The sequence below is a fragment of the Pseudomonas sp. GW531-T4 genome (assembly GCF_017349615.1).
Classification (GTDB): Bacteria; Pseudomonadota; Gammaproteobacteria; order Pseudomonadales; family Pseudomonadaceae; genus Aquipseudomonas; species Aquipseudomonas chlororaphis_I.
The window spans coordinates 54,312-163,439 of sequence record NZ_JACMZT010000010.1 but is presented as its reverse complement, the minus strand read 5'-3'; the positions used below and the strand labels follow the sequence as shown (position 1 = coordinate 163,439).

109 protein-coding genes, 4 tRNA genes, 4 pseudogenes and 1 riboswitch (1 of these 118 cut by a window edge) are annotated in these 109,128 nt (G+C 62.0%); of the genes and pseudogenes, 72 read left to right on the top strand and 45 right to left on the bottom strand.

Going from position 1 to position 109,128, the window contains the following annotated elements:
- On the bottom strand, positions 1–574 hold the 5' portion of the coding sequence (locus J4D28_RS11050) for a class I SAM-dependent methyltransferase (RefSeq protein ID WP_038634413.1). 245 nt of this gene lie to the left of the window's left edge; 574 of the gene's 819 nt are visible here — the first part of the coding sequence; its start codon is at positions 572–574; the stop codon falls past the left edge of the window.
- A gap of 60 nt (positions 575–634) precedes the next feature.
- On the bottom strand, positions 635–1,072 hold the full coding sequence (locus J4D28_RS11045) for a GNAT family N-acetyltransferase (protein ID WP_016703865.1): 438 nt from the start codon (positions 1,070–1,072) through the stop codon (positions 635–637).
- Between the two features lie 366 nt (positions 1,073–1,438).
- Between J4D28_RS11045 and J4D28_RS30420 the strand changes: the two are divergent.
- Positions 1,439–1,546, top strand: a pseudogene (locus J4D28_RS30420) (fatty acid desaturase); the annotation flags it as partial.
- A 111-nt stretch (positions 1,547–1,657) separates the two neighbouring features.
- Here J4D28_RS30420 and gstA read toward each other — a convergent pair.
- Positions 1,658–2,260: a glutathione transferase GstA gene (gstA, locus tag J4D28_RS11040; RefSeq protein ID WP_103330941.1), complete on the bottom strand. Its 603-nt coding sequence runs from the start codon at positions 2,258–2,260 to the stop codon at positions 1,658–1,660.
- Between the two features lie 96 nt (positions 2,261–2,356).
- Between gstA and J4D28_RS11035 the strand changes: the two genes are divergently transcribed.
- Positions 2,357–3,229, top strand: a complete 873-nt coding sequence (locus J4D28_RS11035; protein WP_103330940.1) for a LysR family transcriptional regulator — start codon at positions 2,357–2,359, stop codon at positions 3,227–3,229.
- 67 nt (positions 3,230–3,296) lie between these two features.
- On the opposite strand, the gene J4D28_RS11030 is transcribed toward J4D28_RS11035, so the two are convergent.
- The 4 genes from J4D28_RS11030 to J4D28_RS11015 all read right to left on the bottom strand — a co-directional run bounded on the left by J4D28_RS11030 (position 3,297) and on the right by J4D28_RS11015 (position 6,841).
- Positions 3,297–3,806 (bottom strand): hypothetical protein, encoded by a 510-nt coding sequence (locus J4D28_RS11030; RefSeq protein WP_009050381.1) that lies wholly within the window; start codon positions 3,804–3,806, stop codon positions 3,297–3,299.
- 179 nt (positions 3,807–3,985) lie between these two features.
- Positions 3,986–5,407: an MFS transporter gene (locus tag J4D28_RS11025; RefSeq protein ID WP_016703868.1), complete on the bottom strand. Its 1,422-nt coding sequence runs from the start codon at positions 5,405–5,407 to the stop codon at positions 3,986–3,988.
- A gap of 289 nt (positions 5,408–5,696) precedes the next feature.
- Positions 5,697–6,326 carry a glutathione S-transferase family protein gene (locus tag J4D28_RS11020; RefSeq protein WP_103330939.1) on the bottom strand — a complete coding sequence of 210 codons (630 nt, stop codon included), beginning with the start codon at positions 6,324–6,326 and terminating at the stop codon, positions 5,697–5,699.
- 83 nt (positions 6,327–6,409) lie between these two features.
- Positions 6,410–6,841: a PACE efflux transporter gene (locus tag J4D28_RS11015; protein ID WP_009050378.1), complete on the bottom strand. Its 432-nt coding sequence runs from the start codon at positions 6,839–6,841 to the stop codon at positions 6,410–6,412.
- A 148-nt stretch (positions 6,842–6,989) separates the two neighbouring features.
- Here J4D28_RS11015 and J4D28_RS11010 point away from each other — a divergent pair, with 148 nt between their 5' ends.
- Positions 6,990–7,913, top strand: a complete 924-nt coding sequence (locus J4D28_RS11010) for a LysR family transcriptional regulator (RefSeq protein WP_016703870.1) — start codon at positions 6,990–6,992, stop codon at positions 7,911–7,913.
- Between the two features lie 10 nt (positions 7,914–7,923).
- Here J4D28_RS11010 and J4D28_RS11005 read toward each other — a convergent pair whose 3' ends face one another.
- Complete coding sequence (locus J4D28_RS11005; RefSeq protein WP_028683200.1) at positions 7,924–8,886, bottom strand: LysR substrate-binding domain-containing protein; 963 nt, start codon at positions 8,884–8,886, stop codon at positions 7,924–7,926.
- Between the two features lie 66 nt (positions 8,887–8,952).
- Between J4D28_RS11005 and J4D28_RS11000 the strand changes: the two genes are divergently transcribed.
- Positions 8,953–9,570, top strand: a complete 618-nt coding sequence (locus tag J4D28_RS11000) for a LysE family transporter (RefSeq protein ID WP_009050375.1) — start codon at positions 8,953–8,955, stop codon at positions 9,568–9,570.
- Between the two features lie 7 nt (positions 9,571–9,577).
- On the opposite strand, the gene J4D28_RS10995 is transcribed toward J4D28_RS11000, so the two are convergent.
- A complete protein-coding gene (locus J4D28_RS10995; RefSeq protein ID WP_009050374.1) occupies positions 9,578–10,609 on the bottom strand; it encodes a LacI family DNA-binding transcriptional regulator in 1,032 nt (343 codons plus the stop codon).
- A 215-nt stretch (positions 10,610–10,824) separates the two neighbouring features.
- On the opposite strand from J4D28_RS10995, the gene J4D28_RS10990 reads away from it, so the two are divergent.
- Positions 10,825–11,358, top strand: a complete 534-nt coding sequence (locus J4D28_RS10990) for a gluconokinase (protein ID WP_007925131.1) — start codon at positions 10,825–10,827, stop codon at positions 11,356–11,358.
- Positions 11,359–11,441: 83 nt separating this feature from the next.
- Complete coding sequence (locus J4D28_RS10985) at positions 11,442–12,794, top strand: GntP family permease (protein ID WP_009050373.1); 1,353 nt, start codon at positions 11,442–11,444, stop codon at positions 12,792–12,794.
- 182 nt (positions 12,795–12,976) lie between these two features.
- On the opposite strand, the gene alaC is transcribed toward J4D28_RS10985, so the two are convergent.
- On the bottom strand, positions 12,977–14,188 hold the full coding sequence (gene alaC / locus J4D28_RS10980) for an alanine transaminase (RefSeq protein WP_007925133.1): 1,212 nt from the start codon (positions 14,186–14,188) through the stop codon (positions 12,977–12,979).
- A 255-nt stretch (positions 14,189–14,443) separates the two neighbouring features.
- On the opposite strand from alaC, the gene J4D28_RS10975 reads away from it, so the two are divergent.
- The 5 genes from J4D28_RS10975 (at position 14,444) to J4D28_RS10955 (ending at position 17,167) form a co-directional block, all read left to right on the top strand.
- A complete protein-coding gene (locus tag J4D28_RS10975; RefSeq protein ID WP_007925134.1) occupies positions 14,444–15,106 on the top strand; it encodes a LysE family translocator in 663 nt (220 codons plus the stop codon).
- Positions 15,107–15,172: 66 nt separating this feature from the next.
- Positions 15,173–15,661: a GyrI-like domain-containing protein gene (locus tag J4D28_RS10970; protein ID WP_103330938.1), complete on the top strand. Its 489-nt coding sequence runs from the start codon at positions 15,173–15,175 to the stop codon at positions 15,659–15,661.
- 309 nt (positions 15,662–15,970) lie between these two features.
- Positions 15,971–16,474, top strand: coding sequence for a GNAT family N-acetyltransferase (locus J4D28_RS10965; RefSeq protein ID WP_009050370.1), 504 nt, complete (start codon positions 15,971–15,973; stop codon positions 16,472–16,474).
- 92 nt (positions 16,475–16,566) lie between these two features.
- Positions 16,567–16,848: a type II toxin-antitoxin system Phd/YefM family antitoxin gene (locus J4D28_RS10960; protein WP_009050369.1), complete on the top strand. Its 282-nt coding sequence runs from the start codon at positions 16,567–16,569 to the stop codon at positions 16,846–16,848.
- A complete protein-coding gene (locus J4D28_RS10955) occupies positions 16,826–17,167 on the top strand; it encodes a hypothetical protein (RefSeq protein ID WP_103330937.1) in 342 nt (113 codons plus the stop codon). The genes J4D28_RS10960 and J4D28_RS10955 overlap by 23 nt, the downstream gene beginning before the upstream one ends.
- Positions 17,168–17,334: 167 nt before the next feature.
- Here the strand turns inward: J4D28_RS10955 and J4D28_RS10950 are convergent, their stop codons facing one another.
- Positions 17,335–17,940: a pyridoxamine 5'-phosphate oxidase family protein gene (locus tag J4D28_RS10950; RefSeq protein ID WP_016703878.1), complete on the bottom strand. Its 606-nt coding sequence runs from the start codon at positions 17,938–17,940 to the stop codon at positions 17,335–17,337.
- A gap of 20 nt (positions 17,941–17,960) precedes the next feature.
- Complete coding sequence (locus J4D28_RS10945) at positions 17,961–18,446, bottom strand: N-acetyltransferase (protein ID WP_023966728.1); 486 nt, start codon at positions 18,444–18,446, stop codon at positions 17,961–17,963.
- A 197-nt stretch (positions 18,447–18,643) separates the two neighbouring features.
- On the opposite strand from J4D28_RS10945, the gene J4D28_RS10940 reads away from it, so the two are divergent.
- From J4D28_RS10940 to J4D28_RS10925, 4 genes are all read left to right on the top strand, one after another.
- Positions 18,644–19,078 (top strand): nuclear transport factor 2 family protein, encoded by a 435-nt coding sequence (locus J4D28_RS10940; protein WP_103330936.1) that lies wholly within the window; start codon positions 18,644–18,646, stop codon positions 19,076–19,078.
- A gap of 67 nt (positions 19,079–19,145) precedes the next feature.
- A complete protein-coding gene (locus tag J4D28_RS10935; RefSeq protein WP_007925146.1) occupies positions 19,146–19,490 on the top strand; it encodes a YciI family protein in 345 nt (114 codons plus the stop codon).
- A 52-nt stretch (positions 19,491–19,542) separates the two neighbouring features.
- The gene (locus tag J4D28_RS10930) at positions 19,543–20,034 is read left to right on the top strand and encodes an SRPBCC family protein (protein WP_009050364.1); all 492 of its coding nucleotides are present in this window, start codon (positions 19,543–19,545) and stop codon (positions 20,032–20,034) included.
- Positions 20,034–21,284 (top strand): RNA polymerase sigma factor, encoded by a 1,251-nt coding sequence (locus J4D28_RS10925; RefSeq protein WP_103330935.1) that lies wholly within the window; start codon positions 20,034–20,036, stop codon positions 21,282–21,284. The genes J4D28_RS10930 and J4D28_RS10925 overlap by 1 nt, the downstream gene beginning before the upstream one ends.
- 104 nt (positions 21,285–21,388) lie before the next feature.
- On the opposite strand, the gene J4D28_RS10920 is transcribed toward J4D28_RS10925, so the two are convergent.
- Positions 21,389–22,243: a LysR family transcriptional regulator gene (locus tag J4D28_RS10920; RefSeq protein ID WP_081360064.1), complete on the bottom strand. Its 855-nt coding sequence runs from the start codon at positions 22,241–22,243 to the stop codon at positions 21,389–21,391.
- 90 nt (positions 22,244–22,333) lie between these two features.
- Here J4D28_RS10920 and J4D28_RS10915 point away from each other — a divergent pair, with 90 nt between their 5' ends.
- On the top strand, positions 22,334–22,777 hold the full coding sequence (locus J4D28_RS10915) for a multidrug/biocide efflux PACE transporter (protein WP_038634379.1): 444 nt from the start codon (positions 22,334–22,336) through the stop codon (positions 22,775–22,777).
- Positions 22,778–22,789: 12 nt separating this feature from the next.
- On the opposite strand, the gene J4D28_RS10910 is transcribed toward J4D28_RS10915, so the two are convergent.
- Entirely contained in the window at positions 22,790–23,437 is a 648-nt protein-coding gene (locus J4D28_RS10910; RefSeq protein ID WP_028683195.1) for a TetR/AcrR family transcriptional regulator, read from the bottom strand.
- Between the two features lie 144 nt (positions 23,438–23,581).
- Between J4D28_RS10910 and J4D28_RS10905 the strand changes: the two genes are divergently transcribed.
- From J4D28_RS10905 to J4D28_RS10890, 4 genes are read left to right on the top strand one after another with little or no spacing between them, the layout of a single operon-like run.
- A complete protein-coding gene (locus J4D28_RS10905; protein ID WP_009050359.1) occupies positions 23,582–24,190 on the top strand; it encodes a paraquat-inducible protein A in 609 nt (202 codons plus the stop codon).
- A complete protein-coding gene (locus tag J4D28_RS10900; protein ID WP_103330934.1) occupies positions 24,190–24,804 on the top strand; it encodes a paraquat-inducible protein A in 615 nt (204 codons plus the stop codon). The genes J4D28_RS10905 and J4D28_RS10900 overlap by 1 nt, the downstream gene beginning before the upstream one ends.
- Positions 24,797–26,485 (top strand): intermembrane transport protein PqiB, encoded by a 1,689-nt coding sequence (locus J4D28_RS10895; protein WP_039968145.1) that lies wholly within the window; start codon positions 24,797–24,799, stop codon positions 26,483–26,485. The genes J4D28_RS10900 and J4D28_RS10895 overlap by 8 nt, the downstream gene beginning before the upstream one ends.
- Positions 26,482–27,087, top strand: a complete 606-nt coding sequence (locus J4D28_RS10890; RefSeq protein ID WP_016703883.1) for a membrane integrity-associated transporter subunit PqiC — start codon at positions 26,482–26,484, stop codon at positions 27,085–27,087. The genes J4D28_RS10895 and J4D28_RS10890 overlap by 4 nt, the downstream gene beginning before the upstream one ends.
- A gap of 109 nt (positions 27,088–27,196) precedes the next feature.
- On the opposite strand, the gene J4D28_RS10885 is transcribed toward J4D28_RS10890, so the two are convergent.
- The gene (locus J4D28_RS10885) at positions 27,197–28,114 is read right to left on the bottom strand and encodes a LysR family transcriptional regulator (protein ID WP_103330933.1); all 918 of its coding nucleotides are present in this window, start codon (positions 28,112–28,114) and stop codon (positions 27,197–27,199) included.
- Positions 28,115–28,360: 246 nt separating this feature from the next.
- Between J4D28_RS10885 and J4D28_RS10880 the strand changes: the two genes are divergently transcribed.
- The 6 genes from J4D28_RS10880 to J4D28_RS10855 all read left to right on the top strand — a co-directional run bounded on the left by J4D28_RS10880 (position 28,361) and on the right by J4D28_RS10855 (position 34,140).
- Positions 28,361–29,119 carry a 5-oxoprolinase subunit PxpA gene (locus J4D28_RS10880; RefSeq protein ID WP_101283226.1) on the top strand — a complete coding sequence of 253 codons (759 nt, stop codon included), beginning with the start codon at positions 28,361–28,363 and terminating at the stop codon, positions 29,117–29,119.
- 101 nt (positions 29,120–29,220) lie between these two features.
- Positions 29,221–29,466, top strand: coding sequence for an acetyl-CoA carboxylase (locus J4D28_RS10875; RefSeq protein ID WP_016703886.1), 246 nt, complete (start codon positions 29,221–29,223; stop codon positions 29,464–29,466).
- A gap of 10 nt (positions 29,467–29,476) precedes the next feature.
- Positions 29,477–30,865: an acetyl-CoA carboxylase biotin carboxylase subunit gene (locus J4D28_RS10870; protein ID WP_103330932.1), complete on the top strand. Its 1,389-nt coding sequence runs from the start codon at positions 29,477–29,479 to the stop codon at positions 30,863–30,865.
- Entirely contained in the window at positions 30,862–31,734 is an 873-nt protein-coding gene (locus J4D28_RS10865) for an allophanate hydrolase subunit 1 (RefSeq protein WP_103330931.1), read from the top strand. The genes J4D28_RS10870 and J4D28_RS10865 overlap by 4 nt, the downstream gene beginning before the upstream one ends.
- Positions 31,731–32,705: a biotin-dependent carboxyltransferase family protein gene (locus J4D28_RS10860; protein WP_041984580.1), complete on the top strand. Its 975-nt coding sequence runs from the start codon at positions 31,731–31,733 to the stop codon at positions 32,703–32,705. The genes J4D28_RS10865 and J4D28_RS10860 overlap by 4 nt, the downstream gene beginning before the upstream one ends.
- 112 nt (positions 32,706–32,817) lie before the next feature.
- Entirely contained in the window at positions 32,818–34,140 is a 1,323-nt protein-coding gene (locus J4D28_RS10855; protein ID WP_103330930.1) for a cytosine permease, read from the top strand.
- Between the two features lie 146 nt (positions 34,141–34,286).
- On the opposite strand, the gene J4D28_RS10850 is transcribed toward J4D28_RS10855, so the two are convergent.
- Positions 34,287–35,903, bottom strand: a complete 1,617-nt coding sequence (locus J4D28_RS10850) for an inorganic phosphate transporter (protein WP_081360068.1) — start codon at positions 35,901–35,903, stop codon at positions 34,287–34,289.
- Positions 35,904–36,185: 282 nt separating this feature from the next.
- Positions 36,186–37,208, bottom strand: a complete 1,023-nt coding sequence (locus J4D28_RS10845) for a transporter (protein WP_103330929.1) — start codon at positions 37,206–37,208, stop codon at positions 36,186–36,188.
- A 210-nt stretch (positions 37,209–37,418) separates the two neighbouring features.
- Between J4D28_RS10845 and J4D28_RS30675 the strand changes: the two are divergent.
- Together J4D28_RS30675 and J4D28_RS30670 are read left to right on the top strand one after the other, a co-directional pair.
- Positions 37,419–38,174: pseudogene (locus J4D28_RS30675) on the top strand (methyl-accepting chemotaxis protein); the annotation flags it as partial.
- Positions 38,175–38,339: 165 nt separating this feature from the next.
- A complete protein-coding gene (locus tag J4D28_RS30670) occupies positions 38,340–39,107 on the top strand; it encodes a methyl-accepting chemotaxis protein (RefSeq protein WP_371860289.1) in 768 nt (255 codons plus the stop codon).
- A gap of 62 nt (positions 39,108–39,169) precedes the next feature.
- Here the strand turns inward: J4D28_RS30670 and J4D28_RS10835 are convergent, their stop codons facing one another.
- Complete coding sequence (locus J4D28_RS10835) at positions 39,170–39,487, bottom strand: PepSY domain-containing protein (protein WP_009050352.1); 318 nt, start codon at positions 39,485–39,487, stop codon at positions 39,170–39,172.
- A gap of 153 nt (positions 39,488–39,640) precedes the next feature.
- Between J4D28_RS10835 and J4D28_RS10830 the strand changes: the two genes are divergently transcribed.
- Positions 39,641–40,528, top strand: a complete 888-nt coding sequence (locus tag J4D28_RS10830) for a sterol desaturase family protein (RefSeq protein ID WP_103330927.1) — start codon at positions 39,641–39,643, stop codon at positions 40,526–40,528.
- A gap of 1 nt (position 40,529) precedes the next feature.
- On the opposite strand, the gene J4D28_RS10825 is transcribed toward J4D28_RS10830, so the two are convergent.
- Together J4D28_RS10825 and J4D28_RS10820 are read right to left on the bottom strand one after the other, a co-directional pair.
- Positions 40,530–41,210: a helix-turn-helix domain-containing protein gene (locus tag J4D28_RS10825; protein WP_009050350.1), complete on the bottom strand. Its 681-nt coding sequence runs from the start codon at positions 41,208–41,210 to the stop codon at positions 40,530–40,532.
- Between the two features lie 10 nt (positions 41,211–41,220).
- Positions 41,221–42,345 (bottom strand): glycerophosphodiester phosphodiesterase, encoded by a 1,125-nt coding sequence (locus J4D28_RS10820; protein ID WP_016704119.1) that lies wholly within the window; start codon positions 42,343–42,345, stop codon positions 41,221–41,223.
- Between the two features lie 250 nt (positions 42,346–42,595).
- On the opposite strand from J4D28_RS10820, the gene J4D28_RS10815 reads away from it, so the two are divergent.
- Positions 42,596–42,928, top strand: coding sequence for a DUF2025 family protein (locus J4D28_RS10815; protein ID WP_009050348.1), 333 nt, complete (start codon positions 42,596–42,598; stop codon positions 42,926–42,928).
- Positions 42,929–42,959: 31 nt separating this feature from the next.
- On the opposite strand, the gene J4D28_RS10810 is transcribed toward J4D28_RS10815, so the two are convergent.
- Both J4D28_RS10810 and J4D28_RS10805 read right to left on the bottom strand, forming a co-directional pair.
- Complete coding sequence (locus J4D28_RS10810; protein WP_009050347.1) at positions 42,960–43,283, bottom strand: antibiotic biosynthesis monooxygenase; 324 nt, start codon at positions 43,281–43,283, stop codon at positions 42,960–42,962.
- Positions 43,280–43,999 carry a CTP synthase gene (locus tag J4D28_RS10805; RefSeq protein ID WP_103330926.1) on the bottom strand — a complete coding sequence of 240 codons (720 nt, stop codon included), beginning with the start codon at positions 43,997–43,999 and terminating at the stop codon, positions 43,280–43,282. The genes J4D28_RS10810 and J4D28_RS10805 overlap by 4 nt, the downstream gene beginning before the upstream one ends.
- A gap of 88 nt (positions 44,000–44,087) precedes the next feature.
- Here J4D28_RS10805 and J4D28_RS10800 point away from each other — a divergent pair, with 88 nt between their 5' ends.
- Positions 44,088–44,978 (top strand): LysR family transcriptional regulator, encoded by an 891-nt coding sequence (locus J4D28_RS10800; RefSeq protein ID WP_103330943.1) that lies wholly within the window; start codon positions 44,088–44,090, stop codon positions 44,976–44,978.
- Between the two features lies 1 nt (position 44,979).
- Here J4D28_RS10800 and J4D28_RS10795 read toward each other — a convergent pair whose 3' ends face one another.
- The 5 genes and pseudogenes from J4D28_RS10795 to J4D28_RS10780 form a co-directional block, all read right to left on the bottom strand.
- Complete coding sequence (locus J4D28_RS10795) at positions 44,980–45,519, bottom strand: DUF1003 domain-containing protein (RefSeq protein WP_009050344.1); 540 nt, start codon at positions 45,517–45,519, stop codon at positions 44,980–44,982.
- Between the two features lie 91 nt (positions 45,520–45,610).
- Positions 45,611–46,048 (bottom strand): annotated as a pseudogene (locus J4D28_RS30665) (methyl-accepting chemotaxis protein); the annotation flags it as partial.
- A gap of 117 nt (positions 46,049–46,165) precedes the next feature.
- Positions 46,166–46,930: pseudogene (locus J4D28_RS30660) on the bottom strand (PAS domain-containing protein); the annotation flags it as partial.
- Between the two features lie 343 nt (positions 46,931–47,273).
- Entirely contained in the window at positions 47,274–48,350 is a 1,077-nt protein-coding gene (locus J4D28_RS10785; protein ID WP_009050342.1) for a diguanylate cyclase, read from the bottom strand.
- Between the two features lie 226 nt (positions 48,351–48,576).
- On the bottom strand, positions 48,577–49,185 hold the full coding sequence (locus J4D28_RS10780) for a TetR/AcrR family transcriptional regulator (RefSeq protein WP_009050341.1): 609 nt from the start codon (positions 49,183–49,185) through the stop codon (positions 48,577–48,579).
- Positions 49,186–49,387: 202 nt separating this feature from the next.
- Here J4D28_RS10780 and J4D28_RS10775 point away from each other — a divergent pair, with 202 nt between their 5' ends.
- A complete protein-coding gene (locus J4D28_RS10775; protein ID WP_009050340.1) occupies positions 49,388–50,446 on the top strand; it encodes an MBL fold metallo-hydrolase in 1,059 nt (352 codons plus the stop codon).
- Positions 50,447–50,549: 103 nt separating this feature from the next.
- A complete protein-coding gene (locus J4D28_RS10770; protein WP_009050339.1) occupies positions 50,550–51,107 on the top strand; it encodes an AAA family ATPase in 558 nt (185 codons plus the stop codon).
- On the opposite strand, the gene J4D28_RS10765 is transcribed toward J4D28_RS10770, so the two are convergent.
- Both J4D28_RS10765 and J4D28_RS10760 read right to left on the bottom strand, forming a co-directional pair.
- Positions 51,089–51,406 carry a helix-turn-helix transcriptional regulator gene (locus J4D28_RS10765; protein ID WP_009050338.1) on the bottom strand — a complete coding sequence of 106 codons (318 nt, stop codon included), beginning with the start codon at positions 51,404–51,406 and terminating at the stop codon, positions 51,089–51,091. The genes J4D28_RS10770 and J4D28_RS10765 overlap by 19 nt on opposite strands.
- Positions 51,407–51,534: 128 nt before the next feature.
- A complete protein-coding gene (locus J4D28_RS10760; protein WP_009050337.1) occupies positions 51,535–52,305 on the bottom strand; it encodes a helix-turn-helix domain-containing protein in 771 nt (256 codons plus the stop codon).
- A gap of 113 nt (positions 52,306–52,418) precedes the next feature.
- Between J4D28_RS10760 and J4D28_RS10755 the strand changes: the two genes are divergently transcribed.
- Positions 52,419–53,231: a sulfite exporter TauE/SafE family protein gene (locus J4D28_RS10755; RefSeq protein WP_009050336.1), complete on the top strand. Its 813-nt coding sequence runs from the start codon at positions 52,419–52,421 to the stop codon at positions 53,229–53,231.
- Positions 53,232–53,234: 3 nt separating this feature from the next.
- On the opposite strand, the gene J4D28_RS10750 is transcribed toward J4D28_RS10755, so the two are convergent.
- Complete coding sequence (locus J4D28_RS10750) at positions 53,235–54,218, bottom strand: hypothetical protein (RefSeq protein ID WP_009050335.1); 984 nt, start codon at positions 54,216–54,218, stop codon at positions 53,235–53,237.
- A 142-nt stretch (positions 54,219–54,360) separates the two neighbouring features.
- Between J4D28_RS10750 and J4D28_RS10745 the strand changes: the two genes are divergently transcribed.
- Entirely contained in the window at positions 54,361–54,972 is a 612-nt protein-coding gene (locus J4D28_RS10745; RefSeq protein ID WP_009050334.1) for a phage holin family protein, read from the top strand.
- A gap of 386 nt (positions 54,973–55,358) precedes the next feature.
- Positions 55,359–56,072 carry a phosphatase PAP2 family protein gene (locus J4D28_RS10740; RefSeq protein ID WP_038576690.1) on the top strand — a complete coding sequence of 238 codons (714 nt, stop codon included), beginning with the start codon at positions 55,359–55,361 and terminating at the stop codon, positions 56,070–56,072.
- A gap of 143 nt (positions 56,073–56,215) precedes the next feature.
- Here the strand turns inward: J4D28_RS10740 and J4D28_RS10735 are convergent, their stop codons facing one another.
- The gene (locus J4D28_RS10735; RefSeq protein WP_009050332.1) at positions 56,216–57,463 is read right to left on the bottom strand and encodes a ribonucleotide-diphosphate reductase subunit beta; all 1,248 of its coding nucleotides are present in this window, start codon (positions 57,461–57,463) and stop codon (positions 56,216–56,218) included.
- An 872-nt stretch (positions 57,464–58,335) separates the two neighbouring features.
- Complete coding sequence (locus tag J4D28_RS10730) at positions 58,336–58,599, bottom strand: DUF2790 domain-containing protein (protein ID WP_038634332.1); 264 nt, start codon at positions 58,597–58,599, stop codon at positions 58,336–58,338.
- A gap of 412 nt (positions 58,600–59,011) precedes the next feature.
- On the opposite strand from J4D28_RS10730, the gene acs reads away from it, so the two are divergent.
- The 14 genes from acs to astE all read left to right on the top strand — a co-directional run bounded on the left by acs (position 59,012) and on the right by astE (position 75,059).
- On the top strand, positions 59,012–60,967 hold the full coding sequence (gene acs / locus J4D28_RS10725) for an acetate--CoA ligase (protein WP_009050330.1): 1,956 nt from the start codon (positions 59,012–59,014) through the stop codon (positions 60,965–60,967).
- 671 nt (positions 60,968–61,638) lie between these two features.
- Complete coding sequence (locus J4D28_RS10720; RefSeq protein WP_009050329.1) at positions 61,639–62,415, top strand: ABC transporter substrate-binding protein; 777 nt, start codon at positions 61,639–61,641, stop codon at positions 62,413–62,415.
- A 91-nt stretch (positions 62,416–62,506) separates the two neighbouring features.
- Positions 62,507–63,196, top strand: a complete 690-nt coding sequence (locus J4D28_RS10715) for an ABC transporter permease (protein ID WP_007921541.1) — start codon at positions 62,507–62,509, stop codon at positions 63,194–63,196.
- Positions 63,193–63,891 (top strand): ABC transporter permease, encoded by a 699-nt coding sequence (locus J4D28_RS10710; protein WP_009050328.1) that lies wholly within the window; start codon positions 63,193–63,195, stop codon positions 63,889–63,891. Before J4D28_RS10715 ends, J4D28_RS10710 begins: the two co-directional genes overlap by 4 nt.
- A gap of 1 nt (position 63,892) precedes the next feature.
- A complete protein-coding gene (locus J4D28_RS10705; RefSeq protein ID WP_103330925.1) occupies positions 63,893–65,005 on the top strand; it encodes a succinylglutamate desuccinylase/aspartoacylase family protein in 1,113 nt (370 codons plus the stop codon).
- Between the two features lie 23 nt (positions 65,006–65,028).
- The gene (locus J4D28_RS10700) at positions 65,029–65,793 is read left to right on the top strand and encodes an ABC transporter ATP-binding protein (protein WP_009045161.1); all 765 of its coding nucleotides are present in this window, start codon (positions 65,029–65,031) and stop codon (positions 65,791–65,793) included.
- 114 nt (positions 65,794–65,907) lie between these two features.
- Entirely contained in the window at positions 65,908–66,888 is a 981-nt protein-coding gene (gene argR / locus J4D28_RS10695) for a transcriptional regulator ArgR (RefSeq protein ID WP_009045160.1), read from the top strand.
- A 326-nt stretch (positions 66,889–67,214) separates the two neighbouring features.
- Positions 67,215–68,435 (top strand): aspartate aminotransferase family protein, encoded by a 1,221-nt coding sequence (locus J4D28_RS10690; protein ID WP_009050325.1) that lies wholly within the window; start codon positions 67,215–67,217, stop codon positions 68,433–68,435.
- Positions 68,436–68,568: 133 nt separating this feature from the next.
- Positions 68,569–69,588, top strand: coding sequence for an arginine/ornithine succinyltransferase subunit alpha (gene aruF / locus J4D28_RS10685; RefSeq protein WP_007921551.1), 1,020 nt, complete (start codon positions 68,569–68,571; stop codon positions 69,586–69,588).
- Between the two features lie 54 nt (positions 69,589–69,642).
- Entirely contained in the window at positions 69,643–70,668 is a 1,026-nt protein-coding gene (gene astA, locus J4D28_RS10680; RefSeq protein WP_007921553.1) for an arginine N-succinyltransferase, read from the top strand.
- Positions 70,665–72,134 carry a succinylglutamate-semialdehyde dehydrogenase gene (gene astD, locus J4D28_RS10675; RefSeq protein WP_164485477.1) on the top strand — a complete coding sequence of 490 codons (1,470 nt, stop codon included), beginning with the start codon at positions 70,665–70,667 and terminating at the stop codon, positions 72,132–72,134. Before astA ends, astD begins: the two co-directional genes overlap by 4 nt.
- 203 nt (positions 72,135–72,337) lie before the next feature.
- Positions 72,338–73,684: an N-succinylarginine dihydrolase gene (gene astB / locus J4D28_RS10670; RefSeq protein WP_103330923.1), complete on the top strand. Its 1,347-nt coding sequence runs from the start codon at positions 72,338–72,340 to the stop codon at positions 73,682–73,684.
- Positions 73,685–73,747: 63 nt separating this feature from the next.
- Entirely contained in the window at positions 73,748–74,035 is a 288-nt protein-coding gene (locus J4D28_RS10665) for a hypothetical protein (RefSeq protein ID WP_007921560.1), read from the top strand.
- Positions 74,036–74,048: 13 nt separating this feature from the next.
- A complete protein-coding gene (gene astE / locus J4D28_RS10660; protein WP_009050321.1) occupies positions 74,049–75,059 on the top strand; it encodes a succinylglutamate desuccinylase in 1,011 nt (336 codons plus the stop codon).
- Between the two features lie 179 nt (positions 75,060–75,238).
- Here the strand turns inward: astE and J4D28_RS10655 are convergent, their stop codons facing one another.
- A complete protein-coding gene (locus J4D28_RS10655) occupies positions 75,239–75,745 on the bottom strand; it encodes a 6,7-dimethyl-8-ribityllumazine synthase (RefSeq protein WP_007921563.1) in 507 nt (168 codons plus the stop codon).
- 122 nt (positions 75,746–75,867) lie between these two features.
- A riboswitch (FMN riboswitch) is annotated at positions 75,868–76,039 on the bottom strand.
- A gap of 210 nt (positions 76,040–76,249) precedes the next feature.
- Between J4D28_RS10655 and ltaE the strand changes: the two genes are divergently transcribed.
- The 8 genes from ltaE (at position 76,250) to mgtE (ending at position 84,141) form a co-directional block, all read left to right on the top strand.
- Positions 76,250–77,254, top strand: a complete 1,005-nt coding sequence (gene ltaE / locus J4D28_RS10650) for a low-specificity L-threonine aldolase (protein ID WP_016702531.1) — start codon at positions 76,250–76,252, stop codon at positions 77,252–77,254.
- A 146-nt stretch (positions 77,255–77,400) separates the two neighbouring features.
- Positions 77,401–80,025 carry an alanine--tRNA ligase gene (gene alaS, locus J4D28_RS10645; RefSeq protein ID WP_009050319.1) on the top strand — a complete coding sequence of 875 codons (2,625 nt, stop codon included), beginning with the start codon at positions 77,401–77,403 and terminating at the stop codon, positions 80,023–80,025.
- A gap of 96 nt (positions 80,026–80,121) precedes the next feature.
- Entirely contained in the window at positions 80,122–81,363 is a 1,242-nt protein-coding gene (locus J4D28_RS10640; RefSeq protein WP_007921569.1) for an aspartate kinase, read from the top strand.
- 185 nt (positions 81,364–81,548) lie between these two features.
- Positions 81,549–81,737 carry a carbon storage regulator CsrA gene (csrA, locus tag J4D28_RS10635; protein WP_002554426.1) on the top strand — a complete coding sequence of 63 codons (189 nt, stop codon included), beginning with the start codon at positions 81,549–81,551 and terminating at the stop codon, positions 81,735–81,737.
- Positions 81,738–81,799: 62 nt separating this feature from the next.
- A tRNA-Ser gene (locus J4D28_RS10630) sits at positions 81,800–81,890 on the top strand.
- A 107-nt stretch (positions 81,891–81,997) separates the two neighbouring features.
- A tRNA-Arg gene (locus J4D28_RS10625) sits at positions 81,998–82,074 on the top strand.
- A 72-nt stretch (positions 82,075–82,146) separates the two neighbouring features.
- A tRNA-Arg gene (locus tag J4D28_RS10620) sits at positions 82,147–82,223 on the top strand.
- A 475-nt stretch (positions 82,224–82,698) separates the two neighbouring features.
- On the top strand, positions 82,699–84,141 hold the full coding sequence (gene mgtE, locus J4D28_RS10615) for a magnesium transporter (RefSeq protein WP_007921578.1): 1,443 nt from the start codon (positions 82,699–82,701) through the stop codon (positions 84,139–84,141).
- A gap of 144 nt (positions 84,142–84,285) precedes the next feature.
- Here the strand turns inward: mgtE and J4D28_RS10610 are convergent, their stop codons facing one another.
- On the bottom strand, positions 84,286–84,612 hold the full coding sequence (locus J4D28_RS10610) for an Arc family DNA-binding protein (RefSeq protein ID WP_003178899.1): 327 nt from the start codon (positions 84,610–84,612) through the stop codon (positions 84,286–84,288).
- Positions 84,613–84,993: 381 nt separating this feature from the next.
- On the opposite strand from J4D28_RS10610, the gene phnN reads away from it, so the two are divergent.
- Positions 84,994–85,578, top strand: a complete 585-nt coding sequence (gene phnN / locus J4D28_RS10605) for a phosphonate metabolism protein/1,5-bisphosphokinase (PRPP-forming) PhnN (RefSeq protein ID WP_101283201.1) — start codon at positions 84,994–84,996, stop codon at positions 85,576–85,578.
- Here the strand turns inward: phnN and J4D28_RS10600 are convergent.
- Together J4D28_RS10600 and J4D28_RS10595 are read right to left on the bottom strand one after the other, a co-directional pair.
- Positions 85,553–85,732: a PA3371 family protein gene (locus J4D28_RS10600; RefSeq protein ID WP_016702529.1), complete on the bottom strand. Its 180-nt coding sequence runs from the start codon at positions 85,730–85,732 to the stop codon at positions 85,553–85,555. The two genes, phnN and J4D28_RS10600, sit on opposite strands and share 26 nt — an antisense overlap.
- Positions 85,733–85,757: 25 nt before the next feature.
- Positions 85,758–86,000, bottom strand: coding sequence for a hypothetical protein (locus J4D28_RS10595; protein ID WP_028683178.1), 243 nt, complete (start codon positions 85,998–86,000; stop codon positions 85,758–85,760).
- 297 nt (positions 86,001–86,297) lie between these two features.
- Between J4D28_RS10595 and J4D28_RS10590 the strand changes: the two genes are divergently transcribed.
- A tRNA-Arg gene (locus J4D28_RS10590) sits at positions 86,298–86,374 on the top strand.
- Between the two features lie 97 nt (positions 86,375–86,471).
- Entirely contained in the window at positions 86,472–87,650 is a 1,179-nt protein-coding gene (locus J4D28_RS10585) for an ankyrin repeat domain-containing protein (RefSeq protein WP_103330922.1), read from the top strand.
- A 19-nt stretch (positions 87,651–87,669) separates the two neighbouring features.
- Here the strand turns inward: J4D28_RS10585 and J4D28_RS10580 are convergent, their stop codons facing one another.
- From J4D28_RS10580 to J4D28_RS10565, 4 genes are all read right to left on the bottom strand, one after another.
- Positions 87,670–88,791: a DegT/DnrJ/EryC1/StrS aminotransferase family protein gene (locus tag J4D28_RS10580; RefSeq protein WP_053269720.1), complete on the bottom strand. Its 1,122-nt coding sequence runs from the start codon at positions 88,789–88,791 to the stop codon at positions 87,670–87,672.
- Complete coding sequence (locus tag J4D28_RS10575) at positions 88,788–89,186, bottom strand: FdtA/QdtA family cupin domain-containing protein (RefSeq protein WP_007921600.1); 399 nt, start codon at positions 89,184–89,186, stop codon at positions 88,788–88,790. Before J4D28_RS10575 ends, J4D28_RS10580 begins: the two co-directional genes overlap by 4 nt.
- Positions 89,183–90,751 carry a glycosyltransferase family 61 protein gene (locus J4D28_RS10570; RefSeq protein ID WP_039968495.1) on the bottom strand — a complete coding sequence of 523 codons (1,569 nt, stop codon included), beginning with the start codon at positions 90,749–90,751 and terminating at the stop codon, positions 89,183–89,185. The genes J4D28_RS10575 and J4D28_RS10570 overlap by 4 nt, the downstream gene beginning before the upstream one ends.
- Before the next feature lie 77 nt (positions 90,752–90,828).
- Complete coding sequence (locus J4D28_RS10565; RefSeq protein ID WP_009050311.1) at positions 90,829–91,761, bottom strand: phytanoyl-CoA dioxygenase family protein; 933 nt, start codon at positions 91,759–91,761, stop codon at positions 90,829–90,831.
- Positions 91,762–92,149: 388 nt separating this feature from the next.
- Here J4D28_RS10565 and J4D28_RS10560 point away from each other — a divergent pair, with 388 nt between their 5' ends.
- From J4D28_RS10560 to J4D28_RS10545, 4 genes are all read left to right on the top strand, one after another.
- On the top strand, positions 92,150–93,754 hold the full coding sequence (locus J4D28_RS10560; protein WP_103330921.1) for a tetratricopeptide repeat-containing response regulator: 1,605 nt from the start codon (positions 92,150–92,152) through the stop codon (positions 93,752–93,754).
- Positions 93,751–94,443 carry a sensor histidine kinase KdpD gene (locus J4D28_RS10555; protein WP_009050309.1) on the top strand — a complete coding sequence of 231 codons (693 nt, stop codon included), beginning with the start codon at positions 93,751–93,753 and terminating at the stop codon, positions 94,441–94,443. The genes J4D28_RS10560 and J4D28_RS10555 overlap by 4 nt, the downstream gene beginning before the upstream one ends.
- 267 nt (positions 94,444–94,710) lie before the next feature.
- The gene (locus J4D28_RS10550; protein ID WP_177477867.1) at positions 94,711–95,952 is read left to right on the top strand and encodes a glutamine synthetase family protein; all 1,242 of its coding nucleotides are present in this window, start codon (positions 94,711–94,713) and stop codon (positions 95,950–95,952) included.
- A 70-nt stretch (positions 95,953–96,022) separates the two neighbouring features.
- Positions 96,023–97,402, top strand: coding sequence for an MFS transporter (locus J4D28_RS10545; RefSeq protein WP_009050307.1), 1,380 nt, complete (start codon positions 96,023–96,025; stop codon positions 97,400–97,402).
- A 60-nt stretch (positions 97,403–97,462) separates the two neighbouring features.
- Here the strand turns inward: J4D28_RS10545 and J4D28_RS10540 are convergent, their stop codons facing one another.
- From J4D28_RS10540 to flgA, 4 genes are all read right to left on the bottom strand, one after another.
- On the bottom strand, positions 97,463–98,209 hold the full coding sequence (locus tag J4D28_RS10540) for a flagellar brake protein (RefSeq protein ID WP_009050306.1): 747 nt from the start codon (positions 98,207–98,209) through the stop codon (positions 97,463–97,465).
- A 95-nt stretch (positions 98,210–98,304) separates the two neighbouring features.
- Positions 98,305–98,772 (bottom strand): flagella synthesis protein FlgN, encoded by a 468-nt coding sequence (locus tag J4D28_RS10535; RefSeq protein WP_009050305.1) that lies wholly within the window; start codon positions 98,770–98,772, stop codon positions 98,305–98,307.
- Positions 98,773–98,822: 50 nt separating this feature from the next.
- Positions 98,823–99,143 (bottom strand): flagellar biosynthesis anti-sigma factor FlgM, encoded by a 321-nt coding sequence (gene flgM / locus J4D28_RS10530; protein WP_009045139.1) that lies wholly within the window; start codon positions 99,141–99,143, stop codon positions 98,823–98,825.
- Positions 99,144–99,293: 150 nt separating this feature from the next.
- Positions 99,294–100,055 (bottom strand): flagellar basal body P-ring formation chaperone FlgA, encoded by a 762-nt coding sequence (flgA, locus tag J4D28_RS10525; RefSeq protein ID WP_009050304.1) that lies wholly within the window; start codon positions 100,053–100,055, stop codon positions 99,294–99,296.
- A 74-nt stretch (positions 100,056–100,129) separates the two neighbouring features.
- Here flgA and J4D28_RS10520 point away from each other — a divergent pair, with 74 nt between their 5' ends.
- From J4D28_RS10520 to flgE, 6 genes are all read left to right on the top strand, one after another.
- Positions 100,130–101,062, top strand: coding sequence for a chemotaxis protein CheV (locus J4D28_RS10520; protein WP_007921626.1), 933 nt, complete (start codon positions 100,130–100,132; stop codon positions 101,060–101,062).
- A gap of 44 nt (positions 101,063–101,106) precedes the next feature.
- A complete protein-coding gene (cheR, locus tag J4D28_RS10515) occupies positions 101,107–101,934 on the top strand; it encodes a protein-glutamate O-methyltransferase CheR (protein ID WP_009050303.1) in 828 nt (275 codons plus the stop codon).
- Positions 101,935–102,176: 242 nt separating this feature from the next.
- Positions 102,177–102,584: a flagellar basal body rod protein FlgB gene (gene flgB, locus J4D28_RS10510; RefSeq protein WP_009050302.1), complete on the top strand. Its 408-nt coding sequence runs from the start codon at positions 102,177–102,179 to the stop codon at positions 102,582–102,584.
- 3 nt (positions 102,585–102,587) lie between these two features.
- Positions 102,588–103,031, top strand: coding sequence for a flagellar basal body rod protein FlgC (gene flgC, locus J4D28_RS10505; protein ID WP_009050301.1), 444 nt, complete (start codon positions 102,588–102,590; stop codon positions 103,029–103,031).
- Between the two features lie 15 nt (positions 103,032–103,046).
- The gene (gene flgD, locus J4D28_RS10500; RefSeq protein WP_009050300.1) at positions 103,047–103,775 is read left to right on the top strand and encodes a flagellar hook assembly protein FlgD; all 729 of its coding nucleotides are present in this window, start codon (positions 103,047–103,049) and stop codon (positions 103,773–103,775) included.
- A 30-nt stretch (positions 103,776–103,805) separates the two neighbouring features.
- Complete coding sequence (gene flgE / locus J4D28_RS10495; RefSeq protein WP_009050299.1) at positions 103,806–105,131, top strand: flagellar hook protein FlgE; 1,326 nt, start codon at positions 103,806–103,808, stop codon at positions 105,129–105,131.
- Between the two features lie 375 nt (positions 105,132–105,506).
- On the opposite strand, the gene J4D28_RS10490 is transcribed toward flgE, so the two are convergent.
- Positions 105,507–108,398 (bottom strand): ribonucleoside-diphosphate reductase subunit alpha, encoded by a 2,892-nt coding sequence (locus tag J4D28_RS10490; RefSeq protein WP_038576782.1) that lies wholly within the window; start codon positions 108,396–108,398, stop codon positions 105,507–105,509.
- A gap of 199 nt (positions 108,399–108,597) precedes the next feature.
- Between J4D28_RS10490 and J4D28_RS10485 the strand changes: the two genes are divergently transcribed.
- Positions 108,598–108,765, top strand: coding sequence for a hypothetical protein (locus J4D28_RS10485; protein ID WP_155290718.1), 168 nt, complete (start codon positions 108,598–108,600; stop codon positions 108,763–108,765).
- The last annotated feature ends 363 nt before the right edge of the window (positions 108,766–109,128 follow it).

The window sequence follows — 109,128 nt, the reverse complement described above, 5'->3', positions numbered from 1 at the left end:
GGGAGGCGCCGTCCTTGGCGCGATGGTCCACCACGCCCAGCACGCCCCCCGGTTTCAGCACCTTGAAGAACGCCTGGAACATCGCCGGCGCGGTGTCGGCCAGCACCCAGTTATGTACGTTGCGAAAGGTCAGCACGGCGTCAGCCGAACCGGCCGGGCCGAGCACCGGCGCCTTGGGGTCGAACTCGACGAACCGGGCCTTGGCATAGCGGGCCGGGTCGGCGCTGAATTTCTGCTTCAGGCTGTCCGCCGATTTCTGGAAATACTCGCCGCTGGACGGGGCCTGGAGGGCGGCGATGTACTGCCCGTGGTCCTTGAGCAGTGGCGCGAGGAGCTCGCTGTACCAGCCGCCACCGGGAGTGATCTCGATCAGCTTCTGGTCAGCCTTGAGGCCGAAGAACTGCAGGGTCTGCTGCGGATGGCGGTAACGGTCGCGGGCGCTGTTCTGCGGCGCTCGCCAGTCGCCGGCCAGGACCTTGGCGTATTGCTGGGGCGAGACCGCGGCGTCGGCGGCATGGGTGAATACGGGTAGCAGCAGGGCACTGAGGGAGACAGCCAGAAGCGTCGGTTTCATGGATCATCCTGATAGAGGCCGATTTGCCGCCGAGGCTAGCACGCGCTCCAGGGTCCGCGATCACACATTATCGCTGGTCGACCTAACCAAAGGATCTATGCCCATGGCGATCAGGCTCTTGCTCCTGCGATAACGCTCCAGGCGATCCGCCAGGGCCTGAGGCAGGGCGGGGGCCGTGGCAAAGCCCATGCGTTCGTACAGGGCTTGCAGGTCCGGGTGACAGAACAGCCACAGCGGCCCCGGCAGCTGCGCGCGTGCCCGTTCGACCAGCATTGCGGCAATGCCCTGGCCGCGATGGGCCGGGTCGACGAACAGCCCGGTCAGCCAGTGGCCCTGAGCTATGGGCGTGAGGCTCAGCCCGGCAATGATCGCTCCGCGTTTCGCCACCCAGGATTGCCCTTCGCCGGCGGCGCGCATCGGCGAATTGTGGGCGCGATAGAACTTGTTCAGCAGCGGTCGCAGGGTGTCGGCAAGCAGCAGGTATTCGGTGTCGGGCATGGGGTTTCGCAGGTGGGCCGGGGCGGTGGATTATAAAAGTACGGAGCGCTCGGGATAGGTGTATACCTGATGAACGATCCCCTGCGAGTGGAGTGTGCATCATGTCCAAAGGTATGAATGCCAAAAAGACGGCGAAGAAAAAACCCAGCCGGACCGCCGATGAAAAGCGCGCGGACAAGAAAGCCAAGAAGACCGAACACAATATTTTCGGTCATTGACCCTCCCAGGAAGCCCGCCCCGCGGGCTTCCTGGTTTTTGCTTCTAAGTAAATAACCCATCGATCTGCAAGTTTTCTCCTTCTTGTTGCACAGAACAGCAAGACGCCGAAGGTTCGCCCCTCGGCCAGCCCCTGTCCTGAGTAGCGCCATGGCCCATTACTTCGATCCGCTGCCCCGCGAACAAATCGACACCCTGCGCCAGACCTTCACCGCCCGCACCGAATGGCCCACCTGGCTGTTGCCTCTCAACCTGCACCGGGAGCATCAAGATTTGCCAGGACCATCCTGTTTTTACTCGTCGCGATCCTATCGGGATTGCTGCGAGCGGGATAAGGCAGAGGTTGCTGCGGCATCTCTGCTTCGATCCTTACGCCGCTTCGGCCGCCAGCGCCGCTTGCACCGCTTCGCGCTGGGCGATGCGTGCCTGGAAGCGGGCCAGCGCCGGCCACTGTTCCAGGTCGATGGCAAAGCCGGCGGTCCAGCGCAGCACGGTGAACAGGTAGGCGTCGGCGATGCCGAAGGCTTCGCCCAGCAGGTAGCTGTGCTGCTGCAGCGTGCGGTCCAGCGACGCCAGGCGCTTGAACAGTTTTTGCCGGATCAGCGCCTGGGTCGCTTCGGGAAACTCGGGGTTGAACAGCCAGCCGAGGCTGCCATGGATCTCGCTGGAGACGAAGTTGAGCATCTCCTGCAGCCGTACCCGTTGCCAGCTGCCGTTGGCCGGCGCCAGGCCTGCTTGCGGCTTGAGGTCGGCCAGGTATTGCAGGATCGTCGGTCCTTCGGTCAGCACCTGGCCGTCCTCCAGTTCCAGCGCCGCCACATACCCCTTGGGATTGATCGCCAGGAAGTCGGCGCCGTCGGCCGTGGTCTTGTTGCGGTTGTCGACCCGCACCAGGTTGAACGGCAGGGCCAGTTCGCGCAGCACGATATGCGGGGCCAGCGAGCAGGCGTTGGGCGAGAAATACAGGTTCATCGAGGGCTCTCCAAAGGGGGGAGATCAGTGTCATAGTCCGCGCTGTTCTCAGTAAAATTAATCTTTCAGAAAAATCCCATAAGGACAGCTACTGCCATGATGAACCTGATGCACTGGCGGATGCTGGTGGCCGTGGCGGATACCGGCAACATCACCCGTGCCGCCGAGCGGGTCGGCATGACCCAGTCCGGCGCCAGCCAGGCCCTGGCGCTGCTCGAAGACAACCTGGGCGTGCAGCTGTTCACCCGGGAGAACCGCCAGACCCTGCCCACCGCCGTCGGCGAACAGGTGGTCGAACAGGCGCGGCTGATGCTCGCGGCGTTGCAGAACATCCGCGACACCGCGGACGCCTGCCGGGACATCCAGCGCGGCACCATTCGCCTGGCGAGTTTCCCCATGGTGCTGGCGACTTTCCTGCCGCCGCTGCTGCGGCGCTTCAAGCAGTTGTATCCGGGTATCCAGGTGGTGGCGCTGGAGGTCAGCGACGACGAGGTCGAGGCCTTGCTCGAAGCGCGATTGATCGATGTCGGGGTGCTGCTCAATCCTGCGCCCGAGCGCAGCGTCGGCCTGCTGGGGCGCGATGCCTGGGTGGCGGTGCTGCCGGCTGGGCATGCCCTGGCGCGCCGCGCTCAGGAGCAGGGGGTGACCTTGCAGGAACTGCTAAGCCAACCCTTCGTACTGGCCACCGGCGGCTGTTCGGTGAATGCCCGCAGCCTGGCGGCGGATGCCGGCCTGGGGCTGGCGGATGTGCGGGTCGAGGTGCGGGAGTGGAGCAGCGCCTTTACCCTGGTTCGCGAGCAGGTGGGGGTGACGCTGGTGCCGCAGATGACCTTGCCGGAGCAACGCCACGGGTTGTGCGTAATGCCGTTGGACGTGCCGATCCCGCGCACCTTTGCCCTGGTGCTGGCCGAGGGCAGCGAGCCGTCGCCGACGCTGCGGGCCTTGCTCGACATGCTGGCCCAGGGCTGAGCGCAGCCGCTCAAGCCGACCCATGAAAAAGGGTTCCCATGGGGAACCCTGTTTCGACTGGCCGTTTTTAAAGCGCCGCGAGGAACTTGTCGGTGACTTGCTTATCGACGCCGCTGGCGTCCTTCTCGACTTGCGCCAGCTTCAGCTTGTCCTGGACCCGCTGGGCAATTTCCTGAGCCACCGCCTGCTGTTTCTCCGGTGGCATGTTTTTCAGGTCTTCCTCGGTAATGCCCATCTCCTCGAGGATGCGGTCGCGCATACGCTGCTCAGGGGACTTGCTCATGTAGTCCTTGAACTCGTCCAGGGCCGAGCTCTGGGTCGCGCTATTGGCCTGCGCGGTGCTGGCGGTCGGCGGGGTGGCCTGGAGCAGTACGCGGGTCTTGGCGAAGGCCGCCGCGACATTGTCGTTGACCGTGTTGCTGGCCTGCTGCACGGCCTGGGATGTCTGGAAGCTTGCCGCGTTCTGCACGTTCTGCATCAAACCGCTGTACAGCGCGCTGGCGGCCGCGGTGCTCGGGTCCATGTCGGACCGCTGGGTGGGCTGGATCGCCGAGGTTTTCTGGGCACTGACCAACATGATTGGGTACCTGTGTGTAAGGGCTATCGCAGGCTGAGCAGCAAGTTGCATGCCGCCGTGCTGGAGCGCTCTGCAGGGCCCTGGAACAGGGCTCTGCATTGGGGCTCTGCGCCGGTTGCCCGGCAAGGCTGGCGGCACGCGGCGGACAAGCCTTGCCGCTTGCGGCCAGCGGCGACCGGTCAACGGTGGGCGATATTCTCCAGGGCCAGGTTGCGGGTACGCGGGCCGAAACGGCCGATGGTGAACATCACGATCAGCATGCTGCTGACGATGAACGCCAGGACCCCGGGCGTACCGAAGCGGTCGAGGAAAAAGCCGATCAACAGGCTGCTGAACACCGTCGACAGGCGGCTGAACGAATAGCAGAAACCTACCGCCCGGGCGCGGATATTGGTGGGGAACAACTCGCTTTGATAGGAGTGGTAACTGAAGCTCAGCCAGGCGTTGCAGAAGGTGATCATCACCCCGCAGACGATCAGCCCCAGGGCCGTGCTCTGCCAGGCGAACAGGGTGCCGAAGGTCATGGCGCCAAGGGCCGAGCCGACGATCTGCCACTTGTTCTCGAAGCGGTTGGCGAACTTGACGAACAGCAGCGGCCCCAGTGGATAGGCGAGGGTGATGATGAAGGCGTACATCAGGCTGTGGGTGACGCTTACGCCCTGGCCCGAGAGCAGCGCCGGCAGCCAGTTGCCGAAACCGAAGAAGCCGATGGCCTGGAACACATGGAACACGATCAGCATCAGCGCCCGGCGCCGATAGGGCGGTTGCCAGATATCGGCGAAGCGCCCCGAACCCTGGACGCCGAGGGCCTCGGGCTGCGGGGTGTCCAGCGGCTTGCCATGGTCCTTGGCGCAGCGTGCCTCGATGCCGTCCATGATCCGCTCGGCCTCGGCGAAGCGCCCATGCTGGGCCAGCCAGCGCGGCGACTCCGGCAGGCGTGAACGCAACCACCAGATAAACAGCGCGAACACCGCGCTGGCCAGCACCACCCAGCGCCAGCCGGCGATGCCGAACGGGTCTTGCGGCACCAGCCACCAGGACATCAGCGCCACCGCCGGCACCGAAAGAAACTGCACGAAAAAGGCAAAGGCGAAGGCCGAACTGCGCATGTGCTTGGGCACCAGTTCAGAGAGGTAGGCGTCGATGGTCACCAGCTCGATACCCAGGCCGATGCCCACCAGAAAGCGCATGCCGATGACCCCCAGGGCCGAGGTCTGCACGCCCATCAGCACCGTGGCCACGGTGTACCAGATCAGGGCGAAGGTGAAGATCGCCCGGCGCCCGAAGCGGTCGGCGATCGGGCTCAGCAGGCTGGCGCCGAGGAACAGGCCGAGAAAGGTCGCCGAGGCGAAGGCCGCCTGGTCGGAGAAACCGAACACGCCCTGGCTGCCGGTGGCGAAGATCCCGTCGCGGATCAGGCCGGGGCTGATATAGGCAGTCTGGAACAGGTCATACAGCTCGAAGAAACCGCCAATGGACAGCAGCGCCACCAGGCGCCAGACCGTGGCGACGGCGGGCAGGCGATCGATGCGGGCGGAGATATCGGCGGCGCGGAGCGGGTCGAGGCCGTCGGTAGCGACAGTGGGGATGAGGGACGACATGGGCGGGATTCCAGGTTTCGGTGAAGAGGAATCTTAGCTGGCTAACGGAAATCAATGATTGTGAATGCCGGCCTGGAAGGTGGGTTGCACGCTGATTTATTGTCGTATTTCGTTACATCTTGGCGGTTTATGCCGCAGCATCAGCCAAGGCGGCATCCAGCGTCTGTAGGAGCGAGGCTTGCCCGCGAAAGCGTCCGTAATCGCAACACCGGTTCAGGGATCGAGTTGGGTGGTGTCTGGGACGGCCTTATCGCGGGCAAGCCTCGCTCCTACAGAAGAAAAAGACGATTCAGGGAATGCCATTGCGTCCATGCAGCAGGAAAGCCGGACGCTCGCTGAGGCGTTGGTAGTAGGCGGCGACGGCGGGGAAGTCGGGGCGCTCCATGGGCGTCATCATCCAGCGATGCACCGACAGCCCGAGGACGATATCGGCCAGGCTGAACTGCTCGCCGAGCACATAGGCCCCGGTGCTTGCCAGTTGCTGTTCGAGCAGGGCCATCTTGGCGTTCCAGCCGCGAATGCCGACGGCGATCCGCTGCGGGTCCTGAAAGTCCGGGTTCTGCCGGACCAGGGCGACGAAGGCGTAACTCCACGCGGGGTTGAGTTCCGTGGCCTGCCAGTCCATCCATTGCTCCACCAGCGCCCGGGCCCGGGGCTCGCCGGGTAGCAGTCGTTGCCCGGCGACCTTGCTGGTCAGGTAACGGCAGATGCTGTTGGATTCCCAGAGCGCGCCTGCGTCATCGATCAGCACCGGCACCTGGGCGTTGGGGTTGAGCTTGAGAAACTCCGGCGTGTGGGTCGACTGGAAGCCGCTGCCCCAATCCTCGCGTTCGTAGGGCAGACCCAATTCCTCGCAGGTCCACAGCACTTTTCTGACGTTGATCGACGAGGCTTTACCGAGAATTCTCAGGGTTCCCATGGGAGCTTTCCTTGGCGGGTGGAGGGCCCTGGAAATCTAACAGCGTCGCCGACTCTCGGCGATGCCGATTTGCGCCGGGATGCTCAGGCCGGGTCCGGCAGCGCCGACGCCGGCAGGCCGAAGACCCGGTCGAACAGCCAGTTGAAGACGAAGGTGTAGCAAGGAATGAACAGGATCAGCGCCAGGTCCAGCAGGAAGGCCTGCACCAGGCTGATGTGCATCCACCAGGCGATCAACGGAATCAGGAACAGGATCAGCGTCAGCTGGAAACCCACGGCGTGGGCGATCCGCCGCTTGACCGTGCGGGTCCGCGAGACCTGGCGGCTTTCCCAGCGCTCGAACAGGCTGGTGTAGATGAAGTTCCAGGTCACCGCGATGCTGGTGATCACCACCGCCAGCGGACCGGTGCTGCTCGGCGAGGTGCCGGACAGCAAGGCCAGGCCCAGGGCCGAGAAAGTCATGCCGAACACCTCGAACAGTGACACGTAAACCAGTTTGCGCTTGATGCCTTGCATGCTTTTTCCTCCGCGTTCGTTGGCCCGGGCCGCTCCTTTTACAGGAATGGCTGGCGAATGCGGCGCAAGATAGCTTCAATATGCCTGACAGAAAAAGTCAGAAGCTTTCAGGTTTTCTGATAGATCGGCATCCTAGACAGGCGTCCCCATGAATTTCTCCAGCGACAGCATCCAGTTGTTTCTCGCCGTGCTCGAGCGCGGTTCGTTTTCCGCGGCGGCGCGGGCCCTGGGCAAGGTGCCGTCGGCGGTGAGCATGGGTATCGCCAACCTCGAGGCGGAGCTGGGTTATCCCTTGTTCGATCGCAGCCATCGCGAGCCGGTGCCCACCGCCATGGCCAACGCCCTGGCGCCCCACGCGCGGCTGATCGCCGAGCAGCTCAAGCACTTGCAGGTGCATGCGGTGGAGCTGTCCCTGGGGTTGGAAAGCCGGCTGTCCATCGGCGTGGTCGAGGACATCGACAAGTCCCGGGTGCTGGCGGCGATCAAGCTGATCGCCGAGCGCCATCCGTTGCTCGACATCGAGGTGCTGAGTGCGCCCCAGGACGATGTGTTGCAGCTGCTGCACACTGGCCGGATCGCGGTCGGCGTGGCTTTCGCCGGGCTCAGCCTGAACGTGCTGGAGTATTTCCAGTACGTCGGCAGCGAACGGATGATCGCCTGCATTTCCGCGCGCCATCCGTTACCCGAGGCGCCGGACGCCACCCTCTATCTGGAAGAGCTGGTCAACGTCCGCCAGGTGGTGGTCGCCAGCCGCGACCTGCCGATCCGCGACACCCGGCCGCTGATCGCCGAGTCCTACTGGCGTACCGACAGCCTGGCCATGGCCCTGGACATGGTCGAGTCCGGTATCGGCTGGGGCAACTTCCCACAGTCGGTGATCGCCCCCTTGCTCAAGGCCGGAAGGCTCAAGCGCCTGACCTTCAAGAACATCGACAACGGCCTGCTGCTGCCGGTGCACGCGGTCTGGCTGAAGAACCAGCCGCTGCAAAAGGCCGCTCAGGCGTTTGTGCAGTTGTTGGGTGGGCAGGATCCGGCACTGACCTCGGAGGCTCATGCAGAGATGAGGCTGTAGGAGCTTCCGCTCATGTGCCTGGGCGGGTGGCGTCGTGCGGCTCGCTGCCCGGCAGCGCCTGGTGGCGCAGCCATTCGAGCAAGCGGGCGACGGCTGAGTTGGGTTCGATCGCCTCGGGTGACAACAGGTAGTAAGCGCTGCCGTCGGCGATAAAGCCGAAAGGCGCGACCAGCAGGCCCGACTCCAGGTCGTCGCGCACCAGCTGCCAGGGCGCGATCGCCAGTCCCAACCCGGCGACTGCTGCTTGCAGGCTGAAGTAGAAATGCTCGAAGACCTGCTCCTTGCCCGGCGCCTGTTCCATTCCCTTGAGGGTCAACCATTGCTCCCAGGCCTGCGCCCGGGTCGCACTGTGCAGGCGCGGCGCAGTGCTCGATAACTGGGCCGTGCCTGCTGCATTGCGTGCCCAGTGGGCGGCCTGTTCCGGGCGGCATACCGGGCCGATGGCTTCATCGAACAGCCACTGCGCATGGGTGTGCGGCGGCCAGGGAAAGTCGTTGCGGCGGATTGCCAGGTCGATGCCTTGAGCAAAAGCGAAGGGCCCGCCGCCGGCCACCAGTTGCAGGGGGATATCCGGATGAGCGGCGAAGAATGCCGGGATCCGGGGAATCAGCCAGCGCATCAGCAGGGTCGGTTCGCAGGACAGCACCAGGGTCGCGGCCTTGTCCGGCGTTCGCAGTTTGCGTGCGGCGGCGTCGATCAGGTCGAAGGCATGCTCCACGCTGTGCAGCAATTCGCGGCCGGCCTCGGTGAGAAATACCCGGTGGCTGCGACGCTCGAACAACCGCGTGCCGAGGTCTTCTTCCAGGGCGCGCACGGCACGGCTGATGGCGCCGTGGGTCAGGTGCAGGGCTTCGCCGGCGCGGGTGAAGCTCTCCAGGCGAGCGGCGGCCTCGAAACAGCGCAGGGCGCTCAGGGGCGGCAGGCGGCGATTGATTGTCTGTGATTTTTTATCACCGAAAATGTCAGTTTTCATCGTTCGCTCTGTGAGGGTTCGTGCTCATAAAGTATGGGCCGGATTCTATAGCGAAGGCGTTTGAAAATGACTGAACTGTTAGTGGTAATCACCATCACTGTGCTGGCGGTGCTGAGCCCGGGGCCGGATTTTGCCATGGTCACGCGCAACAGCCTGGTGCTGTCGCGTCGGCATGGGGTGTTCACGGCACTGGGGATCGGGCTCGGGGTGATGCTGCATATCGGCTACACGCTGTTTGGCGTCGGCCTGCTGGTCAAGGAGTCGCTGCTGTTGTTCGGCGCGTTAAAGATCGCCGGGGCGCTGTACCTGGTTTATCTCGGTATCCGGATGCTGCGTACTCGCGCAGTCGAGGAGGAGGTGGCGATGGATACGCCGCGGGTTTCGGCATGGACGGCGCTGCGCACCGGCTTTTTGACCAATGCGCTGAACCCCAAGACCATGATTTTTGTGGTCAGCCTGTTCATGCAGGTGATGCAGCCGGGGACCGCGCCGGGTGTGCGGATCGGCTATGGCGCGATCATTGTCCTGGCCCATGTGCTGTGGTTCGTGGCGGTGGCGCTGTTCTTCTCGACGCCGGGCATCCGGGCCCGGCTCATGGCTTACAAGCGGCGTATCGACCAGCTGTTCGGCGTTCTGCTGGTGGGCTTCGGTGTGCTGCTCAGCGCCCTGAGCCTGCGTTCCTGAACGCGGCTCAGGTGCTCTCGCGCACCTTCAATTCGAAGCCCATGTCCACCACCGGCTTGGCCACGCTGTTACCGGCCATCAGGGTCAGCAGCTGCTCCGCGGCGCGGCGGCCGATGGCTTCGCGCGGGGTGCTGATGCTGCTCAGGCGCGGCACCATGTGCGCGGAGGCGGGCAGGTCGTTGAAGCCCATCACCGCCACTTGCTCGGGAATCCTGATGCCGCAGCGCATGGCTTCCAGCAGGGCGCCGTGGGCCAGGTCGTCGTTGCCGAAGAAGATTGCGTCGACGTCCGGGTGGCTGTGCAGCAGTTGCAGGAAGAGTTCACCACCCAGGCCCACCGATGACGGGCGCGGGGTGAGGACTTCCAGTTTCGGGTCGTACAGGCCGGCTTTCTCCAGGCCACGGCGGAAACCTTCGCCGCGCATCAGGGTGCGCTGGTCGAGCTGGGCGCCGATGTAGGCCAGGCGCTTGCGGCCGCGGGAGATCAGGTGCTCGGCGGCGGTTTCCCCGGCGTTGTGCTGGGAGAAGCCCACGCAGTTCAGGCCGGCCTCGGGGTTGAGGTCCATCATGTAGACGCAGGGGACGTTGCTGGCTTCGACCATCCGTCGGGCACTTTCGGTCCGGTCGAAGCCGGTCAGCAGCAAACCGCGTGGCTGGTAGGCCATGTAGTTGCGCAGCAGGTTTTCTTCTTCGTCGGGGGAATAGTGGAAGTTGCCGATCAGCACTTCGAAGCCCTTGGGCCGCAGAACCTGATGAATGGCTTCCAGGGTATCGATGAACAGCAGGTTGGACAGCGACGGCACCAGCACCACCACCGAATGGCTCTGGGCCGAGGCCAGGGCGCGAGCGGCGGGGTTGACCACGTAGTTGAGTTCGCTGGCGGCCTTGCGCACCTTTTCCACCAGTTCGGTGGCCACCGTGTCGATGCCGCGCAAGGCTCGCGAGGCGGTGATCGGGCTGACGCCGGCCAGGCGCGCGACTTCGTTGAGGGTAGGGCGCCCCGTGGTGCGGGTATTTTTATCGTTCTTGGAGGAGGTCATCAGACGGCTTGCCAAACAAAATTCAAGTCACTAAGGTAGCGCTGTCTCGAAACAGCTGCAATGCGTGAGCGCGGTCGGCCTGACCCGCACTCTTTGGTTTCGCGGCCTATATACGCGGCAACCCACAAAAATGACAAGAAGGCGTCGGCAGAAACTATTTTTGCACTAGCATTTTCAAGAGCGAAGGTAGCGCTGTCTGCGCGCTGAGGTGTTACATGAGTCAACCCATCACCGCCCTGGTCATCATGGGCGTTGCCGGCTGCGGCAAGTCCAGCGTCAGTGAAGCGCTGTGCCAGCGCAGCGGCGCCACGGCCATTGAAGGCGATACGTTCCACCCTGCCGCCAATATCGCCAAGATGAGTGCCGGTATTCCCCTGAACGACGACGACCGTGCCGGCTGGCTCGACAGCCTGTGCGACGAGTTGCGTCGTGCCCTGGCCGCCGGACAGCGTCCGGTGCTGACCTGCTCGGCGCTCAAGCGCAAGTACCGCGACCGCCTGCGCAGCGCCACGCCCGGCCTGGGCTTCGTTTTCCTGCAATTGACACCACAGGTGGCCGCCGATCGCGTGGCCCACCGTCCGGGGCATTTCATGCCTTCGACCCTGATCGACAGTCAGTTCGCCACCCTCGAATCTCCCGTGGGCGAACCCCTGACCCTGGCATTGGACGCCACCATCCACAGCGTTGACCGGCTGGCCGAACAGGCCCATGGCTGGTGGCTGGAGCACGGGCTGGATTCATCCCGATAAGCTTCGGTTCACACAGATAGCGCTATCCCACTCGGCTCACGTTTTTAACGCTTGAATAAAAACAACAAACCGGAGGCAACCCCATGTTTGGCATGTCCCAAGAGACCTATCTGCTGGTAGACGCAGTGGTCACCATTATCGGGCTGATCGTGCTGATCACCCGATTCAAGCTGCATCCCTTCATCGCCCTGACCATCGCCGCGGGTTTCCTCGGCCTGACTTCGGGCATGCCGGTGGACAAGATCATCAAGGCGTTCCAGGACGGCTTCGGTGGTGTACTCGGTTTCGTCGGGATCATCCTCGCGCTGGGCACCATGCTCGGCAAAATGATGGCCGAATCCGGTGGCGCGGATCAGATCGCCCAGACCCTGATCCGCTCGTTCGGCAAGGAGCGGGTGCAGTGGGCGATGATGTTCGCCGCCTTCCTGGTGGGCATCCCGCTGTTCTTCGAGATCGGCTTCGTGCTGCTGATCCCGCTGGTGTTCATCGTCGCCCGGCGTACCGGCGTGTCGATCATCAAGATCGGCATCCCGCTGCTGGCCGGCCTGTCCGCGGTGCACGGCCTGGTGCCGCCGCATCCGGGCCCGCTGCTGGCCATCGGCGTGTTCGGCGCCGACATCGGCAAGACCATTCTCTACGGCCTGATCGTTGCCCTGCCGACCGCGATCATCGCTGGTCCGATCTACGGCACCTTCATCGCCAAGCACATCCCGGGTCATCCGTCCCAGGAACTGGTCGACCAGCTGGCACGCGAAAACACCTCGGCCAACCTGCCGAGCTTCAGCGTGACCCTGCTGACCGTGCTGCTGCCGGTGTTCCTGATGCTGCTCAAGACCTTCGCCGACGTGGCCTTCCCGGACGGGCACTTCTTCCGCATCTGGATGGACATGATCGGTCACCCGATCAGCGCGCTGCTGCTGGCCTTGCTGCTGTCGCTCTATACCTTCGGTTCGCGCCAGGGCATCGGCTCCAAGCAGATCCTCAAGTTGCTCGACGCCAGCCTGGCGCCGACCGCGGCGATCATCCTGATCATCGGTGCCGGCGGTGGCTTCAAGCAGATGCTGGTGACCAGCGGCGTGGGTGACGTGATCGGCCATATGGCGGTCAACGCACAGATCTCGCCGATCCTCCTGGCGTGGCTGGTGGCGGCGGTGATTCGCATCGCCACCGGTTCGGCAACCGTGGCGACCATCACTGGCGCGGGCATCGTGGTACCGGTGGTCGGTATGATTCCCGGGGTCAACCGTGAGCTGCTGGTGCTGGCCACCGGTGCCGGTTCGCTGATCCTGTCCCACGTCAACGACGCCGGTTTCTGGCTGGTGAAGCAGTACTTCAACATGACCGTGGCGGAAACCTTCAAGACCTGGACCGCGATGGAAACCATCCTCTCGGTGGTGGGCCTGATCTTTATCCTGCTGCTGTCGCTGGTGGTGTAAGCCGAGCCCTGTAGCCGCTGCCGAAGGCTGCGATCGGCCGGCACGGCCGTAGCGATCTTGCAATCGCTGAAGGCCCTTCGGTCCTTATCGCAGCCTGCGGCAGCGGCTACAGGGTCGGCAGACAGGCACAAAAAAACCGCAGCGATGCGGTTTTTTTGTGCCTGCTTGTTTGTCGGTGGGTATCAGCCTTTCTGCACCAGGCCATCGGCGCGGAACATGCCGCGGATACCACGCACGGCCTGGCGGATGCGGTCCTGGTTTTCGATCAGGGCGAAACGCACATGGTCGTCGCCGTACTCGCCGAAACCCACCCCTGGCGAGACGCAGACCTTGGCCTCGGCCAGCAGCTTCTTGGCGAACTCCAGCGAGCCCAGGTGCGCGTAGGCCTCGGGAATCTTCGCCCAGACGTACATCGAAGCCTTGGGATTCTCGACCATCCAGCCCAGTTCATGCAGGCCCTTGACCAGCACATTGCGGCGCTGGCGGTACTGCTCGGCGATGTCTTTCACGCACTGCTGGTCGCCTTCCAGCGCGGCGATGGCCGCCACCTGCAGCGGGGTGAAGGTGCCGTAGTCGTGGTAGCTCTTGATCCGCGCCAGGGCGCTGACCAGCTCCGGGTTACCGACCATGAAGCCGATGCGCCAGCCGGCCATGTTGTAGCTCTTGGACAGGGTGAAGAACTCCACCGCGATGTCCTTGGCGCCCGGCACCTGCATGATCGACGGGGCTTTCCAGCCGTCGTAGACGATGTCGGCGTAGGCCAGGTCGTGGATCACCAGCACGTCGTACTGCTTGGCCAGGGCGATCACCCGTTCGAAGAAGTCCAGCTCGACGCACTGCGCGGTAGGGTTGGAGGGGAAGCCGAGAATCATCATCTTCGGTTTCGGGATCGAGCCGCGGATGGCCCGTTCCAGCTCGTCGAAGAAGTCCACGCCCGGCACCAGCGGCACCGAACGCACCTGGGCGCCGGCGATCACCGCGCCGTAGATATGGATCGGGTAGCTCGGGTTGGGCACCAGCACGGTGTCGCCCTGGTCCAGGGTGGCGAGCATCAGGTGCGCCAGGCCTTCCTTGGAACCGATGGTGACGATGGCTTCGCTTTCCGGGTCGATATCGACCTCGTAGCGATCCTTGTACCAGCGCGAAATGGCCCGGCGCAGACGCGGGATACCCTTGGAGGTGGAGTAGCCGTGGGTGTCTTCGCGCTGGGCGACGGTGACCAGTTTCTCGACGATGTGCGGCGGAGTCGCACCGTCGGGGTTACCCATGCTCAAGTCGATGATGTCTTCGCCGCGCCGACGCGCAGCCATCTTCAGCTCGGCAGTGATATTGAATACGTAGGGGGGGAGTCGATCTATACGCGCAAAGCGGCGCGGCGAACCTTGTTCGGCCATTGTTGCCTCGAGTACGTGAGCGCCCGGAACCGTCCGAGCGACGTCGGCCACTGCGGTGGCCTGGGGGCAGACGATAAGGGCTGTGGCGCCAGGCTGTCCAGAGGGGGGCGACAACTATTTTTTCGCCGGCAGCGGCGCTGCCTGGACAGGGATTTGCATCGTCGTGGCGGGATTCGCAGCCTGCGCATTGTGTTTGCCGGGCCCGCCCGCGTTAAATACCCCCCACTCGAACAACCGCATCGAACAGGATGAATGATGGAGTTTACCAGCGGCTTTCTGCTGAGCCTTTCGCTGTGCCTGGACATAGGCGTGGCCAATATCGCGATGATTACCCTGGCCATGCAGCGTGGCTACTTCCAGGGTTTCTGCCTGGGCCTGGGCACCTGTGTCGGTGACCTGGTCTACGCGGTGCTGGCGCTGGCCGGCATGACCGTGCTGCTGCAGTACGAGGCGGTGCGCTGGGTGTTGTGGATCGGCGGGTCGGCGCTGCTGGTGTATTTCGCGGCGAAGATGATCTATTCGGCGATCCACCACAGCGCGGTGTTGGCCGAGGCTGGCGAGGTGGATAACGGTTCGCCGCGCAAGGAGTTTTTCCGCGGTATTTTCCTGGCCATGTCGTCCCCCAGCGCGATCCTCTGGTTCGCCGCGGTGGGCGGGACCCTGATTGCCCGTTCCGGTGGCGGCGACCTGCTCAGCTCCGGGCTGTTCCTCAGCGGTTTCTTCTGCGCCGGGCTGGCCTGGGTTGTGGGCCTGTGCTTTGCCGCGACCCAGGGCGGCAAGCTGCTGGGGGACAAGTTGTTGCGTTACTCCTACCTGGCATCTGCGGCGATCTTCTGCTATTTCGCGGTCTACGTGATCCTGTCCGGTTACCAGGAGTTCATCGTCGGCGCGGCGGTCGCGGAACTTCCCGCGCTCTGATGCAGGCGATTCGGGTTTGGCCTCTATACTCCCTGCCGAACCCATTTTTCAGGCAGGAGTCGCATCATGGATGAGCAAAAACAGGTCAGCGGGCCGGTGCCGCGTTTCGAGAAGGGGCGCTTTCTGCTGATCGCCGGTCTTGGCGGGCGTTTCACTCCCGAGACGACGCAGCGCATTCCTGAACTCTGGGAACGCTTCATTCCCCATCTCGGCAAGATCCCCGGCCAGGTGGGGGAGGTGACCTACGGCCTCTGTTGCAACCCCGACGGCAAGGGCGGCTTCGAATACATCGCCGGGGTCGAGATCAGCAGGCTCGACGACCTGCCCGAGCTGTACCGCTGGGTCGAGGTGCCGCCGCAGCACTACGCGGTGTTCGAGCACCAGGGGCCGCTGGCGAGCCTGTCGCAGACCTTCCAGTACATCTGGAAAACCTGGCTGCCGCAGTCCGGGCGCGAAGCCGCCGATGCGCCGGAATTCGAACGCTACAGCGCCGACTTCAACCCCGACACCGGCCAGGGCGTGCTGGAAATCTGGCTACCGCTCAAGGAACAGTGAGCCACGGACCGGGCCTGCGACGGGCCCGGTCATTTACCCTTGCCCGGCCGGCGGGCGCGCCACAGGTCGATGGACAGGGTGACAAAACCGAACGCACTGATGCCGAACAGCACCAGCAAACCGATCTGAACATTGCTCATGGCGACTTCCGTACTCGACCAGGATGGGATTGATTGAGCCCTGATAAATAACCCGGTCGGCGTGCGGATGACAGCGACTATATGCAGGTTTTACGGGCTTGCCGCCGTTCGATATGCAAGCCTTATTACTTTATGATCGGCGGCATTTCCCATAGCCGATCTGTTCCCCATGACCTTATCCAGCCTGTTGATCCGTCAGGTCGCCGCCGCTGACCTGGACCGCTGCTTCGCCATCGAAACCCTGGCCTACGAAGGCGACGAAGCCGCCACCCGGGAGAAGATCGCCACCCGCATCGCCACCTGGCCCGAGGGTTTCATCGTCGCCGAAGTGGAGGGCGTGGTGGCCGGCTTCATCAATTCCGGCGCGGCCTTCGAGGTCGAGATGGCCGACGAGGCCTTCAAGGAGCTGATCGGCCACGACCCGGCCGGGCCCCATGTGGTGATCATGTCGGTGGTGGTGCATCCGGACTATCAGGGCCAGGGTGTTTCCCGGCGTTTGCTGGAGGCCTTTATCGAGCGCATGCGCGGCCTGGGCAAGGCGAGCATCAACCTGATGTGCAAGGAACGGCATGTGCCGCTGTACGAGCGTTTTGGCTTCGTCTACCTCAAGGCCTCGGCGTCGGACCATGGCGGCATGGCCTGGCATGAGATGGTGCTGAATCTTCCTCGGTAACACATGTCATTTGCTGCTGGTTCTTTTGTAGTCTAAATTCAGACCAGCTTCTGCGCTGGATTCACCGCTGCGCAAAGCGCAGGAGATAAACCATGCGCATTAAAACCATCAGTTTTGTCAAAAAGAACGCTGCTGATCTCGACCTCTCCGAGCCCATGCTGGTCACGCAGAATGGGGTTCCGGCTTATGTGATCGAGTCCTACGAAGAGCGTAAGCGCCGAGATGAGGCGATAGCCTTGATCAAGCTGCTTTCGTTCGCCGGGCGCGACAAGGAGCAAGGCAAGCTGATCAGCGGCGATACGCTGCTGGAGCGCCTGGCCCAGCGCCGTCAAGCGCAGCAAGAAGACGAAGATGCAGAAAACCTGCAGGGTTGAGTTCGCCACTGCGGCCGAACACGGTGTGATTGCCCTGGAGCAGTACCTGATTCAGCAGTGCGGCGCCCGCAAGGCTGGGCAATTCGTTGACCAGTTGGTTATGCAAATCATCTCGACTCTGAGTGAGCAGGCCCATACCTATGCTGTTTGCCAGCAAGCGGCCTCCCTGGGGGTGACGCATTTCCATGAGTTTCTGCCCATGGGCCAGCGGGTTCTGTATGAAATCTATCCGGCAGAAAACCTGGTTGTGGTAGCGCTGGTGATCGGCCAACGACAGAGCGTTGAAAAGCAGTTGATCGACTACTGCTTGCAGCTGTGATCAATACAAATGCCCAAGGGCTGCAGCGATGCAGCCCTTTTTTCTGCCTGCCATTCCACGACACCCCCCTGTAGGAGCGAGGCTTGCCCGCGATAGGGACGCCGCGGTCTGGCTGATGTACCGCGTTAACCTTCATCGCGAGCAAGCTTCGCTCCTACAAGAACCCCTCAATACAGGCTGTTGCGCACCCGCTCCGGCATTTCCCGGTCGTAGCGGTCGGCGTCGAACTGGCCGTCGCAGAGGCGCTTGAGGATGGCGCCGGCCGAGGGCAGGGCCGAGCGTTCCAGGTAGTGCTCGGGGTTCCACAGGTCGGAACGCACGATGGCCTTGGAACAATGGAAGTAGGCCGCCTCGACGTCCACCAGGATCACCGTGCGCGCCGGCTTGCCATTCACTGCGAAGCTGTCCAGCAGTGCCGGCTCGGCCGAGATCCGCGCCCGGCCGTTGACCCGCAGGGTCTCGCCGATGCCCGGGATGATGAACAGCAGCGCCACCCGCGGGTCGCTGACGATATTGCGCAGGCTGTCGATGCGGTTGTTGCCCGGGCGGTCGGGCAGGGCCAGGGTGCGTTCGTCGATGATCCGCACGAAGCCTGGTACATCGCCGCGGGGCGAGCCGTCCATGCCGTCGGGGCCGCTGGTGCTCAGGATCACCAGCGGCGAGGCGCGCACCATGGCCTGGTAGTCCGGGTTGAGGAAGGGGATTTCCTTGCGCACGGCCCGTTCGAGGGGTTGGCCGTAGATCGCTTCCAGTTGCTCGAGGGTGGTCAGCATCATGCTTCTCCTGGGTAACGTCAGAAAATCAGGGCCAGGCGGCGTTCGTAGCCGATGCGGCCCCGGTAGGCCTCGCCGCTGTCGACCCAGCCTTGCTTCAGGTAGAGGTTGAAGGCCGCTGCGTTGTCCGCGTCCACCGACAGCATCAGCCCCTTGATCTCCGGCCAGGCCTGGCGCGCGGCGGCGGGCAGGGCTTGCAGGCAGGCGCGGCCATAGCCCTGGCCCTGGACCCGGTGATCGACCTGCAAGGCATGCAGGGTGGCGGTGTCGGGGTCGGCCCAATGGGGCAGGAACGGCGGGCGCTTGAGCAGCAGGAACGCCACCGGGACTTCGTCGGCCAGCAGGGCGAAGCCCTTGATCCCGGGCTCCGGCGCCTTGAGCAGGGTATGCAGCGCGGTATAGATATCGCCGGAATAATTCTTCTGCTGCGGGTGCACTTCGAGCGCGTCGAGCTGCTGCAATTGCGTGGCGTCGAGCTGTTCGTAGGGCACAAGTCGGGTGGTCACTGGGCTATCCATATCCGGGCACTGAGGGTGGGCTGCGGGAGTGGCGATTCTAGCGATTTTGCCCGGGGTCCCGGTTTTTTTTCCTGGCCCTGTCGATTTGCCCGGCGGCCAGACGACTAAGGGTGTCTTCACGATTTAACGGTCGCCCTGCGGCGGCCACCCTGAGCCCGTGTCACTCAATCGCAAGGAGAACTGCCATGAACGCCCAAACCACCGAAAGCGAAATCCGCAGCCTGATCGACGCCTGGCGCCAGGCCGTGATGGCCAAGGACATCGACCGCATCGTCAGCTACTACGCCGACGACATCACTTCGTTCGACGCCGTGACCGCGTTGCAATTCAAGGGCAAGGAAGCCTACCGCGCGCACTGGAAGGCCTGCATGGAAGTCTGCCCCGGCCCTGGCATCTTCGACTTCGAGCAACTGCACATAGTCGGCGCCAACGACATCGCTTTCGCCCACTGGCTGGCCCACTGTGGCGGCACCGACGACAAGGGCGAGACCAAGGCCTGCTGGATGCGCGTGACCGCGGGTTACCAGCGTATTGGTGGGCAGTGGAAAGTGGTCCACGAACACTGGTCGGCACCCTTCGACATGATGAGCGGCACCGCATTGTTCGACCTGCAACCCTGATCGTCGGGTTTTTCGCCAAAGCCTGAAACTGCAGCCATAGTTGATCAGCTCGATCGAGGAGAGCCCCATGAAATACCTATGCCTGGTCTACAGCGACGAACAGCTGTTGCACAGCCTGCCGGAGAGCCCGAAGGACGCCGAGTGCATGGCCTACGCCGAGTCGGTGCAGGGCAGCGGCCGGATGCTCGCCGCCGAGGCCCTGGAGTCGGTGCAGACCGCGACCACGGTGCGCATGCGCGGCGGCCGGCTGTCGATCACCGACGGCCCGTTCGCCGAAACCAAGGAACAGTTGGCCGGGTTCTACCTGATCGATGCCAAGGACCTCAACGAAGCCATCCAGGTCGCCGGCAACATCCCGGCGGCCCGGGTCGGCAGCGTCGAGGTGCGCCCGGTGCGCGAGTTGAATCCCTGATCGCCACCTTGGAAAACGAGCTCTGAAAACAATCATAAGCAGGAGTTTCGCAATGACCGACCGCAGCCTGGGCCCTGCGCCCGCCCAATATGAGTTGTCCATCAGTCGCCTGATCGATGCGCCGCCCGGCAAGCTGTTCCGCGCCTGGACCGAACCGCAGTTGCTGGTGCAATGGTGGGGCCCCCACGGCATGACCACCCCCGAGTGTGAAATGGACCTGTGGGTCGGCGGCCAGTTTCGCACCCTGATGCGCGCCCCGGATGGCAACGAATACCCGACCATGGGCGTGTTCCTGGAGATAGATGCGCCGCGGCGGCTGGTGTTCACCGACGCCTTCCTGCCGGGCTGGATTCCTTCGGGCAAGGCCTTCATGAGCGCCGAGGTGACCTTCGACGACCTGGATGGCAAGACCCTCTACACCGCCCGCGCCATGCACTGGAGCGAAGAGGACCGGCAGGCCCATGAAGCCATGGGTTTCCACGAGGGCTGGGGGCAGAGCCTGGATCGCCTGGAAAGCCTGGTGACCCGAGGCATGCCGGACTGATGCCGGCGGCCGCGCAAGACAGCGTCAAGGCGCTGGTGGAGCGGGTCTACCGCAACGAGTCGCGGCGGATCCTGGCGACCCTGATCCGCCTGCTGGGGGATTTCGACCTCGCCGAAGAAGCCTTGCACGAGGCGTTTTTCGTCGCGGTCGAGCGCTGGCAGCGCGACGGCGTGCCGGACAATCCGCGGGCCTGGCTGGTGTCGGCCGGGCGTTTCAAGGCCATCGACGGTTTGCGCCGGCGGGCGCGGTTCGCCGCGTCCCAGGCGACGCTGGTCAGCCAGCTCGAAGAGCTGGAGCAGGCTGACTGGAGCGAGGAGGACCTGGAAGACGACCGCTTGCGCCTGATCTTCACCTGCTGCCACCCGGCGCTGGCGGCGGACGCCCAGGTGCCGCTGACGTTGCGGGAAATCTGCGACCTGACCACCGAGGAAATCGCCCGCGCCTTTCTCTCGACGCCGGCCACCATCGCCCAGCGCATCGTGCGCGCCAAGGCCAAGATCCGCGATGCGCACATCCCTTATCAGGTGCCGTCCCTGGGCGAGCTGCCCGAGCGCCTGGACAGCGTGTTGCGGGTGATTTACCTGGTGTTCAACGAAGGCTATTCGGCATCGATGGGCGCCGAGCTGACCCGCGAGGACCTGACCCATGAGGCGATCCGCCTCGGGCGCCTGTTGCTGGAGCTGCTGCCGGAACCGGAAGTGATGGGTTTGCTGGCCTTGATGCTGCTGCATGAGTCGCGGCGCCGGGCGCGAACCTCGGCCACCGGGGAGCTGGTGCTGCTGGACGAACAGGACCGCTCGCTGTGGGACCGCGAACTGATCGCCGAGGGCTGTGCCCTGGTGGAGCACGCCCTGGGCACCCGGCGTTTCGGCCCGTACTGCCTGCAAGCGGCAATCGCCGCGGTGCATGCCGAGGCGGCGACGGCCGGGGAAACCGACTGGCAGCAGATCATTGGCCTGTATGACGTGTTGTTGCGTGCCATGCCCTCGCCAGTGATCGAATTGAACCGCGCGGCCGCCATCGCCCAGCGGGACGGGCCGCTGGCCGGCCTGGAGCGGGTCGAGGCGATCCTGGCCCGGGGCGAGTTGCAGGATTACCACCTGGCCCATTCGGCGCGGGCTGAGTTCTGCCGGCAATTGGGCCGCATCGAACCGGCGCGGGAAGCCTATCTGCGGGCCCTGGAACTGACTCGCCAGGAGCCGGAGCGGCGCTTTATCGAGAACAGGCTCGAAGCACTGAAAACCCTCTGAGTTGAATCCTGGCGAACCCTGTAGCCGCTGCCGCAGGCTGCGATAAGGCCGAAGGCCTTCGGCGATTTCGAATACGCCGCAGCCGTTCCAGCCGATCGTCGCGACTATTCCAGCATCCGCCCCAGCAACCAGCTGCCCGCCGGGCCAGGCGGGTGCAGGCGCGACCACAGGGCATCGACCGCCACGTTACGCGGCCAGCCGCGGGCATCGAGCTCCACCAGGCTGCCGGCGCCGAAACGTTCCACCAGCCAACGCGGCAGGGGCGCCCAGCCAAAACCGCCCTGGGCCATTTCCAACAGCATCAGGTAGCTCGGCGCCGACCATACCCGGCCCTTGGCCCGGCTGTCGTAGGGATTGACGATGGTCGCCAGGCGCAGTTCGCGGTGCTGTTGCAGCCGGGCCTGGTCGATATGTTGCAGGGCCGCCAAAGGGTGATTGCGCGATACGAACAGGGCGATTTCCGTGCGCTCGTCCACCGTCGCATGGTCGAGGTCCGCCGGGTAGTCGGGCTGCATTTCGGCGAAGGCGATCTGCGCCCGGCCGCGCTGGACCAGCTCGATCAGGTCGTCGCATTCGGCGATCAGGCATTCCAGCTCCAGGTCCGGGTAGCGCTGCTCGAAGGCGCTCAGCGAGGTTTCGAAACGATCCGACTGATAGGTGTCGGACAGGGCCACCGTGAGCTTGGCTTCCACGCCTTGGGCCAGTTGGCTGGCGGCCATTTCCAGGCGGCTGGTGGCGGCCAGGATGTCCTCGGCCCGTTGCAGCATGACGTGGCCTTGCGGGGTGAGGGTGGGCTTGCGGCTGCTGCGGTCGAACAGTTGCAGGTCGAGGTCGATCTCCAGGCTCGCCACCGCCGCGCTGATGGTCGACTGGCTCTTGCCGAGCTTGCGCGCGGCGGCGGAAAACGAGCCTTGGGTGGCCGCCTGGACAAAGGCCAGCAGTACTTCGTGTGAGGCCATGAACTATCGCCTTGATCGATGGTTACTGATTATGAAGTATCGGGAGGGGAGGTGATCATGGCAACCACATTCACTGGCGGGAGCCGGATCATGAGCAGCACCAAATCCTTGACCGAACGCGTTTTCCAGGCTGTGGGCTTCGAGTTGCTGGCGTTCGCGCTGTGTACGCCGCTGCTGGCCTGGATCATGGACAAGCCCTTTGTCGACATGGGCGTGGCGACCATCGCCATCGGCCTGATCGCCCTGGCCTGGAACGTGGTCTTCAATGGCCTGTTCGACCGCCTGCTCAAGCGCCTGGCCCTGGCGCCCAGCGGCTGGACCCGGGTCGCCCACGCGCTGCTGTTCGAGGGCGGCCTGGTGGCGGTGAGCGTGCCGCTGATTGCCTGGTGGCTGCAGGTCAGCCTGATGCAGGCGCTGATTCTCGACCTCGGCGTGCTGCTGTTCTTCCTGCCGTACACCTATGTCTATCACTGGGGTTACGACCTGGTGCGGGAGCGGTTGATGCTGCGTCGCCCGCTCGATCGCGCCAGTTGAAAACAGCAGGGGTCAGCGGGCGGCGTGGTGCCGTTCGATGGCCTCGAGGTAGGCCTTCATCGCCCTGGGCACTTCCTGCAGCAGCAGAATGCTCTTGAGCTGACTATTCTCCAGAGCAACCTGGAACAGGCCGATGGGCAATCCGCGCATGGCCGTCACGTAGGCGTCGCGTTCCGTGGCGCTGGCGGTGGGCAGGCGCAGGGCGAGCATGCGGTCGTAGGTTTCCTGGATCCGTGCATGAACGTCCGGGGCCTGGAGCTGGCCTGGGGCGAAGGTGGGGCTGATCATCTGCAGCAGGTCGGGGTGGGTCTCGAGGTATTCCATGATCGGCATGATCATCCGATCGATCACCTCCTGGCTGCTCAACTCGACCCAGGTGGCCGGGTCGATGGCCAGGAGGTTGGCGGTGATCTGGTCGATGGCGTCGATATGGCGCTGGCCCAGGGCGTCGAGCACGCTCTGCTTGTCGCTGAAGAAGTGGTACAGCGAACCGATGGAGGTGCCGGCTTCGCGCGCGATGCCATGCATGGTCAGGCTGGCCACTCCCTGGCTGACCAGCAGGTGGGCGCAGGCGTCGAGAATCGCCGTGACCCGTTCATGGCCACGAGTCTGTTTCGGCGAGCGCGGGTTTTTGGCCGGGAGCATTTTTGAATCGTTCATGGTCTGAGAGGCGGCAAGGAGCATACATTATGGCGCACCAGAGCGTTTGCAGTCCTCAGGTAAAACTAGACACCATCCTCTACTTTTGCAGAGAATACGCGCCATGGATCAGCGCCCTCCGCTGTCCCACCTGACTCGAAGACCATGACACTCTCTCCCAACTGGATCATCTGCGAGCATTGCGATTCGCTGTACGAATCCGTGCCGCTTGCAAAAGGCCAGACCTCCCAGTGCTCGCGCTGCGGGGCGGTGCTGGAGCGCGCCCAACATCTGAACGTGCAGCAGTTGCTGGCCCTGTCGATCACCGCAGCGCTGCTGTTCGTGTTTGCCAACGCCTTCCCGGTGATCGGCATCAGCCTCGAAGGCCTGAGCAACGAAGCCACCCTCTGGCAGTCGGTCGAAGCCCTGGCCCAGGGCCGCATCAGCCTGATCGCCGCCGTCACCGGCCTGGCCATCATCCTTGCGCCCGGCCTGCAGATCGCCTTGCTCTGCTGGGTGCTGGGGTTCGCCAACATCGGGCGCGCGGCGCCGGGCTTCAAGGCCTGCATGCGTGCCCTGGAGCACCTGCGGCCGTGGAGCATGCTGGAGGTGTGCCTGCTGGGCATCCTGGTGGCCATCGTCAAGCTGGCCGGCATGCTCGACGTGCACCCGGGCCTGGGGTTGTGGTCGCTGGCGATGCTGACGGTGCTGATCATCCTGATTTCCGGCAAGGGCATCCGCCGCCTCTGGACCGACCTGGAGGGCCGTTACTGATGAGCCAGCCTCCCTACGCCCGCAACCTGGGCCTGATGCTGTGCCACACCTGCGGCCAGACCTGCCCGCAGGACGTTCACTACTGCCCGCGCTGCGAGGCGGTGGTGCATGCGCGCAAACCCAACAGCCTGAGCCGCACCTGGGCCTTCCTGGTGGCCAGCCTGATTTTCTACATCCCGGCCAATGTGCTGCCGGTGATGTATACCCAGATCTTCGGCAGCGGCAGCGAAAACACTATTCTCAGTGGCGTGCTGGAGTTCTGGCAGCACGGCTCCTGGGACATTGCCCTGCTGATCTTCATCGCCAGCGTGGTGGTGCCGTGCATCAAGTTCTTCGTCCTGGGGATGCTGCTGATCACCTGTCAGCGCCGCAGCCATTGGGCGATGCGCGAGCGCGCCAAGCTGTACCGTTTTATCGAGGTGATCGGCTACTGGTCGATGCTCGATGTGCTGGTGGTCGCCCTGGTGGCGGCGCTGGTGCAATTCCACGCCCTGAGCTCGATCGAGCCACGCATGGGCATCCTGTTCTTTGGTTTGGTCGTGGTCCTGACGATGTTCGCGGCCATGAGTTTCGATCCCCGGCTCATCTGGGATGTAGAGGTTGAAGATGTCTGATCATCCAGGTTCCAACGCTTCAAGCGCGCCAGCGAGGCCGGGCACCCCCGCGGTCAGGACGCGCCGGTTCAATGTTTCGCTGGTGTGGATCGTGCCCATAGTCGCGGCCCTGGTCGGCCTGTCGATGCTGGTGCACAAGTCGCTGTCGGCCGGGCCCGAGATCTCCATCAGCTTCCAGACCGCCGAAGGCCTGGAAGCCAACAAGACCCAGGTCAAATACAAGAACGTGGTGATCGGCAAGGTCACCTCCATCGCCCTGAGCAAGAACCGCAGCAAGGTGATCGCCAAGGTCGAGCTGGACCAGTCGGCGGAGTCCTTCACCGCCGCCGACTCGATGTTCTGGGTGGTGCGCCCGCGCATTGGCGCCGGCGGTGTGTCCGGGGTCGACACCCTGCTGTCGGGGGCCTTTATCGGCGCCGACGCCGGCCGGGAAGAGAAGCGCAAGAAAAGCTTCGTCGGCCTGGAAACGCCACCACCGGTGACTTACGGGCAAAAGGGCAAGCGCTTTACCCTGCGCACCGATGACCTGGGTTCGCTGGACGTCGGTTCGCCGGTCTATTACCGGCGCATCGAAGTGGGCCAGGTGATTTCCTACAAACTGTCGGAAAACGGCAAGGGCGTGGACGTGCGGATCTTCGTCAACGCGCCCAACGACCAGTTCGTCACCACCGACTCACGCTTCTGGAACGCCAGCGGCGTGGACGTGACCCTGGGCGCCAACGGCCTGAAGGTCAACACCGAATCCATCTCGTCGATCCTCGCCGGCGGCATTGCCTTCGTCGAACCCAAGTACAGCCCCAACGCCAAGCCGGCCGAGGAAAACGCCAGCTACCAGCTGTTCGCCGACCCGGACACCGCACTGGCGCCGCCCGATGGCGACCCGTATTACATGCGCATGCGTTTCGACCAGACCCTGCGCGGGCTGGCGCTCAATGCGCCGGTGGAGTTCCTCGGGGTGAACATCGGCCGGGTGGTGTCGATGGACCTGGATTACGACGAGCAGAAAAAGAGTTTCTCGACCCTGGTCGGCGTGGTGATCTACCCGGCGCGGCTGGGCAAGGTCCATCAGCAACTGGAGAAGCTCAGCGGTGCCGACGAAAGCCGCGCCGGCTACCTGATCAGTACCTTCGTCCAGCATGGCCTGCGGGCCCAGGCGCGCAGCGGCAACCTGCTGACCGGGCAACTGCTCATTTCCATGGACTTCATCCCCAACGCCAAGCCGGTGGCTTTCGATCCGACCGCGCGGCCGTTGGAAATCCCTACCGTACCGGGCGGGCTCGACAAGCTGCAGGAGCAGTTGCAGCGAGTGGTGGAGAAGATCAGCAAATTGCCGATCGATGCCATCGCCAACAACCTCAATGGCAGCCTGACCGAGATGCAGAAGACCCTGGAGAACGTCAACGGCAAGGTGCTGCCAGAAATGCGCAACACCCTGGAACAGACCAAGAAAACCCTGACCACGGCCAACGACAGCTTCGCCGAGGACTCGCCGCAGCGCCTGCAACTGGGCCAGGCGATGGACGAAGTGCAGCGCACCGCCCGTTCGGTACGGGTGCTTACCGATTTCCTCAGCCGTCATCCCGAAGCACTGATCCGTGGGCGGCTCAAGGACAACCAGCCGGACGCCTACAAATCCTCGACCTCGTCTTCTCGTGAGCCTGAATCGGAAGTCCAGCCATGAAAAAAACTCTCGCGTTGCTGATCGCGTCCCTGGGCCTGGCGGCCTGCAGCTCGGCGCCGACCCACTACTACACCCTGATGCCGCCGGCGCCCGAGCCGGCGCCTGCTGGCGTCGCGGCGCCGGCCCTGCAGTTCGAGATGGCCGGGGTGCGCATTCCGATGCAGGTCGACCAGCCGCAAGTCGTGGTACGCCAGGACGGCGGCACCCTGGCGATTCTGGAAACCGCGCGCTGGAGCGCGCCGCTGGTGGACGAGTTCCATGACGCCTTGGCCAGCCAGATGGAGCAGCAACTGGGCACGCGCAACCTGGAAGGCCTGCCCAAGTCGGCGGGGCAGCCGATCCTGTCGCTGCAGACCGATGTGCGCCGCTTCGAATCGGTGCCGGGGCGTTATGCGCTGATCGACGTGGTGTGGAACCTGCGCCTGCGCGGTGACGGCGTCGAGCGCCGCAGCCTGACCTGCAGCAGCCGCATCAGCCAGCCGGCCAGCGTCGAGCTGTCGAGCCTGGTCCAGGCCCATCAGCGGGCCATCGGCGAACTGGCCAAACGCATTGCCGGCACCGCCAAACGCTGGGCGCAGAACCCGGCCACGCGCTGTTCCTGACACCCATCCCCTGTAGGAGCGAGCGGGCTCGCGATGCACGTAACGCGGTCGATCGAATGTACCGCGTACCTCATCGCGATCCCGCTCGCTCCTGGCGTTTTGGCGCGGCTTAACGCCGTGCCGACAGCTGCTGCGGCGCAAGGAAGGCGTCGTGGAAGTAGTCGCGAAACGCCTGCATCGCCGGGGTGAACGCCCGTTCGTGATGCCAGGCCAGGCCGACGCTCATGGGTGTCACCGGGTCGCTCACGCTCAGGGTTTCGATGCGTTTGCCTTCCAGCGACCAGGGGCGGTGCACCAGGTCCGAGAGGATCGCCACGCCGCTGCCGTTGGCCACCATGCTGCGCACCGCCTCCACCGAACTGGTGCGCACCCGCACCCGGGGTTTCTGCCGGGCGTTTTCCCAATAGCGCATGGCGCTCTGTTCGGCTTCGTCGACGGTCAGCAGGATGTAGGGTTCCTGCGCCACGTCGGCGAGGCTGACGGTGGCGCGCTCGCACAGTGGGTGATGGCTGGGCAGCCACAGGCGGCGTTCGGAGTTGAACAGGGTTTCGGAGACGATGTCCGGGTGGGTGAGGTTGGCGGTCAGCACCACGGCCATGTCGAAGCGGCCTTCCAGCAGGCCCTGTTCGATGGCCTGGCGTTCCTGTTCGTGGACCTCGATGGTCACGTCCGGATGCCAGTGTTCCAGGCGTTGCAGGTGGTGCGGCAGGAAGTAGCCGATCACCGTGTAGCTGGCCGCCAGGTGCAGCACGCCGCTGGCGCGGTAGTCTGGCAGCGGGCTGTTCAGCGCATCGTCGACACTGCGCAGGATCACATAGGCGCGGTTGAGAAAATGCCGTCCGGCGTCGGTCAGGTTCATGCCCTGGGCCGAACGCAGGAACAGCTGCACGCCGAGCATGGCTTCCAGTTCCTTGATTGCCGTGGTCACCGCCGACTGGGAGATGTTCAGGTGGATCGCCGCCTGGGAAATCTGCCCAATCTCGGCGGTGGCGACGAAGTAGCGGACCTGGCGCAGGGTGAGGGACATCACGAATTCCTCAAGGCTTCTGTAGGAGCGAGGCTTGCCCGCGATGAGATCATGACAAACGCCACCGGACCAGACTCCTGAACCGGTGGTGGGATCACTGACGCCATCGCGGGCAAGCCTCGCTCCTACATGAGTGTCGGTATCTGTTTTTCAGAAGATGCCGTATCTGATAATAGATCTTCCCAAGGGGTCAAGGGCGGCCGTAATTTCCACTGCACGAAGTCACGAGCAGTTGGAGCAACAGCGATGCAGGCAGTGGATTTCAATTCGGACATGGGCGAGAGCTTTGGCCCCTGGACCATCGGCGATGGCGTCGACAACGAGCTGATGGGCTTCATCAGCTCGGCCAATATCGCCACCGGCTTTCATGCCGGCGACCCCGGCACCATGCGGCGTACCGTCGAGCAGGCCAAGCGTCTGGGTGTGGCCATCGGTGCCCATCCGGGGTTCCGCGACCTGGTGGGGTTCGGCCGCCGGCACATCAATGCCCCGGCCCAGGAACTGGTGGACGACATGCTCTATCAGCTCGGCGCCCTGCGCGAACTGGCGCGGGTCCAGGGCGTGGCGCTGCAACACATCAAGCCCCATGGCGCGCTCTACATGCACCTGGCGCGGGATGAAGAAGCCGCCCGCTTGTTGGTTGAATACCTGCAAGTCCTGGAACCCGGGCTGCTGCTGTATTGCATGCCCGGTTCGGTGATCTGGCGGGTCGCCAGGGAGCTGGGCCAGCCAGTGATCCGCGAGTTCTACGCCGACCGCGAATACGACCTCAGCGGCTCCATCGTCTTCACCCGCAACGTGCGCGCCCTCGATCCGGCCACAGTCGCCGCCCGTGTGGTGCGCGCTTGCCAGCAAGGCCTGGTGCGCACCGTGGAGGGCGAGGACCTGGAGATCGAGTTCGACTCCATCTGCCTACACAGCGACACCCCTGGCGCCCTGTGCCTGGTGGAGGCCACCCGCGCCGCCCTGGACCAGGCCGGGATCGAGGTGCGTGCGCCGCGTTGAGTCCATCCGCGATCCTCATCCATAACACCAGGCGCGAAGACGCCGGGGTTCGCCGAAGATTTTTTGCCTGCCTTTCTACAACTATTCCAAGAGGAACAGACATGGCCGAACATTCCGTTATCACCCCCTTGCCGGGCACCTTCTATCGCAAGGCCACGCCCGAGTCGGCGCCCTTCGTCGAGGTTGGCGAGCGCGTCGACGCCGACACCGTGATTGGCCTGATCGAAGTCATGAAGCAGTTTTCCGAACTGACCGCCGGGACGGCTGGTCGCCTCACGGCCTTCGCGGTACAGGACGGCGATCCGGTGGAACCGGGTCAGGTCGTTGCCACGCTTGATGACCAGTGAGGGCAGGCCCATGACTCGAACCATCAGCACTCAAGCCATCAGCAAACTGCTGGTGGCCAACCGTGGCGAAATCGCCGTGCGCATCATTCGCGCGGCCAAGGCCCTGGGTATCCCCACCGTGGCTGCGTGCAGCGAAGCGGACGTCGACTCCATGGCTGCGCGCCTGGCCGATGAGGTGCAGGTGCTGGGCCCCGCCCGCGCCGACCAGAGCTACCTGAACGTGCAGGCGTTGCTGGGTGCCTTGCAGGCCAGCGGCGCCAATGCGGTGCACCCCGGCTACGGGTTTCTCTCGGAGAACGCCGAGTTCGCCGCAGCTGTGGAAGCGACGGGGGCGATCTTCGTCGGGCCCAGCCCGGACACCATTCGCCGCATGGGCGACAAGGCCGAAGCCCGGCGCACTGCCCAGGCCGCCGGGGTGCCGGTGGTGCCGGGTTCGCCCGGGGAACTGTTCGAACTCGACATGGCCCTGCAAGCCGCCGAGGCCGTGGGGTTTCCGCTGCTGATCAAGGCCTCGGCCGGTGGCGGTGGACGAGGTATTCGCCTGGCGGAAAACGCCAGCCAACTGGCGGAAGAATTCCCCCGTGCCCAGCGCGAGGCGCAGACCGCCTTCGGCAATGGCGCGCTGTACCTGGAGCGTTTTATCGGCAAGGCCCGGCACATCGAAGTGCAGGTGCTGGGCGATGGCAAGCACGCGGTGCACCTGTTCGAGCGTGAGTGTTCGCTGCAACGGCGGCGGCAGAAAATCTTCGAGGAAGCGCCATCGCCGGTCCTCAACAACCTGCAGCGGGAAACCCTGTGCGCCAGCGCCGTGCGCCTCAGCGAAGCTCTCGGTTACAGGGGCGCGGGTACCCTGGAATACCTGTATGACGAGGCCAGCGGCGAGTTCTTTTTCATCGAGATGAACACGCGGATCCAGGTCGAGCATCCGGTCAGCGAGCTGGTGACCGGCATCGACCTGGTCCAGGCCCAGTTGCGCATTGCCGGCGGCGAACCGCTGGGGTTGCGGCAAAGCGATATCCGCCTCAATGGCGCGGCCTTGCAGATGCGCATCAACGCCGAAGACCCGGCCCGGGACTTCTTTCCCTGCCCCGGGGTGGTGCAGGAGCTGATCTGGCCGCAGGAGGCGGGTGTGCGGGTCGACAGTCATTTGTACCCGGGCTACCGCGTGCCGCCGTACTATGACTCGCTGCTGGCCAAGCTGATCGTCCATGGTCGCGACCGTGGCGAGGCCCTGGCCCGGGCGCGGATCGCCCTGGAACACTGCACATTGACTGGCATGGCCAGCACCCTGGGCCTGCACCGGGAACTGCTCGCCGAGCCCTGGCTGCACCACGCCGACTTCCATACCGGCACCCTGGAAACCTGGCTGGCCGCACGCCGTATGGGAGGTGCCGCATGAACACCGCGATCCGCTACAGCTTCGGCGCTGACGAGCACCTGTTCGCCGAGGTCAGCGACAGCATGTCCCTGGAAGCCTTCTTCAAGGGCATGGCGGTGACCCGCGCCGTGGAGCGGCTGGAGCTCGATGGCGTACTCGATGTGTGCCTGGCCAACGCCTCGTTCCAGATCCGTTTCGACCCCGACCGCATTGCCCCCCACGCACTGCTCGAAGCCGTGCAAGGGGCCGAGGCCGAGGCGGTGGCCGAACGCACCCTGCACACCCGGATCATCGAGATCCCGGTGCTGTACAACGATCCCTGGACCCATGAAACCCTGATGCGTTTTCGCGACCGGCACCAGGACCCGAGCGCTACCGACCTGGAGTACGCGGCGCGGATCAATGGCCTGGCGGACGTCGAGGCGTTTATCGCCGCCCACAGTGGCGCGCCCTGGTTCGTGTCGATGGTGGGTTTCGTCGCCGGCCTGCCGTTCATGTTCCAGATGGTCGAGCGCGAGCGCCAGTTGCAGGTGCCCAAGTACCTGCGGCCGCGCACCGACACGCCAAAGCTGACCCTCGGCCACGGTGGCTGTTTCGGCTGCATCTACTCGGTGCGCGGCGCCGGCGGCTACCAGATGTTCGGCGTCACCCCGGCGCCGATCTACGACCCGCAGCAGAACCTGGCGTACTTCAAGGAACACATGGTGTTCTTCCGTCCGGGCGACATCGTGCAGTTCAAGCCCATGGACCGCGAGGCCTATGACCGGGCGGTGGCCGAGGTCGAGGCCGGGCGGTTCGACCTGCGCATCCGTCCGGTGGAGTTCTCCCTGGATGCGTTCCTCGCCGACCCGGTCGGTTATCCCAAGTCGTTGCAGGAGGTGCTGGCATGATCAAGGTCATCAAACCCGGCCTGGCTACCTCGGTGCAGGACCTGGGCCGCGAAGGTTACTACCACCTGGGCATTCCGCCGTCCGGGGCCCTGGACCAGTACGCCCTGAGCGCGGCCAACCAGCTGGTGGGCAACCCGGCTGGCGCGGCGGGGCTGGAGTGCACATTGCTCGGCCCGGAACTGGTATTCACCCGCGATGCGTTGGTGGCGGTCTGTGGCGCCCACATGACACCCAGGGTCGATGGCGTGGACATGCACCTGGACACCGCCTTTGCGGTCAAGGCCGGGCAAGTGCTGCGCTTCGATTTTCCCAAGGCTGGCGCCCGGGCCTACCTGGCGGTCGCCGGTGGCATCGATGTGCCGCTGGTGCTGGGCAGTCGCTCGACCTATGCCCTGGGCGGCCTCGGTGGTTTCCAGGGGCGGCGGCTGGTGGCGGGGGACGAGTTGCCGGTGGGTATCGACAGCGCGAAGAGCCGGCCGGGAGCCAGCCTGCCCATGGCCCTGCGCCAGGCGCTGGGTGGCGAGATCAGCCTGCGGGTGGTGCCCGGTCTGTACTACGAGCGCCTGACCGACGCGGCCAAGGCCAGCTTCTTTGCCGAGCCCTGGACCGTGGGTTCGGAAGCCGACCGCATCGGCTATCGCTTCAAGGGCGGCAGCGCCCTGGGCTTCCAGCCACGGGAGCAGCCGTTCGGCGCCGGTTCCGATCCGTCGAACATCGTCGACAGCTGCTACCCCATAGGTTCGATCCAGGTGCCCGCCGGGCTCGAACCCATAGTGCTGCACCGCGATGCGGTGTCCGGTGGCGGCTACGCCATGATCGGCACGGTGATCAGCGCCGACCTCGACCTGATCGGGCAGATGCAACCCAACCAGAAGGCCCGTTTCGTCGCGGTGACCCTGGAAGAAGCGCTGGAGGCCCGGCGCTCCTACAAGAAAAAGCTCGCCTGTCTGAGCAAGCTGTTCCCTTCCTGATTCTGCCCGCCGCCTGGCGCGGGTAAATGCCAAAAGGTTGGTCGCCACCGCGCTTCGGTGCGGTGGCGGCTGCCCGCGCTTCAACCTTTGACTGGTCCTGGAGTTCACGCATATGGCTGCTTTATCGCAAGCGAATCAAACCGGGCAGGACCCGGCCAATCTCCCTGTCGCCGCGGATGCGCGCATGGGCAAGCTGTCGCTGACCATGGCCTGGTGGGCCGTGTGCAGTGCCATGTTCTACATCGTGGTCGGTGCGTCCCTGGCGTTGGCCCACGGCACCCGCAATGCGCTGATCGGCATGCTGCTGTCGGTGCTCTGTTATGGCCTGGTCAACAGCGTACTCAGCCGTTTCGCCATGCGCAGCGGGTTGTCGGTGGCGCTGTTTTCCCGGCTGCTGTTCGGCAGCAGCGGGGCCTGCCTGGCGACACTGATCTTCTTCTCCACGGCGATCTACTACGCGGTGTTCGAAGGTTCGGTGATCGCCGTGGCGCTCAATCACCTGTATCCGCAGCTGGTGTATCCGCTGGCCGCCCTGCTGGTGGTGTTGTACAGCGTGCCGCTGGTTCTGGGCAGCGTGCAGCACTGGCTGGACAAGCTCAACGGCGTGCTGCTGCCGGTGTACCTGGGCGGGCTGCTGGTGGCGGTGGGGCTGTCGATCGCGCGTTATGGCTACCAGCCGCAGTGGCTGGATTTCGGCCCGGCCAGTCCCGGTGCCTTTGCCTGGTGGGACTGTTTCGTGGCGTATATGGGGGTGTGGATCCTGATGCTGTTCACCTTCGACTACGCGCGTTTCGGCAAGCCTGAAGACGCCGGCTACCACGGGCGCTGGAACTTCGGCATGCCGTTCTACGCGGTGACTTTCCTGCTCAACGGCGCGGCGGGCATCTACCTGGTCAGCAGCATTCCCCACGAAGGCGCGCTCAACGAAGTCTCGGTGGTGATGGCGATCCTGCAACTCATGGGGTTGTGGGGGCTGCTGTTCGTCTGGGCCACGCAAACCCGGATCAACACCGCCAATTACTACCTGGCGACCCTGAACATGCAGGCGTTCTTCGGCCGCTTCGGCGTGCGCGGTTCCTACCTGATGTGGGCTCTGGCGGTGGGAGTGATCGTCTATGTGCTGATGCTGGCGGACGTGTTCGCCTATCTGCTCAAGGCACTGGCCTACCAGGGCATCTTCGTTGTCGCCTGGGTTGGCGTGGCGCTGGCGCAGATCCTGTCCGGGCGCACCGAGGTGGCGGCCATCGAGCGCGTCGGGGCGTTCAACGGCGCGGGGCTGGGCGCCTGGTTCGGCGGGACCGCCCTGGGCCTGTTGCTGATGTGGGCCGGCGGCGGGCTGGCGAGTTTTTCCGCGCCGCTGACCGGGGTGCTGGCGTTTGTCTTGCAGGCGGGCCTGTCCAGCCGCAGCCGCGGCAGATTGCCTGCCATCAGCTGAGATCCGATCATGTAGGAGCGAGGCTTGCCCGCGATAAGGCTGCGACAGACACCACCCGCTTCGAATCCTTGAACGGTGTAGTGACCACTGACGCTATCGCGGGCAATCGAGCGTCGACCGGCCGCTCCTACCAGGAGAGGTAGTGTTCAGAACAATTGGGTGAACAGCCAGTACAGGCTGCCGGACAGCAGGATCGCCGCCGGCAGGGTCAGCACCCAGGCCATCAGCAGGTTGCGGATGGTCTGCATCTGCAGGCCGCCGCCGTTGGCGACCATGGTCCCGGCCACACCTGAAGACAATACGTGGGTGGTGGACACCGGCAGGCCGAACATGTCGGCGGCGCCGATGGTCAGCATCGCCACGGTTTCCGCCGAAGCGCCCTGGGCGTAGGTCAGGTGGGTCTTGCCGATCTTCTCGCCGACGGTGACCACGATGCGTTTCCAGCCGACCATGGTGCCCAGGCCGAGGGCGATGGCCACGGCGATCTTCACCCACAGCGGAATGAAGCGCGTGGCGTTGTCGATCTGCTGCTTGAACAGTTGCAGCTTGCCCTGGGTGTCGGCGTCGAAGTCGCCGACCTGGTTCTTGTCCATCAGGCGGATGGTTTCGCTGCTCAGGTACATATCGTTGCGCACGTTGCCCATGGCTTCGGCCGGCACCTTGGCCAGGGAGCCGTAGCCCTTCACTTCGTCACCGATATGACCGGTCAGGGCGGCCAGGGCCGGGACCAGCTGCGGCGTGGCTTCCTTGCTGCGCACATAGTCGGAAAGCACCGCGCGCGGGTCGGCGGGGGCCGGTTGCGGGGCGCTTTTCACCAGGGCCTGTTGGGTGACTTCTGCCACGGCGGCGAATTGCAGGGCCTGGTCGGCCGGCATGGTGCGGTTCAGTGCGTAGGCCATGGGCAGGGTGCCGACCAGGATCAGCATGATCAAGCCCATGCCTTTCTGGCCGTCGTTGGAGCCGTGGGCGAAGGACACGCCGGTGCAGGTGACGATCAGCATGCCGCGAATCCACCACGGCGGCGGGGTGTTGCCCTTGGGCGCCTTGTACAGCGCACGGTTCTTCACGAACAGGCGCAGGGCCAGGAGCAGCAGGGCGGCGAAGGCGAAGCCGATCAGCGGCGAGAACAGCAGGGCATAGCCGACCTTGGTGGCCTGGCTCCAGTCCACGCCGCTGGTGCCGTCGCGGCCGTGCATCAGGGCGTTGGCCACGCCGACGCCGATGATCGAGCCGATCAGGGTGTGGGACGACGAGGCCGGCAGGCCCAGCCACCAGGTGCCGAGGTTCCACAGGATGGCGGCGATCAGCAGGGCGAAGATCATGGCGAAGCCGGCCGACGAGCCGACCTGCAGGATCAGCTCCACCGGCAGCAGGGCGATGATGCCGAAGGCCACCGCGCCGCTGGACAGCAGCACGCCGAGAAAGTTGAAGAAACCCGACCAGACCACCGCGAAATGCGGCGGCAGCGAGTGGGTGTAGATCACCGTGGCCACGGCGTTGGCGGTGTCGTGGAAACCGTTGACGAATTCGAAGCCCAGGGCGATCAGCAGCGCCACGCCAAGCAGCAGGAACGGGGTCCAGGTGGTGACCGTGGTGCCCAGCTCGTGCATGTCGTGCATCAGGCTGTAGGCGGTGAACAACAGGCCCATGGCGAGGATCGCGAAGAACACCACGAGGGTGAAGGGGCTGGCTTTTTTATCCAGCTGCGGTCTGGCTTCGAGGACGGGGGAAGGGGAGGCGGCGGTCAGTGAAGGGGTGGCCATTGCCGGACAATCCTGTGGGAGAAAGGAGTGTCGCCCATGATCGTTGCCAAATATTACAGAGAGACTGCCTCAGGTCAGTGTTTGGGTGAATCCTTTAACCACTGGTCAAGAAGCCGCCCCTTTTCTGTAGGAGCGAGCGGGCGGCGATCCGATTTGCCCGCGATGGCGTCGGTGGCCGCTGCCGCAGGCTGCGATCGGTCTGGGCCGGCCGTGGCGGCCTTGAAATCGCCGGAGGTCCTGCGGACCTTGCGCAGCCTGTGGCAGCGGCTAAGGGAATAGAGACTACATATCCTGGCGTTTGCGAAACGCCCAGCGACCGGCGATGACGGTGAAGGTGGCGACCAACGCGACGAGGATCCAGAAGCCTTCCGGGTCGCTGGAGAAGGGAATGCCGCCGACGTTCATGCCGAAGAAGCCGGCGATGATGTTGATCGGCAGCGCCAGCACCGTGACCACGGTCAGGGTGAACAGGGTGCGGTTGGTCTGTTCGTTGATATTGGCGGCGATCTCTTCCTGCAGCAGCTTGATCCGCTCGCCGAGGGCGGTGAGGTCGTTGATGATCAGGGCGAACTCCTCGGTGGACTTGCGCAGCTCCTTGACGTCCTCCTTCTGCAACCATGGCGGCGGCCGGTTGAGCAGCCGCAGCAGCGAGCCCGGCTCCAGCGCCAGCAGGCGTTGCAGGCGCACCAGCACCCGGCGCATGGCCCCCAGTTCCGCGCGGTTGGTGGAGATCCGCGCGGCCAGCAACTGGTCTTCGATCTGGTCGACGTTGAGGCTGGTCTTGCGCACGATTTGGGTCAGCACTTCGCCCTGGTCGCGCAGCAGGTGCACCAGCAGTTCCAGGGGCGAGCGGAAACGTTCGCCGGCCTTGACCGAGGAACGCAGCTTGTCCACCGAATGCAGGGGTTGCAGGCGCGCGCTGACGATCAGTCGGCTGCGCACGCAGACCCACAGGGTGGAGATGTCCGAGGAGACCATGCTGCCGAAGTTGAACACCACGTCGTTGACCACCGCTAGCAGCGCCGAGTCCACATGCTCGATGCGGGTCGAGCGCGAGCCTTCGTGCAAGGCCTCGAAGAATTCTTCCGGCAGCGCCAGGTGGGTCTGCATCCAGCGTTCGCAGGCGGCATGCGCCAGGTTCAGGTGCAGCCAGAGAAAATCCTCGCCATCGTCCGGCTGTTGCAAGGCTTGCAGGGCCTTGGCCGAATCCAGTTCGCGACCCCGCTCGCCGGGGCGAAACGCGAAGCCGTAGAGCAGGCCAAACAGATCCGAATCGCGATGGGCATGGTCGATGCTGTGGTTCATGGAGGCTCGCAGGAGGGAAGGCACCTGTAGGCGGTTTACAGGTTCACTTGAGCCCGATCATCGCAAGGCCGCATGACCATTTTGTGACGGTTTGAAGTGCAACATTCAGCACCTATAACCGACTGTCGGAGGCCCTCAAGAATGCCTCTTTCAGGCCGATCACGCATATGACTACTGCGCGACCGGCTTGCCCCGGTTCGCCTGACAGGGATGTTCGCACGCTACCCATGCCCGCCTCGGGCGTGCTCTATCCCTGTTGAGAGATCTCATTCGATGTCCTTGCAAAAATCCCTGAGAGCGCAAGTCCTGGCTTTGTTGAGCGGCAGCCTGCTGGCGATGCTGTTGATCGCGCTGGCGTGTTTTCACTTCCTGTCCAATGGCGTGCAAGGTTATCGCGAGCTGATCGAGGGGCCGCTGCGCACCTCGCAACTGATCGATGAAGCCAACCTGCAATTCAAGGTCCAGGTGCAGGAATGGAAAAACGTGTTGCTGCGTGGCAAGCAGAGCGCCGAGCTGAGCAAATACTGGCAGCAGTTCGAGGATCGCCAGCGCGATGTGCAGGGCATTCTTGGCCAGTTGGCGGCGGAGCCGGGCATCGATGCGGCGCTCAAGGGCCGGATCGAGCGCCTGCGTGAAGAGCACCGGGTGTTGGGCACGGCGTACCAGAAAGGTCGCGATGCCTTTGTCGCCGCCGGTGCCGACCCGGCCGCCGGCGATGCCGCGGTCAAGGGCGTGGACCGCGCCGCCAGCGAGCAGATGAGCGAACTGGTGAGCGAGCTGCGCAAGCAGGGCAGCGAGCAGTCGCGGGATATCAGCGCCGGCGCCCAGCGCACAGTGTGGATCGGCCTGCTGGTGATGCTGGCCTCGGGTTTGCTGATCGGCCTGCTGAGCCTGTGGCTGGTCAACCGCAGCCTGGTGGAACCGATCCGCCAGTTGATCGACTACGTGGCGCAACTCAGCCGTGGGCGGATTGCCGAGCGCGTGGCCAGCAGCCGCCAGGACGAGTTGGGCAAGCTGGCGGTGGCCGCCAACACCTTGCGTGATTTCCTCGCCGAAACCTTCAGCCGCCTGCAGCGCAGCGGGTCCGACCTGGACAGCGCCAGCGGCGAGCTGAATGCCATTGCCACCCTGATGTCCCAGGGCACCAACGATCAGTTCAACCGCACCGACCAGGTCGCCACGGCGATGAACGAAATGTCCGCCACCGCCCAGGAAGTGGCACGCCATGCGGCGGATGCGGCGCGGGCCGCCGATGACGCCGACCAGTCGGCCCAGCAGGGCGAGCAGGTGATGCAGGGCACCATCCACACCATCACCCTGATGCGCGGTGAAATCGCCAACACCGCCGAGGTGATCCGCCGCCTGGAAGCCGACAGCGGGCGTATCGGCAAGGTCCTGGAAGTGATCCGCGGCATCGCCGAGCAGACCAACCTGCTGGCACTCAACGCCGCCATCGAGGCGGCGCGGGCCGGCGAGGCCGGACGTGGTTTCGCCGTGGTCGCCGACGAGGTACGCAGCCTGGCACAGCGCACCGCGGCATCGATTATCGAGATCAACCAGATCATCCAGAGCGTGCAGACCGGCGCGCTGGACGCCGCCCATGCGATCGAGAGTGGCCAGGCGCGCAGCGATGCCAGCGTCGAGCAGGTGACCCAGGCCGGCGCCATGCTGGAGCGGATCACCGAGGCGGTCGAGGCGATCCGCGACATGAACCGGCAGATCGCCACGGCGGCGGAGGAGCAGACTTCGGTGGCCGAGGACATCTCGCGCAACCTGACCGAGATCACTTCGATCGCCAGCACCAACCTGGATAACGTGCAACGCACCGAACGCGCCAGCCAGAACCTGCACGAGCTGTCGGGGCAGTTGAACGAGGTGACGGCACGCCTGAGTGCCTGATGCGTCGGTGAATAAAAAAGCCGCGTGGCCTTTCGGGCACGCGGCTTTTTTGTATTGAAGCATTACTTGTCTTGCTTGTTGCTCAGGACCTTGCCGGTCTTGGCATCCAGATCGACGTCCCACTCGACGCCCTTGGCGTCACGCAGTTCCACCTGGTAGACATAGGCACCGGCCGCAGTCTGTTCCAGTTCGGTGTCGGTGATGCTGGCGGCGGTGGTGCCAGGGTGTTCGGCCAGTGCCGCCTGGTTGAGTTTTTCCAGGTCCATGATGGTGCCGGCCTTGAGCAGGCCCGGGATCAGGTCCGGGCGCACGTCGGCCTGGGCCAGGCCTGCGGTCAGGGTCAGGGCGGTCGCGGCGAACAGGGCAGTCAACGTTTTCATAGTGTCTTTCCTTGGGGTGATTCGTTTTGAGTGGGTTCAGATTAGCCGGCACAACTTAATTCACCCTTAATTCAGCGCAAGCTTTGCGCCGTTTGTTCAATTCCAGTGCCCCTCGGGTATTTCAAGCTGTGCTCTCGAACAGGAGAGGCAGTGATGAAAACAATGATCAAAGGCTTGTACGGTCCGGCGTTCTTTGCCGGCTTCATCGGCGCTGGCGTGTGGGTGATCGGCACGCCGGGGTTGGCCCCGGGCTGGTTGCTGCTGGTGTTCGCCGGGGCGCTCGGGGTGTCCTTCCTGGCGGAGTGGTGGTTGCCCTATGAGGTGGACTGGAATCGCCCACAGCAGGATCGCCTGCGCGACGTGTTGCACGCGCTGGTCAATGAAAGCCTGAACGCCCTGGGGTTGCTGCTGTTGCCGGGGTTGGTGAGCCTGCTGGCGTTCGATGGGCTGTGGCCGCGCGGCTGGTCGCTGTGGGCGCAGCTGGCGCTGGCGATTGTCATCGCCGACTGCGGCCTGACCCTGGCGCATTATTTCAGCCACCGGCTGTCCTGGCTGTGGCGCCTGCACGCGGTGCATCACAGCGTGCAGCGCTTGTATGGCTTCAATGGCTTGATGAAACACCCGCTGCATCAACTGCTGGAAGCCAGCGCCGGGCTGTTGCCACTGCTGTTTTTGGGAGTCCCCTTGCCAGTGGCGCAGTTGCTCGCATTTGCCATCGCCACCCAGCTGCTGTTGCAGCACTCCAATGTCGACATGCGCCCCGGTCCCCTGGGCTGGGTGTTCGCCTGGGCGCCGATGCACCGCTTTCACCACATGAAGTACGGCACCGCCGGCAATGTGAATTTCGGCCTGTTCTTGAATGTCTGGGACTGGCTGCTGGGCACGGCGTTTTACTCTTCGACCTACCCGATGCGCCAAGGCGACCTGGGCATCGGTAGCCAGCCGGATTATCCGCAGGCGTATTGGCAACAATTGCTCGCCCCCTTCAGCAGGCAAGCCGTCCATGAGGAACCGCCGGTGCCCTTGCCGCTGCGGCATTGAGTCAGTCCAGCAGGCGCAGCTCGATGTGTTGCAGGGCCTGGCGCGCGGTGACGCCGAACAGGGTTTTCAGGGTGCGGGAGAAGTGCGCGGAATCGGCAAAGCCGGCGCCATGGGCCGCCTCGGTGATGGCCTGGCCCGCCAGTACCAGGCCCATCGCCAGGCGCAGGCGCCGCCACAGCACCAGGCGCCGCACCGGCAAGCCGAGCTGGCCGCTGAACAGCCGTTCGAGCTGGCTCAGGGACAGGTGCGCATGGGCCGCCAGGGCGCTGGCCGAGACCTTGCCGGCCAATTGTTTGTCGAGGGCGGCCAGGGCCTTTTCGATCCGCCGGTCTTGCAAGGTTCGGCGCGGGCAATGCCGCAGCGCCTCGGCCAGCGCCGGCAGCGTCAGCTCGACACCCAGCAGGCTGTGTTGCAGGGCCTGGGCGTCAATCGTCAGCGGTTCGGCGTAGAGGGTGAACAGGGTCCCGGGCGCGTCGAGGATGGCATGCCGTTGCATGGCCGGGATGAACACGTGGCGGGCGGTGCAGGGCTGGCCGTCGAGGCTGACGGTGACCGGCGCAGCGGGGGCGAGGATCAGTTGATGGGCGTAGTGGGCGTGGGGCGCGGTGCGCCCCAGCTCGCCCTGGATCAGTCCGTAGTCACGCCCGAGCCACAGCTGGCCTGTCCACTCGGGCGTGCGCACGGCGACCGGCTCAGTAGCCGTTGGCCTCGAGCAGCTGGCTCACGCTGCCGCTGGCCGGACGCTTGACGTACTTGAGCAGCTCCGAGGCGCGGTTGGTGAAGATGCCGTCGACACCGGAGTCCAGGACCTTCTTGAAGTCCACCGGCTCATCGATGGTGTAGACGTGCACCAGCAGGCCCTGGTCGTGGGTGAACTGGTTCATCCAGGGTTGCACCAGGTCGAAGTAGCTCTGGTCGCCGCCATTGGTCAGTGCTGCCGACGGGCCGGTGCCGATGGCGCCCTGGGCCTTGGCGTAGCTGACCCACTGCTCGAACTCGGCCTTGTCCTTGGGTTCCTGCTTGGCGTAGTAGGCTGCCTTGTCCTTCTCGCCGCTGTTGGCGAAGGTCACGTCGGACTTGGGCTGCATGCCGCCTTCACCGATCCACAGCAGGAGGATCTTCGGCACCTTGGGCATTTCTTTCTGCAGCAGTTCCAGGCTGCTCTTCTCGAAGGTCTGCAGCACCACCTTGCCTTTGCCCTGGCCTACCGCCAGGTCGCTTTTCGCCAGCTTGGAGCCAGCCGGGCTGAGCCAGCCGCGGTCCTGGAGTTTTTCCTTGAGGTCGTGCTCGATGCCGGGGAACTGCTGGGGCTCCTTGGTCTCGATGTACAGGCCGGGCTTGTGATGCGGGTTGCTCTGGGCGATGTCGATGATTTCGTCGAGGGTCAGGATCTTCAGGCCGACGTAGCTCGCACGGGCGCGGTCGGGATAGGCCTGGTTGAACCAGCTGCCGGCGTCGAGGGTTTTCAGTTCGGCCATGGTGAAGGCGTTGGCCGGGCTGTCCTTGCGCTCGGGAAACTTGCTGGCGACGTCGGTGGTGCGTTGCAGGTTGTTGTCATGCAGGGCGAACAGCACGCCGTCCTTGCTGCGTTGCAGGTCCATTTCCAGGTAGTCGGCACCCAGGTCGCGGGCCAGCTTGTAGGCCGCGGCGGTGGACTCCGGTGCATCGAAGGACGCGCCCCGGTGAGCGATCACTGCCGGGTGTGGAATGCCTTGGCTGACAGCCAGTGCGGTGGGGCTTGGGCTGGCGGCCTGTGCCTGGCCCAGGCCAAGCATCAGGCTCAGCATCAGGGCGCTTTTGGTGAAGGTGGCAGGCATGGTCGAGGTCCTTTCGTGGAGGGCGGTTTTCAAAGGACTACCTTTTAACAATTGAATGGCCGTTGTGCTATCGCGAAACCGACATAAATCTGCACCTGCGGCAAATTTCCCGACGCTTTTGTGGGGGGCTTTGCAGTACGCTTGCGCCCTGAAGTTTCCCCGTCAGAGGGAAGCCCTGGAACAAGTCCACTCTTGCCCTGCGTGTAAACCATCGATCACCTGTCCTGCGGGACACTCAGTGAGGTTTACCATGCGCATCACATCCGAACTCATCTGCCAGGCCGCCGACCAGCTCAAGGGTTTTGTCGGGTTCAACCGCAAGAGCGGCCAGCACATCGTGCGCTTCAGCGAAGACTCCTTCGGCATGGACGTAGCCGACGACGCCATCACCCCCGCCAGCGAATTCGTCTGGGCCACCGCCGAGGGCCAGGTCATGGTGCTCAAGCGCGAGCTGATCCAGTTGCTGCTGGAGCAGAACATCGACGAGCGCATCAACATCAGCGAACCCTTGCGCGTGTACATGCGCCGCACCGACCTGCCGGAGATTTCGGCGGTGCGCAATCGGCTGCCGGCGGCGCAATAGTCCAGGCGTCACGCTTGGCGGGGGAGAGGTCTCAGCGTTCGAACAGATAGGCGCGTTCGACCTTGCACACCCGGGTATGACAGGCCGCGTACCAGTCGCTGCGCCCGCGTTCACGGGCGATGCAATGTTCGGCGTGCTGCTTCCAGGCAAGGATAGAAGCCTGGTCCTGCCAATAGGAGACGGTGATGCCGAAGCCATCCTCGTTACGCGCGAACTCCATGCCGAGAAATCCCGGCTGCTGTTGCGCCAGCTCGACCATGCGTTCGGCGGCCTGTTCGTAGGCCGGGTCCGGCTCGCGGCGTTGGGCGCTGAAAATCACCGCGTAATAGGGCGCCTCGGGTGTGCGGGCGATCATGCGTGGCGCTCCAGGCAAGCGGCGAGCAGGGCGCTGGCCAGGGGCGGCACGACGCCTTTGAGCGCCGCCCGTTCCGGCTGGAACAGGGTGGCGATGAAAAACCGATGGTCGCGCAGTTCCACCGCCCGCAGGTCGCCGGCCGAGTCGTAGCCGCTGGGGCGCAGGTTGTGCTCGAGCAATTGCGCGGCGAACTGCGGGTTGACCCCGTAGCGACAGCGATAACCCTCGCTGATCTGGCGCTCGCCATAGGCTTCGGCGATGCGACTGCCTTCACACAGATGAATGCTGTCGGTGGCTTCCACCAAGGCGCAGGTCAATGGCGTGAGCACGGCGCGCTCGGCCTCGGGATGGGTTTCGCCGTGCTCGGCATCGGCCCAACCCAGCACGTTACGCGCGTACTCCAGCACCGCATGCTGAAAACCGCCGCAGGTGCCGAGGAAGGGCCGATGCTGTTCGCGGGCAAAACGGATCGCCCGCAAGGCACCGTCCATCGAGCGGTAGGGGCTGGCGGGCACACACCAGATGCCGTCGAACGCTTGCAACGGCTCGTCGCAGGTCAGGCTGTCGGTGGCCATCCAGCGATAGTGCACCTTGAGGCCGGTTTCCTCGGCGGCCATTTCCAGGGCCCGGGGAATGGCCTGGTGCGCGATGACCTGAGGGTCGTAGTCGCCTACCAGGGCGATGTGCAGGGTGGGCGGACGTGCGATATGCGGCATGGACTTCTCCCGGTATGGCCAACGCTTGTGAGTGGCTGGCCGTCACTATAGATTGGCGTTCACGCATTCAATATTGGCGTTTATCCAAGTGATCAATGCAGTCACGCACTATCGGCTCGACTACCCCGACCTGTCGCTGATCCTCGCCCTGGTGCGCGGTGGCTCCCTGGCCCGCGCGGCGGCGTTGTTGAAAGTCGATGTGTCCACGGTGTTCCGTGCGGTGCGTCGTCTCGAAGCCGCGCTGGGCCAGCAGTTGTTCGACAAGAGCCGCGCCGGCTATCTGCCCACCGGCCTGGCCCGCACCCTGGCCGAGCAGGCCGAACGCGCGGAACAGGCGCTGGACGCGGCACAGGTCGGGGTAGAGCAGGGCGGCGCGGTGGTCAGCGGCACGGTGCGCCTGACCTGTACCGATTCGGTATTGCAGGGCCTGCTGTTGCCGGCGCTGGCGCAATTCATGCCGCGTTACCCGGCACTGGCCCTGGAGCTCAGCACCTCGAATGATTTTGCCAACCTCAGTCGGCGCGACGCCGACCTGGCCCTGCGCCTGACGCGCACACCACCCGAGCACTTGGTAGGCCGGCAGCTGCGGGCGGTGTCTTATCGGGTCTGTGCCAGTCCGAGCTATCGGCAGTCGGTCGGGGCGACGGAGGATCTGGCCGGGCTGACCTGGATCGCCCCGGACGATTTCCTCCCGGACCACGCCACGGTGGCCTGGCGTCGGCAGGCGTTGCCCGGCGTGGTGCCGGGCTATCGCTGCAACAGCATGCTGGCGGTCAGCGAACTGGTGAAGGCCGGACTGGGCGTGGCGGTGCTGCCGGATTTCCTGCTCGATGACACCTGCGTCCTGCAACCCTTGAGCGATCCACTGCCGGGCTGCAACACCGCGCTCTGGCTGTTGACCCGGGCCGACTGCCGGGCGCTGCGTGCGGTGGTGACGCTGTTCGACGAATTGAGCCAGCGCCTGCGCGCGCCGCAGTGAGTCATGCCTGGGGCGGGGCCTTGTGCAGGACGTGCTGGTGCATTTCCGAGGTCAGGCTTTCGATGCGTTCGGTCAGCTGTTTGGTCATCTCGGTCAGGCGGGTGTTCTGCTCCAGCAGTTCGAGCAGTTGCGCGGTGTGTTGCGCGGCTTGCGCCTGGCGTTCGCTGTTGGCGATAGCGATGGCTTCGCGGTGCTGGGCATCGGCATCGGTCTGGGCTTTGTCGCGCGCGGCCTGGCGGGTTTGGGCCAGCAGGATCAGCGGTGCGGCATAGGCCGATTGCAGGCTGAAGGCCAGGTTGAGGAGGATGAACGGGTAGACGTCGAAGTGCGTCACGCCGCTCAGGTTGAGTCCGACCCAGATCAGCACGATCAGGGTTTGCGCGCCGAGGAAGGTCGGGGTGCCGAAAAAGCGGGCGAAGGCTTCGGCCTTCAGGGCAAAGCTGTCGGTGCCGAAGGTCGGGGCCAGATGAGCATGCGGGCGGTGAAAGCGCAGATGGTCGACAGGGGCGGCTGAGGCTGTTTCGGATGGGGTCGGGTTCATGGCGGGCTCGGGGCGATGGGACTGGCGGTCACTATAGCCCGTTGCCCGACGCCTTCCCTGGCGTCGACACCGTTGATTGATAAGCGCCGGTTCAGAGCGTGGCGCGCTCGTTGGCGAACATGCTCACGGCCTGCACCGCCTCGCTGGCTCCGTCACGAATCTGCAGGATCACCGTGCCGGCCTGATCCGCCAGGCCCACACCCTTGGCAGCCCGGTCCCGGGTGCCGTCCATGCTTTTGATGGCCTGCTGGGTTTCGTGCTGGATCATGTCGATCATCCCCGAGATTTCCGCGGTCGAGCCGCTGGTGCGGGCGGCCAGTTGCCGGACTTCGTCGGCGACCACGGCAAAGCCGCGGCCCTGGTCGCCGGCGCGCGCGGCTTCGATCGCGGCATTGAGCGCCAGCAGGTTGGTCTGCTCGGCGATCGCGCGGATGGTGTTGACGATGGCGGTGATCTGCTCGGAACGCTCGCCGAGCTTGGCGATCAGGGTCGAGGAGTCTTCGATGTTGGCGGCGATCTGACGCATCTCGCTGGCCGCCTGCTGGATCACCGCGGTGCCCTGTTCGGCAACTTGCCGGGTTTCCACCGAGATGTGGTAGGCCTGGGTCGCGCTCTGGGCGTCCTGGGCGTGTTTCTCCACCATCTCCGTCACGTCGGAAGCGAACTTCACCACCTTGCACAGGCGCCCGGCGGCGTCGTACACCGGGTTGTAGTTGGCCTCCAGCCATACCGATTGGCCACGTTTGTCGACGCGCTCGAACTGCCCGCTGAAGAACTCGCCCTGGTTGAGGCGCCGCCAGAAGTCCTGGTAGGCGTTGCTGTTGGCCAGTTCGGGTTTGCAGAAGATCCGGTGATGCTTGCCCTTGAGTTCGGCAAGGCTGTAGCCGAGGCGATCGAGGAAGTTCTGGTTGGCCGTGATGACGCTGCCGTCGAGGTTGAACTCGATCACTGCCATGGCGCGGTCGATGGCGTGCAGCTTGCCCCTGGACTCGCTTTCCTGCTGGATCTTCTCGGTGACATCGAGGGCGTACTTGACCACCTTGAAGACCTTGCCGTCGGTATCCCTGATCGGGTTGTAGCTGGCTTCCAGCCAGACCGGCTGGCCTTTGGCATTGACGCGCTCGAAGGTCCCCGATTCGAACTGGCCGTTTTTCAGGCGGGTCCAGAGCTCGCGGTATTGATTGCCGCGGGTGAATTCGGCGTTGCAGAACTGGCGATGGGGGTGACCGATGACCTGCTCTGCGCGATAGCCCATGGTCTTGAGGAAATTGTCGTTGGCCCGCAGGACCATGCCTTCCAGGTCGAACTCGATCACCGCCATCGAGCGGTCGATGGCCTCGAGCAGGCTGGCTTGCTGGGCGATGGTGTGGTGCAAGGCGTCGATGGTTTTGTTATGGCGGTTGAATAGCATGATGGCTGGTGCTCAGTGGGAAAAACCTGGAGTCAGTCCCTGTTGTCTGCGCCTGCATGCCGATAGCCCCGGGGCCTCGGCCTTGTCTGCTCAATGCCAGCATTCCATGACTGGCAGATAACCCTTGGAAGGGCACGACCCTGTCCGGAGCGTACCCTTGCCCAACGTCTGAGGAGAGACGCTGGGCCTGCGAGTTAATTTAGGGAAGTTATGTTGCACGGCCGAGAATGGCTGGCTCGGCTTTTTTGGGATAACTGCATGGCGGCATTATGCCGGCTTGGCTCGGAGTGGTGTTCGTAAAAATTGTACAAAATGTTGGTTTTTTACATTTTTGTATAACTTTTCAGGGGCCGGTCGACACGGCAAGAAGGGTGTCGGTTATCGGACTGGCGGCGACGACTTTGTTGCGCCCGGTGTTTTTCGCGGCATACAGGGCTTTGTCGGCCTCCATGAGCCACATTGCGGCATCGCGCAACCCCGGGTGCCAGGCGGCCAGGCCGATACTCAGGCTGACCCTGAGTTGTGGCACGCCCGGATGGCGATAGTTGCCGAAGACTTCCCGCAGCCGCTCCAACACTTCACGGGCCTGGTGGATCGAGGTCTCCGGCAGGATCACGCAGAACTCATCGCCGCCATAGCGTCCGGCCAGGTCGTCCTGGCGCAGGTTGAGCTTGAGGTCCCGGCTCAACTGATGCAGCACGGCGTCGCCGAGGATATGGCCGTAGCTGTCATTGATGTGTTTGAAATGATCGATGTCGATCAAGGCAATGGTGCCGTGGCAGCGTTGTTGCTGGCACTTGGTGAACTTGAAGTGCAGCAGGTCTTTCCAGGCGCCGTGGTTGAGCAGGCCGGTCAGGCTGTCGGTGCGGCTCAGCGCGCTGAGGGTGCGTTTGTGCTCGGAGAGCTTGATCGCCAGTCGGTAGCAGACCATGCCTACTGCCATCGGATAGAGAGTCAGCATCGGCAGGCAGGCGTATATCTGCAACTGGGTGGCATGTCCGGTGAAGGCAGGACCGAGCAACCACCACGAAAGCACGACACCGCTCAGTTGGGCCACGGAGCCATGGATGAACAGGCGCAGGCCACCGGCTGCGACGTTGTTCATCGCCATCATCGCCAGAATGGTCACCGTGGGCAGCGGATTGAACTGCATCGCCGCCGCCCAGAAACCACCGAAGAGCGAGTCGCACAACACGTTGCGGCGTTCGGCCTGGTAGGGAAAGGTCGCGCGGCTTGAGATCAGGTACGCCAGGTGTGGCCAGATAAAACCGTTGAACAACAGGAACAGCCAAACCCAGGTCGGTTGCGGCACCGGATACAACCCGGCGAATACGCTGAGACTGCCAATCCCCAGCCCGACGATCCTTGGCAGGTAAATACGTTTGGCAAATGACAGCCCTTTGCCTTGTTGGTTATCCATAAATTTCCGCGTCAGCCCGGGTTTGAAACACCTTGTGGTGTTTTTATTGGCCGTCACCCTTCATTGGGCAAGGCGGCGAACATTGTCATTTATTCCAAGAAGAATAATCAGTGTCCTTGCAGGCCATTTAGTGGAACGAGCGTACGCAAACGCCCATTGCAGAGCGCTTGGTGCAAATCGAGGCAGCCGGCAGAGCCGCGGGTTGGAGCAACCGGCGGGAAGGGGGTCAGGCTTGATAGCAGGCCAGGAACATGTCCAGCGTGGACTCGACGACGCGCCGCTGTTCGTCTTTCTTGAGGGGGGGCTGGTTCATGGTGATCTGCGGCCAGAAGGCAAACGCCTTGAGCATGCCGTGGAGCTGCTGGGCGGCGAAGTCCGGGTCCAGGGGCTTGAGCCGGCCATCCGCCCGGGCCGAGCGAATCCACACCATCAGGCTTTCTTCACGCTCGCCCATGCGCGCCACCATGTACTGGGCGCGCTCGGGGGAATGCAGGGTAGCGGCAATCGCAACCCGCGCCAGGTTGAGGAAGTTGTCATCGGCCAGCAGTTGCAGCTTGGCCATCAGCAATTCCCGCAACTGTTCACGCAGGGTTAATCCGGGGTGGTAAAGAATGTCCGCTTGCGCCCTGATGCTCGCCCATAACTTATGCATGATCTCGGTGAACAACTCCTCCTTGCTGGGGAAGTGGTTGTACACCGTGCGCTTGGACACTCCGGCCGTTGCCGCGATCTTGTCCATGCTGGTGATATCGAACCCGCTGGCATGGAATTCGGTAATCGCCGCCTGGATGATGGCTTCGCGTTTGAGGTCGGTCAGGCGCTTCGGAGCTGTCATAAGTTGGGTTCGATGGCGGTCGTTGGCAGTTATCCGGGGCAGTTTACTTAGTCCCGGGTTTGTTGCAATCTAGAAAAACTACACTGTGCAGTGTAGTTCGTGACAGAAAAAATGATGGTCGGCTGACGCTTGCGTGCATTGGCCTTTGTCGTTCCGCAGAGAATCACCGGAGCCTTGTCGGGTTCCTTGGAGTCACTGATTCATGGCCACTCTCTCTTCCCGTGCAGACAGCGCCTCACGCCCCGAAACATCCCTGCAGGAACAAGGTGCGTTCCGTAATCATGCGCCGGTCCGGCGTGCCGGGCTGGGCAAGACGCTGGGTATTTTCTGGCGCATGTTGTTCCACAAGCCGCGTAACACCCGTCCGGTCGGGGCCATCCCGGTGCAGCCATTGACCCACGAACAGCTGCTGGCGGCGCCGAACCAGAGTGTCTACCGCCTGGGGCATTCGACGGTGTTATTGAAGCTGCACGACAAGTTCTGGATCACCGATCCGGTGTTCGCCGAACGCGCATCGCCGGTGCAATGGGCCGGCCCCAAGCGTTTCCACCAGCCGCCTATCAGCCTGGCCGAATTGCCGCCAATCGAAGCGGTGATCCTGTCCCATGACCACTACGATCACCTGGATCACCAGACCGTGCTCAAGCTGGCGGACAAGACCCGCTATTTCCTCACGCCCCTGGGCGTGGGCGACACCCTGGTGAAGTGGGGCGTACCGGCCGACAAGGTACGCCAGCTGGATTGGTGGGAAGGCACGGAAGTCGATGGCATTCGTTTTATCGCCACGCCTTCGCAACATTTCTCCGGCCGTGGCCTGTTCGACGGCAACAACACGCTGTGGGCGTCCTGGGTGATGATCGATGGCGACACCCGGATCTTCTTCAGCGGTGACAGCGGTTACTTCGACGGCTTCAGGCGGATCGGCGAACGTTACGGCCCTTTCGACCTGACCCTGATGGAAACCGGCGCCTACAACGTCGAATGGCCGGGCGTGCACATGCAACCTGAGCAGACCTTGCAGGCGCACATCGACCTCAAGGGCCGCTGGTTGTTACCCATCCACAACGGCACGTTCGACCTGTCGATGCATGCCTGGTACGAACCGTTCGACCGCATCCTCTCGCTGGCCTGGGAACGCAGCATCGCCATTGCCACGCCGCAGATGGGCGAGGCCTTCAACCTGGCGCACCCGCAGCGGGGGCACGCCTGGTGGATGGAGGTCGACCCTGTGGCCGAGCAGGTAATGGCGAGCGACCTGTAGACCCTTCATCGGCTACTCCCTGGGCCCGGCCATCGCCAGGTTGCCGTGTCCGGGCCTGGGGAGTATCTAGAGAACTCCCCCAATACCCTCGACGGACCTGGTGATGGCTTATCGGCTTCATCTGTTTGGCGCGTCCGGTTCCGGCACCACGACCTTGGGCCAGGCGCTGGCCCAGCGTTTGGCTATCGCGCACTTCGACTCCGATAACTTCTTCTGGCGCCCCAGCGAACAGCCTTTCAGCCTGCGTCGTCCCCGGGACGAGCGCATCCAGCTGTTACAGCAGCAGGTGGCCGGGTTGGACAGCTGGGTGCTGTCCGGCTCCCTGTGCGGCTGGGGCGACCCGCTGATTCCGGCCTTTACCCATGCCATTTTCCTCCGCCTGGACCCCGAGATCCGCCTGCAGCGTTTGCGGGTGCGCGAGTTTCAGCGTTATGGCGAGCAGATCCATGAGGGCGGTGCACGCCATCTCGCTACTCAGACCTTTCTTGCCTGGGCCGCCGGCTACGACACGGGGGGCCAAGGTACGCGCAGCCTGCGCCGACATGAGAGCTGGATGACCGGGCTGAGCTGCCCGGTCATCCGCCTCGATGCCACTCACCGTTCGGTGCAGGCATTACAGGAAGAGGTACTGAGCGCCCTGGATCACTCGATCATGGCGTAGTCGGGCCGTTCCATCGGATTGGGCGTGGCGCCCTTGATGTTCATGCCACGTCCCGGGGCGAAGCCGGGGAAGAACACCAGGCCTTCTGCTTCCAAGCGAAAAGCCAGTGCCAGCCGGGTCACGTCGAGCAAATCGCCGCCCGCCTCGAAGCGGCGAATGGCGGCGACCGAGACGCCGGACTCCCGTGACAGATGTTCCTGGTTCCAACCCAGCATGGCGCGGGCTTGAATGCAGTGTTCTGGGGTGAACTGGAAAAGGGCGATACGTTCCAGGGTGACTTTCATCGCGAGTGAGGCCATGGGTTTTCTCCGGAAGCGGGTGAAGATGAGTTGATAAAGTACTGTTTATTTGTACAGTTGTTTTGCGCCCGGATCAAACTCATTTTGCCGATCGCCCCAACGTCTTCGTGACAAGGCTTGTCCCGGCGCTATGCCCCGGTTTCCAGGTAGGCACTGGGTGGCTGCCCCGCTACCCGGCGGAACATGGTGGAAAAGGCGGCGGGGCTGTCATAGCCGAAATCGAGGGCGATTCGCGTCACCGCCTCGCCCGCGGCCAGTCGGGTCAAGGCCCTGACCACGCAGGCGCGCTGGCGCCACTGGACGAAACTCATGCCGGTCTGCTCGCGGAACAGGCGGTTGAAGGTGCGCAGGCTGATATGCAGCTGCTGCGCCCATTGCTCGGGGGACTGGTGGGCATTGGGCTGTTGCAGGAAGGCCTGGCACAGGGTGAGCAGGCGCGGCGTTTCGGGCAGGGGAATATGCAGGGGCAGGCGGGTGGTGCGGCTCAGTTCATGCAGCAGCAGGCTGATCAGCACACCGTCGCGTCCGTTCTCGTCATACACCAGCGGCAGATCCACCGCCTCCATCAGCAACTGGCGCATCAGCGGCGACACGCTGATCACCTGGCACTCATCACCCAAGGCCGGCATTGCCGCCGGTTCGATGTACAGGCTGCGGGTACTGACCCCGAGCATCAGCACCTCATGAGCCACCTGGGGTGGAATCCATACCGCGCGCTGTGGCGGCACCACCCAGCGGCCGTTCGTGGTGCTGACCTGCATCACCCCGGTGGCGCCATACAACAGCTGCGCACGACGATGGGTATGGTTCGGCAACAGGTGGCCGTGGGGGTAATCGGTACCGATCGCCACCACGGCGCGTGGGGTGTGATCCAGCCGGTCGATCGAAGTGTTACGCATGGCGTCAGGCGTCCGCGGTTTGGCGTAAATGCGAACAGTATTGGCTGACTTGCTAAAGCCGGCCAAGCCCTGGCGCTCTATCGTCGAGGTCTTCTGTCAACGGAGGATCTTCGATGTTTTATCTATGGCTGGGGCTGTTCGGCTGCATGACCGGGATCAGCGCGGTGCTGTTCGGTTTCGGCGGTGGTTTTGTGGTGGTGCCGCTGCTGTATCGCCTGCTGCTGGGCAGCCACGATGCTGACGATGCCATTGCCCAGTCGGCCATGCATATAGCGGTCGCCACCTCGACCTGCGTGATGATCGTCAATGCGTTGATGGCCACCGGCAAACACCGCCGCGCCGGCAACCTGATTCGGCATTACCTGTGGCCGCTGGGTGGTTATATCGGGCTGGGCGCGATAGCGGGAGCGGTCCTGGCGATGGCGGTCAGTGGTGAGGTGATGCGTTACGCCTTTATCGCCTACCTGGCGCTGACCATTGCCGATTGCCTGCTGCGTCGTGGCTTTCTCGAACAGGGCGACACCCGTGCGCCGCGCCGCCTGGGGCGACTGGAAAACACCGGCGGCCTGGGCATCGGGGCCATTGCTACCTTCCTGGGTGTCGGCGGCAGCGTGATGACTGTACCCCTGCTGCGTCGCTGTGGCCTGAGCATGACCCAGGCCACGTCCATGGCCAACCCGCTGAGCGTGCCGGTGGCCCTGGCCGGGACTCTCACCTATATGGCCCTGGCCGGCTTCAGCCGTTTCGATCTGGGGCCCTGGTTTATCGGCTATGTCGATCTGCTGGCCTTTGCCGTGTTGACCCTCGGTTCATTGCTGGGCATCCGCCTGGCCACGCCGTGGATCGGGCGCATTCCCGATCGGTTGCATGCGCGGGTGTATATCGGCCTGCTGGTGCTGGTGATGCTCGGCATGCTGGTCAGCTAAGGGCTAGCCCGTTGCCAACCCCGGTGCTTCACGAATGATGAAGTGGTCGAGGTTCTCGATGTTGGCGCTGAATACCCCGAACGTCTGTTCGGGATGCTTCTTGCTCGGCACCTGTTTCAACTCCGGGGTCACGCCATAAAAGAAGCAATACAGCTCTTGTTCGCTGTCGATGGCGTGCTTGATCTCTTCGAGGAAGGCTTTGCGCTTGCGGTAGTTCTCGATCAGTTTTTTGCTCAGGTAGACGTTGACCGAGTAGGGCTTCTTTTTCCCCTCGTCGGCCTGCTTGAACCAGACCTTCTGTTCGAAGTCGATGCGAAAGCTCTGGGTGTAGTCCTTGATCTCCTTGATCTTGCCCCAGTAGATCAACCCCTTGTTGTCCAGCAGGTATTCGATCTTCTTGAAGAACGAGGCATAGGACGCCGTGTGCTCGCCGATCTTCAGCGGCATGCGCTTGAGCAACTCCTTGTCGTCGATATTCGACACAAAACACTCCACCGGATGGGCGAAGACGCTGGTCTTGTCCGGCGTGCTGGCCAGGGTCGGATGAGGCGTGCGCGGGCTGGAGGAGGGGACGGGCGCTGCAGTGCCTGGCGTGTCGACATCCGCTGACGGGGTGGCGGGCTTGCGCGCATATTCGCGACGGGTCAGGAGCAATTCCGACGGGAAGTGCTCTTCCCGATCATCCTCGTCCTGCGCGCCTTCCGAGCCGGCTGCCAGGGTCCTGCTGGTGCCATACGGACAGTCTTCGATATGCCGGGTGCCGGGCAGGTTCTTGAAGTGCGGGGTGCGGATGTAATTGACGTTCTTGGCATTGAAGGTGCCCAACTGGTTGTCCGCGGCAAAGGCCGCGCGACAGGCGTCATTGGGGCACTGGAACTGTTCCTTGGCCGAGTCGAAGGCCATGGTCTCGTCGAAATTCAGATCGCGCACGTCATAGATCGACAGCTTGTCGTCGAGGCTGATGCAGTAGGCGGTGTCGAATTTCATGGGGCTCGGGTCCTTGAGTGAAGAAGGCTATTAATAGCGGGTGGTGAAGGGGAGTGCACTGATCTTTTCAAGCATGGGCGCCTATCTCGGCATAATCTTGTAGGTAGCGCGACCCACCCATAACCGGAAAGGGCTCAGGTTCATGTCTGACGGTAACCGCATCAATATCGGCTCCATTGGCGATGCCAACCACATCAACATTGCCCAGAATCAGGCGCCCGAGCGCACCAGCATTCAGTTCGTCATCGACCCCAGGAGCGTCGAGCGGGTGAGCCGGGACAGCGTCATCAAAGGCGCGGTGGCATTTTTCCTGTCGCTGCCGGCACTGGCGCTTTCGGTCATGTCGATCCTGGCCGACGCGCTGGGCATCCTTTCCTACTTCAATGTGGAGTCGCGGATCCTGGCCTACCTCATCATGGCCGTCGCCATGGGCGGGGTGATGCTGTGCAACGGCAAACGCAAGATGGCCACCGCCAGCATTCCACCCGACCAGGCCCGGTTCATCGATGGGCGTTGGGTCGAGCGTGATGAAAGCGGCGACTACCTGCTGTATCGCAATACCGCGCCCTGCAACTACGAAAACTGCCACGGCACCGTGCGTATCCAGATGCCACCGCCTCGCGAGCAGCATAACCACGACCTGATCGGCGTCTGCGATATCGGCGGCAAGCAACACACCTATCGCGTCGACTTCAATGGCGTCGGCGAACGGCAGCATTTCGATTGGCGCCCGCTTGAGCAGAACAAGCCGTGATCCGGTTCCAGCCGCTCCCTTTTTAGGGACGAGCGTGCTCGAGAAAAGATCCCGCGTCAGAGCCAGTCAAGCAGACAGCCTCCCTGAATCTTCTGTGTCATCGCGGGAGCATTTCATTGTTTTTGGCGGGGGTGGGTCTACGAAATTTCCTACAGTTTTAATTAACAAAACTCTCACTATCCAGAGATGAGTCCTACGCGCTAAAGCTTGCAAAAACAAAAGCTTAGCTTTCAGGTCGGGTCCTGGCAGCGACTGTCATACCCTTGGCAAGGAGGGACAAGTAAGCCCCAGGGAAATGGTCGATAAGAAGGCGCCGGCCTCATGAGTGAAGGTCCGGTGGGAACAAGCCAAACGGCTTTTCTCCTCACAATAACGAGGACCTTGATATGCCTGTTCTGACGCGTTCATTGCTGTTTTTTCTGGCCCTGTCCGGCGCGGGGATCGTCCTGGCGGAGCAGGCGGCCTTGCCTTATCTGCCGGCGAATCAGTTCCAGCTGGCCGACTACCTGCCGCCACCACCTGCCGTCGATTCGTCGCTGCAGCACAGTGATTTGAAAGCGGTGCTGGCGGCCCAGGCGGCGCGCAGCAGGGCGCAGGTGAGCCAGGTCCAGCAGGATGATGAATGGGAGGACAGCGTGTTCCACTTCGCCAGGGAGTCCCTCGGTGCCGGTTTCAGCATCGAGCGCCTGCCGCTGACCCGTGCCTTTTTCCGGCGAGCGCAGGAAGACCTGGTGCAGTTCCTGATGCCGGCCAAGCACAGCTATGGTCGGCCGCGCCCATACGAAGCCTCGGCACTGGTGAAGCCGGTATTGCCGCCACCCGAGGGTGATTCCTACCCCAGCGGTCACTCGATGAATGGATATCTCAATGCCACCTTGTTGAGCATGGCGCTGCCGGAGAAACGCAGCGAGCTGTTCAGCCGCGCACAGATCAATGCCGACAGCCGGGTTATCGCCGGTGTGCATTTCCCCAGCGACCTGGAGGGCGGAAAGATAAGCGCCGCGGTGTTGGCGGCCCGGCTGCTGGACGATCCCCGCGCGGCGGCGGATTTCGAGGCGGTGAAACAGGAGATTCGTGGAGTCCTGGCTTCTGCCGATTGAGCAGATATCGATCCGGGCCGGATGATTGGCCTGGAAGCGGGGGGAGTCGGACCCTCAATAAAAAAGCCCTGAGCAAGTCAGGGCTTTTTTATCTTTCGTTGTGCCGATTCAGATCGAGATCGGCACAGGGCAGGAGCTCGGAATCAATCCCAGCTCAGCGCGCCGCCAGTCTGATACTCGATCACCCGAGTCTCGAAGAAGTTCTTCTCTTTCTTCAAGTCCATGATTTCGCTCATCCATGGGAACGGGTTGGTGGTGCCTGGGTATTCTTCTTTCAGGCCGATCTGCGACAGGCGACGGTTGGCGATGAACTTGAGGTAGTCCTCCATCATCGCCGCGTTCATGCCCAGTACGCCGCGCGGCATGGTGTCGCGAGCGTATTCGATTTCCAGTTGGGTGCCCTGGAGGATCATCTGGGTGGCTTCTTCCTTCATCTCGGCATCCCACAGGTGCGGGTTTTCGATCTTGATCTGGTTGATCACGTCGATACCGAAGTTCAGGTGCATGGATTCGTCGCGCAGGATGTACTGGAACTGCTCGGCGACGCCGGTCATTTTGTTGCGGCGGCCCATGGACAGGATCTGGGTGAAGCCGCAGTAGAAGAAGATGCCTTCCAGAACGCAGTAGTAGGCGATCAGGTTGCGCAGCAGCTCTTTGTCGGTGTCGACGGTGCCGGTTTCGAACTTCGGATCGGAGATCGAACGGGTGTACTTCAGGCCCCAGGCCGCTTTCTTCGCGACCGATGGAATCTCGTGGTACATGTTGAAGATTTCGCCTTCATCCATGGCCAGCGATTCGATGCAGTACTGGTAGGCGTGGGTGTGGATCGCCTCTTCGAACGCCTGGCGCAGGATGTACTGGCGGCATTCCGGGTTGGTGATCAGGCGGTACACGGCCAGCACCAGGTTGTTGGCAACCAGGGAGTCGGCGGTGGAGAAGAAGCCCAGGTTGCGCATCACGATGCGGCGCTCGTCGTCGGTCAGGCCTTCCGGGTTTTTCCAGAGGGCGATGTCGGCGGTCATGTTGACTTCTTGCGGCATCCAGTGGTTTGCGCAACCGTCCAGGTACTTCTGCCAGGCCCAGTCATATTTGAATGGCACGAGCTGGTTGAGGTCGGCGCGGCAGTTGATCATGCGCTTTTCATCGACGGCGACACGGGCGGAAGCACCTTCCAACTCGGCCAGGCCTTCGGCGATGTCGAGCTGGTCCAGAGAGGCCTTGGCACGGGCAACGGCAGCAGAATCGTTGGCGGTTACGGCGCGGGCTTCGAGAGCGGCGGCACCACCGGCGCTGTCGAGTTTGTCCATGGCCGCTTCGGCAGCGTGGCCGGCGTTGGCGCCTTTAACGGCGACTTCGCCTTCTTCTTTGTCGAATTCGTCCCAGCTCAGCATGACGTGTCGTCTCCTGCGTGAGGGCCAGATGCCCGTGTGAAAACTGATGGTTGGCTTTTCACACGGCCGAACTGGCCGCGTTGGATCTTAAGGAATCGTTTGTTGCAGCAGCTAACGCAGGCAATAAACAAAAATATGTACGGGAGTTCCGAGGCGGTTATGGGCACAGAGGACCGGGTCGATTTCTGCGCTGGCTTCGGATTGGCTGTTTATCCCTGTAAGGGAATATTGCAGGCCCGTTTTAAGGCCGCATTATAGGGACTTTTTTGCCGCTGTGGTGCGACGAAGTGGCTCACGATTCGGCCGGCGAGGGGCGTTATCGCGGCGGAGCGAGGGTTTACAAGGCTTTGGCCGGCGAAGATTTTTTTTCACCCCGTTTGGCGTGTTTTTGCCGCCTCGAGTTGATCGCAGGCGTTGAAGATTTTGCGCGATGCTCTGCAAGCCCCGTAGGGCGTGACTTACAGGGAAGGGGGGGGCTTTGGTAGACAGGGTTGTGTTCAATTTCTGCTGAAAATTGTCGAGTGAGTTTTCTGCTCAAAAAATAAGCAAAAAAACTCTTTTGCCACTACATCTTGTGTTGGATGGTCAATTTTTGACCTTTGAAACACTACTGTCCAGGCTTGCCATCCGAGGTCGCTTCTGACGCTCGAGAAAGCAATTGCGGACCTCCATCAAGCCCCTCGGAGCGATACAAAAACGCTCCCCGCAAGCTGGCTCGACAGATGAGAAAAGGGAGTGCGAAGGCCGTGGTCGCACTGCGTTGGGCGATGGCTTGCAACACGTCTGGTTTCAGTTGTGCATCTGGCCATCTTTGCCGCAAGAAAGAGCTCTTGCGGCCGGCACTTATTGGAACTTGAAGAGCAACTTGAATATCAGCCGTTAGAGCAGCCGTTACCCATGACACGGTATTGCAGAATATGCCGCAGGCCTTTCGAGTCTTCATATTCCATACGCGCGGGTACAACTTCGCATACATCTGGAACTTCGCTCATGGAGATAACTTTGGCGATGTCCAGGTCGGACGAGTAAGAGTATTCCTCTACGGGCGGTTGCTGGCTGGCGACATCAGTCGGGATCTCGTCGGCCATTGCTGTAGCGCAAAGACTGCTGAGGGCCAGAACTAATAAAGCTTTCATTTTGATTTCACCTTTCTAAGGTCGTGTGGGGTCACGCAGCCTTTGTAGGGCTGCGTGTGGAACTTGAGTGGAAGTCTGGATTAACTGCCTTCGTGGGGGCTGTAACTTGGTTAATCACATTGCCTTGTTGGCGAGGTTGATTTTAGGCGCCTGAGTAGGCGCTATACAGGCGTGCTTTTGATAAACACTATTGACGGTTTTTGTAACAATCCCGGAAAAAACGACCCCCAGTGGCCTGGCAGCGGTCTGCTACTTGCCGCAGAAGCTGCTGCAAGTACCGTAATAGAAGGGCTAAAGCACTTTTCAGGGGGAGTGGCCGGGGGTTGTTACTACCATCGTCGAATGGTTCTATAGGCCCGCCCCGGCTACAACGGGGTCATACAACAACAACTATGTCACCGAGGTAAGAAAGATGAGTGCGGCTTCTCTGTATCCCGTTCGTCCCGAGGTTGCGGCCAACACGCTGACTGACGAGGCGACCTACAAGGCCATGTACCAGCAGTCGGTCGTCAACCCGGACGGCTTCTGGCGCGAACAAGCCAAGCGCCTCGACTGGATCAAGCCTTTCACCACGGTGAAGCAGACCTCCTTCGACGATCACCATGTCGATATCAAGTGGTTTGCCGACGGCACCCTCAACGTCTCCTACAACTGCCTGGATCGCCACCTGGCCGAGCGCGGCGATCAGATCGCGATCATCTGGGAGGGCGACGATCCTTCCGAAAGCCGCAACATCACCTACCGCGAACTGCACGAACAAGTCTGCAAGTTCGCCAACGCCCTGCGTGGCCAGGACGTGCACCGCGGCGACGTGGTGACTATCTATATGCCGATGATCCCCGAGGCCGTGGTCGCCATGCTGGCCTGTACCCGGATCGGTGCGATTCACTCGGTGGTGTTCGGCGGCTTCTCGCCGGAAGCACTGGCCGGCCGCATCATCGACTGCAAGTCCAAGGTGGTGATCACCGCTGACGAAGGCATCCGTGCGGGCAAGAAGATTCCGCTCAAGGCCAATGTCGACGACGCGCTGACCAACCCGGAAACCAGCAGCATCCAGAAGGTCATCGTGTGCAAGCGCACCAATGGCCAGATCAAGTGGAACCAGCATCGCGACATCTGGTACGAAGACTTGATGAAGGTGGCCGGTACCGTCTGCGCACCAAAAGAAATGGGCGCCGAGGAAGCGCTGTTCATCCTTTATACCTCCGGTTCCACCGGTAAGCCCAAAGGCGTGCAGCACACCACTGGCGGCTACCTGCTGTATGCGGCCCTGACCCACGAGCGCGTGTTCGATTACCGTCCGGGGGAAATCTACTGGTGCACCGCCGACGTCGGCTGGGTCACCGGCCATACCTATATCGTCTATGGCCCGCTGGCCAATGGCGCGACCACCGTGCTGTTCGAGGGCGTGCCGAACTATCCGGACGTGACCCGCGTGGCGAAGATCGTCGACAAGCACAAGGTCAATATCCTCTACACCGCGCCGACCGCGATCCGCGCCATGATGGCCTCGGGTAGCGCCGCCTGCGAAGGTGCCGATGGCAGCAGCCTGCGCCTGCTGGGTTCGGTGGGTGAGCCGATCAACCCGGAAGCCTGGGACTGGTACTACAAGAACGTCGGTCAATCCCGTTGCCCGATCGTCGATACCTGGTGGCAGACCGAGACCGGCGCGACCCTGATGAGCCCGCTGCCGGGCGCCCATGCCCTCAAGCCGGGTTCGGCGGCTCGTCCGTTCTTTGGTGTGGTGCCGGCGCTGGTGGACAACCTGGGCAACATCATCGAGGGCGCCGCCGAAGGCAACCTGGTGATCCTCGATTCGTGGCCAGGCCAGGCGCGCACCCTGTATGGCGACCACGATCGTTTCGTCGATACCTACTTCAAGACCTTCCGTGGCATGTACTTCACCGGTGACGGGGCCCGTCGCGATGAAGACGGCTACTGGTGGATCACCGGGCGGGTGGATGACGTGCTCAACGTCTCCGGCCACCGCATGGGGACTGCCGAAATCGAAAGCGCCATGGTCGCACACCCGAAAGTCGCCGAAGCGGCGGTGGTCGGTGTGCCCCACGACATCAAGGGGCAGGGCATCTATGTCTACGTCACCCTCAACGGCGGCGAAGAGCCGAGCGAAGCACTGCGCCTGGAACTGAAGAACTGGGTGCGCAAGGAGATCGGTCCGATTGCCTCGCCGGATGTCATCCAGTGGGCGCCGGGGCTGCCGAAGACCCGTTCCGGGAAGATCATGCGCCGTATCCTGCGCAAGATCGCCACCGCGGAATATGACAGCCTGGGGGATATCTCCACGCTGGCCGACCCGGGCGTGGTGCAGCATCTGGTCGATACCCACAAGACCATGAACGTCGCCTAAGGCGAATCGGTCTCAGTGAAAGCCCCGCCCGGCCTTGTGCCGGGCGGGGCTTTTTTGTGAGCGCTACTGCCGCCTCCTGTAGCCGCTGCCGAAGGCTGCGATCGGCTCCGCAGGAGACGCGCTCTTGAAGGCCCTCCGGGCCTTATCGCAGCCTGCGGCAGCGGCTACGGGTAGCGGCTTTTCGATCGAATAAATATCGGTATGTCCATCAGGCGTATCTGAATGTTACCGGCAGCAGGGAATGTGTAACCCGCTGCCCGGATTCGGGGCAATGAGAAACGCCAGGCCCCGTTTCAGGGCCTTTTCGGGGCCTGCAAAAAATAAGTCATAACGCTGCGCTTGCCGGAATAGAAGGCTTTGCGAATAATAGGCCCGCAATTTGCAACGTAGATAGGTTTATCGTCTTTTGCTCTTGCATAAACTTGAAGAGCTGTCAATGTGCTCGACCTGGTTTCTCAGTGCTTCTGTAATTTGTTGTCGCATTGAGGAAATATCGGCTTCGGGCCTGTCGTTAGAATGCCGATCACTCGCTCGTCGTAGCCTGCCGGAAACCCGCATGGGGTTCATGGCCAGGTCCTCAAGGACGCAGCACCGCTATCAGGTTCCACCCATTCGCATATTGGGCTGTCGCTCACTCTGCCGTTTTCGCCCTTTACCGATGGAGTCCTAAGATGAAGAAACTCGTGCTTCTTGGCGCCCTGGCACTGTCCTCCGTACTTTCCCTGCCGACATTCGCCGATGAAAAGCCTCTGAAAATTGGTATAGAAGCGGCTTACCCTCCATTCGCCTCCAAGGCTCCGGACGGCAGCATCGTTGGTTTCGACTACGACATCGGCAACGCCTTGTGCGAAGAAATGAAGGTCAAGTGCGTGTGGGTCGAGCAGGAGTTCGACGGCCTGATCCCTGCACTCAAGGTGCGCAAGATCGATGCGATCCTGTCGTCAATGTCGATCACCGACGACCGCAAGAAGTCCGTGGACTTCACCGGCAAGTACTACAACACCCCTGCGCGCCTGGTCATGAAGGCCGGTACCCAGGTCAGCGACGGCCTGGCCGAGCTCAAGGGCAAGAACATTGGTGTGCAGCGCGGTTCGATCCACGAGCGTTTCGCCCGTGAAGTGCTGGCTCCGCTGGGTGCCGAGATCAAGCCATACGGCTCGCAGAACGAGATCTACCTGGACGTCGCGGCCGGTCGCCTCGATGGCACCGTGGCGGACGCTACCCTGTTGAACGACGGCTTCCTGAAAACCGACGCCGGCAAAGGCTTCGCGTTCGTCGGCCCGGCGTTCACCGACACCAAATACTTCGGCGACGGCGTGGGTATCGCTGTACGCAAGGGCGATGCGCTGAAAGACAAGATCACCGGTGCGATCGCTGCCATTCGCGAGAACGGCAAGTACAAGCAAATCCAGGACAAGTACTTCGATTTCGACATTTACGGCCAGTAAATCGTCGAGTCAGCAAGTCCGAGATGGCGCAAGCAGCAGAATCTCTGAAGTTTGCGCCATTTTTTCATCCCAATTTTCGAGGACCTGAATCATGTTGAAAGGCTACGGGGCTGTCATCCTCGATGGCGCTTGGCTGACGCTTCAGCTTGCCTTGTCGTCCATGGCCCTGGCCATCGTTCTGGGTCTGATCGGGGTCGCGCTGCGCCTCTCGCCGGTGCGCTGGCTGGCGTGGCTGGGCGATCTGTATTCCACGGTGATCCGCGGGATTCCCGACCTGGTGCTGATCCTGCTGATCTTCTACGGCGGCCAGGACCTGCTCAACCGTGTCGCGCCCATGCTGGGTTACGACGACTACATCGACCTGAACCCGCTGGCCGCCGGTATCGGCACCCTGGGCTTCATCTTCGGTGCCTACCTGTCGGAAACCTTCCGCGGTGCCTTCATGGCGATCCCCAAGGGGCAGGCGGAAGCGGGCATGGCCTACGGCATGAACAGCTTCCAGGTGTTCTTCCGGGTGCTGGTGCCGCAGATGATCCGTCTGGCGATTCCAGGCTTCACCAACAACTGGCTGGTGCTGACCAAGGCCACCGCGCTGATTTCGGTGGTGGGCCTGCAAGACATGATGTTCAAGGCCAAGCAGGCGGCTGACGCCACCCGCGAGCCTTTCACCTTCTTCCTCGCGGTGGCGGCGATGTACCTGGTGATCACCAGTGTCTCGTTGCTGGCATTGCGTCACCTTGAGAAGCGCTACTCGGTAGGCGTAAGGGCGGCTGATCTATGATCTTCGACTACAACGTCATCTATGAGGCCTTGCCGCTGTATTTCAGTGGCTTGCTGACCACCCTGAAACTCTTGGCCCTGTCGCTGTTCTTCGGTCTGCTGGTGGCGCTGCCCCTGGGGCTGATGCGGGTGTCCAAGCAGCCGATCGTCAACCTCAGCGCCTGGCTCTACACCTATGTGATCCGCGGCACGCCGATGCTGGTGCAGCTGTTCCTGATCTACTACGGCCTGGCGCAGTTCGATGTGGTGCGCAAAAGCTTCCTCTGGCCGTGGCTGTCCAGCGCGACCTTCTGTGCGTGCCTGGCGTTCGCCATCAACACCAGCGCCTATACCGCGGAAATCATCGCCGGCAGCCTCAAGGCCACGCCGAACGGTGAGATCGAGGCGGCCAAGGCCATGGGCATGTCGCGCTACAAGATGTATGCCCGCATCCTGCTGCCCTCGGCCCTGCGCCGGGCGCTGCCGCAGTACAGCAACGAAGTGATCATGATGTTGCAGACCACCAGTCTGGCCTCCATCGTGACCCTGATCGACATCACCGGTGCGGCCCGTACGGTCAACGCGCAGTACTACCTGCCGTTCGAGGCCTACATCACCGCCGGCGTGTTCTACCTGTGCCTGACCTTTATCCTGGTGCGCCTGTTCAAGCTGGCCGAAGGCCGCTGGCTGCGCTACCTGGCGCCGCGGAAGCACTGATATGGAACGCATTGACCACGCATTGCCGTGGAGCCACCTGGGCAGCGAGCGGAAGGTCTCGGTGTTCCGTTTCGGTCGCGGCGAGCGCAGGGCCTATATCCAGGCCAGCCTGCATGCGGACGAACTGCCTGGGATGCGCACCGCCTGGGAGCTGAAAAAGCGCCTGGCCGAACTGGAAGCCCAGGGCGCGCTGAATGGCGTGATCGAACTGGTGCCGGTGGCCAACCCGATGGGGCTGGGGCAACTGTTGCAGGGCAATCATCAGGGGCGGTTCGAGGCTGGCAGCGGCAAGAACTTCAACCGCGATTTCGTCGAGCTGAGTGCGCCGGTCGCGGCCCGTCTGGATGGATGCCTGGGGGATGACCCGCACGCCAATATCCAGATGATTCGCCAGGCCATGAGCGATGTGCTGGCCGAACTGCCGGCGCCATCGAGCCAGCTGCAAGGCATGCAGCGCATCCTCCTGAGCCACGCCTGCACCGCGGACGTGGTACTGGACCTGCACTGCGATACGGAAGCGGCGCTGCATATGTACGCCTTGCCGCAGCATTGGCCGCAGTGGCGCTCCCTGGCGGCCCATCTGAATGTGCGGGTCGGCCTGCTGGCGGAAGACTCCGGCGGCAGCTCGTTCGACGAAGCCTGTTCGCTGCCCTGGCTGCGCCTGGCGCGCCAGTTCCCGCAGGCACAGATTCCGCTGGCCTGCCTGGCGACCACCCTTGAGCTGGGCGGTCAGGCCGACACCGGTCGCCCGCAAGCCGAGGCGCATGCCGAAGGCATCCTGGCGTTCCTCGCCGAGCAGGGACTGATTGCGGGCGAGTGGCCGGCGGCGCAGCATGAAGCGTGCGAAGCCATGCCTTTCGAAGGCACCGAATTGTTGTTTGCGCCGCATCCCGGCGTGGTGAGTTTTCTGCGTCCGGCCGGTAGCTGGGTGGAGAAGGGCGAGCCGATTTTTGAAGTGATTGATCCCTTATCCGATCGGGTCAGCACCCTGTGTGCTGGCACCAGCGGCGTGTTGTTCGCCGTTGAGCGGCTGCGTTACGCCCAACCCGGTTTCTGGCTGGCCAAGGTGGCGGGGCGCGAAGCGCTGCGGCACGGGCGCTTGCTCAACGACTGACTGCTTTTGTGAGAACCGACAGCATGTACAAACTTGAAGTCCAAGACCTGCATAAACGCTATGGCAGTCACGAAGTGCTCAAGGGCGTGTCCCTGAAAGCGGCGGCTGGCGATGTGATCAGCATCATCGGCTCCAGTGGCTCCGGCAAATCCACCTTCCTGCGCTGCATCAACCTGCTGGAGCAGCCGCACGCCGGCAAGATCCTGCTGAACAACGAAGAGTTGAAGCTGGTGGCGAACAAGGATGGAGCGCTGAAGGCGGCGGATCCAAAACAGCTGCAACGCATGCGTTCGCGCCTGTCGATGGTGTTCCAGCACTTCAACCTGTGGTCGCACATGACCGCCATCGAAAACATCATGGAAGCGCCGGTGCATGTGCTCGGCGTACCCAAGGCCGAAGCCCGTGCAAAGGCCGAGCACTACCTGGCCAAGGTCGGCGTGGCGCATCGCAAGGATGCCTACCCGGGCCATATGTCCGGTGGCGAGCAGCAGCGCGTGGCGATCGCCCGTGCGCTGGCGATGGAGCCTGAGGTCATGCTGTTCGATGAACCGACTTCGGCGCTCGACCCCGAGCTGGTGGGCGACGTGCTGAAAGTGATGCAGGCCCTGGCCCAGGAAGGCCGGACCATGGTGGTGGTGACCCACGAAATGGGCTTTGCCCGTGAAGTCTCGAACCAGCTGATATTCCTGCACAAGGGCCTGGTGGAAGAAAGCGGCAACCCGCGCGAAGTGCTGGTCAATCCGCAATCGGAACGTTTGCAACAATTCCTCTCGGGCAGTCTGAAGTAAATCACTCCCGTAACGCACCAAATTAGGTCATGCTGCGCACCGCGCGCCAGATGGTCTAATTTGGTTGCAGCCGCCTTTGGTCTCTAACACTGTTTTCGTTTCGGATTGCCCGCCATGACTGCCCATCGAATTGGTTTCCTGATTTGGCCCAGCACTAAAGCCTTGACGCTGGCGCTGGCCGAGGAGGCCTTGCGTGTCGCTCAGCGCGTGCATCCGGAAGTGGTCTACGAACTGGCCTTCCTGCAGGCCGAGGCGCCGGCCGACGGCGCCTGGCAACTGCCGGGCGAACCTTGGTCGGGCAAGCTCGAAGGCTGCCAGAAACTGTTCCTGCTGGCCGATGAGCCACCTGCCACCCTGGCGCCGGCCCTGAGCAGTGCGCTCAAGCAACTGGTGCGCGCCGGCTGTGTGATTGGTGGTTTGTCTGCCGGTGTGTATCCCTTGGCGCAGCTGGGGTTGCTCGACGGTTATCGGGCTGCGGTGCACTGGCGCTGGCAGGACGATTTCGCCGAGCGCTTCCCCAAGGTCATCGCCACCAGCCATCTGTTCGATTGGGATCGCGATCGCCTGACGGCGTGCGGCGGAATGTCGGTGCTGGATCTGTTGCTGGCGGTGCTGGCCCGTGACCACGGCGCGGAATTGGCCGGCGCGGTCTCGGAAGAGCTGGTGGTCGAGCGTATCCGCGAAGGTGGCGAGCGCCAGCGCATTCCGTTGCAGAACCGCCTGGGTTCCAGCCACCCGAAGCTGACCCAGGCGGTACTGCTGATGGAGGCCAATATCGAGGAGCCGCTGACCACCGACGAGATCGCCCAGCATGTGTGCGTCTCGCGTCGGCAGCTGGAGCGGATCTTCAAGCAATACCTCAATCGCGTGCCGAGCCAGTATTACCTGGAGCTGCGCCTGAACAAGGCGCGGCAGATGCTGATGCAGACCAGCAAGTCGATCATCCAGATCGGCCTGTCCTGCGGTTTCTCCTCGGGGCCACACTTCTCCAGCGCCTACCGCAACTTCTTCGGCGCCACACCGCGGGAAGACCGCAACCAGCGGCGCAGCAGCAGCCCGTTCGAGCTGTCTTCGGTACCTTCCGAGCGCGGTTGATTCGCCTCTTCGTTTTGTCTGTCAGATTTTTATCGCGAGCAAGCTTCGCTCCTACACAAGAATGCGTTCCGTGTTGGAGCGAAGCTTGCTCGCGATGGCGTCGTCACGCCAGGCGCAAATCGTTGGACAATCCTGCCGTTAAAGCCTCCAGCAGTTTAAACTGCGCCTTTGCGACGCTATTTGTCGCATTGCCGTAAACCCGCGTAAAACCGGGGTTGGCGCTATAAGAAGTTGTCGCTTGGCGACAAGGCCGGGCAGAAAACTGTCCTTACAATCCCCCCATCGCTCGCCAGTTTCAGGCAGGCGTTCCTCTTCAGGAGACTCCGATGTCCGTTGAGCAAGCTCCGGTGCAACGCGCCGATTTCGATCAGGTCATGGTTCCCAACTATGCACCTGCAGCTTTCATTCCTGTGCGTGGCGCGGGTTCCCGAGTCTGGGATCAGTCGGGCCGAGAGCTGATCGACTTTGCCGGCGGGATCGCGGTCAACGTACTGGGCCACGCCCATCCGGCGCTGGTCGCTGCTCTGACCGAGCAAGCCAACAAGTTGTGGCATGTATCCAACGTCTTCACCAACGAGCCGGCCCTGCGCCTGGCCCACAAGCTGGTCGACGCCACCTTTGCCGAGCGCGCGTTCTTCTGCAACTCCGGCGCCGAAGCCAACGAGGCCGCCTTCAAGCTGGCCCGTCGTGTCGCTTTCGACCGTTTTGGCGCGGAAAAATACGAAATCATCGCGGCTCTCAACAGCTTCCACGGTCGCACCCTGTTCACCGTGAACGTGGGTGGCCAGTCGAAGTACTCCGACGGCTTCGGTCCTAAAATCACCGGTATCACCCACGTTCCCTACAACGATCTGGCGGCATTGAAAGCGGCGATTTCGGATAAGACCTGCGCGGTGGTACTGGAGCCGATCCAGGGCGAAGGCGGTGTGTTGCCAGCCGAGAAGGCTTACCTGCAAGGCGCCCGCGAGCTGTGCGACGCGCACAACGCGCTGCTGGTGTTCGACGAAGTGCAGACCGGCATGGGCCGCAGCGGCGAGCTGTTCGCCTATATGCACTACGGCGTGACCCCGGACATCCTGACCAGCGCCAAGAGCCTGGGCGGCGGTTTCCCGATCGCCGCGATGCTGACCACCGAAGCGCTGGCCAAGCACCTGGTGGTCGGTACCCACGGCACCACCTACGGTGGCAACCCGCTGGCATGCGCGGTGGCCGGCGCGGTGATCGACGTGATCAATACGCCCGAAGTGTTGAACGGTGTGAAGGCCAAGCACGATCGCTTCAAGACCCGTCTGCAGCAGATCGGCGAGAAGTACGGCCTGTTCACCGAAGTGCGTGGCCTGGGCCTGCTGCTCGGTTGCGTGCTCAGCGATGCCTGGAAAGGCAAGGCCAAGGACGTGTTCAACGCCGCTGAAAAAGAAAACCTGATGATCCTCCAGGCCGGTCCGGACGTGGTGCGTTTCGCCCCGAGCCTGGTGGTCGAAGAGGCGGACATCGAAGAAGGCCTGCAGCGCTTCGAACGTGCGGTAGCCAAGCTGACCCAGGCCTGATTCGGGCCGCGGTACTCCTCGGCACTTGTCCTCAGGGCCAGCGTCGAGCCCCATTTTCGGTGCCGGGCTGTCCCGGCATTTTTTTCCCTGAGTCGGCCTCCTGGCCGGCCTGTTTCGAGTAAGGAGTGACACCATGCTGGTGATGCGCCCCGCGCAAATGGCTGATCTGGGCGAGGTACAGCGTCTGGCTGCGGACAGCCCGATTGGTGTCACTTCCTTGCCGGATGACGTGGAACGCCTGAGCGACAAGATCGCGGCAAGCGAGGCTTCGTTCGCCGCCGAGGTGAGCTTCAATGGCGAGGAGAGCTACTTCTTCGTCCTCGAGGACACCGAAACCGGCAAGCTGGTCGGTTGCTCGGCCATCGTTGCTTCGGCCGGTTACTCCGAGCCGTTCTACAGCTTCCGTAACGAGACCTTCGTGCATGCCTCCCGCGAGCTGAAGATCCACAACAAGATCCACGTGCTTTCCCAGTGCCATGACCTGACCGGCAACAGCCTGCTGACCAGCTTCTATGTGGTCCCGGAACTGGTGGGGTCGCCATGGTCGGAACTCAATTCCCGCGGTCGCCTGCTGTTCGTCGCCAGCCACCCGGAGCGGTTCGCCGATTCGGTGGTGACCGAGATCGTCGGCTACAGCGACGAGAACGGCGACTCGCCGTTCTGGGACGCCATCGGCCGTAACTTCTTCGACCTCAACTACGCCGCCGCCGAGCGTCTGTGCGGGCTGAAAAGCCGCACCTTCCTCGCCGAGCTGATGCCGCACTACCCGATCTATGTGCCGCTGCTGCCGGATGCCGCGCAGGAAGCCATGGGCCAGGTGCATCCGCGGGCGCAGATTACCTTTGACATCCTGATGCGCGAAGGCTTCGAGACCGATCATTACATCGACATCTTCGACGGTGGCCCGACCCTGCACGCCCGGGTCTCGGGGATCCGTTCGATCGCCCAGAGCCGCGTGGTGCCGGTGAAGATCGGTGAGGTCGCCAAGGGCGGCGGACGCCAGTACCTGGTCGCCAATGCGCAGTTGCAGGATTACCGCGCGGTGATGCTGGAGCTGGATTACGCGCCGGGCAAACCGGTGACCCTGGATCTGCAAGCGGCCGAAGCCCTGGGCGTCGGCGAAGGTGCCAGCGTGCGCCTGGTGGCGGTTTAACGCCTTAAGCGAGTTTCGCGGGGGCCGTCAGCGGCGCCCGTCTGAGGAGATAGCATGATCGTTCGTCCCGTACGCAGCAGCGACTTACCCGCTCTGATCGACCTGGCCCGCAGCACCGGCACCGGCCTTACCACCTTGCCGGCCAACGAAGAGCGTCTGAAACACCGCGTGGGCTGGGCGGAAAAGACCTTCCGTGGCGAAGCCGAGCGGGGCGATGCGGATTACCTGTTCGTGCTCGAGGACGACAACGGCCGCGTGGTGGGGATTTCCGCGATTGCCGGCGCGGTCGGCCTGCGCGAGCCCTGGTACAACTTCCGGGTCGGCCTGACCGTCAGCGCCTCCCAGGAGCTGAACATCTACCGCGAGATTCCGACGCTGTTCCTGGCCAACGACCTGACCGGCAATTCCGAGTTGTGTTCGCTGTTCCTGCACGCCGATTACCGCACCGGCCTCAACGGCCGCATGCTGGCCAAGGCGCGCATGCTGTTCATCGCCGAATTCCCGCAGCTGTTCGGCAACAAGATCATCGCCGAGATGCGCGGCATGTCCGATGAAGCCGGGCGCTCGCCATTCTGGGAAAGCCTGGGCCGGCACTTTTTCAAGATGGAATTCAGCCAGGCCGACTACCTGACCGGCGTGGGCAACAAGGCGTTCATCGCCGAGCTGATGCCGAAGTTCCCGCTGTACACCTGCTTCCTCTCCGAGGGCGCGCGCAACGTGATCGGCAAGGTGCACACCGATACCGAGCCGGCGCTGGCCATGCTCAAGAGCGAGGGTTTCAGCTACCAGGGTTACGTCGACATCTTCGACGCCGGCCCGGCAGTGGAGTGCGAAACCGCCAAGATCCGCGCGGTGCGCGACAGCCAGGCGCTGGTGCTGGCCATCGGCACGCCGGGCGACGACGCCACGCCTTTCCTGATTCACAACCGCAAGCGCGAGGACTGCCGGATCACCGCCGCACCTGCGCGCTTTGCGTCGGGCACCCTGGTGGTTGATGCGCTGACCGCCAAACGCCTGCAACTCAATGCGGGCGATCAGGTCCGTGCCGTAGCGCTGTCTGCTTCCCGGGAGTCGAAATAATGAACACGCTGTACATCGCAGGCCAGTGGCTGCCAGGCCAGGGCGAAGCCTTTGAGTCGTTGAATCCGGTGACCCAGCAGGTGCTGTGGTCGGGCAACGGCGCCACCGCCGCCCAGGTTGAAAGTGCGGTGCAGGCTGCGCGCCAGGCATTCCCGGCCTGGGCCAGGCGTTCGCTGGACGAGCGGATCGGGGTGCTGGAAGCCTTTGCCGCCAGCCTGAAAAGCCATGCCGACGAACTGGCCCGCTGCATCGGTGAGGAAACCGGCAAGCCGCTGTGGGAAGCCGCCACCGAAGTGACCAGCATGGTCAACAAGATCGCGATCTCGGTGCAGAGCTACCGTGAACGTACCGGCGAGAAGAGCGGCCCGCTGGGCGACGCCACCGCGGTACTGCGGCACAAGCCCCACGGCGTGGTGGCGGTGTTCGGCCCTTACAACTTCCCCGGCCATCTGCCTAACGGTCATATCGTTCCTGCCCTGCTGGCGGGTAACAGCGTGCTGTTCAAGCCCAGCGAGCTGACCCCGAAAGTCGCCGAGCTGACGGTCAAATGCTGGATCGAAGCCGGCCTGCCGGCGGGTGTGTTGAACCTGCTGCAAGGCGCGCGGGAAACCGGTATCGCCCTGGCCGCCAACCCGGGTATCGACGGTCTGTTCTTCACCGGTTCCAGCCGCACCGGCAATCACCTGCACCAGCAGTTCGCCGGCCGTCCGGACAAGATCCTCGCGCTGGAGATGGGCGGTAACAACCCGCTGGTGGTGGATCAGGTCGCGGACCTGGACGCGGCGGTCTACACCATCATCCAGTCGGCCTTCATTTCCGCCGGCCAGCGTTGCACCTGCGCGCGCCGCCTGCTGGTGCCGCAAGGCGCCTGGGGCGACCAGTTGCTGGAGCGCCTGGTAGCGGTCAGCTCGACCATCGAGGTCGGTGCGTTCGACCAGCAGCCGGCGCCGTTCATGGGCTCGGTGATTTCCCTTGGCGCTGCCCGCGCGTTGATGCAGGCCCAGGAAAACCTGTTGGCCAATGGCGCCGTGGCGCTGCTGGAAATGACCCAGCCGCAGGATCAGGCCGCACTGCTGACCCCGGGCATTCTCGACGTGACCGCCGTGGCCGAGCGCCCGGACGAAGAACTGTTCGGCCCCTTGCTGCAAGTGATTCGCTACGCCGATTTCGAAGCGGCGATCGCCGAGGCCAACGACACCCAGTACGGTCTGGCGGCGGGCCTGCTGTCGGATTCCGAGGCGCGTTACCAGCAGTTCTGGCTGGAAAGCCGGGCCGGTATCGTCAACTGGAACAAGCAGTTGACCGGTGCTGCGAGCAGCGCGCCGTTCGGCGGTGTCGGGGCTTCCGGCAACCATCGCGCCAGTGCCTATTACGCCGCGGATTACTGCGCGTACCCGGTGGCGTCGCTGGAAACCGCAAGCCTGACCTTGCCGAGCGCGCTGACGCCGGGTGTGCGCCTGGTGTGATGGGTTGCGCTGCAGATTGCTGGAAGGTCCTGCGACCTTCGCAGCCTGTAAAGCGGCTACAGAGAGCGGCGGGGCGTCGGTGGTTGTGGTAACCCTGTAGCCGCTGCCGCAGGCTGCGATCGCCCGCGAAGCGGGCGCCGACGGCCTCAAGACATGTACTGATACCGATGCCTATAACAACAGATTCTCGTGGAGCCTCGCTGATGAAATCCTATGAAGTCAATTTCGACGGTCTAGTGGGGCCTACCCATAACTACGGCGGCCTGTCCTACGGCAACGTCGCGTCCCAGAGCAACAGCCAGCAGTCTTCCAACCCCAAGGAAGCCGCGCTGCAGGGCCTGGCGAAAATGAAAGCGCTGATGGAAATGGGTTTCCAGCAAGGCGTGCTGGCACCACAGGAACGCCCGGACGTGGCCGCCCTGCGTCGCCTGGGGTTTTCCGGCAGCGATGCGCAGGTCATCGAACGTGCCGCCAAGGATGCGATGCCGCTGCTGGTCGCCAGTTGCTCGGCGTCGAGCATGTGGGTGGCCAACGCCGCCACGGTCAGCCCGAGCGCCGACACCGCTGACGGTCGCGTGCATTTCACCGCCGCCAACCTGAACTGCAAATATCACCGCAGCATCGAACACCCGACCACCAGTCGTGTACTGGGGGCGATGTTCGCCGACCCGCAGCACTTCGCCCATCACGCGGCGTTGCCGGCGGTGGCGCAGTTCGGCGATGAAGGCGCGGCCAACCACACCCGTTTCTGCCGCGACTATGGCCAGGCCGGTGTCGAGTTCTTCGTCTTCGGTCGCAGTGCCTTCGATACCCGCTACTCGGCACCGCAGAAGTACCCGGCGCGCCAGACCCTGGAAGCCTCGCAGGCCGTCGCCCGGCTGCACGGCCTGAGCGACGACGGGGTGGTGTATGCCCAGCAGAACCCGTCGGTGATCGACCAGGGCGTGTTCCATAACGATGTGATCGCGGTGGGTAACGGCGAAGTGCTGTTCTACCACGAGGACGCGTTCCTCGAGACCGACAAGATGCTTGCCGAGCTGCAGGCCAAGCTGGGCAAGCGCGGCGGCAACTTCCAGTCGATCTGCGTGCCGCGCTCGCAGGTCACGGTGGAAGACGCGGTGCGCTCCTACCTGTTCAACAGCCAGTTGCTGTCCCGCGCCGATGGCTCGATGCTGCTGATCGTGCCGGAAGAGTGCCGCGGCAACGAGCGCGTCTGGCAGTACCTGCAAGGCCTGACCAGCTCCGGCGGCCTGATCCGCGAGGTGAAAGTCTTCGACCTCAAGCAGAGCATGCAGAACGGCGGTGGCCCGGCGTGCCTGCGGCTTCGGGTCGCGCTCAATCAAACCGAGCTGGCGGCGGTCAACCCAGGGGTTATCATGACCGCGCCGTTGTACGGCACGCTGACCCAATGGGTCGACAAGCACTACCGCGACCGCCTGAGCGAAAACGATCTGGCGGACCCGCAATTGCTGCTTGAGTGCCGGACGGCACTGGATGAACTGACGCAAATCCTTAAACTGGGCGCGGTTTATCCATTCCAGATCAATTGAAAGCCCGCGCCTGAGTCCGCTGATCCAGGCGCGCCGCTTTACCTCCAGATGAGAGCGTAATAAATGAGCGATACCCTGCAGCTGATTCTTGAAGACACCGACGGCACTCAACTGGAAACTTCCTGCACCCGCGTTGCCGTGATGTGGCAAGGCAAGGAACTGTGGATCCAGCAGGACGGCCGCGGCCAGCTGCTGATCGGCGTGGACGTCGAGGAAGGCGACGAAGAGTACGCCAACCTGCTGCTGCGTCCATTGGCGACTAATCTGGTAAGTCTGCAACTGGAAATGGAACCGGCCGACGCTGGTGACGACGATCACGTGCATGGCCCTGACTGCCAGCACGACCATTAAGGAATAACGTTCTATGCTCGCCCTCGGCAAACTGCTTGAACTGACCCTCGCCGGTCGTGAACCGGCGGAGAAGACTCAACTGACTGTCGACGGCGTGCGGATGCGCTGGCTGAGCGAAGGTGCGCTGGAAGTCCGGCCACCCCAGGCGCGGGACAATGGCATGGACCTGCTGCTGTCCGCCGGCATCCACGGCAACGAGACGGCACCGATCGAGTTGCTCGACCGTCTGTTGCATGACATCGCTCGCGGCGACCTCAAGCCGTGCGCACGCATTCTGTTCCTGTTCGGCAACCCCGAAGCCATGCGCCACGGCGAACGCTTCATCGAGCAGGACATCAACCGGCTGTTCAACGGCCGTCACGAACAAAGCAGTGGTAACGAGGCTTTGCGCGCCTGTGAGCTGGAGCGCCTGGCGGCGAGTTTCTTCAGCCTGCCGGACCGTACCCGCCTGCACTACGACCTGCACACGGCGATCCGCGGTTCGAAGATCGAGCAGTTCGCCCTGTACCCGTGGAAGGAAGGTCGCCAGCACTCGCGCCGGGAACTGGCGCGCCTGCGGGCCGCGGGCATGGAGGCGGTGCTGCTGCAGAACAAGCCGTCCATCGTGTTCAGCTCCTATACCTACGACAAGCTGGACGCCGAGTCTTTCACCCTGGAACTGGGCAAGGCCCGGCCGTTCGGGCAGAACCAGGGGGTGAATGTCGAGCGTCTGGAAACCCGCCTGAAGCAGATCATCGAAGGCCGCGAACCGCCCATGGCGGAGGAGAAGCTGGATGGCTTGCAGCTGTTCAGCGTCGCTCGGGAAATCATCAAGCACAGCGATACCTTCCACCTGCACCTGCCGGCGGATATCGAGAACTTCTCCGAACTGGAAGTGGGTTACCTGTTGGCCGACGATATCGCCCAGACCCGCTGGATAGTCGAGGAGGAGGGTGCGCGGATCATTTTCCCCAACCCCAAGGTGAAGAACGGTCTGCGTGCCGGAATCCTGATCGTGCCGACCACGGCTGACGGCCTGGCCTGAGCTGTAGCTGCTGCCGAAGGCTGCGATGGGCCGCGTAGCGGGCGCCGCCTTTGAGGTTAATTAGAAGGCCCTGCGGGCCTTATCGCAGCCTGCGGCAGCGGCCACAAAAAACATCGCGAGCCAGCTCGATCCCTGTAGGAACGAACTGGCTCGCGATTTTTGCTTTCAGCGTCTGACGCTTACACCGCTACCCGCTGCTCAGGGCGACGCAGGGCGCGAGTCTTGTGCAGGGTGTCGGCGCAGGTCTTCGCCGCTTCCTGGCCCTTGTGCACGAAATGCTCGAAGAAGAATTTCTGATGTTCTTCGCCGGCGTGGAAGTGGTGCGGGGTCAAGACCACCGAGAATACCGGCACTTCGGTTTCCAGCTGGACCTGCATCAGGCCGCTGATCACCGACTGGGCGACGAACTCATGGCGGTAGATACCGCCGTCCACCACCAGGCCCGCGGCGACGATGCCGGCATACCGGCCGGACTTGGCCAGCAGCTTGGCGTGCAGTGGAATTTCAAAGGCGCCGCCGACTTCGAAGAAGTCGATATCGCTTTCCTGATAACCCTGGGCGAGCATTTCGCTGACGAAACCTTTGCGGCTCTGGTCGACAATTTCCTTGTGCCAGCAGGCCTGGATAAACGCCACGCGTTCGCCGTGATGCTGTTTGCTTTTGCTATCGATTGCGGTGGGTTGCATCTGTTCTGACTCCTGTTTGTGTGAAAAACAGGGCGTTATGAATCGAAAGGGATTTAAGGGTACGTACCGGCCAGGCGCACAAACAGTCGCGCGCAGGTCTGTGGACGGCCCTTTGGCGCCAATCCCGTTCTCTCTTCATCCGGACTATGACCGTCGGCCCCGGGATCACACCGGGTCTGCTGACCTTGCCGTCATTCGCCGCCGAAACGGTACCTGTCGCCAAGCGCTCGCGGGCTATGCGCATTGCGCGCAATTACCGCCGGTGGGGAATTACACCCCGCCCTGAGAACGTTGCCACCGGGCTTTGCGGCGGCGGTGAGTTTGTAACACATATTTTTCGGCAGTGCATTGCGGCTTTTGGATGATAAGCATCGGTTTTTCATCTCCATCGATGGGCTTTTCCTGGGCGGGCCTTGATAAATCGCGGTTGTGCCCGTAGTAATTCAGTTCGAAAGAATTTCTTTATCCCAGCGACGTCCGCGTCCCCTTGCCGAGGCCTGATTCATGAGCGTTATCGATCTTCGCAGTGACACCGTTACCCAACCCACGGCGGGCATGCTGGAGGCAATGGCCACGGCGGCCACGGGCGATGATGTCTACGGCGAAGATCCGACGGTCAACCGCCTGGAGGCCGAACTGGCGCAGCGCCTCGGGTTCGCCGAGGCGTTGTTCGTGCCGACCGGTACCATGAGCAACCTGCTGGGCTTGATGGCCCATTGTGGGCGTGGCGACGAATACATCGTCGGCCAGCAGGCGCATACCTATAAGTACGAGGGGGGCGGGGCGGCGGTGCTGGGCTCGATCCAGCCCCAGCCGCTGGAAGTCCAGGCCGACGGCTCGCTGGATTTGGCCCAGGTCGCCGCGGCGATCAAGCCGGATGATTTCCACTTTGCCCGTACCCGCCTGCTGGCGCTGGAAAACACCATGCAGGGCAAGGTGCTGCCGTTGAGTTATCTGGCACAGGCCCGAGCCTTTACCCGTGAGCATGGCCTGGCCCTGCACCTGGACGGCGCGCGGTTGTACAACGCGGCAGTCAAGCTGGGCGTCGATGCGCGGGAGATTACCCAACACTTCGACTCGGTCTCGGTGTGCCTGTCCAAGGGGCTGGGCGCGCCGGTGGGCTCGGTGCTGTGCGGTTCGGCGGAGCTGATCGGCAAGGCCCGACGCCTGCGCAAGATGGTCGGGGGCGGCATGCGCCAGGCCGGGATCCTGGCCGCGGCGGGCCTGTATGCGCTCGATCAGCATGTAACACGTCTGGCCGACGACCATGCCAATGCCCGATTGCTGGCCGAGGGGCTGCGTGAGGCGGGCTATGAGGTCGAGCCGGTGCAAACCAACATGGTCTATGTGGCGATGGGGGACAGGGCAGAGGCCCTCAGGGCATTCGCCGGCGAGCGCGGGATCAGGCTGAGCGCCGCGTCGCGGCTGCGGATGGTCACCCATATGGATGTCAGTCGTGCACAAATCGAGCAAGTCGTCGGGACTTTTATCGATTTTTCCCGCAACTGACAGTGTTAGCCGTCCAATTGACCGTCTCTATCGTATAAACACGCTGTACCCCAAGCTCAGGGCCGATATAATGCGGCCCTTTGCCGTCGTTTCGTCTGATGACGTTTCGCACAGGCCTTTGGCCGCAGTCTCCGTGGAAGAACCTAATGAAAAGCGCAGAAATCCGTGAAGCCTTCCTTCGCTTCTTCGAAGAGCAAGGCCACACCCGTGTAGCCTCCAGCTCTTTGATTCCGGGCAACGACCCAACCCTGCTGTTCACCAACGCGGGGATGAACCAGTTCAAGGACTGCTTCCTGGGCCAGGAAAAGCGCGCCTATACCCGCGCCGTAAGCAGCCAGAAATGCGTACGCGCCGGCGGCAAGCACAACGACCTGGAAAACGTCGGTTACACCGCCCGCCACCACACGTTCTTCGAAATGCTGGGCAACTTCAGCTTCGGCGATTACTTCAAGCGTGACGCCATCACCTTCGCCTGGACTTTCCTGACGTCCGACAAGTGGCTGAACCTGCCGAAAGAAAAGCTCTGGGTCACTGTCTACGCCACCGATGACGAGGCCTATGACATCTGGACCAAGGAAGTCGGGGTTCCGGCCGAGCGCATGGTCCGTATCGGCGACAACAAGGGCGCGCCATACGCTTCCGACAACTTCTGGACCATGGGCGATACCGGCCCGTGCGGTCCTTGCACCGAGATTTTCTACGATCACGGCGCCGACATCTGGGGCGGCCCACCGGGTTCGCCGGAAGAGGACGGCGACCGTTACATCGAGATCTGGAACAACGTGTTCATGCAGTTCAACCGCACCGCCGATGGCGTGTTGCATCCGTTGCCAGCGCCGTCGGTGGACACCGGCATGGGCCTGGAGCGGATCAGTGCGGTCCTGCAGCACGTTCACTCGAACTATGAAATCGACCTGTTCCAGAGCCTGCTGAACGCGGCGGCCAAGGCCATCGGTTGCACCAACGACGCCCAGGCGTCGCTGAAAGTCGTGGCCGATCACATCCGTTCCTGCGGCTTCCTGATCGCCGACGGCGTGCTGCCTTCCAACGAAGGTCGCGGTTATGTCCTGCGTCGCATCATTCGCCGCGCTTGCCGTCACGGCAACAAACTGGGCGCCAAGGGCAGCTTCTTCTATCAGATCGTGGCCGCGTTGGTCGCCGAAATGGGCGAAGCCTTCCCGGAACTGAAATCCCAGCAGGCGCATATCGAGCGCGTGCTGAAAGCCGAAGAAGAGCAGTTCGCCAAGACCCTGGAGCAGGGCCTGAAAATCCTCGAGCAGGACCTGGCCGAACTCAAAGGCACTGTGGTTCCGGGCGACGTGGTGTTCAAACTCTACGACACCTACGGTTTCCCGATGGACCTGACCGGCGACATCGCCCGTGAGCGCGAGCTGACTCTCGACGAGGAAGGTTTCGAGCGCGAGATGGAAGCCCAGCGTGTGCGTGCTCGTTCCGCAAGCTCCTTTGGCATGGACTACAACAGCCTGGTCAAGGTCGATGTGGCTACCGAGTTCACCGGTTATCACGCCACCAGCGGTGCGGCCAAGGTGGTGGCTCTTTATAAGGAAGGGCAATCGGTCGACGTGCTGAGCGAAGGTGAAGAGGGCGTCGTTGTTCTCGACCAGACGCCTTTCTACGCTGAATCGGGCGGCCAGATCGGCGACTGCGGTTACCTGCAAGCGGGCAGCGCGCGTTTCGACGTGCGCGATACCACCAAGACCGGCGGTGCTTTCCTGCATCACGGCGTATTGGCCAGCGGCAGCCTGACCGTTGGTGCTCCGGTGCAAACCCAGGTCGATGCCGAAGTGCGTCACGCCACTTCGCTGAATCACTCGGCTACCCACTTGCTGCACGCCGCTCTGCGCCAGGTATTGGGCGAGCATGTGCAGCAGAAGGGCTCGCTGGTCGACAGTCAGCGCCTGCGTTTCGACTTCAGCCATTTCGAAGCGATCAAGCCTGAGCAGATCAAGGCCTTGGAAGACATCGTCAACGCCGAGATTCGCAAGAACACCGCGGTGGAAACCGAAGAAACCGATATCGACACCGCCAAGCAGAAGGGCGCCATGGCGCTGTTCGGCGAGAAGTACGGCGACAGCGTGCGTGTACTGAGCATGGGCGGCGACTTCTCCGTTGAACTGTGTGGCGGTATCCACGCCAACCGTACCGGCGATATCGGCCTGCTGAAAATCATCAGCGAAGGCGGCGTGGCCTCGGGCGTACGTCGTATCGAAGCAGTCACCGGTGCCGCGGCACTGGCGTACCTGAACGCTGCGGAAGAGCAACTCAAGGAAGCGGCGACCCTGGTCAAGGGCAGCCGTGACAACCTGATCGACAAGCTGTCGGCCGTGCTGGAGCGCAACCGCCTGCTGGAGAAACAACTCGAGCAGCTACAGGCCAAGGCCGCTAGTGCCGCTGGCGACGACCTGTCGGCGCAGGCGCTGGATGTCAAAGGCGCGAAAGTGCTGGCGGCGCGCCTGGATGGTCAGGACGGCAAGGCGCTGTTGGCGCTGGTCGATCAGTTGAAAAACAAACTCGGTCGCGCAGTGATCCTGCTCGGCAGTGTCCATGAGGAAAAGGTCGTACTGGTTGCGGGCGTAACCAAGGACCTGACTGGCCAACTCAAAGCCGGTGATTTGATGAAGCAAGCCGCTGCGGCAGTGGGCGGGAAGGGCGGTGGTCGTCCGGACATGGCGCAGGGCGGTGGTGTCGATGCCGCTGCGCTGGATGCCGCGCTGGCCCTGACCGTTCCGTTTGTCGAGCAGGGGATTTAAGGTTCCAAGCCGAGCCCGTCGTCTAGTGGCGGGCTTTGGAGCTGCGCAGTTTGATTGATTAATGGGCGCCCCTTTACGGGCTGAGGCGGCTTAGAAATGGCTTTGATCGTACAGAAATTTGGAGGCACCTCGGTCGGTTCCGTCGAAAGAATCGAGCAGGTCGCCGACAAGGTGAAAAAATTCCGCGAAGCCGGTGACGACCTGGTGGTTGTTCTGTCGGCCATGAGCGGCGAAACCAACCGTCTGATCGACCTTGCCAAGCAAATCAGCGGCGACGGTCAGCCGGTTCCTCGCGAGCTGGACGTGATCGTTTCCACCGGCGAGCAGGTGACGATCGCACTGCTGGCCATGGCGCTGATCAAGCGCGGCGTTCCGGCAGTGTCGTATACCGGCAACCAGGTGCGGATTCTGACCGATAGCGCGCACAATAAAGCGCGCATATTGCAGATCGACGATCAGAAAATTCGCGGTGACCTGAAGGCCGGCCGCGTGGTTGTGGTCGCAGGTTTCCAGGGGGTCGACGAGCACGGCAACATCACCACCCTCGGTCGTGGCGGTTCCGACACCACCGGCGTGGCACTGGCGGCGGCCCTGAAGGCTGACGAATGCCAGATCTACACCGATGTCGACGGCGTCTACACCACCGATCCGCGTGTGGTGTCCGTGGCCCAGCGCCTGGACAAGATCACCTTCGAAGAAATGCTGGAAATGGCCAGCCTGGGCTCCAAGGTGTTGCAGATCCGCGCGGTCGAGTTCGCCGGCAAGTACAACGTTCCGCTGCGCGTACTGCACAGCTTCAAGGAGGGTCCGGGTACCCTCATTACTATTGATGAAGAGGAATCCATGGAACAGCCGATCATTTCCGGCATCGCTTTTAACCGCGATGAAGCCAAGCTGACCATCCGTGGCGTGCCAGACACTCCCGGCGTGGCCTTCAAGATTCTCGGCCCGATCAGCGCCGCGAACATTGAAGTCGACATGATCGTGCAGAACGTTTCGCACGATAACACCACCGACTTCACCTTCACCGTGCACCGCAACGATTACCTGGCGGCCCAGCAAGTACTGGAAAACACTGCCCGTGAAATCGGCGCCCGGGAAGTGGTAGGCGACACCAAGATCGCCAAGGTCTCGATCGTTGGCGTCGGCATGCGCTCCCACGCGGGCGTTGCCAGCCGCATGTTCGAAGCGCTGGCCAAGGAAAGCATCAACATCCAGATGATCTCGACCTCGGAAATCAAGGTTTCCGTGGTGATTGAAGAGAAGTACCTGGAACTGGCTGTGCGCGCTCTGCACACGGCTTTCGAACTGGACGCTCCGGCCCGACAGGGCGAGTGATGCGTTGCCCGAAGGGCGCGGTTTACCGCGCCCTTCGTTTTTTTGATCGGCGTGACAGAAAACTGTTCTTTTGCTCGCGCTAGTCAATACTTAGGCGTGTAGGGCTACGGCCGTCCTGGTTGTAGGTCGATACCCTTTTTTTTGCAGACTGTTGTCCCTGAAATGAAATGCGTGAGGAGAAAGGTATGCTGATTCTGACTCGTCGGTGCGCAGAAAGCCTGATTATTGGTGATGGCGAAATCACCGTGACCGTGCTTGGCGTCAAAGGAAATCAAGTGCGTATCGGTGTCAACGCCCCTAAAGAGGTAGCGGTGCACCGTGAAGAAATTTACCTGCGGATAAAGAAAGAGAAGGACGAAGAACCAAGCCATTAATTTTTATCGTTTTTTTTGTTTGCAAACGGGGAGAAAGCTGGTTAATATACGCCCCGTGTTGCGGAGAGCTGGCCGAGTGGCCGAAGGCGCTCCCCTGCTAAGGGAGTACACCTCACAAGGGTGTCGGGGGTTCGAATCCCCCGTTCTCCGCCATTATTTACTTAGTTCGTTGTAATCTGGCTTCTTCTGTAAGTTGTTGAAATTACTAGAAAAAGTGCTTTACAAAAAGATTTAACGGCCTATAATGCGCGGCAACAAATGCACTCGTAGCTCAGCTGGATAGAGTACTCGGCTACGAACCGAGCGGTCACAGGTTCGAATCCTGTCGAGTGCACCATTTAAGAGTTGTTTGCAGTGATGTGAATAACTTGGCTCCAACCAGTCGTGGTCTGGTCTAAAAACACAAAATGCACTCGTAGCTCAGCTGGATAGAGTACTCGGCTACGAACCGAGCGGTCACAGGTTCGAATCCTGTCGAGTGCACCATATACCAAGAAGCCCGCATTCATTGCGGGCTTTTTGCTTTCTGTCGTTTGGCTTTTCTCCCTTCTTTATTGATTCCTCTCTTTGAACGCCGCGATCATTCTGGCGTCGTATTCAGCGTGTGCCTGTCTTTTTTGATGTGGCCCTTCGAAAGCTCCCGGCAATTGTGAATTGATAGCGGGGGAGAGTTCCGGGCGCAGTTTTTTCGTCTGGGGTGTGTTTTCTTTTTCGGATGGTGCGTCGCAGCTTTATAGATTCAGCGCTTCTTCAGCTTTGCGTCGCAAGCGCTTGTTCTTGCCATGATTTTTTAACGTTTAAAGCCGTCAAGCGGTGTATGATTGCGCCCGTCAGCCCCGCCGGGGCTTGTGGAATACCTCCATGGACTTACCCAGTAGTTACTCAGTATCCCGTTTTTACAATCATGAATTGACTGATTGATCCTTCCGGCGTGCTCCTCTGCTGGGAGTGGAGTTCGCCTATGACCGAAGTAGAAGTAAAGAAAACACAAGACAGCCTGCAGGATCGCCTCGCTCAAGTCGTTGAGCTGCTGCAGCGCCAGCGGGTGGTCGAAGACCTGACTCATCGTCAGGAAGGTCATCATCAGGATCGGGTCGAGAACCTGGTCCACCGGCAGAACCTCGTCGAGCTGCAACGCAAACTCGATGATCTGCACTCCGCCGACGTTGCCTACATCCTTGAAGCCTTGCCGCTCGACGAGCGTCTGACCGTCTGGCAGTTGGTCAAGGCCGAGCGCGACGGCGACATCCTGCTCGAAGTATCCGATTCCGTACGTGAAACCCTGATCGCCGACATGGACGATCATGAGCTCCTGGCTGCTGCCAAGGAGATGGACGCCGACGAACTTGCTGACCTGGCTCCCGAGCTGCCGCGAGACGTTGTCCATGAGCTGATGGAGGCGTTGGACGGCCAGCAGCGTGAGCGCGTTCGCTCCGCCTTGTCATATGACGAGGAGCAGGTCGGTGCGTTGATGGACTTCGAGATGGTGACTATCCGTGAGGATGTCAGCCTTGAAGTGGTCCTGCGTTATCTGCGTCGTCTCAAAGAATTGCCTGGCCATACCGACAAGCTGTTCGTCGTTGACTATGACGGTGTGCTCAAGGGCGTGCTGCCCATCAAGCGGTTGCTGGTGAATGATCCGGAGAAACAGGTTTCTGAGGTCATGGCCAGCGACCCGGTAAGTTTCCATCCGGATGAAGATGCCTACGACGCTGCGCAAGCATTCGAGCGTTACGACTTGATCTCGGCGCCGGTGGTCGACAAGAACGGCAAATTGATCGGCCGTCTGACCATCGACGAAATGGTCGACCTGATTCGTGAGGAGAGTGAGACCGAAGTCCTCAACATGGCCGGTCTGCGCGAAGAGGAAGATATTTTTGCCTCGGTCTGGCGTTCCCTGCGCAACCGCTGGGCCTGGCTGGCAATCAACCTGATCACTGCATTCGTCGCTTCGCGAGTGATCGGCTTGTTTGAAGGCTCCATCGAAAAGCTGGTGGCCCTGGCGGCCCTGATGCCGATCGTGGCGGGTATTGGCGGCAACTCGGGTAACCAGACCATCACCATGATTGTTCGCGCCATGGCGCTGGACCAGGTCAGCACCGGCAATACCTCGCGACTGATGCGCAAGGAGCTGGCGGTGGCCTTGATCAACGGCCTGGTCTGGGGCGGAGTGATCGGCGTGGTGGCCTACCTGCTCTATGGCAGCTGGTCGTTGGGTGTGGTGATGACGGCGGCCATGACACTCAACCTGTTGCTGGCGGCGTTGATGGGGGTTCTGATTCCGATGACGCTGGCGCGTCTGGGGCGCGACCCGGCAATGGGGGCCAGTGTCATGATCACGGCCATGACCGACAGTGGCGGCTTCTTTATCTTCCTTGGGCTGGCCACCATCTTCCTGCTCTGATCCTGCATACAGCCCCTCTAATGGGGCTGTATCGTTTTCTCCATCCCTTTGCGATCCAGGCTCCAGTGCTTTTGTAGCGTTCGAGCGGTAAATTTCGGGTAAAAAAAAGCCAGCACAAGGCTGGCTCTAGCTTTCGAGGTCGAATCAGGAAGCGTCTGCGGCCATTTCGGCGTCATGGGCGATCAGCGAAACGAGGGCGTTCTGCTGGCGGTGGGAAAGTTGACGGAAACGTTGAAGCAGTTCGCGTTCATGCAAGGAGAGCTCTGGGCTGTCCAGGCGCATGCTCAACTCTTCACCCAAGGCGCCTTCCTGAATAAGACTCTGCTCCAGGCGCGCGATGATTTCGGAGTTCATGCTGCGGTGATGATTGCGTGCCACCTCGGCAATGCGTTCACGCATCCCGTCGGGTAGACGTACGACGAACTTGTCAGCCGTACGGCTGGAATAAATTGCCTGTTTCAATGGGCGCATATATTTAACCGGTTAGTTCAGGGGAGCGGTTCTCGGAGTTGGCCGCGGGATGTCAGTTAGGACAAGCGTTGCTGCCAAATGTTCAACCTGAATTGTTAAGAGGCCCGCATCATGCCTCAAAATAGCCAGATCCTTGGCGTCAATTCTGTGACAAATATTGAACTGGATAAAGGCGTTATGCCAGCACCAATTATCAGAAATGCGGACTGGTTTGAAAAGATTGCCTGTCCGCCTATCTGCCCGCGTCCTGGTGTCCGAGAGCTGGCACGCTTGTGCGTCGCCAGACGGGCTTGCATGCGGATCCGATCATTGTTTCCTACCTTGTACAGGATAGTGGCAAATTGCCGATTTACTAGGCTGCGAGCGCCATGGAGTCTTTGAATGCCAGGCAGATTGATTTATTTGATGGGGCCTTCCGGGTCTGGCAAGGACAGCCTGATCGAGGCTGCGCGCCGGCCTTTGGCGCAGTTCGGCTGCGATGTGGTGCGGCGGGTGATCACCCGTTCCGCGGAATCCGTGGGGGAAGAAGCCCATGGGGTAAGCGCTGACGAGTTCGAACGCCTGGAGCGGCAGGGGGCCTTTGCCTTGTGCTGGCGGGCGAATGGCCTGGCCTACGGAATTCCCGTGCAGATCGACGAATGGCTGGCCAGTGGGCGTCATGTCCTGATCAATGGCTCCAGGGCTTACCTGGATCAGGCTCGCCAGCGTTATCCGCAGCTTTTGGCGATTCTGTTGACGGTGGACATCGACGTGCTGCGGCAAAGGCTGACGAGTCGCGGTCGCGAAAGTGCGGAGCAGATCGAGGCGAGGCTCAAGAGAAGCGCTCTTTTTTCCGCTGAGGACGGACCTGTGCTGGGAGAATCCGTGTTTTTTCTGGACAACTCAAGCGAGCTGTCCGTGACGCTTGAGCGTTTTCTGAAGCTATTGAGAGATCAGGGGATCAGCGCAGTACCGGGTCGAACTTGATTTTGCGTCCCAACACCAGTGCTAGCAGGAACAAGCCGGAAAAAACGCCACAAGCAATCAAGGACGCATCACCCACGGCCTTTTCAGTGGTGAAGCAACCCAGTGTGGCGCTGAGTACTGCCAGGATGAGAAGGCCTTTGGCAAGTCGGGACATTAACAGGCTCCTGATAGGGTCATATTCAAAATACCCAGCTTTCGGGTCTTGGGTTGGCAGGTAGAACAATGGCTTCCGGGGTATCGGAGACCTGCGTCATACCAGGATTCTCCGATGTGCTGCTCATCACAGCCCATTGCGGGGCCTGGTGTTGCACGGAGTGGGCCCTGTACTGGGTACTCTGATCAGCGCTGCCATCAGGCTGAAAGTGGAAGATCACCAGTACGGCGATGGCAATGGCATTCGATAGAAGAAGGGCGCTGTTCATGGGCTTGATCTCCACTGTTCTTTCATAGAGATGAAGCAGCGCTCATGCCAAGAGTCTAACCTCTAATAAACCCTTTAAAAACAATGAATTAATAGGGTTTTTAGAAGGCAGGAGATTGCATTCTGCAATGATGGCTTTTTGCAGTGATGCAATTTGCACGACGGCTCTGGCAAGTTGCCTGATGGCTAGAGGTAGCCACCGGTTAAAAAGCCCTACTCACAACATGACAAAATCAGGGCTGGCCGTTAACATGCACGCCGTCCTTTGCGCCGCAGCAGTATCCGCGGTGGTCAATTTGTCCCAGTAGCTCAATTGGATAGAGCATCCCCCTCCTAAGGGGAAGGTTGGCAGTTCGAACCTGCCCTGGGACACCATCTACTTCCGGGCTTTCAGGCCAAACGTGGTTCTCTCCCTTATTTCGCAGCAGCGGCTACGTTTGTGCACACAGTTCTCGATGCTGTGGAGTCATCCATGATTGTCATTGCTGGAAAAAACAATATTTCGGTATTCGGCCTGGAACAGGCTCTGCAACAATTTTCGCCCGACGAAATTGCCGTGGTCTGCAACCGTAACGACACGGGTGTCGACGGTTGGCAACGTTCGTTGCGGGCGGCGGCGCTGAAATATGGCGTACGTGAGATCAGCCTGGAGACGGCTTACGAACTAGCATCCGTTGCGTTCATTTCCCTGGAGTTCGACCGGATCGTCGTGCCTGAGCGCTTCTCCATCAGTCGCGTGTTCAACATTCATTTCTCGAAGCTGCCGGAATACAAGGGCATGTTTACCTCGGTCTGGCCGTTGCTGGAGTCCAGGGCAGAAGCGGGTGTGACCTTGCATTTCATCGACCGGGGTATCGACACCGGGGACATCGTCGCGCAACAGGTATTCCCGATCCTGTCCTGGTGGACCTGTCGCGATCTGTATTTCGCCTTTAATCAGCATGCCGGCCAGTTGTTGGAGCAGTGGTTTGCCACGTTGGTCGATGGGGACCTCGGAGCACAGCCACAGAGTGCGGTGGGGTCCAGCTACTTCTCAAAGGACGCCATCGATTATGGGGCGTTGAGAATCGATCCGCTGTCGACGGCCTGGGCACTACGCAATCAGATCAGGGCGTTCGCCTTTCGTGAATATCAGTTCTTGCGCTGGGAAGGAAAGCCGGTGGTCTCGGCGACGATTCTGCCTGGGCGTTCACAATTCAAGGCCGGGACCCTGATCAACGCAACCGAGGATTATGTCGAGCTCTGCACCATCGATTACGACGTCCGGCTGAATTTTGATCGATTGCCGGAGATGCTCAAGGCTTGTGAACAGGGCGATCTGGAGGCGGTAATGGCGCTGCAGGCCAATATTGCCGGTTACAACGATGCCAACCCGCAAGGCTGGACGCCGCTGATCGTCGCCAGTTATGCGGGCGCCTATGAGGTGGTTGACTGGCTGTTGCAGCAAGGGGCCGACCCGGAGCGGAGCAACAACAAAGGCACGACGCCCTTGATGTATGCCAAGGACGCCTACCTGGCCGGGCGTTGTCGTAGAACCTTTCCGTTATTGCTGCGCAGGGGCGCTAGGCTGGAGGCTGTCGATCATTCCGGTCGGGCACTCGCCGACTATGTGACGAACGAGCAGTTCGCTCAGTTGCGAGGCGCTTTCTAGGTACCTCGCAACAGGCGCATCAGTGGGCTGTGAACTGGTTGATGGCAGTGACAATGTATTGCTGTTGTTCCTCGCCCAATGTCGGGTAGATCGGCAACGACAGGATCGAGTCATGCAGCGGGGGCCGGGAGGCCCTAGAGGTCCTGGCCAGATCGCTGTAGGCCCGCTGCTCGGTAATCGCCAGCGGATAGTGAACCAGGCATTGGATGCCACGTTCGGCCAGATACGCCTTCAGTTGATCGCGCCATGGGCAGGTAATGACATACAGGTGCCAGACATGGGCGCTTGCTGTCGTGACCGAAGGCAGGGTGATACCCGGGTGCCGGATGTGTTCGCTGTAGTAGAGGGCGACGCTGCGTCGACGGGCAGTATCGCTGTCCAGGTGTGCCAGCTTCACCCCCAGCATCGCGGCCTGGATTTCATCGAGGCGGCTGTTCACCCCTTGATAATCGTGCTGGTACTTGATGCGTGAGCCGTAGTTGCCCAGCGCCCGGACCAGGGCTGCCAGCTCGGCGTCGTTGGTGGTGATGGCACCGCCGTCGCCCAGGGCTCCGAGGTTCTTCCCGGGGTAGAAGCTGAACGCCGCGGCATCGCCCCAGTTGCCGGCCTTGCGCCCGGCCAGTTCAGCGCCATGGGCCTGGGCGGCATCTTCAAGCACCAGCAGGCCATGTTTGTGGGCCAGCGCCATGATCTGTGGCATCGGCGACAGCTGGCCATAAAGATGCACTGGCAGTATCACTCGGGTTTTGTCCGAGATGGCCCGTTCGACGGCCTCGATCTCCAGGTTGTGGGTGGCAGGGTCGACATCCACCAGGATCGGCGCCAGATCGTTTGCCAGAATGGCCGAGATAGTGGCGATAAAGGTGTTGCTCTGCACTATCACTTCATCGCCGGCCTGAAGCTTGCCTTGCTCTTTCCAGGCACGCAGGATCAGGGTCAGGGCATCCAGGCCATTGGCGACGCCGATGGCATGGCGACTGCCACAGTATTCGGCGAAGGCGGCCTCGAATTGCTCAAGCTCTCGCCCCATCAGGTACCAGCCGGAGTCGATCACGCGGCTGCAGGCGGCTTTGAGCTGATCGGCATATTCGTGATTGATGCCTTTCAAATCCAGAAACGGGATATTCATCATGTGAGTCATTGTCCGAGCATGTCCATGAACTGGGCATAATCTCGGACATAGTCGCCTTCTTCGTAGAGTTGATCGGCCAGAACCATCAGTACACAGTCTGGAGAGAAGTCATACATCTCACGCCAGATAAAGGATTCGATCAGCAGGCCCTGGCAAGGATTGTCCAGGGTGATGTCGATCTTTTCCCGGCCGTCGTCCAGCAGAAAACGGCACGAGCCGCGTACGGCGATTGCCACCTGCTTGAGGGTCTTATGGGCATGGTAGCCGCGGCGAACCCCTTCACCGGTATTGAACATGTAGTACACCCGCTTGACTGGGAAGGGGATGTTTTTCCCTTCTTCCAGGGCGATCAGCGAGCCACGGTCATCGCCGTGGGTCTGCAGCGGCAGAATGTGAATCTTCATCGCGTCTCCTTTTCGAGCCGTTTCGACAAATGCTGTTGCAGCCAGTTTTCAACGCTCTTGGCGTCGACCCGATAATTCCGGTAATACAGTTCCCTGGAGTCGGTCGAGCCTACCCGGTAAGCGATGTAGTCCATTTCGACGCCGACGACCGCCGCCAGGTTGGAAAAGCACGACAGCTCCCCGTATTCCTCGGCCATCCAGCACAGGGCGCGAGCGTTTTTCGAGGCGAAAATCAGATTGGTCCAGGCCGCGCCGGTGGGGCCAACTATGACTTCGGCATTGGCCATGATCGCCACCTGATGGTTGATGTCCTGCTCTTCCATGTACACGCAGGTAAACCCATAGGGTTCCAGCAGCTTGAGGATCTCGGCCTGGTTGTAGTGCCGGAGAAAGCCTTTGCGGGCCAGGAATACTCGTTTGGGGAGTTCACTGATGGGAATGTCATGGGCCAGATGCAGCGCCTTTTCCCGCAGGAAATGGATCGACTCCGGGCGGACGAAGCCGCTGCTGGCACTGTTCTGTGCCGCGCCTTTGAAGTTCGGGATCATATTGTTCGGGGCACTGATCAGCAGTAGGTCGGCCACCTGGTAACTGGTGATGTTTTCCAGGAGCACCAGCGGGCGGTCAACACCGATTGCCTCGATCAGGGCCTTGATCGAGGGAATGTTCTGGCTGCTCTTGGAGATCAGCAGTGGATAGTCCGCATAGTGCGGCGGCAGTTCGGCCACGAATTGCAGTTGCGACAACACTTCTACCGTCCAGTGGTAATAGTTCTGCTCGTTGCAGCCGCTGATCAGCAGGCCTTTTTCCAGCTCCACAGGCTTGCCGCTCCTGACCAGGGCCAGGCGCTGCCCATGGTAGAGCAGGTGCGCAGCACTATAGTCGGCCTGCAGGGATTTCGCCGTGGGCACTCGCTCCAGCACCAATTGCCCGTCCGGCAGTATCACCGAGCGGGACACTGAACAGACTTGCCCCTGGCGGAAGTGGTAGAGAGCTATCTCGGGTAATTCCAGGGTGATCGCCGGTGTCGATTGATGGATGAATCGTGGCGGCTGGCTGGTGCCTGGTTGGCTCGGGCGAAAGACATGGACCTTGTGCTCGTCGCTTTCATCCAGCCAGCGCAAGGCCAGGCGCCGGGTATCCTGGCGTCGAAAAAACAGTCGATACAGCAGGTCGCTGATCAGCCCCGGTTTTTTGCATAGCCGTTCATAACCCAGTTGCTCGAGGTGTTTGCCAATACGCTGGAACCATGGGAGCTGCGAGTTGATCTGCGCGCCATGGAACACTTCGACCTTTTGCTCATTGATGGCCAGCTTCTCAGTGAGCTGCGGATGGATCTCGCGGTAGTAATCGCTGGCGATGATGATCTTGTCGAAAGCCAGCGAACTCAATTGCTGAGGCGCGTGGATCAGTTTGCCGAACAGGCGCTGGCCCTGCTTCTGCTGGTTGTTATCGACGAAGCCGATCACCCGGTAGCGGCGGCGGTTGTACTTGTAGAAGTTGACCCCGCCGGCGCCGGTACCGAATATCAGCACCCGCGCTTTTTGTCCAAACCCTGTCGACATATTGACCTCGTCTTGCTGGTGCGGCCGGTGGTAGATCGTCACCCGAGCGGTTCGCCCGCTCGGTAAAGGCGGTGACGCTAGCCATTGTTATTGATGATGTTGCCCTTGATCTGGGCGATACCCTTGGCGTTCAGGTCGCGTCGGGTCCTTATCGGTTGCAGCTCGCCCTGGATTGCGGCGTTGATGGTATCAATCGCGGTCTTGCCGGTGTTACTCCGGGACTTGCCCAGCAGATAGCGCAACGACAGGCGGAACTGTTCCGACTCATTGGCCACCGGCCGCGTACCGTGCAAGGTGCAGTTGTGCCAGAGCCCGACGTAACCCGGTCCGCCCGTCAGCCGGTAATCCTGGCAGGCCATCTGCTGCCCCTGATCGTCGGCGTAGGTCCATTGGTCGTGTTCCTGATGTTCCAACTGATGAGGGAACAACGTGGCGCCAAAACGGTGAGTACCGGGCATCAGGTGCAGCGGTGAGTCGTTTTCGGTGACTTCGTGCAGGTACACATAGAGGGTCAGGAAGGTCGAAGGGTCGAGTTCCACCCGGCCCTGGGGCCAGTCGATGATGTCCTGATGAAAGTCGATCCCGCGGAAGTAGGTGATGTCGCGAAAGGGCTTTTTGATGTACGGCCCCAGGTTCGCCACATTCACATCGCGGATCTTTTCCCGTACCCAGTCCGGCAGCCATGAGTCCGGTACGCCGCACACCGCTTTCTTGATCACCACTTCATAGTCGGCGCCGAGCACTTCATCGAGCACCGCGCTGAGGCGCGGATCCTGCTCGATGAACTGCAACTGCGGCTCGAAGGCATTGAGGAAGTTGAAGGTCTTGTTCGGGTTGGCGTTGAGGTGGTTTTCCTGGGCCAGGTATTCAGCCTCGTCCATGAACAGCCCGGCCCCGAAGGCCCGTGCGGCGACCATCTCGCGGTACAGCGCCTGCGTGCGGTCAGCGTCCAGGATCTCGCCAAAGATGTGGGCGCCCTGGTCGATGAGGTTTTGGATACAGGTTTGCATGTTGCGCTCGTTTTGACTGTTGCTGTCTGTCTGCAAGGTATCGGCGTGGCTGGCCTGAAGTTGATGCCGCCCGGCTGATATTCCCGATGGAGTTTGCCGCAACCGGGGCTGGCGGGCGGCGCGAGCAAGGATATCGAAGGCTTTTGGCAACTATCTATAAGGGAACGCCAGAATCGGCCGATAACCATCATGGATGTTGTTGCAGGTCAAATGGCGGGGCCATGGACCGAGTGCCCGGCGAGAGCAGACGGGCGCTTTTGCGGGTTGATGTAGAATGCATTGATGGCCTGTGGCCATTATCGTTGTCCGGGTGCAACAAAGGTGACGACCTTGAGCGTGTCCTGCTGTTGCCACGGGCTTCATCTTTTTTACGGGTCTGGAATCTTCGATGCTGGCGTACCACCAAAAAAGCTTTTTGATCGTCGATGATTTCTCGGATTTCCGCAGTTCTGTCCGGTCCATGCTGCGTGAGCTGGGCGTCAAGGACGTGGACACTGCCGATACAGGCGAGCAGGCGCTGCGCATGTGTGCGCAAAAGCGCTATGACTTCATCCTGCAGGATTACCACCTGGGCGACGGCAAGAAGAACGGCCAGCAGGTGCTCGAAGACCTGATGACCGACAAGCTGATCAGTCATGAAAGCGTATTCCTGATGGTCACCGCCGAGACCAGCCAATCGATGGTGCTCAGCGCCCTCGAGCACGAGCCGGATGCCTATCTGACCAAGCCTTTCAACCGCTCCAGCCTGGCTCAGCGGCTGGAGCGGCTGCAGCAGCGCAAGTCGTTGCTCAAACCGATCCTGCAGGCGCTCGATCGCGGCAAGCCGCTCGAGGTGCTCAATGCTTGCATCGCCCTGTGCAAGCAGGATCCGCGCTATTCGCCGCTGTGCCTGCGCTACCGGGCCGATGCCTTGCGTGACATGAACCAGAACGAAGCACTGGAGCGCTTGTATGAGAGCATTCTGGCGGATCGCCCGTTGCCGTGGGCCTATGTCGGCCTGGGGCGTCTGCTGTTCAGGCGTGGCCAGGTGACCCAGGCCAAGGCCATCTACGAAAAGGCCTTGAAAGCCTTTCCGATGATGCCGGCGCTCTACGATGGCATGGCCGAAGTGCTGCTTGCCGAAGGAGACTCCAAGCGTGCCCAGAGTGTGCTGGAGGAGGCCGTGCGCCTGTCGCCGCTGGCCGTGCGCCGGCAAGCGCTGCTGGGCAAGCTGGCGATGACCAACGAAGACTTCGAGACCGCCTCCAGGGCCTATCGCCAGGCGGTATCGCAAGGTGCGCAATCGCGTTTCAAGGACCCGGAAAGCAACCTTGGCCTGGCGCATGCGCTGATCAGCAAGGGCAGTGAAAGGGGGCTGGATACCCGCACGCGCCTGGAAATCAACAGCACCCTGAGTGCGGTGGCCAAGGAAAACCCCAGCGATCCGGGGTTGCAGATTCGCGCCCGCCTGATGAAGGCCACCAGCCTGTTGCTCAACGATGCTGAGACGGCGGAAAAGCTCACCGAGCAGGCGATGTTGCGCCTGGACGGGATGGAACAGTTCATGAGCCCGGAAGCGGCGCTGCTGGTGGCCAAGCAACTGCAGATGCTGGGACAGGCCGATGCCGGCGCGTCGATGCTGAAAAACTGTGCGGAAATCTACGGCGACGACCCGAAGGTGATGGAGGGTATCGCCAAGCTCACCGATGACCCGGCGATCCTCAACTCCGCCAACGCCGCGGCGGACATGAACCGCCAGGGTGTGCGCAGTTACAAGGCCGGCGCCCTGGGCGAGGCCCGGGACCTGTTCCGCCGGGCCCTGGCCATGCAACCGAAGAACATCAGTATTGCCCTGAACATGGCGCAGTCGTTATTGCACGGCACTGACATCACCCAGGATACGGCGCTGCTGGAAGAGTGCCGGACCTGCCTGAAAATGGTCGGCCTGATGCCCGATACCGACGCGCGTTATCCGCGTTATCAGAAGCTGCGAAGCAAGGCGTTTGGCGAATGAATACCCACGAACAGGCTCTCGACTTTTCCACGGTGATCGCCTCTACCGTGCACGACATGAAGAATTCCCTGACCCTGCTCATGCAGGCCCATGCCCAGTGGCTGGCAAGATTGCCGCAGGCGCAGCAGGGCACGCCGGAACAGGGCGTGATGGAGTTCGAATTCGCCCACCTCAACGGCATGCTGGTGCAACTGCTGGGGCTCTACAAGCTGGGGGTTAATCAGTTGCCGGTGCAGCCGGGCTACCACGAACTGGATGACTTCATCGAAGCGCAGTTGGTCAGCCATCAGGATGTGTTCGCCAGTCGCGGCATTGCCGCGACCTATGAAGTCGATCCTTTGACCCCATTGGGTTTTTTCGATCGGGAACTGATCGCCTCGGTGCTGGCCAACTGCATCAACAACGCCATTCGTTATGCGCGCCATGCGCTGCTGGTCAGCGTGCACGATGAAGGCGGGCAGACGGTGCTGACCATCAATGACGATGGCGAGGGTTATCCGCAGCAGATGATCGATAACCAGGCCGACTACGTGCAAGGTATCAATCACAGCAGCGGCAGCACCGGCCTGGGGCTGTACTTCGCCGGGCGCATTGCCGCGCTGCATCAGCGCAATGGTGTCTGCGGGCGTACCGAGATCCGTAATGGCGGGCCTCTGGGTGGTGGTGTGTTCAGTCTCTATCTGCCTTGAAACCGGCCTTGAAGCGGTTGCCGAGCTTGTAGGGGCTTCGCCGCATTTCGGTGGTGTCTCCGATCCCGAGGGCTTTTTGTTCGAGGCTGCTTGATATTCCGAACAGCCGGAGCCTATTTTGTACGGGTCGCCGTTCTCGGCTCGTACAACAACAAGGATTGAGTCATGACAACCGATGGCCGCAGTTCACTCGCACAGCGATTGACGGGCATTGACGAGATTGAATGTGTCACTCCGGATCTGAACGGCGTGCCACGGGGCAAGGTGATGACCGCCGAGGGTTTCCTCGAAGGGCGGCGTTTGCAGATGGCCCGCGGGGTGCTGCTGCAATGCATCATGGGTGGGTATCCACCCGCGCGTTTCTACGGCAGTGACGACGGCGACCTGGCGCTCAATGCCGACCCGCAACAGATTCATCGCCTGCCCTGGAGCTCGCAGCCGCGTGCGCTGGCGATTTGCGACGCGGACGAGTTGAGCGGCGAAAGCTCGCGCCTTTCCACCCGCGGCCAGCTCAAGGAGGTCATCGCGCGGTACGCCGCTCGCGGCCTGGCGCCAGTGGTGGCGACCGAGCTGGAATTCTTCGTGTTTGCGCCCAATACCGATCCGACCCAGCCTTTCCAGCCACCCCTTGGCCTGGACGGTCGTCGCGAAGACGGGCATTCGGCGTTCAGTGTCAGCTCCAACAACGGCCTGCGGCCGTTCTTCAGTGAGGTCTACGCCTGCATGGCGGCCTTGGGCCTGCCGCGCGATACCTTCATGCATGAAATGGGCGTCAGCCAGTTCGAGATCAACCTGCTGCACGGCGATCCGCTGTTGCTGGCCGACCAGACCTTCCTGTTCAAGCACCTGCTCAAGGAAGTGGCGCTCAAGCATGGCCTGACCGTGGTGTGCATGGCCAAGCCACTGGCGCATACGCCGGGCAGTTCGATGCATATTCACCAGAGCCTGGTCGAGTCGGCCAGCGGGCGTAACGTGTTCAGCGACGAGGCCGGAGAGCCGACCGCGATGTTCCGCCACTTCATTGGCGGGCTGCAGGCGGGCATGGCGGATTTCACTGCGCTGTTCGCACCGAACGTCAACTCCTACCAGCGCCTGTGTCATCCTTACGCCTCGCCGAACAATGCCTGCTGGTCCCATGACAATCGGGCGGCGGGTCTGCGTATTCCGGCCAGCTCGCCGGTGGCGCGGCGGGTCGAGAACCGTTTGCCGGGCGCCGATGCCAACCCGTATCTGGCGATCGCCGCGAGCCTGGCGGCCGGTTTGCACGGCATCGAAAACGAGCTGGAACCGACGCCGGCGATTCAGGGTGAGTTTGCCGTGCCGGACAGTTTATCTTTGCCTTGTACCTTGCATGCCGCTCTCGAGCGTCTGAAACGTAGCCAGTTGGCCAAGGAATTGTTCGGCAATGAGTTCGTCGAAGGTTATGTCGCTTCGAAGACCATGGAGTTGACCAGTTTCTTTGATGAAATAACTCCCTGGGAGCGGCGCGTCTTGGCGGCCCAGGCTTAACCGAACCGTCGCAGTCGGGCCATCGTTCGGATGGCCCGGCACTCAATTCAAGGAGCCGCTCGGAACGCCGATGCGCCAAATCTGGAAATCCTTTCGAGCGCTTTATTTCGCCTCGCTGATGATGTTGATCGGCTCGGGCCTACTCAGTACCTACCTGGCGTTGCGCCTGGCCGCCGATCATGTCGACGGGTTATGGGTGGGTGCCTTGATGGCGGCCAACTACTTCGGCCTGGTGCTGGGTGGCAAAATCGGCCACCGCCTGATTGCCCGGGTCGGCCATATCCGGGCCTACGCCACCTGTGCCGGGATCGTCGGCGCGGCGGTGCTGGGGCACGGCCTGGTGGACTGGTTGCCGGCCTGGCTGGTGCTGCGGATGATCGTCGGCCTGGGCATGATGTGCCAGTACATGGTCATCGAAAGCTGGCTCAACGAGCAGGCCGACGCCAAGCAACGCGGGCTGGTGTTCAGCGGCTACATGATCGCCTCGTATCTGGGGTTGGTTTTGGGGCAGTTGATTCTGGTCATGCACCCGGCCCTCGGGCTTGAATTGCTGATGCTGGTGGCCCTGTGTTTTGCCCTGTGCCTGGTGCCGGTGGCCATGACCCGACGCATTCACCCGGCGCCTTTGCATCCGGCGCCCATGGAACCGCGCTTCTTTATCAAGCGCGTTCCGCAGTCGCTGAGCACGGTGCTCGGGTCGGGGCTTATTGTCGGTTCGTTCTATGGTCTGGCGCCGTTGTATGCCTCCCAGCAGGGCTTGAGTACCGAGCAGGTCGGCCTGTTCATGGGCAGCTGCATTTTTGCCGGGCTGGTGGTGCAGTGGCCGCTGGGGTGGCTGTCCGACCGTTATGACCGGGCCCTGCTGATTCGCTGCTTTGCCTGCTTCCTGGCGGTCGTGGCTTTGCCGTTGGCGATCCTGCCCCAGGTGCCGCTGGAGGTGCTGTTCGCCCTGGGGTTCCTCTGTTCGCTGGTGCAGTTCTGCCTGTACCCGTTGGCGGTGGCGTTTTCCAACGACCATGTCGAAGGCGATCGGCGGGTCTCGTTGACCGCGATGTTGCTGGTGACCTATGGCGTCGGGGCCAGTGTCGGGCCATTGGTGGCAGGGGTGCTGATGAAGTTGTTCGGCAGTCAGATGCTTTATGCGTTCTTCAGTTTTTTTGCCCTGGTACTGGTCTGGCGCATCCGGCCGAAAGCCGTGACCAACCTGCATCAGGTCGATGATGCGCCGCTGCATCACGTGGCGATGCCGGACAGTATGTCCAGTTCGCCATTGGTGGCCGCGCTCGATCCGCGGGTCGACGAGCAGGTGGTGCAGGATCAGATGCAGCAGAGCAGCACGCCGGAAGCCGAGCCCCCGGTCGCGAGCGAAGAAGCCATGGATGAGGTTGAGGATCCAGTGGTGAAACCGGAAGAGCCGGGGCCGGACCAGTTCAGTGGGGCCAGGCCCTAGAAACAAAAAAACGGGCAGTCACCGCAAGGGGCTGCCCGTTTTTTTATCGACCTGCGAAACTCAGAGGTCGTCTTTGTCGAAGCGCCGGGCTTCGCGTTGCAACTGATAGACAAAGCGCTCGACCTGGCGTTGAACCAGGCCGCTCATGTTGTGGAAGCGCACGCCGGCGAAAGTCGTGTCGATCTTCTCTTCGTAGTGCAGATAACGCAGTTCCACCGGCGCGGTCATGCTGCCGAAGGGCAGGGCGGCGATAAAACGCTCGTAGACCTGGCCCAGTTGCAGGCGGCTGGAGATGTCACCGTCGAAGCGCAGCTTGCAGCCGGTGGCGGAGATATCCAGCAGTTTGCCGGCGATCGGCGCCTTGAGTTTTTCGCCACCCAGCTCGATGTTGACCAGTTGCGCCAGCTTCAGGGCTGCGCGAAAGGCATTGCGGCGCTGGTGATAGACCACCTCGTCCGGCAGGGTGCCGCGGTAGCAGCGTCCGCCATTGGATTCGTCGATGGTCGGGATGCCGTTGCTTTCCCAGGCGATGCGCACGCCTTCGTGAAAGCCTTCGACGCGAAAGGGTTCGCCGGCGAGCATGAAGCGTTCGCCATCGCGGGGGATCATTTCGTCCAGGGCCATCATGTTGCTGTCACGATCGACCTCGACCAGATAGCTTTGAAAGCGCTGGCTGCGTTCGTGGAAAGTGATGATCAGCGGGTCATGGCTGTCTTGCAGCAAGCGCAGCGTGGAGTTGATTTCCAAGGGGGTGGTGAGCACCTTGGGTGGCTGCGGCGCATCTTCTGCGTTTACGGCATTGAACACGGTTCATCAATCTCCAGACAAAATACGACTACACGCAAGAGCCGGCATTTTGCCAGCATGCTCCACGACTTGATAGGGCGCGCTCATCTCTGGGGTCAGGCCTGGCTAAGCGGGCGAGGCTTGGCCAGCTTGGCGGTTGAGCCGCGGGCATCATAGAGGGCTGGAGGCTCGCCACCGGTGAGGATCTTCAATTGATTGGCGGTGGTGGCCTGTTGAACCTGGATCGAGCGACCGTTGAGTTCGTTCGCCGCCTGGCAATCGGCAAGCATCTGGGTCAGCACATCGCTCTGGGTCAACAACTGCTCGCCAACCGAAGAATGGCTGGCCAGTTGTTCCAGGCCGGCACGGCTGGCGGGAAGATTCAGGCTGGCAAGGATTTCGCTGCGTTTGCGGCCATGCTGCTCGAGCAAAATGATCAGGGCTTGCTTCTGCGCAAGAATCTCTTCCAGCAGCGGCATGTCGCGACCGTGCAGGGCGAGGGATTCGGTGCGCAGCAATTCCAGCAATTGTTGAGCTGGAGCAAAGTCGTCAGTGATCAGTTGCAGCAAATTAGTGTCGTGCATGTATGGCCTTGGGTTTTAAGCGTCCAAAAAACTGGCGCAGGCCTTATTGGCTAGCGCTGGGCTTCGAAATTGAGCAGTTTGCTGGCTACACGGTTGCTGTCGACTTTATAGCTGCCATCGGCAATCGCTTGCTTCAACTCGGCCACGCGGGCGTTGTCGACGGCAGGCTGGTCGCGCAGCTTGTCAGTGATCTTCTGCAACTGTTGAGCCTCATTGCTGAGGTGTACCGACTCCCCGCTGGTGCTGGCCTGTTCGGCCGGAGCGTTCAGCGGCGCGGATTTGTCGGCGTCGCCGGTTTCCTTGCTGGCGCTGGTGCGCGTGCTACCGGTGAGTGAGGGAGAGCTGTTTAAACGGCTGAAATCGATGACCATGGTAAAAAACCTCTGGGTATTTGGACGCTTGACTTGTTTTCGGCAATACCCCGGAAAACTTTAGGCTTCAAATATCGATAAGCCCGCACGCGCCGCTATTGCCCTGCATGGGCCACAGTTTAGGGGGCAAGAGTGCGCAGCGCCAGTCGTCTACATCGCGACTTCCACCTGTCCCGGCGCGGTGATCCGCGCTTTGATGACCCGTTGTGAATTGAGGTTCTTGACCCGTATCTGCTCGCTCATGCCGCCATTGGACAAGGCTTCACCCGGCATTTTCACGTTCAGCGTGCCGCTGCGGGCGGAGATCACCACCTGATCGCCCTTGCGCACCACTTCCGCCTGTTCCAGGTGAACCAGGGTGACGAGCTGGTCGGCGACCATTGGTCGGACAAGCTTCTGCCCGATGGCCTGGTCCACCGAGGTCAGATAACCCTGATTGATCTGGCCGATATCGCGCTCGCGCAGCATCACGTCTTCGGGGCTGATGATGCCGGCGCGCTTGAGTGGCCGGGTGGTGGTCACCACTTCGCGGAACAGCTTGACCTGGGCGGGCACGAATACGGTCCAGGGCGAGGCGCCGTCGCAACGCACACGAACGGTCACGCGTCCCAGCGGTTGCGCCGGGCTTTCCAGGGTCGCTGTCAATTCCTTGTCGCAGTGCGGCATGCGCAGCCGCGGGTCGAGCTGATTGACCTGGATCTCGTAGCGCCCCGGGGTTTGACTGGTGGCTAAATAGTCTTCTACGGTGAATTCAAGAAACCCCTGAGTGACGCCGATAAGTAGATCAGGCAGGGTTACCGAGTCAGCAACGGCAGGATGGCCAGGGTTTAAAAAAAACAAAGCCGACAGCCCGTACAGCAATCTGCGGTAGTTTGATGTCAGGCGTCGGGAAAATGTCGTTTTGGCGTTCATAACAGTTAAAAAGCAAGCGCCGTGCCGTTTAGCGATGAGCGCGCGTCGGAACTTAAGCTTTGGGGAGTCTGGGCATGGCTGGTGTAATGGATTCGGTGAACCAGCGCACGCAACTGGTAGGGCAGAATCGCCTTGAGCTGCTGTTGTTCCGTCTCGATGGGCAGCAACTCTATGGGATCAACGTGTTCAAGGTTCGGGAGGTACTGCAATGCCCCAAACTGACGTTGATGCCCAAATCCAGTCCTGTGGTGTGCGGTGTCGCGAATATTCGAGGGGCGACCATTCCGATCCTGGACCTGGCGATGGCCACCGGTTCAGGCGGGTTGCAGGATCTGAGCAACCCCTTTGTCATCATCACTGAGTACAACACCAAGACCCAGGGGTTTCTGGTGCGGTCGGTCGAGCGCATCGTCAACATGAACTGGGAGGAGATCCATCCGCCACCCAAGGGGACGGGGCGCGATCACTACCTGACGGCGGTGACGCGGGTCGACAATCAGTTGGTGGAAATCATCGACGTCGAGAAGGTGCTGGCCGAGGTCGCGCCGACACCCGAGACCATTTCGGTGGGCGTGGTGGATGTCGAGACTCAGCACAAGGCGGTTTCGCTGCGGGTGCTGACGGTCGATGACTCGTCGGTGGCGCGCAAGCAGGTCACGCGTTGCCTGCAGACCGTGGGGGTCGAAGTGGTGGCCCTGAACGACGGCCGACAGGCGCTGGATTACCTGCGCAAGCTGGTCGACGAGGGCAAGAAACCTGAAGAAGAGTTTCTGATGATGATCTCCGACATCGAGATGCCGGAGATGGACGGCTACACCCTCACAGCCGAAATACGCAACGATCCACGCATGCAAAAGCTGCACATCATCCTGCATACTTCGTTGTCAGGTGTATTCAATCAGGCGATGGTGAAGAAGGTCGGTGCCGATGACTTCCTTGCCAAGTTTCGTCCTGATGACCTGGCATCCCGGGTTGTCGACCGGATCAAAGCAGCAGATAACAGCTAGGGATATCCATCCCCGGCGGTCATACGATTTAAGAGGCGGCATCATTGTCTACGGGTAATTTGGATTTCGAACAGTTCCGGGTGTTCCTGGAAAAAGCCTGTGGGATCTTGCTGGGCGAGAACAAGCAATATCTGGTGTCGAGCCGTCTCAACAAACTGATGGAGCAGCAAGGCATCAAATCCCTCGGGGAGCTGGTTCAGCGCATCCAGAGCCAGCCGCGCAGCGGTTTGCGAGAGATGGTGGTCGACGCCATGACCACCAACGAGACCCTGTGGTTTCGCGATACCTATCCATTCGAGGTGTTGAAGAACAAGGTCCTGCCGGAGGCGATCAAGGCCAGCCCCAACCAGCGCTTGCGCATCTGGTCGGCGGCCTGTTCCTCGGGCCAGGAGCCCTATTCGTTGTCCATGTCGATCGACGAGTTCGAGAAGGCCAACATGGGGCAACTGAAGATGGGGGTGCAGATCGTTGCCACCGACCTGTCCGGGACCATGTTGAACAACTGCAAGACCGGCGAGTACGACAGCCTGGCGATCGGTCGCGGTTTGTCGGCCGACCGCCTGCAGCGCTATTTCGACCCCAAGGGGCCGGGGCGCTGGGTGGTCAAGGCGCCGATCAAGAGCCGGGTCGAGTTCCGCTCGTTCAACCTGCTGGACAGCTATGCCAGCCTGGGCAAATTCGACGTCGTGTTCTGCCGCAATGTGCTGATCTACTTCTCCGCCGAGGTGAAGAAGGACATCCTGATGCGCATTCACAGCACCCTGAAACCGGGCGGTTACCTGTTTCTCGGGGCGTCCGAAGCGCTCAATGGATTGCCCGACCACTATCAGATGGTCCAGTGCAGCCCTGGGATCATTTACCAGGCGAAGTAGGAATGTCGCTGTTGAAAAGAGAGGCCTTCGGGCCTCTTTTTTTGTGCCTGCGATTCCTTCTGTGGCGCAGGGCGGCAACCGTTGCATTGCCGCTTTGCTGACGTTTCGCGGAAATGCCTTGCCGCTTTTCTGGCATTGCCGCTTTGCCGCTGCCCGCAAAGCCTTGATTTACGGGGTTCGAGCACTTGGCACGCGGCTTGCTATGTCCAGCTTACGAAAAATCTGGTCGAAGGTTTCCCGACATGAGCATCAGCTTCGATAAAGCGCTCGGCATTCATGAACAGGCTCTTGGCTTTCGCGCCAAGCGTGCCGAGGTGCTGGCCAACAACATCGCCAACGCCGACACCCCGAACTACAAGGCTCGGGATCTGGACTTCTCCGCCGTGCTCGCCGAGCAGAATGAGAAAGCCAAGAGCGGCACCTTTGCCCTGAACATGACCAACAGCCGGCACATCGAAGCTGAAGGCCTGAGCAGCGGCGACGAGTCGCTGCTGTATCGCACGCCGATGCAACCATCGATCGACCAGAACACCGTGGATGCCCAACTGGAACAGTCGAACTACGCCGAGAACTCGGTGAACTTCCAGGCCAGCTTCACGCTGCTCAACAGCAAATTCAAAGGGCTGGTGTCAGCCCTGCGCGGAGAGTAATCCATGTCCCTCGCCAGTGTTTTCAATATTGCCGGTAGTGGCATGAGTGCCCAGACCACTCGCTTGAACACCGTCGCCAGTAACATCGCCAACGCCGAGACGGTCTCCTCGAGCATCGACCAGACCTACCGTGCGCGCCACCCGGTGTTCGCCACCATGTTCCAGGGCGCGCAAAGCGGCGGCAGCCAGTCGCTGTTCCAGAACCAGGACGCGGCCGGTCAGGGCGTCCAGGTGCTGGGTGTGGTCGAGGACCAGAGCAATCTCGAGGCGCGTTACGAGCCTAACCATCCGGCCGCCGACGCCAAGGGGTATGTCTACTACCCCAACGTCAACGTGGTGGAAGAAATGGCCGACATGATTTCCGCCAGCCGCTCGTTCCAGACCAACGCGGAAATGATGAACACCGCCAAAACCATGATGCAGAAGGTCCTGACCCTCGGTCAGTGATAAGAGGCGACTCAGATGAGTGTTTCCGATAGCACCAGTGGCCTGACGCTCAAGGAGATCCTGGCGAACTCCTCGAAGAAGACTCCGACCACCAGCAATGATGGCTTGGCGGCGGCCACCAACAGCGTCAAGGGTAAAAACGAGCTGGGCAAGGACGCGTTCCTGAAGCTGCTGGTGACCCAGCTGAAAAACCAGAACCCGCTGGACCCGCAGGACAACAGCGAGTTCGTTGCCCAGTTGGCGCAGTTCTCCACCCTGGAAGGGATCACCACCCTCAATACCTCGGTGAACTCCATCACTGGCAGCTACAAGTCGTCCCAGGCCCTGCAGGCTTCGTCCCTGGTGGGGCGTTCGGTGATCGTCCAGGCCGGTACCACCCAGGTCGACACCACCAAGAGCATGACCGGTTCGGTGACGGTTCCGGCCAGCGTCAGCGGTCTGAAGGTGACCATCACTGACAAGGATGGCAAGGAGGTCAAGACCCTCGACCTGGGCAGTCAGAAGGCCGGCAGCACCAGCTTCGTCTGGGACGGCACCAAGACCGACGGCACCAAGGCCGATCCGGGCAATTACACCTTCAAGGCCAGCACAACGATCGATGGCAAGGCGACCGACCTGGTCACCTACCTGCCAGCGACGGTCAACAGCGTCACCATCAGCCAGACCGGCGGTGAGCTGATGTTGAACCTCGCAGGACTGAGCAGCCCCGTGGCGCTCTCCAAAGTTCAAACCATTGGTATCTAGAGCCGACTAACGCGGCACAAGGAGTGGAATATGTCTTTTAATATCGGCCTTAGCGGTCTCTACGCTGCCAACAAGCAACTGGACGTGACCGGCAACAACATCGCCAACGTGGCGACCGCCGGCTTCAAATCGTCGCGTGCCGAATTCGCCGACGTCTACTCGGCCACCAAGCTGGGCACCGGCAGCAAGACCATCGGTAATGGCGTGCGTCTGGCCAACGTTTCCCAGCAGTTCGGCCAGGGTGACGTGAACAACACCGGCAACGTACTGGACATGGGTATCCAGGGTTCGGGTTTCTTTGTGCTGAGCGACAACGGCTCGCTGACCTATACCCGCGCCGGTACCTTCAAGACCGACAAGGACGGCTACATCACCAACACCGATGGCACTGCCCGCCTGCAAGGTTATGCGGTCGATGCCAATGGCAAGATCGTCAACGGCGTGCTGACCGACCTGCGCATCGACACCTCGAACCTGTCGCCGAAGGCCACCAGCTCGGTGTCCTCGACCATCAACCTGAACTCCACCGCGCCGGTCATCGACCAGAGCGTGACAGGTTTTGCCTTCGATCCGACCAAGGTGGAAACCTACACCAAGCAGTTCAGCACACCGATCTATGACAGCCAGGGCAACGAGCACAAGCTGGACCAGTACATGGTGAAAACCGGTGCCAACACCTGGAAGACCTACACCCTGGTCGATGGTCGTAACCTCGATGGTTCCGCTCCGACCACCACCGGTGCTACCGCTCCAGTCGCATCGACCATGAATTTCGACTCCGCCGGCAAACTGGTTTCGGTCATCACGCCGCCTGCCACTACGCCTAATCCGGGCAACAACCTGACCCTGGCGGGCTGGGTGCCTGGCACTGTGACCAACGGTACGTGGAAGGCCAACGGTGCCAGCGCCAATCCCGGTGGCGTGACCATCTCCATGACCAGCACCACTCAGTTCAACGCCGATACCGCGCGTTCGCTGCCGGTGCAGGACGGCTACGCCACTGGCCAGATCACCAACCTGACCATCGACGGCACCGGTACCCTGTTCGCCAACTTCAGCAACAGCCAGAACAAGGCCATCGGGCAGATCTCCCTGGCCAGCTTCACCAACGAACAAGGCCTGCAGCCGGTAGGCGGCACCAGTTGGAGAGAAACCTACGCTTCGGGTGTGCCGGGCTACGATGCTCCTCAGACCGGTACCCTGGGTTCGATCGTGTCCAACTCCCTGGAAGAGTCGAACGTCAACCTGACCAACGAGCTGGTGGACCTGATCAAGGCCCAGAGCAACTACCAGGCGAACGCCAAGACCATCTCCACCCAGAGCACCATCATGCAGACCATTATTCAGATGACCTGATAATGGCTGGCTGACAGCGCTTGAAAAAAAGCCCCTCATCGCAGGGGCTTTTTTGTGCCCGCAAGCTTCATCGACCACGACCCGCTTTTGTAGGAGCGAAGCTTGCTCGCGATGAGGGATATGGCAGAGGAGGTGGATCGGTCCTGTCACGGCTGCCTGGCTCACAGGGCTGTATTCGGCTGGTTCATTCCCGCGAAGCTGACGTTGGGGGCTTCTGGCAAGTCGTCTGCAACAGGTTGTGGGAGGGCTTGGTCCTCGAAGTGCCGTCCTTTGGATTCGGTGGTGCTGTGGCTTTCCCGGGCAAAAGAAAACCCCCGGCAGGCAGGGCCTGTCGGGGGTTCGGATAAGCGCCGGGGAGGCGCCTATCGGCTCAGCTTATTGGCAAGCTTCGCAATCCGGCTCGTCGATGGCGCAAGCCTTCGGCACTGGAGCAGGACCGGCTGGAGCGGCCAGGACCGAGTCGTCACCGTGGTTGCCGCCGCTGGAAACAGCGTTCAGCTTGCCGGTGTTGATGGTCGACTTCTCGGTGCTGGTCGCGGCCAGGGCACGGAGGTAGTAAGTGGTTTTCAGACCACGGTACCAGGCCATGCGGTAGGTCACGTCGAGCTTCTTGCCCGAAGCGCCGGCGATGTAGAGGTTCAGCGACTGAGCCTGGTCGATCCACTTCTGGCGACGGCTGGCGGCGTCGACGATCCACTTGGTTTCCACTTCGAAGGCAGTCGCGTAGAGCTCCTTGAGTTCTTGCGGGATGCGCTCGATCTGCTGCACGGAACCGTCGTAGTACTTCAGGTCGTTGATCATGACCGAGTCCCACAGGCCGCGAGCCTTGAGGTCGCGAACCAGGTACGGGTTGATCACGGTGAATTCGCCCGACAGGTTCGATTTCACATACAGGTTCTGGTAGGTCGGTTCGATCGACTGCGACACGCCGGTGATGTTGGCGATGGTCGCGGTCGGAGCGATGGCCATGATGTTGGAGTTACGAATGCCTTTCTGTACACGGGCGCGCACTGGTGCCCAGTCCAGGGTTTCGTTCAGGTCGACATCGATGTACTTCTGGCCACGGGCTTCGATCAGGATCTGTTGCGAATCCAGCGGCAGGATGCCTTTGGACCACAGCGAACCCTGGAACGTCTCGTAGGCGCCACGCTCGTCGGCCAGGTCGCAGGAAGCCTGGATCGCGTAGAAGCTCACCGCTTCCATGGACTTGTCGGCGAAGTCGACGGCAGCATCGGAACCGTAAGGGATGTGCTGCAGGTACAGCGCGTCCTGGAAGCCCATGATGCCCAGTCCGACCGGACGGTGCTTGAAGTTGGAGTTCTTCGCCTGCGGTACCGAGTAGTAGTTGATGTCGATCACGTTATCGAGCATGCGCACGGCGGTGTTCACGGTGCGTTGCAGCTTGGCGGTGTCCAGCTTGCCGTCGACGATGTGGTTCGGCAGGTTGATCGAGCCCAGGTTGCAAACGGCGATCTCGTCCTTGTTGGTGTTCAAGGTGATCTCGGTGCACAGGTTCGAGCTGTGGACCACGCCCACGTGCTGCTGCGGGCTGCGCAGGTTGCACGGGTCCTTGAAGGTCAGCCAAGGGTGGCCGGTTTCGAACAGCATGGACAGCATCTTGCGCCACAGGTCTTTGGCCTGGATGGTCTTGAACAGCTTGATCTTGCCGTATTCGCACAGGGCTTCGTAGTACTCGTAGCGCTCTTCGAAGGCCTTGCCGGTCAGGTCGTGCAGGTCCGGTACTTCCGATGGCGAGAACAGGGTCCACTTGCCGTCATCGAAGACGCGCTTCATGAACAGGTCAGGGATCCAGTTGGCGGTGTTCATGTCGTGGGTACGACGACGATCGTCACCAGTGTTCTTGCGCAGCTCGATGAACTCTTCGATGTCCATGTGCCAGGTTTCCAGGTAGGCACACACAGCGCCTTTGCGCTTGCCACCCTGATTCACGGCTACGGCGGTGTCGTTGACCACTTTCAGGAACGGCACGACGCCCTGGGATTTACCGTTGGTGCCCTTGATGTAGGAGCCCAGCGCACGCACCGGAGTCCAGTCGTTGCCCAGGCCGCCGGCGAATTTCGACAGCATGGCGTTGTCGTGGATGGCGCCGTAGATGCCCGACAGGTCGTCCGGCACGGTGGTCAGGTAGCAGCTCGACAGCTGTGGACGCAGGGTACCGGCGTTGAACAGGGTCGGAGTCGAAGCCATGTAGTCGAAGGACGACAGCAGGTTGTAGAACTCGATGGCACGGTCTTCTCTCTGCTTCTCTTCGATCGCGAGGCCCATGGCCACGCGCATGAAGAAGATCTGCGGCAGTTCGAAACGCACGCCGTCCTTGTGGATGAAGTAGCGGTCGTACAGGGTCTGCAGGCCCAGGTAGGTGAACTGCTGGTCGCGCTCGTGGTTGATCGCCTTGCCGAGTTTTTCCAGGTCGAAGTCGGCCAGCACAGGGTTCAGCAGTTCGAACTCGATACCTTTGGCGACGTAGGCCGGCAGTGCCTTGGCGTACAGGTCGGCCATCTCGTGGTGAGTGGCGCTCTCGGCCACTTCCAGGAAGCTCAGGCCTTCGGCGCGCAGGGTGTCCATCAGCAGGCGGGCGGTCACGAACGAGTAGTTCGGCTCGCGCTCTACCAGGGTGCGCGCGGTCATCACCAGGGCGGTGTTGACGTCCTTGAGCGCTACGCCGTCGTAAAGGTTCTTCAGGGTTTCGCGCTGGATCAGGTCGCCGTCGACTTCTTCCAGGCCTTCGCAGGCTTCGGTGACGATGGTGTTCAGGCGGCCCATGTCCAGAGGCGCGAAGCTGCCGTCGGCGCGGGTGATGCGGATCGACGGGTGAGCCTGCACCGGCTCTTCGCTTGGCGTGCGGGTGGCGCGCTCCTTGGCGCGCGAGTCACGGTAGATCACGTAGTCGCGGGCAACTTTCTGCTCGCCGGCACGCATCAGGGCCAGTTCGACCTGGTCCTGGATCTCTTCGATGTGGATGGTGCCGCCCGAAGGCATGCGACGCTTGAAGGTGGCGGTGACCTGCTCGGTCAGGCGAGCGACGGTGTCGTGGATTCGCGACGAAGCGGCAGCGGTGCCGCCTTCAACTGCGAGAAACGCTTTGGTGATGGCGACGGTGATTTTGTCATCGGTGTAAGGAACGACAGTGCCGTTACGCTTGATCACTCGCAGTTGGCCAGGCGCGGTGGCAGACAGATCCAGGTTGGAATCGGCAGCCTGCGGCGCTTTGGCCTGCGGGTTCTCGCGAGTTGTGTCGGTTTGCATGGGTGTCTCCACGTTCTCTATGTTTGTTTGGGCACCCTTTGGGTGCCCACCGTTCCGTCCTGAAGCACTACAACCGGCGCACGCCGGGCATAACGACTTCGGGACAGTTCAGGAAGGGGGGCTGTTGGCGCCGCTTCCATGCCGAAGTCATAGGTCGCGAGCCTGGGGCTCGTGACCGTATTCCTGGTGGGTGACAGTCATGTACTGCAACACCCGTACCGTTTTCCTTGCCGTGGGCTGGAAAACCGCAGCCATCCGCACGCGCGGTTTGGCTTCTGAAAATCCGATTGGTTCAACCAAAGAAGTGCAAGAAAAGCGCTTGAGTTTCTTGTCTGATTTGTGTTTGGTTTTTGGCCTGAAACCCTAGATATAGGGTTTTTTTGCGGCCGAGCTACAAGATAATGCGTTTTTGGGGGTGATTGCAACGTACAGCCTGTGGATAAGGTTGTGCGTAAATTGTGTATGAAGCGAGTAAACCTCACGCAGGCCGCAGCAGGGCTGGATCCTACCGTTTGTCACTGTTTTTTACCCTGCAAAACTGCCCGGGGCGGATTTTTGCGGGCGCGAACCCTATCACAAAAAAACGCCTTTACCGAGCGCATTCAGCGCCTTGTGTTCACGGCCTTTGCCGTTGCTACAATCGGGCCTTCGATGCATCGTTTTATCCATTTCACATTACAAAAAGACGGGCGGATTCTTCCTGAGCCCGTACCTGGCAAGCAGAGGTCAC

What these genes read in the sequence shown, in the direction of transcription:
- J4D28_RS11045 (WP_016703865.1), bottom strand. Translation starts at nt 1,072, where the DNA reads ATGCCCGACACCGAATACCTGCTGCTTGCCGACACCCTGCGACCGCTG.
- gstA (WP_103330941.1), bottom strand. Translation starts at nt 2,260, where the DNA reads ATGAACCTGTATTTCTCGCCCAACGCCTGCTCGCTGGCCCCGCATATC.
- J4D28_RS11035 (WP_103330940.1), top strand. Translation starts at nt 2,357, where the DNA reads ATGATGAACCTGATGCACTGGCGGATGCTGGTGGCCGTGGCGGATACC.
- J4D28_RS11030 (WP_009050381.1), bottom strand. Translation starts at nt 3,806, where the DNA reads ATGTTGGTCAGTGCCCAGAAAACCTCGGCGATCCAGCCCACCCAGCGG.
- J4D28_RS11025 (WP_016703868.1), bottom strand. Translation starts at nt 5,407, where the DNA reads ATGTCGTCCCTCATCCCCACTGTCGCTACCGACGGCCTCGACCCGCTC.
- J4D28_RS11020 (WP_103330939.1), bottom strand. Translation starts at nt 6,326, where the DNA reads ATGGGAACCCTGAGAATTCTCGGTAAAGCCTCGTCGATCAACGTCAGA.
- J4D28_RS11015 (WP_009050378.1), bottom strand. Translation starts at nt 6,841, where the DNA reads ATGCAAGGCATCAAGCGCAAACTGGTTTACGTGTCACTGTTCGAGGTG.
- J4D28_RS11010 (WP_016703870.1), top strand. Translation starts at nt 6,990, where the DNA reads ATGAATTTCTCCAGCGACAGCATCCAGTTGTTTCTCGCCGTGCTCGAG.
- J4D28_RS11005 (WP_028683200.1), bottom strand. Translation starts at nt 8,886, where the DNA reads ATGAAAACTGACATTTTCGGTGATAAAAAATCACAGACAATCAATCGC.
- J4D28_RS11000 (WP_009050375.1), top strand. Translation starts at nt 8,953, where the DNA reads ATGACTGAACTGTTAGTGGTAATCACCATCACTGTGCTGGCGGTGCTG.
- J4D28_RS10995 (WP_009050374.1), bottom strand. Translation starts at nt 10,609, where the DNA reads ATGACCTCCTCCAAGAACGATAAAAATACCCGCACCACGGGGCGCCCT.
- J4D28_RS10990 (WP_007925131.1), top strand. Translation starts at nt 10,825, where the DNA reads ATGAGTCAACCCATCACCGCCCTGGTCATCATGGGCGTTGCCGGCTGC.
- J4D28_RS10985 (WP_009050373.1), top strand. Translation starts at nt 11,442, where the DNA reads ATGTTTGGCATGTCCCAAGAGACCTATCTGCTGGTAGACGCAGTGGTC.
- alaC (WP_007925133.1), bottom strand. Translation starts at nt 14,188, where the DNA reads ATGGCCGAACAAGGTTCGCCGCGCCGCTTTGCGCGTATAGATCGACTC.
- J4D28_RS10975 (WP_007925134.1), top strand. Translation starts at nt 14,444, where the DNA reads ATGGAGTTTACCAGCGGCTTTCTGCTGAGCCTTTCGCTGTGCCTGGAC.
- J4D28_RS10970 (WP_103330938.1), top strand. Translation starts at nt 15,173, where the DNA reads ATGGATGAGCAAAAACAGGTCAGCGGGCCGGTGCCGCGTTTCGAGAAG.
- J4D28_RS10965 (WP_009050370.1), top strand. Translation starts at nt 15,971, where the DNA reads ATGACCTTATCCAGCCTGTTGATCCGTCAGGTCGCCGCCGCTGACCTG.
- J4D28_RS10960 (WP_009050369.1), top strand. Translation starts at nt 16,567, where the DNA reads ATGCGCATTAAAACCATCAGTTTTGTCAAAAAGAACGCTGCTGATCTC.
- J4D28_RS10955 (WP_103330937.1), top strand. Translation starts at nt 16,826, where the DNA reads ATGCAGAAAACCTGCAGGGTTGAGTTCGCCACTGCGGCCGAACACGGT.
- J4D28_RS10950 (WP_016703878.1), bottom strand. Translation starts at nt 17,940, where the DNA reads ATGCTGACCACCCTCGAGCAACTGGAAGCGATCTACGGCCAACCCCTC.
- J4D28_RS10940 (WP_103330936.1), top strand. Translation starts at nt 18,644, where the DNA reads ATGAACGCCCAAACCACCGAAAGCGAAATCCGCAGCCTGATCGACGCC.
- J4D28_RS10935 (WP_007925146.1), top strand. Translation starts at nt 19,146, where the DNA reads ATGAAATACCTATGCCTGGTCTACAGCGACGAACAGCTGTTGCACAGC.
- J4D28_RS10930 (WP_009050364.1), top strand. Translation starts at nt 19,543, where the DNA reads ATGACCGACCGCAGCCTGGGCCCTGCGCCCGCCCAATATGAGTTGTCC.
- J4D28_RS10925 (WP_103330935.1), top strand. Translation starts at nt 20,034, where the DNA reads ATGCCGGCGGCCGCGCAAGACAGCGTCAAGGCGCTGGTGGAGCGGGTC.
- J4D28_RS10920 (WP_081360064.1), bottom strand. Translation starts at nt 22,243, where the DNA reads ATGGCCTCACACGAAGTACTGCTGGCCTTTGTCCAGGCGGCCACCCAA.
- J4D28_RS10915 (WP_038634379.1), top strand. Translation starts at nt 22,334, where the DNA reads ATGAGCAGCACCAAATCCTTGACCGAACGCGTTTTCCAGGCTGTGGGC.
- J4D28_RS10910 (WP_028683195.1), bottom strand. Translation starts at nt 23,437, where the DNA reads ATGAACGATTCAAAAATGCTCCCGGCCAAAAACCCGCGCTCGCCGAAA.
- J4D28_RS10905 (WP_009050359.1), top strand. Translation starts at nt 23,582, where the DNA reads ATGACACTCTCTCCCAACTGGATCATCTGCGAGCATTGCGATTCGCTG.
- J4D28_RS10900 (WP_103330934.1), top strand. Translation starts at nt 24,190, where the DNA reads ATGAGCCAGCCTCCCTACGCCCGCAACCTGGGCCTGATGCTGTGCCAC.
- J4D28_RS10895 (WP_039968145.1), top strand. Translation starts at nt 24,797, where the DNA reads ATGTCTGATCATCCAGGTTCCAACGCTTCAAGCGCGCCAGCGAGGCCG.
- J4D28_RS10890 (WP_016703883.1), top strand. Translation starts at nt 26,482, where the DNA reads ATGAAAAAAACTCTCGCGTTGCTGATCGCGTCCCTGGGCCTGGCGGCC.
- J4D28_RS10885 (WP_103330933.1), bottom strand. Translation starts at nt 28,114, where the DNA reads ATGTCCCTCACCCTGCGCCAGGTCCGCTACTTCGTCGCCACCGCCGAG.
- J4D28_RS10880 (WP_101283226.1), top strand. Translation starts at nt 28,361, where the DNA reads ATGCAGGCAGTGGATTTCAATTCGGACATGGGCGAGAGCTTTGGCCCC.
- J4D28_RS10875 (WP_016703886.1), top strand. Translation starts at nt 29,221, where the DNA reads ATGGCCGAACATTCCGTTATCACCCCCTTGCCGGGCACCTTCTATCGC.
- J4D28_RS10870 (WP_103330932.1), top strand. Translation starts at nt 29,477, where the DNA reads ATGACTCGAACCATCAGCACTCAAGCCATCAGCAAACTGCTGGTGGCC.
- J4D28_RS10865 (WP_103330931.1), top strand. Translation starts at nt 30,862, where the DNA reads ATGAACACCGCGATCCGCTACAGCTTCGGCGCTGACGAGCACCTGTTC.
- J4D28_RS10860 (WP_041984580.1), top strand. Translation starts at nt 31,731, where the DNA reads ATGATCAAGGTCATCAAACCCGGCCTGGCTACCTCGGTGCAGGACCTG.
- J4D28_RS10855 (WP_103330930.1), top strand. Translation starts at nt 32,818, where the DNA reads ATGGCTGCTTTATCGCAAGCGAATCAAACCGGGCAGGACCCGGCCAAT.
- J4D28_RS10850 (WP_081360068.1), bottom strand. Translation starts at nt 35,903, where the DNA reads ATGGCCACCCCTTCACTGACCGCCGCCTCCCCTTCCCCCGTCCTCGAA.
- J4D28_RS10845 (WP_103330929.1), bottom strand. Translation starts at nt 37,208, where the DNA reads ATGAACCACAGCATCGACCATGCCCATCGCGATTCGGATCTGTTTGGC.
- J4D28_RS30670 (WP_371860289.1), top strand. Translation starts at nt 38,340, where the DNA reads ATGTCCCAGGGCACCAACGATCAGTTCAACCGCACCGACCAGGTCGCC.
- J4D28_RS10835 (WP_009050352.1), bottom strand. Translation starts at nt 39,487, where the DNA reads ATGAAAACGTTGACTGCCCTGTTCGCCGCGACCGCCCTGACCCTGACC.
- J4D28_RS10830 (WP_103330927.1), top strand. Translation starts at nt 39,641, where the DNA reads ATGAAAACAATGATCAAAGGCTTGTACGGTCCGGCGTTCTTTGCCGGC.
- J4D28_RS10820 (WP_016704119.1), bottom strand. Translation starts at nt 42,345, where the DNA reads ATGCCTGCCACCTTCACCAAAAGCGCCCTGATGCTGAGCCTGATGCTT.
- J4D28_RS10815 (WP_009050348.1), top strand. Translation starts at nt 42,596, where the DNA reads ATGCGCATCACATCCGAACTCATCTGCCAGGCCGCCGACCAGCTCAAG.
- J4D28_RS10810 (WP_009050347.1), bottom strand. Translation starts at nt 43,283, where the DNA reads ATGATCGCCCGCACACCCGAGGCGCCCTATTACGCGGTGATTTTCAGC.
- J4D28_RS10805 (WP_103330926.1), bottom strand. Translation starts at nt 43,999, where the DNA reads ATGCCGCATATCGCACGTCCGCCCACCCTGCACATCGCCCTGGTAGGC.
- J4D28_RS10795 (WP_009050344.1), bottom strand. Translation starts at nt 45,519, where the DNA reads ATGAACCCGACCCCATCCGAAACAGCCTCAGCCGCCCCTGTCGACCAT.
- J4D28_RS10785 (WP_009050342.1), bottom strand. Translation starts at nt 48,350, where the DNA reads ATGGATAACCAACAAGGCAAAGGGCTGTCATTTGCCAAACGTATTTAC.
- J4D28_RS10780 (WP_009050341.1), bottom strand. Translation starts at nt 49,185, where the DNA reads ATGACAGCTCCGAAGCGCCTGACCGACCTCAAACGCGAAGCCATCATC.
- J4D28_RS10775 (WP_009050340.1), top strand. Translation starts at nt 49,388, where the DNA reads ATGGCCACTCTCTCTTCCCGTGCAGACAGCGCCTCACGCCCCGAAACA.
- J4D28_RS10770 (WP_009050339.1), top strand. Translation starts at nt 50,550, where the DNA reads ATGGCTTATCGGCTTCATCTGTTTGGCGCGTCCGGTTCCGGCACCACG.
- J4D28_RS10765 (WP_009050338.1), bottom strand. Translation starts at nt 51,406, where the DNA reads ATGGCCTCACTCGCGATGAAAGTCACCCTGGAACGTATCGCCCTTTTC.
- J4D28_RS10760 (WP_009050337.1), bottom strand. Translation starts at nt 52,305, where the DNA reads ATGCGTAACACTTCGATCGACCGGCTGGATCACACCCCACGCGCCGTG.
- J4D28_RS10755 (WP_009050336.1), top strand. Translation starts at nt 52,419, where the DNA reads ATGTTTTATCTATGGCTGGGGCTGTTCGGCTGCATGACCGGGATCAGC.
- J4D28_RS10750 (WP_009050335.1), bottom strand. Translation starts at nt 54,218, where the DNA reads ATGAAATTCGACACCGCCTACTGCATCAGCCTCGACGACAAGCTGTCG.
- J4D28_RS10745 (WP_009050334.1), top strand. Translation starts at nt 54,361, where the DNA reads ATGTCTGACGGTAACCGCATCAATATCGGCTCCATTGGCGATGCCAAC.
- J4D28_RS10740 (WP_038576690.1), top strand. Translation starts at nt 55,359, where the DNA reads ATGCCTGTTCTGACGCGTTCATTGCTGTTTTTTCTGGCCCTGTCCGGC.
- J4D28_RS10735 (WP_009050332.1), bottom strand. Translation starts at nt 57,463, where the DNA reads ATGCTGAGCTGGGACGAATTCGACAAAGAAGAAGGCGAAGTCGCCGTT.
- J4D28_RS10730 (WP_038634332.1), bottom strand. Translation starts at nt 58,599, where the DNA reads ATGAAAGCTTTATTAGTTCTGGCCCTCAGCAGTCTTTGCGCTACAGCA.
- acs (WP_009050330.1), top strand. Translation starts at nt 59,012, where the DNA reads ATGAGTGCGGCTTCTCTGTATCCCGTTCGTCCCGAGGTTGCGGCCAAC.
- J4D28_RS10720 (WP_009050329.1), top strand. Translation starts at nt 61,639, where the DNA reads ATGAAGAAACTCGTGCTTCTTGGCGCCCTGGCACTGTCCTCCGTACTT.
- J4D28_RS10715 (WP_007921541.1), top strand. Translation starts at nt 62,507, where the DNA reads ATGTTGAAAGGCTACGGGGCTGTCATCCTCGATGGCGCTTGGCTGACG.
- J4D28_RS10710 (WP_009050328.1), top strand. Translation starts at nt 63,193, where the DNA reads ATGATCTTCGACTACAACGTCATCTATGAGGCCTTGCCGCTGTATTTC.
- J4D28_RS10705 (WP_103330925.1), top strand. Translation starts at nt 63,893, where the DNA reads ATGGAACGCATTGACCACGCATTGCCGTGGAGCCACCTGGGCAGCGAG.
- J4D28_RS10700 (WP_009045161.1), top strand. Translation starts at nt 65,029, where the DNA reads ATGTACAAACTTGAAGTCCAAGACCTGCATAAACGCTATGGCAGTCAC.
- argR (WP_009045160.1), top strand. Translation starts at nt 65,908, where the DNA reads ATGACTGCCCATCGAATTGGTTTCCTGATTTGGCCCAGCACTAAAGCC.
- J4D28_RS10690 (WP_009050325.1), top strand. Translation starts at nt 67,215, where the DNA reads ATGTCCGTTGAGCAAGCTCCGGTGCAACGCGCCGATTTCGATCAGGTC.
- aruF (WP_007921551.1), top strand. Translation starts at nt 68,569, where the DNA reads ATGCTGGTGATGCGCCCCGCGCAAATGGCTGATCTGGGCGAGGTACAG.
- astA (WP_007921553.1), top strand. Translation starts at nt 69,643, where the DNA reads ATGATCGTTCGTCCCGTACGCAGCAGCGACTTACCCGCTCTGATCGAC.
- astB (WP_103330923.1), top strand. Translation starts at nt 72,338, where the DNA reads ATGAAATCCTATGAAGTCAATTTCGACGGTCTAGTGGGGCCTACCCAT.
- J4D28_RS10665 (WP_007921560.1), top strand. Translation starts at nt 73,748, where the DNA reads ATGAGCGATACCCTGCAGCTGATTCTTGAAGACACCGACGGCACTCAA.
- astE (WP_009050321.1), top strand. Translation starts at nt 74,049, where the DNA reads ATGCTCGCCCTCGGCAAACTGCTTGAACTGACCCTCGCCGGTCGTGAA.
- J4D28_RS10655 (WP_007921563.1), bottom strand. Translation starts at nt 75,745, where the DNA reads ATGCAACCCACCGCAATCGATAGCAAAAGCAAACAGCATCACGGCGAA.
- ltaE (WP_016702531.1), top strand. Translation starts at nt 76,250, where the DNA reads ATGAGCGTTATCGATCTTCGCAGTGACACCGTTACCCAACCCACGGCG.
- alaS (WP_009050319.1), top strand. Translation starts at nt 77,401, where the DNA reads ATGAAAAGCGCAGAAATCCGTGAAGCCTTCCTTCGCTTCTTCGAAGAG.
- J4D28_RS10640 (WP_007921569.1), top strand. Translation starts at nt 80,122, where the DNA reads ATGGCTTTGATCGTACAGAAATTTGGAGGCACCTCGGTCGGTTCCGTC.
- csrA (WP_002554426.1), top strand. Translation starts at nt 81,549, where the DNA reads ATGCTGATTCTGACTCGTCGGTGCGCAGAAAGCCTGATTATTGGTGAT.
- mgtE (WP_007921578.1), top strand. Translation starts at nt 82,699, where the DNA reads ATGACCGAAGTAGAAGTAAAGAAAACACAAGACAGCCTGCAGGATCGC.
- J4D28_RS10610 (WP_003178899.1), bottom strand. Translation starts at nt 84,612, where the DNA reads ATGCGCCCATTGAAACAGGCAATTTATTCCAGCCGTACGGCTGACAAG.
- phnN (WP_101283201.1), top strand. Translation starts at nt 84,994, where the DNA reads ATGCCAGGCAGATTGATTTATTTGATGGGGCCTTCCGGGTCTGGCAAG.
- J4D28_RS10600 (WP_016702529.1), bottom strand. Translation starts at nt 85,732, where the DNA reads ATGTCCCGACTTGCCAAAGGCCTTCTCATCCTGGCAGTACTCAGCGCC.
- J4D28_RS10595 (WP_028683178.1), bottom strand. Translation starts at nt 86,000, where the DNA reads ATGAACAGCGCCCTTCTTCTATCGAATGCCATTGCCATCGCCGTACTG.
- J4D28_RS10585 (WP_103330922.1), top strand. Translation starts at nt 86,472, where the DNA reads ATGATTGTCATTGCTGGAAAAAACAATATTTCGGTATTCGGCCTGGAA.
- J4D28_RS10580 (WP_053269720.1), bottom strand. Translation starts at nt 88,791, where the DNA reads ATGACTCACATGATGAATATCCCGTTTCTGGATTTGAAAGGCATCAAT.
- J4D28_RS10575 (WP_007921600.1), bottom strand. Translation starts at nt 89,186, where the DNA reads ATGAAGATTCACATTCTGCCGCTGCAGACCCACGGCGATGACCGTGGC.
- J4D28_RS10570 (WP_039968495.1), bottom strand. Translation starts at nt 90,751, where the DNA reads ATGTCGACAGGGTTTGGACAAAAAGCGCGGGTGCTGATATTCGGTACC.
- J4D28_RS10565 (WP_009050311.1), bottom strand. Translation starts at nt 91,761, where the DNA reads ATGCAAACCTGTATCCAAAACCTCATCGACCAGGGCGCCCACATCTTT.
- J4D28_RS10560 (WP_103330921.1), top strand. Translation starts at nt 92,150, where the DNA reads ATGCTGGCGTACCACCAAAAAAGCTTTTTGATCGTCGATGATTTCTCG.
- J4D28_RS10555 (WP_009050309.1), top strand. Translation starts at nt 93,751, where the DNA reads ATGAATACCCACGAACAGGCTCTCGACTTTTCCACGGTGATCGCCTCT.
- J4D28_RS10550 (WP_177477867.1), top strand. Translation starts at nt 94,711, where the DNA reads ATGACCGCCGAGGGTTTCCTCGAAGGGCGGCGTTTGCAGATGGCCCGC.
- J4D28_RS10545 (WP_009050307.1), top strand. Translation starts at nt 96,023, where the DNA reads ATGCGCCAAATCTGGAAATCCTTTCGAGCGCTTTATTTCGCCTCGCTG.
- J4D28_RS10535 (WP_009050305.1), bottom strand. Translation starts at nt 98,772, where the DNA reads ATGCACGACACTAATTTGCTGCAACTGATCACTGACGACTTTGCTCCA.
- flgM (WP_009045139.1), bottom strand. Translation starts at nt 99,143, where the DNA reads ATGGTCATCGATTTCAGCCGTTTAAACAGCTCTCCCTCACTCACCGGT.
- flgA (WP_009050304.1), bottom strand. Translation starts at nt 100,055, where the DNA reads ATGAACGCCAAAACGACATTTTCCCGACGCCTGACATCAAACTACCGC.
- J4D28_RS10520 (WP_007921626.1), top strand. Translation starts at nt 100,130, where the DNA reads ATGGCTGGTGTAATGGATTCGGTGAACCAGCGCACGCAACTGGTAGGG.
- flgB (WP_009050302.1), top strand. Translation starts at nt 102,177, where the DNA reads ATGAGCATCAGCTTCGATAAAGCGCTCGGCATTCATGAACAGGCTCTT.
- flgC (WP_009050301.1), top strand. Translation starts at nt 102,588, where the DNA reads ATGTCCCTCGCCAGTGTTTTCAATATTGCCGGTAGTGGCATGAGTGCC.
- flgD (WP_009050300.1), top strand. Translation starts at nt 103,047, where the DNA reads ATGAGTGTTTCCGATAGCACCAGTGGCCTGACGCTCAAGGAGATCCTG.
- flgE (WP_009050299.1), top strand. Translation starts at nt 103,806, where the DNA reads ATGTCTTTTAATATCGGCCTTAGCGGTCTCTACGCTGCCAACAAGCAA.
- J4D28_RS10490 (WP_038576782.1), bottom strand. Translation starts at nt 108,398, where the DNA reads ATGCAAACCGACACAACTCGCGAGAACCCGCAGGCCAAAGCGCCGCAG.
- J4D28_RS10485 (WP_155290718.1), top strand. Translation starts at nt 108,598, where the DNA reads ATGTACTGCAACACCCGTACCGTTTTCCTTGCCGTGGGCTGGAAAACC.